This is a genomic window from Halalkalibacter sp. APA_J-10(15) (assembly GCF_023017105.1).
Taxonomy (GTDB): Bacteria; Bacillota; Bacilli; order Bacillales; family Bacillaceae_D; genus Halalkalibacter.
The window spans coordinates 1-115,343 of sequence record NZ_JALKEV010000001.1; the positions used below are offsets into that span (position 1 = coordinate 1).

At 39.0% G+C, this 115,343-nt stretch carries 106 protein-coding genes, 5 tRNA genes, 1 rRNA gene and 5 pseudogenes (1 of these 117 running past the window's edge); 82 read left to right on the forward strand and 35 right to left on the reverse strand.

The window, feature by feature from the left end; all coding sequences use genetic code 11:
- The 9 genes from MW695_RS00005 to dnaA form a co-directional block, all read right to left on the reverse strand.
- Positions 1–203: ribosomal RNA gene (locus tag MW695_RS00005) — 16S ribosomal RNA — on the reverse strand; the annotation flags it as partial.
- A 326-nt stretch (positions 204–529) separates the two neighbouring features.
- Positions 530–1,600: an HD-GYP domain-containing protein gene (locus MW695_RS00010; RefSeq protein WP_247101350.1), complete on the reverse strand. Its 1,071-nt coding sequence runs from the start codon at positions 1,598–1,600 to the stop codon at positions 530–532.
- Positions 1,601–1,774: 174 nt separating this feature from the next.
- Positions 1,775–4,264 (reverse strand): DNA gyrase subunit A, encoded by a 2,490-nt coding sequence (gene gyrA, locus MW695_RS00015; RefSeq protein WP_247101351.1) that lies wholly within the window; start codon positions 4,262–4,264, stop codon positions 1,775–1,777.
- Between the two features lie 25 nt (positions 4,265–4,289).
- Complete coding sequence (gene gyrB, locus MW695_RS00020; RefSeq protein ID WP_247103021.1) at positions 4,290–6,218, reverse strand: DNA topoisomerase (ATP-hydrolyzing) subunit B; 1,929 nt, start codon at positions 6,216–6,218, stop codon at positions 4,290–4,292.
- A gap of 27 nt (positions 6,219–6,245) precedes the next feature.
- Positions 6,246–6,518 carry an extracellular matrix regulator RemB gene (gene remB, locus MW695_RS00025; protein WP_247101352.1) on the reverse strand — a complete coding sequence of 91 codons (273 nt, stop codon included), beginning with the start codon at positions 6,516–6,518 and terminating at the stop codon, positions 6,246–6,248.
- Positions 6,519–6,522: 4 nt separating this feature from the next.
- Positions 6,523–7,638, reverse strand: coding sequence for a DNA replication/repair protein RecF (gene recF, locus MW695_RS00030; RefSeq protein ID WP_247101355.1), 1,116 nt, complete (start codon positions 7,636–7,638; stop codon positions 6,523–6,525).
- 12 nt (positions 7,639–7,650) lie between these two features.
- The gene (gene yaaA, locus MW695_RS00035; RefSeq protein ID WP_247101359.1) at positions 7,651–7,866 is read right to left on the reverse strand and encodes a S4 domain-containing protein YaaA; all 216 of its coding nucleotides are present in this window, start codon (positions 7,864–7,866) and stop codon (positions 7,651–7,653) included.
- 184 nt (positions 7,867–8,050) lie between these two features.
- Positions 8,051–9,193, reverse strand: coding sequence for a DNA polymerase III subunit beta (gene dnaN / locus MW695_RS00040; protein ID WP_247101361.1), 1,143 nt, complete (start codon positions 9,191–9,193; stop codon positions 8,051–8,053).
- Positions 9,194–9,359: 166 nt separating this feature from the next.
- Positions 9,360–10,718, reverse strand: coding sequence for a chromosomal replication initiator protein DnaA (dnaA, locus tag MW695_RS00045; protein WP_247101362.1), 1,359 nt, complete (start codon positions 10,716–10,718; stop codon positions 9,360–9,362).
- Between the two features lie 774 nt (positions 10,719–11,492).
- Between dnaA and rpmH the strand changes: the two genes are divergently transcribed.
- From rpmH to MW695_RS00105, 12 genes are all read left to right on the forward strand, one after another.
- The gene (gene rpmH, locus MW695_RS00050; protein WP_247101364.1) at positions 11,493–11,630 is read left to right on the forward strand and encodes a 50S ribosomal protein L34; all 138 of its coding nucleotides are present in this window, start codon (positions 11,493–11,495) and stop codon (positions 11,628–11,630) included.
- A 63-nt stretch (positions 11,631–11,693) separates the two neighbouring features.
- Complete coding sequence (rnpA, locus tag MW695_RS00055; protein ID WP_247101366.1) at positions 11,694–12,068, forward strand: ribonuclease P protein component; 375 nt, start codon at positions 11,694–11,696, stop codon at positions 12,066–12,068.
- Between the two features lie 43 nt (positions 12,069–12,111).
- The gene (gene spoIIIJ / locus MW695_RS00060; protein WP_247101368.1) at positions 12,112–12,888 is read left to right on the forward strand and encodes a YidC family membrane integrase SpoIIIJ; all 777 of its coding nucleotides are present in this window, start codon (positions 12,112–12,114) and stop codon (positions 12,886–12,888) included.
- Entirely contained in the window at positions 12,885–13,529 is a 645-nt protein-coding gene (gene jag, locus MW695_RS22605) for an RNA-binding cell elongation regulator Jag/EloR (RefSeq protein WP_247101370.1), read from the forward strand. Before spoIIIJ ends, jag begins: the two co-directional genes overlap by 4 nt.
- Before the next feature lie 422 nt (positions 13,530–13,951).
- Positions 13,952–15,322, forward strand: coding sequence for a tRNA uridine-5-carboxymethylaminomethyl(34) synthesis GTPase MnmE (gene mnmE / locus MW695_RS00070; RefSeq protein ID WP_247103029.1), 1,371 nt, complete (start codon positions 13,952–13,954; stop codon positions 15,320–15,322).
- A gap of 24 nt (positions 15,323–15,346) precedes the next feature.
- Positions 15,347–17,233, forward strand: a complete 1,887-nt coding sequence (mnmG, locus tag MW695_RS00075; RefSeq protein WP_247101371.1) for a tRNA uridine-5-carboxymethylaminomethyl(34) synthesis enzyme MnmG — start codon at positions 15,347–15,349, stop codon at positions 17,231–17,233.
- Positions 17,234–17,261: 28 nt separating this feature from the next.
- A complete protein-coding gene (gene rsmG / locus MW695_RS00080; RefSeq protein ID WP_247101372.1) occupies positions 17,262–17,975 on the forward strand; it encodes a 16S rRNA (guanine(527)-N(7))-methyltransferase RsmG in 714 nt (237 codons plus the stop codon).
- Between the two features lie 329 nt (positions 17,976–18,304).
- Complete coding sequence (noc, locus tag MW695_RS00085; protein WP_247103038.1) at positions 18,305–19,189, forward strand: nucleoid occlusion protein; 885 nt, start codon at positions 18,305–18,307, stop codon at positions 19,187–19,189.
- Between the two features lie 349 nt (positions 19,190–19,538).
- Entirely contained in the window at positions 19,539–20,312 is a 774-nt protein-coding gene (locus MW695_RS00090; protein WP_247101373.1) for a ParA family protein, read from the forward strand.
- Positions 20,293–21,144, forward strand: coding sequence for a ParB/RepB/Spo0J family partition protein (locus MW695_RS00095; protein WP_247101374.1), 852 nt, complete (start codon positions 20,293–20,295; stop codon positions 21,142–21,144). Before MW695_RS00090 ends, MW695_RS00095 begins: the two co-directional genes overlap by 20 nt.
- A 100-nt stretch (positions 21,145–21,244) precedes the next feature.
- The gene (locus MW695_RS00100; RefSeq protein ID WP_247101375.1) at positions 21,245–22,393 is read left to right on the forward strand and encodes an aminotransferase class V-fold PLP-dependent enzyme; all 1,149 of its coding nucleotides are present in this window, start codon (positions 21,245–21,247) and stop codon (positions 22,391–22,393) included.
- Between the two features lie 18 nt (positions 22,394–22,411).
- On the forward strand, positions 22,412–23,113 hold the full coding sequence (locus MW695_RS00105; protein ID WP_247101376.1) for a DUF554 domain-containing protein: 702 nt from the start codon (positions 22,412–22,414) through the stop codon (positions 23,111–23,113).
- A 156-nt stretch (positions 23,114–23,269) separates the two neighbouring features.
- Here the strand turns inward: MW695_RS00105 and yyaC are convergent, their stop codons facing one another.
- The gene (yyaC, locus tag MW695_RS00110) at positions 23,270–23,902 is read right to left on the reverse strand and encodes a spore protease YyaC (RefSeq protein WP_247101377.1); all 633 of its coding nucleotides are present in this window, start codon (positions 23,900–23,902) and stop codon (positions 23,270–23,272) included.
- 100 nt (positions 23,903–24,002) lie between these two features.
- Here yyaC and MW695_RS00115 point away from each other — a divergent pair, with 100 nt between their 5' ends.
- The 28 genes and pseudogenes from MW695_RS00115 to MW695_RS00250 all read left to right on the forward strand — a co-directional run bounded on the left by MW695_RS00115 (position 24,003) and on the right by MW695_RS00250 (position 48,654).
- Positions 24,003–25,025: a YkvI family membrane protein gene (locus MW695_RS00115; protein ID WP_247103039.1), complete on the forward strand. Its 1,023-nt coding sequence runs from the start codon at positions 24,003–24,005 to the stop codon at positions 25,023–25,025.
- 61 nt (positions 25,026–25,086) lie between these two features.
- Entirely contained in the window at positions 25,087–25,284 is a 198-nt protein-coding gene (locus MW695_RS00120) for a DUF951 domain-containing protein (protein WP_035346616.1), read from the forward strand.
- Positions 25,285–25,529: 245 nt separating this feature from the next.
- A complete protein-coding gene (gene ychF / locus MW695_RS00125) occupies positions 25,530–26,630 on the forward strand; it encodes a redox-regulated ATPase YchF (RefSeq protein ID WP_247101381.1) in 1,101 nt (366 codons plus the stop codon).
- Positions 26,631–26,999: 369 nt separating this feature from the next.
- The gene (gene rpsF, locus MW695_RS00130) at positions 27,000–27,287 is read left to right on the forward strand and encodes a 30S ribosomal protein S6 (protein ID WP_247101382.1); all 288 of its coding nucleotides are present in this window, start codon (positions 27,000–27,002) and stop codon (positions 27,285–27,287) included.
- Positions 27,288–27,312: 25 nt separating this feature from the next.
- Positions 27,313–27,789, forward strand: a complete 477-nt coding sequence (gene ssb, locus MW695_RS00135; protein WP_247101384.1) for a single-stranded DNA-binding protein — start codon at positions 27,313–27,315, stop codon at positions 27,787–27,789.
- Positions 27,790–27,857: 68 nt separating this feature from the next.
- Positions 27,858–28,091, forward strand: coding sequence for a 30S ribosomal protein S18 (gene rpsR / locus MW695_RS00140; protein WP_034745548.1), 234 nt, complete (start codon positions 27,858–27,860; stop codon positions 28,089–28,091).
- A gap of 777 nt (positions 28,092–28,868) precedes the next feature.
- The gene (locus MW695_RS00145) at positions 28,869–29,807 is read left to right on the forward strand and encodes a YybS family protein (protein ID WP_247101386.1); all 939 of its coding nucleotides are present in this window, start codon (positions 28,869–28,871) and stop codon (positions 29,805–29,807) included.
- A gap of 4 nt (positions 29,808–29,811) precedes the next feature.
- A complete protein-coding gene (locus tag MW695_RS00150) occupies positions 29,812–31,776 on the forward strand; it encodes a DHH family phosphoesterase (protein WP_247101387.1) in 1,965 nt (654 codons plus the stop codon).
- Positions 31,777–31,779: 3 nt separating this feature from the next.
- Positions 31,780–32,223, forward strand: a complete 444-nt coding sequence (gene rplI, locus MW695_RS00155) for a 50S ribosomal protein L9 (RefSeq protein ID WP_247101390.1) — start codon at positions 31,780–31,782, stop codon at positions 32,221–32,223.
- Between the two features lie 76 nt (positions 32,224–32,299).
- Entirely contained in the window at positions 32,300–33,664 is a 1,365-nt protein-coding gene (gene dnaB / locus MW695_RS00160) for a replicative DNA helicase (protein ID WP_247101392.1), read from the forward strand.
- Positions 33,665–33,868: 204 nt separating this feature from the next.
- Positions 33,869–35,155 carry an adenylosuccinate synthase gene (locus MW695_RS00165; protein ID WP_247101394.1) on the forward strand — a complete coding sequence of 429 codons (1,287 nt, stop codon included), beginning with the start codon at positions 33,869–33,871 and terminating at the stop codon, positions 35,153–35,155.
- Between the two features lie 160 nt (positions 35,156–35,315).
- Positions 35,316–35,391: transfer RNA gene (locus MW695_RS00170), tRNA-Lys, on the forward strand.
- Positions 35,392–35,405: 14 nt separating this feature from the next.
- Positions 35,406–35,480: transfer RNA gene (locus MW695_RS00175), tRNA-Glu, on the forward strand.
- A gap of 8 nt (positions 35,481–35,488) precedes the next feature.
- Positions 35,489–35,565 (forward strand) — tRNA-Asp (locus tag MW695_RS00180).
- Between the two features lie 15 nt (positions 35,566–35,580).
- Positions 35,581–35,656, forward strand: a tRNA-Phe gene (locus MW695_RS00185).
- 3 nt (positions 35,657–35,659) lie between these two features.
- Positions 35,660–35,732, forward strand: a tRNA-Thr gene (locus MW695_RS00190).
- An 824-nt stretch (positions 35,733–36,556) separates the two neighbouring features.
- Positions 36,557–38,020: a M23 family metallopeptidase gene (locus MW695_RS00195; protein ID WP_247101396.1), complete on the forward strand. Its 1,464-nt coding sequence runs from the start codon at positions 36,557–36,559 to the stop codon at positions 38,018–38,020.
- Positions 38,021–38,373: 353 nt separating this feature from the next.
- Entirely contained in the window at positions 38,374–39,078 is a 705-nt protein-coding gene (yycF, locus tag MW695_RS00200) for a response regulator YycF (RefSeq protein ID WP_247101399.1), read from the forward strand.
- Positions 39,079–40,893: a cell wall metabolism sensor histidine kinase WalK gene (walK, locus tag MW695_RS00205; RefSeq protein ID WP_247101400.1), complete on the forward strand. Its 1,815-nt coding sequence runs from the start codon at positions 39,079–39,081 to the stop codon at positions 40,891–40,893.
- Positions 40,890–42,275 (forward strand): YycH family regulatory protein, encoded by a 1,386-nt coding sequence (locus MW695_RS00210; protein ID WP_247101407.1) that lies wholly within the window; start codon positions 40,890–40,892, stop codon positions 42,273–42,275. The genes walK and MW695_RS00210 overlap by 4 nt, the downstream gene beginning before the upstream one ends.
- Complete coding sequence (locus tag MW695_RS00215) at positions 42,247–43,026, forward strand: two-component system regulatory protein YycI (protein WP_247101409.1); 780 nt, start codon at positions 42,247–42,249, stop codon at positions 43,024–43,026. Before MW695_RS00210 ends, MW695_RS00215 begins: the two co-directional genes overlap by 29 nt.
- A gap of 32 nt (positions 43,027–43,058) precedes the next feature.
- Positions 43,059–43,856 carry an MBL fold metallo-hydrolase gene (locus tag MW695_RS00220; RefSeq protein ID WP_247101426.1) on the forward strand — a complete coding sequence of 266 codons (798 nt, stop codon included), beginning with the start codon at positions 43,059–43,061 and terminating at the stop codon, positions 43,854–43,856.
- Positions 43,857–44,412: 556 nt separating this feature from the next.
- Complete coding sequence (locus MW695_RS00225) at positions 44,413–45,642, forward strand: S1C family serine protease (RefSeq protein WP_247101428.1); 1,230 nt, start codon at positions 44,413–44,415, stop codon at positions 45,640–45,642.
- A 208-nt stretch (positions 45,643–45,850) separates the two neighbouring features.
- The gene (locus MW695_RS00230; RefSeq protein WP_247101430.1) at positions 45,851–46,006 is read left to right on the forward strand and encodes a CxxH/CxxC protein; all 156 of its coding nucleotides are present in this window, start codon (positions 45,851–45,853) and stop codon (positions 46,004–46,006) included.
- A gap of 64 nt (positions 46,007–46,070) precedes the next feature.
- Positions 46,071–46,550, forward strand: coding sequence for a 23S rRNA (pseudouridine(1915)-N(3))-methyltransferase RlmH (rlmH, locus tag MW695_RS00235; RefSeq protein ID WP_247101432.1), 480 nt, complete (start codon positions 46,071–46,073; stop codon positions 46,548–46,550).
- A 138-nt stretch (positions 46,551–46,688) separates the two neighbouring features.
- Positions 46,689–46,890 (forward strand): annotated as a pseudogene (locus MW695_RS00240) (IS4 family transposase); the annotation flags it as partial.
- Positions 46,891–47,002: 112 nt separating this feature from the next.
- Positions 47,003–47,611, forward strand: a complete 609-nt coding sequence (locus MW695_RS00245) for a TetR/AcrR family transcriptional regulator (protein WP_247101434.1) — start codon at positions 47,003–47,005, stop codon at positions 47,609–47,611.
- Between the two features lie 194 nt (positions 47,612–47,805).
- Positions 47,806–48,654: an SDR family NAD(P)-dependent oxidoreductase gene (locus tag MW695_RS00250; RefSeq protein ID WP_308446060.1), complete on the forward strand. Its 849-nt coding sequence runs from the start codon at positions 47,806–47,808 to the stop codon at positions 48,652–48,654.
- Positions 48,655–48,916: 262 nt separating this feature from the next.
- Here the strand turns inward: MW695_RS00250 and MW695_RS00255 are convergent, their stop codons facing one another.
- Both MW695_RS00255 and MW695_RS00260 read right to left on the reverse strand, forming a co-directional pair.
- Positions 48,917–49,294 (reverse strand): VOC family protein, encoded by a 378-nt coding sequence (locus MW695_RS00255; protein WP_247101438.1) that lies wholly within the window; start codon positions 49,292–49,294, stop codon positions 48,917–48,919.
- Between the two features lie 81 nt (positions 49,295–49,375).
- Positions 49,376–50,821, reverse strand: a complete 1,446-nt coding sequence (locus MW695_RS00260) for an aminotransferase-like domain-containing protein (RefSeq protein ID WP_247101440.1) — start codon at positions 50,819–50,821, stop codon at positions 49,376–49,378.
- Between the two features lie 130 nt (positions 50,822–50,951).
- On the opposite strand from MW695_RS00260, the gene MW695_RS00265 reads away from it, so the two are divergent.
- Positions 50,952–51,572, forward strand: coding sequence for a LysE/ArgO family amino acid transporter (locus MW695_RS00265; RefSeq protein WP_247101443.1), 621 nt, complete (start codon positions 50,952–50,954; stop codon positions 51,570–51,572).
- A 284-nt stretch (positions 51,573–51,856) separates the two neighbouring features.
- Here the strand turns inward: MW695_RS00265 and MW695_RS00270 are convergent, their stop codons facing one another.
- Positions 51,857–52,402, reverse strand: coding sequence for a pyridoxamine 5'-phosphate oxidase family protein (locus tag MW695_RS00270; protein WP_247101445.1), 546 nt, complete (start codon positions 52,400–52,402; stop codon positions 51,857–51,859).
- Between the two features lie 64 nt (positions 52,403–52,466).
- Between MW695_RS00270 and pdxR the strand changes: the two genes are divergently transcribed.
- Positions 52,467–53,921 (forward strand): MocR-like pyridoxine biosynthesis transcription factor PdxR, encoded by a 1,455-nt coding sequence (pdxR, locus tag MW695_RS00275; protein WP_247101447.1) that lies wholly within the window; start codon positions 52,467–52,469, stop codon positions 53,919–53,921.
- 338 nt (positions 53,922–54,259) lie between these two features.
- On the opposite strand, the gene MW695_RS00280 is transcribed toward pdxR, so the two are convergent.
- The gene (locus MW695_RS00280; protein ID WP_247101455.1) at positions 54,260–54,742 is read right to left on the reverse strand and encodes a hypothetical protein; all 483 of its coding nucleotides are present in this window, start codon (positions 54,740–54,742) and stop codon (positions 54,260–54,262) included.
- Positions 54,743–54,927: 185 nt separating this feature from the next.
- Between MW695_RS00280 and MW695_RS00285 the strand changes: the two are divergent.
- Positions 54,928–55,440, forward strand: a pseudogene (locus MW695_RS00285) (helix-turn-helix transcriptional regulator); the annotation flags it as partial.
- Positions 55,441–55,506: 66 nt separating this feature from the next.
- Positions 55,507–56,238 (forward strand): YqcI/YcgG family protein, encoded by a 732-nt coding sequence (locus MW695_RS00290; protein ID WP_247101456.1) that lies wholly within the window; start codon positions 55,507–55,509, stop codon positions 56,236–56,238.
- 100 nt (positions 56,239–56,338) lie between these two features.
- Here the strand turns inward: MW695_RS00290 and MW695_RS22610 are convergent, their stop codons facing one another.
- Both MW695_RS22610 and MW695_RS00295 read right to left on the reverse strand, forming a co-directional pair.
- The gene (locus tag MW695_RS22610) at positions 56,339–56,464 is read right to left on the reverse strand and encodes a hypothetical protein (RefSeq protein WP_260505812.1); all 126 of its coding nucleotides are present in this window, start codon (positions 56,462–56,464) and stop codon (positions 56,339–56,341) included.
- A 65-nt stretch (positions 56,465–56,529) separates the two neighbouring features.
- Positions 56,530–56,880, reverse strand: a complete 351-nt coding sequence (locus MW695_RS00295; protein ID WP_247101457.1) for a winged helix-turn-helix transcriptional regulator — start codon at positions 56,878–56,880, stop codon at positions 56,530–56,532.
- Between the two features lie 82 nt (positions 56,881–56,962).
- Here MW695_RS00295 and MW695_RS00300 point away from each other — a divergent pair, with 82 nt between their 5' ends.
- Positions 56,963–57,628 carry a nitroreductase family protein gene (locus tag MW695_RS00300; protein ID WP_247101458.1) on the forward strand — a complete coding sequence of 222 codons (666 nt, stop codon included), beginning with the start codon at positions 56,963–56,965 and terminating at the stop codon, positions 57,626–57,628.
- Positions 57,629–57,973: 345 nt separating this feature from the next.
- Here the strand turns inward: MW695_RS00300 and MW695_RS00305 are convergent.
- Positions 57,974–58,278 (reverse strand): annotated as a pseudogene (locus MW695_RS00305) (transposase); the annotation flags it as partial.
- Positions 58,279–58,548: 270 nt separating this feature from the next.
- Between MW695_RS00305 and MW695_RS00310 the strand changes: the two are divergent.
- Genes MW695_RS00310 through MW695_RS00320 form a run of 3 tightly spaced genes read left to right on the forward strand, consistent with a single transcriptional unit; the run spans position 58,549 to position 61,077 of the window.
- Positions 58,549–59,145 (forward strand): TetR/AcrR family transcriptional regulator, encoded by a 597-nt coding sequence (locus MW695_RS00310; protein ID WP_247101460.1) that lies wholly within the window; start codon positions 58,549–58,551, stop codon positions 59,143–59,145.
- A 43-nt stretch (positions 59,146–59,188) separates the two neighbouring features.
- On the forward strand, positions 59,189–60,124 hold the full coding sequence (locus MW695_RS00315) for a dimethylarginine dimethylaminohydrolase family protein (protein ID WP_247101463.1): 936 nt from the start codon (positions 59,189–59,191) through the stop codon (positions 60,122–60,124).
- Between the two features lie 41 nt (positions 60,125–60,165).
- Positions 60,166–61,077, forward strand: coding sequence for a cation transporter (locus tag MW695_RS00320; RefSeq protein ID WP_247101466.1), 912 nt, complete (start codon positions 60,166–60,168; stop codon positions 61,075–61,077).
- A gap of 12 nt (positions 61,078–61,089) precedes the next feature.
- Here MW695_RS00320 and MW695_RS00325 read toward each other — a convergent pair.
- The 3 genes and pseudogenes from MW695_RS00325 to MW695_RS00335 all read right to left on the reverse strand — a co-directional run.
- Positions 61,090–61,248, reverse strand: a pseudogene (locus tag MW695_RS00325) (IS4 family transposase); the annotation flags it as partial.
- Positions 61,249–61,822: 574 nt separating this feature from the next.
- Positions 61,823–62,287: a phage tail protein gene (locus MW695_RS00330; protein WP_247101471.1), complete on the reverse strand. Its 465-nt coding sequence runs from the start codon at positions 62,285–62,287 to the stop codon at positions 61,823–61,825.
- A gap of 23 nt (positions 62,288–62,310) precedes the next feature.
- Positions 62,311–62,790, reverse strand: a complete 480-nt coding sequence (locus MW695_RS00335; RefSeq protein ID WP_247101474.1) for a GyrI-like domain-containing protein — start codon at positions 62,788–62,790, stop codon at positions 62,311–62,313.
- A 109-nt stretch (positions 62,791–62,899) separates the two neighbouring features.
- Between MW695_RS00335 and MW695_RS00340 the strand changes: the two genes are divergently transcribed.
- The 5 genes from MW695_RS00340 (at position 62,900) to MW695_RS00360 (ending at position 66,840) form a co-directional block, all read left to right on the forward strand.
- On the forward strand, positions 62,900–63,862 hold the full coding sequence (locus MW695_RS00340; RefSeq protein ID WP_247101477.1) for a helix-turn-helix transcriptional regulator: 963 nt from the start codon (positions 62,900–62,902) through the stop codon (positions 63,860–63,862).
- A gap of 57 nt (positions 63,863–63,919) precedes the next feature.
- Positions 63,920–64,651 (forward strand): YqcI/YcgG family protein, encoded by a 732-nt coding sequence (locus tag MW695_RS00345; RefSeq protein ID WP_247101480.1) that lies wholly within the window; start codon positions 63,920–63,922, stop codon positions 64,649–64,651.
- Between the two features lie 321 nt (positions 64,652–64,972).
- Positions 64,973–65,143, forward strand: a complete 171-nt coding sequence (locus MW695_RS00350; protein WP_247101483.1) for a hypothetical protein — start codon at positions 64,973–64,975, stop codon at positions 65,141–65,143.
- Positions 65,144–65,666: 523 nt separating this feature from the next.
- The gene (locus MW695_RS00355) at positions 65,667–66,122 is read left to right on the forward strand and encodes a VOC family protein (protein ID WP_247101486.1); all 456 of its coding nucleotides are present in this window, start codon (positions 65,667–65,669) and stop codon (positions 66,120–66,122) included.
- 13 nt (positions 66,123–66,135) lie between these two features.
- Entirely contained in the window at positions 66,136–66,840 is a 705-nt protein-coding gene (locus MW695_RS00360; RefSeq protein WP_247101489.1) for an SDR family oxidoreductase, read from the forward strand.
- 143 nt (positions 66,841–66,983) lie between these two features.
- On the opposite strand, the gene MW695_RS00365 is transcribed toward MW695_RS00360, so the two are convergent.
- Complete coding sequence (locus tag MW695_RS00365; RefSeq protein ID WP_247101491.1) at positions 66,984–67,337, reverse strand: DoxX family protein; 354 nt, start codon at positions 67,335–67,337, stop codon at positions 66,984–66,986.
- Positions 67,338–67,476: 139 nt separating this feature from the next.
- Here MW695_RS00365 and MW695_RS00370 point away from each other — a divergent pair, with 139 nt between their 5' ends.
- Complete coding sequence (locus tag MW695_RS00370; protein ID WP_247101494.1) at positions 67,477–67,839, forward strand: winged helix-turn-helix transcriptional regulator; 363 nt, start codon at positions 67,477–67,479, stop codon at positions 67,837–67,839.
- A 9-nt stretch (positions 67,840–67,848) separates the two neighbouring features.
- Here the strand turns inward: MW695_RS00370 and MW695_RS00375 are convergent, their stop codons facing one another.
- Together MW695_RS00375 and MW695_RS00380 are read right to left on the reverse strand one after the other, a co-directional pair.
- Complete coding sequence (locus tag MW695_RS00375) at positions 67,849–68,418, reverse strand: lysophospholipid acyltransferase family protein (RefSeq protein WP_247101497.1); 570 nt, start codon at positions 68,416–68,418, stop codon at positions 67,849–67,851.
- 235 nt (positions 68,419–68,653) lie between these two features.
- Entirely contained in the window at positions 68,654–69,328 is a 675-nt protein-coding gene (locus tag MW695_RS00380; protein WP_247101500.1) for an NAD(P)H-dependent oxidoreductase, read from the reverse strand.
- Positions 69,329–69,600: 272 nt separating this feature from the next.
- Between MW695_RS00380 and MW695_RS00385 the strand changes: the two genes are divergently transcribed.
- Positions 69,601–72,921 carry a DUF2252 family protein gene (locus MW695_RS00385; protein ID WP_247101502.1) on the forward strand — a complete coding sequence of 1,107 codons (3,321 nt, stop codon included), beginning with the start codon at positions 69,601–69,603 and terminating at the stop codon, positions 72,919–72,921.
- Between the two features lie 197 nt (positions 72,922–73,118).
- Here MW695_RS00385 and MW695_RS00390 read toward each other — a convergent pair whose 3' ends face one another.
- Complete coding sequence (locus MW695_RS00390) at positions 73,119–73,790, reverse strand: hypothetical protein (protein ID WP_247101504.1); 672 nt, start codon at positions 73,788–73,790, stop codon at positions 73,119–73,121.
- A 552-nt stretch (positions 73,791–74,342) separates the two neighbouring features.
- Positions 74,343–74,954, reverse strand: coding sequence for a DUF421 domain-containing protein (locus tag MW695_RS00395; protein ID WP_247101506.1), 612 nt, complete (start codon positions 74,952–74,954; stop codon positions 74,343–74,345).
- Positions 74,955–75,347: 393 nt separating this feature from the next.
- Here MW695_RS00395 and MW695_RS00400 point away from each other — a divergent pair, with 393 nt between their 5' ends.
- The 13 genes from MW695_RS00400 to MW695_RS00460 all read left to right on the forward strand — a co-directional run bounded on the left by MW695_RS00400 (position 75,348) and on the right by MW695_RS00460 (position 87,285).
- Positions 75,348–75,881 carry a PadR family transcriptional regulator gene (locus tag MW695_RS00400; protein WP_247101510.1) on the forward strand — a complete coding sequence of 178 codons (534 nt, stop codon included), beginning with the start codon at positions 75,348–75,350 and terminating at the stop codon, positions 75,879–75,881.
- An 81-nt stretch (positions 75,882–75,962) separates the two neighbouring features.
- Positions 75,963–76,673 (forward strand): ABC transporter ATP-binding protein, encoded by a 711-nt coding sequence (locus MW695_RS00405; RefSeq protein WP_247101513.1) that lies wholly within the window; start codon positions 75,963–75,965, stop codon positions 76,671–76,673.
- The gene (locus MW695_RS00410; protein WP_247101516.1) at positions 76,666–77,376 is read left to right on the forward strand and encodes an ABC transporter permease; all 711 of its coding nucleotides are present in this window, start codon (positions 76,666–76,668) and stop codon (positions 77,374–77,376) included. The genes MW695_RS00405 and MW695_RS00410 overlap by 8 nt, the downstream gene beginning before the upstream one ends.
- Positions 77,377–77,530: 154 nt before the next feature.
- Positions 77,531–80,173, forward strand: a complete 2,643-nt coding sequence (locus tag MW695_RS00415; protein WP_247101519.1) for a winged helix-turn-helix domain-containing protein — start codon at positions 77,531–77,533, stop codon at positions 80,171–80,173.
- 320 nt (positions 80,174–80,493) lie between these two features.
- A complete protein-coding gene (locus MW695_RS00420) occupies positions 80,494–81,189 on the forward strand; it encodes a DUF4386 domain-containing protein (protein WP_247101522.1) in 696 nt (231 codons plus the stop codon).
- Between the two features lie 29 nt (positions 81,190–81,218).
- Positions 81,219–81,917, forward strand: a complete 699-nt coding sequence (locus tag MW695_RS00425) for a DUF4386 domain-containing protein (RefSeq protein WP_247101525.1) — start codon at positions 81,219–81,221, stop codon at positions 81,915–81,917.
- Complete coding sequence (locus MW695_RS00430) at positions 81,914–82,630, forward strand: NAD(P)H-binding protein (protein WP_247101528.1); 717 nt, start codon at positions 81,914–81,916, stop codon at positions 82,628–82,630. Before MW695_RS00425 ends, MW695_RS00430 begins: the two co-directional genes overlap by 4 nt.
- A gap of 162 nt (positions 82,631–82,792) precedes the next feature.
- Positions 82,793–83,131 carry a VOC family protein gene (locus tag MW695_RS00435; RefSeq protein WP_247103040.1) on the forward strand — a complete coding sequence of 113 codons (339 nt, stop codon included), beginning with the start codon at positions 82,793–82,795 and terminating at the stop codon, positions 83,129–83,131.
- Positions 83,132–83,338: 207 nt separating this feature from the next.
- On the forward strand, positions 83,339–84,196 hold the full coding sequence (locus tag MW695_RS00440) for a protein-glutamine gamma-glutamyltransferase (RefSeq protein WP_247101531.1): 858 nt from the start codon (positions 83,339–83,341) through the stop codon (positions 84,194–84,196).
- 112 nt (positions 84,197–84,308) lie between these two features.
- Entirely contained in the window at positions 84,309–84,548 is a 240-nt protein-coding gene (locus MW695_RS23125) for a YjcZ family sporulation protein (RefSeq protein WP_373647006.1), read from the forward strand.
- Between the two features lie 202 nt (positions 84,549–84,750).
- Positions 84,751–85,392, forward strand: coding sequence for a phosphatase PAP2 family protein (locus tag MW695_RS00450; RefSeq protein ID WP_247101534.1), 642 nt, complete (start codon positions 84,751–84,753; stop codon positions 85,390–85,392).
- Between the two features lie 103 nt (positions 85,393–85,495).
- A complete protein-coding gene (locus MW695_RS00455; protein ID WP_247101537.1) occupies positions 85,496–86,692 on the forward strand; it encodes an oligogalacturonate lyase family protein in 1,197 nt (398 codons plus the stop codon).
- Positions 86,693–86,841: 149 nt separating this feature from the next.
- The gene (locus MW695_RS00460; protein ID WP_247101539.1) at positions 86,842–87,285 is read left to right on the forward strand and encodes a methyltransferase family protein; all 444 of its coding nucleotides are present in this window, start codon (positions 86,842–86,844) and stop codon (positions 87,283–87,285) included.
- A gap of 235 nt (positions 87,286–87,520) precedes the next feature.
- Here MW695_RS00460 and MW695_RS00465 read toward each other — a convergent pair whose 3' ends face one another.
- A complete protein-coding gene (locus tag MW695_RS00465) occupies positions 87,521–88,171 on the reverse strand; it encodes a nitroreductase family protein (RefSeq protein WP_247101542.1) in 651 nt (216 codons plus the stop codon).
- 154 nt (positions 88,172–88,325) lie between these two features.
- On the opposite strand from MW695_RS00465, the gene MW695_RS00470 reads away from it, so the two are divergent.
- From MW695_RS00470 to MW695_RS00490, 5 genes are all read left to right on the forward strand, one after another.
- Positions 88,326–88,691, forward strand: coding sequence for a helix-turn-helix domain-containing protein (locus MW695_RS00470; protein ID WP_247101546.1), 366 nt, complete (start codon positions 88,326–88,328; stop codon positions 88,689–88,691).
- A 358-nt stretch (positions 88,692–89,049) separates the two neighbouring features.
- A complete protein-coding gene (locus MW695_RS00475) occupies positions 89,050–89,994 on the forward strand; it encodes an ABC transporter substrate-binding protein (protein WP_247101549.1) in 945 nt (314 codons plus the stop codon).
- A 3-nt stretch (positions 89,995–89,997) separates the two neighbouring features.
- The gene (locus tag MW695_RS00480; protein ID WP_260505813.1) at positions 89,998–91,002 is read left to right on the forward strand and encodes a FecCD family ABC transporter permease; all 1,005 of its coding nucleotides are present in this window, start codon (positions 89,998–90,000) and stop codon (positions 91,000–91,002) included.
- On the forward strand, positions 90,999–92,039 hold the full coding sequence (locus MW695_RS00485; protein WP_247101556.1) for a FecCD family ABC transporter permease: 1,041 nt from the start codon (positions 90,999–91,001) through the stop codon (positions 92,037–92,039). Before MW695_RS00480 ends, MW695_RS00485 begins: the two co-directional genes overlap by 4 nt.
- 1 nt (position 92,040) lies before the next feature.
- Positions 92,041–92,826 carry an ABC transporter ATP-binding protein gene (locus MW695_RS00490; RefSeq protein ID WP_247101559.1) on the forward strand — a complete coding sequence of 262 codons (786 nt, stop codon included), beginning with the start codon at positions 92,041–92,043 and terminating at the stop codon, positions 92,824–92,826.
- 117 nt (positions 92,827–92,943) lie between these two features.
- Here the strand turns inward: MW695_RS00490 and MW695_RS00495 are convergent, their stop codons facing one another.
- Positions 92,944–93,711: a class I SAM-dependent methyltransferase gene (locus MW695_RS00495; RefSeq protein WP_247101562.1), complete on the reverse strand. Its 768-nt coding sequence runs from the start codon at positions 93,709–93,711 to the stop codon at positions 92,944–92,946.
- Positions 93,712–94,255: 544 nt separating this feature from the next.
- Between MW695_RS00495 and MW695_RS00500 the strand changes: the two genes are divergently transcribed.
- The 4 genes from MW695_RS00500 to MW695_RS00515 all read left to right on the forward strand — a co-directional run bounded on the left by MW695_RS00500 (position 94,256) and on the right by MW695_RS00515 (position 100,360).
- The gene (locus MW695_RS00500) at positions 94,256–97,345 is read left to right on the forward strand and encodes an LPXTG cell wall anchor domain-containing protein (protein ID WP_247101566.1); all 3,090 of its coding nucleotides are present in this window, start codon (positions 94,256–94,258) and stop codon (positions 97,343–97,345) included.
- A 68-nt stretch (positions 97,346–97,413) separates the two neighbouring features.
- On the forward strand, positions 97,414–97,593 hold the full coding sequence (locus MW695_RS00505; protein WP_247101568.1) for a hypothetical protein: 180 nt from the start codon (positions 97,414–97,416) through the stop codon (positions 97,591–97,593).
- A 377-nt stretch (positions 97,594–97,970) separates the two neighbouring features.
- A complete protein-coding gene (locus MW695_RS00510; RefSeq protein WP_247101575.1) occupies positions 97,971–98,636 on the forward strand; it encodes a response regulator transcription factor in 666 nt (221 codons plus the stop codon).
- Positions 98,637–98,833: 197 nt separating this feature from the next.
- Positions 98,834–100,360, forward strand: coding sequence for a malate:quinone oxidoreductase (locus tag MW695_RS00515; protein WP_247101578.1), 1,527 nt, complete (start codon positions 98,834–98,836; stop codon positions 100,358–100,360).
- Positions 100,361–100,692: 332 nt separating this feature from the next.
- Here MW695_RS00515 and MW695_RS00520 read toward each other — a convergent pair whose 3' ends face one another.
- The 7 genes and pseudogenes from MW695_RS00520 to MW695_RS00550 form a co-directional block, all read right to left on the reverse strand.
- The gene (locus MW695_RS00520; RefSeq protein ID WP_247101583.1) at positions 100,693–101,241 is read right to left on the reverse strand and encodes a nitroreductase family protein; all 549 of its coding nucleotides are present in this window, start codon (positions 101,239–101,241) and stop codon (positions 100,693–100,695) included.
- Positions 101,242–101,551: 310 nt separating this feature from the next.
- The gene (locus MW695_RS00525; RefSeq protein WP_247101586.1) at positions 101,552–103,300 is read right to left on the reverse strand and encodes a tetratricopeptide repeat protein; all 1,749 of its coding nucleotides are present in this window, start codon (positions 103,298–103,300) and stop codon (positions 101,552–101,554) included.
- A gap of 5 nt (positions 103,301–103,305) precedes the next feature.
- Positions 103,306–104,256, reverse strand: a complete 951-nt coding sequence (locus tag MW695_RS00530; RefSeq protein ID WP_247101589.1) for an ATP-binding protein — start codon at positions 104,254–104,256, stop codon at positions 103,306–103,308.
- A 333-nt stretch (positions 104,257–104,589) separates the two neighbouring features.
- Positions 104,590–106,119 carry an alkyl hydroperoxide reductase subunit F gene (ahpF, locus tag MW695_RS00535; RefSeq protein WP_247101592.1) on the reverse strand — a complete coding sequence of 510 codons (1,530 nt, stop codon included), beginning with the start codon at positions 106,117–106,119 and terminating at the stop codon, positions 104,590–104,592.
- Between the two features lie 13 nt (positions 106,120–106,132).
- Positions 106,133–106,696 (reverse strand): alkyl hydroperoxide reductase subunit C, encoded by a 564-nt coding sequence (ahpC, locus tag MW695_RS00540; protein WP_247101607.1) that lies wholly within the window; start codon positions 106,694–106,696, stop codon positions 106,133–106,135.
- A gap of 474 nt (positions 106,697–107,170) precedes the next feature.
- A pseudogene (locus MW695_RS00545) lies at positions 107,171–107,302 on the reverse strand (OsmC family protein); the annotation flags it as partial.
- 119 nt (positions 107,303–107,421) lie between these two features.
- Positions 107,422–108,093, reverse strand: coding sequence for a hypothetical protein (locus MW695_RS00550; RefSeq protein WP_247101610.1), 672 nt, complete (start codon positions 108,091–108,093; stop codon positions 107,422–107,424).
- 306 nt (positions 108,094–108,399) lie between these two features.
- On the opposite strand from MW695_RS00550, the gene MW695_RS00555 reads away from it, so the two are divergent.
- Positions 108,400–109,020, forward strand: coding sequence for a DUF3298 and DUF4163 domain-containing protein (locus MW695_RS00555; RefSeq protein ID WP_247101612.1), 621 nt, complete (start codon positions 108,400–108,402; stop codon positions 109,018–109,020).
- A 113-nt stretch (positions 109,021–109,133) separates the two neighbouring features.
- On the opposite strand, the gene MW695_RS00560 is transcribed toward MW695_RS00555, so the two are convergent.
- A complete protein-coding gene (locus MW695_RS00560; protein ID WP_247101621.1) occupies positions 109,134–110,708 on the reverse strand; it encodes a M48 family metallopeptidase in 1,575 nt (524 codons plus the stop codon).
- 288 nt (positions 110,709–110,996) lie between these two features.
- Here MW695_RS00560 and MW695_RS00565 point away from each other — a divergent pair, with 288 nt between their 5' ends.
- The 4 genes from MW695_RS00565 to MW695_RS00580 form a co-directional block, all read left to right on the forward strand.
- Positions 110,997–111,830 (forward strand): PRD domain-containing protein, encoded by an 834-nt coding sequence (locus MW695_RS00565; protein ID WP_247101624.1) that lies wholly within the window; start codon positions 110,997–110,999, stop codon positions 111,828–111,830.
- Positions 111,831–112,060: 230 nt separating this feature from the next.
- Positions 112,061–113,434, forward strand: a complete 1,374-nt coding sequence (locus tag MW695_RS00570; protein ID WP_247101628.1) for a sucrose-specific PTS transporter subunit IIBC — start codon at positions 112,061–112,063, stop codon at positions 113,432–113,434.
- A 34-nt stretch (positions 113,435–113,468) separates the two neighbouring features.
- Positions 113,469–114,416 (forward strand): aminoimidazole riboside kinase, encoded by a 948-nt coding sequence (locus MW695_RS00575; RefSeq protein ID WP_247101630.1) that lies wholly within the window; start codon positions 113,469–113,471, stop codon positions 114,414–114,416.
- Between the two features lie 4 nt (positions 114,417–114,420).
- A protein-coding gene (locus MW695_RS00580) for a glycoside hydrolase family 32 protein (protein WP_247101633.1) crosses the window boundary here: on the forward strand, positions 114,421–115,343 show its 5' portion. 529 nt of this gene lie beyond the right edge of the window; the window shows 923 of its 1,452 coding nt (coding positions 1–923); it begins with the start codon at positions 114,421–114,423; the stop codon falls past the right edge of the window.

Sequence of the window (115,343 nt, forward strand, 5' to 3'; positions counted from 1 at the left end):
TGCATGCGCATAAACGCTATCATCCGGTATTAGCACCGATTTCTCGATGTTATCCCAATCTACAGGGCAGGTTGCCCACGTGTTACTCACCCGTTCGCCGCTAACTTCAAAGGAGAACAAGTTCTCCCTAAAGTCCGCTCGACTTGCATGTATTAGGCACGCCGCCAGCGTTCGTCCTGAGCCAGGATCAAACTCTCCATAAAAGTTGAGTTGAATTAGCTCATATATTTCATAAAACATTGACGAGATTCCTTGTTGCTCACGCAACAATTGTCTCTTTTTCGCTTGGCTTTTGTTCAGTTTTCAAAGAGCTTGTTTGACATCGCTCTTAAGCGACTTTTAATAATATATCATAATCATCCATACACGTCAAACTTTTTTTAAAAAAACATAATAGTTTAATTCAACAATGACAAATAGAACCTCACACATTGATTCAACTCATTTAAATGAGCCAACTGAACAGATCAAACATATCTTCCTATCATTCAGAGCAGCAAACACTTCGCTTTTTCCTTTTAATATCCAATCAATCATTATCAATTAATTCAGCAATAAAAAGAGAATGATTTTGTACTAGATTAATAATTTCACCTGATGAAAGTTTAACTAGTGGTCTAGTAGGATGTTGTTCATCAAAGAAGATAATTTGCGCTTCTTCTCCATTAGAAAGTCTAACGCGATTCCCATAAGAAATATAATTAATACTTTGCATCAATGCTTGAGTGACGTTATAGTCGAACTTACCAAATTGCCCCATAGAGATTTCCTCTAAAACTTGGAAAGGAGAACGTTTCCTCCGATAGTGACGTTCAGATGTCATAGCATGATAAACATCTGCAACCGCTACAATTTGACCGAAACGGTGAATTTTATCTTCCTTTATACCTAATGGGTAACCACTACCATCATTTCGCTCATGATGCTGTAGCACGGCCAATGTTATTAAATCTGTTATACCTGTCTGTCCTTTAATCATATTATAACTATAGATAGGGTGCTTTTTTATTTCTTCATATTCATGACTATTTAACGATTCATCCTTGTGCAATAATCTCGGTGTCATTTTCGCCATTCCAATATCAGCTAAAGTACCAGCTAATCCGATTTGTACACAATCCGCATGAGGATAATGTAACTTATACGCTAAATAATAAGAAAGAATCCCAACATAAATACCATGATGATATACATAATGGTCCTTCGTGCTATAGTGATGTAAATAAACTAATTTATTATGTTCCTTTTTTACTTGTTCCAACAAAGGAAGCAGAACAGCCCTCACTTTGTATAGCTCTACTTTTTGTCCTGCTTGCCACGTTTGAAATAAAGATTCATATTTCTTTACAGCATTTAAATACATAGATACAAAATCAACTAACTCTTCATGTTTATGATCATCAATGTCGTCGGGTAAAAACCGTTCACCGTTTGACTTTATTGATTTCACATGAATGGTCTCGACCATAAAGGCTTCTAGTACTGTAAGTAATTCAACGGTAAGGGTTGTATTCTCTTTCACCAATGGTAGCTTAGTTAACCCCTCCACATCTTTACTTGTAATACAACCTGGCTCTACTTGGCTTAATTTCACTTCCATCACCCACAACCTCCCCATACAAACAGTATTCAATGAAGAACTCAACTCATTTAGTTACCATAAATAGTGTGAAAAAGGTAAAACGGAAAGGGCACTGAAAAAGTGCAAGCTAACTTTTTCCAATGCCCAATTAATTGGCACAACCTTTTTCATATGACAGAAAATGCAAATGAACTATGATTCATCGTTTTCATTATCATTTAATTCGAATTCATCTTCGATAGAATCGCTAGCGTCCTCATCATCAATATTCACACGCGCTACAGTTGCTACTTCTTCCCCTTCATTCACACGGATTAGTGTAACTCCTTGTGTGTTACGTCCGGTCACTGAGATGCCTTCCACATTCGTTCTAATCACAACACCACTTACCGTAATAATCATAACATCGTGATGATCAGAGACCACCTTCAGAGCAACGACGGAACCATTTTTCTCGGTAATATTACATGTTTTAATTCCTTTTCCTCCACGATTTTGGATACGGTACTCTTCAATCGGTGTTCTTTTTCCGTAGCCCTTTTCTGTTACGATAAGTACATCATGATCCTCTTCAACAATATCCATCCCTACAACACAATCATCGTCCCCAAGTGTAATCCCTTTTACACCTGCAGCAGTACGTCCCATTAAACGAACATCATTCTCTGGGAAGCGAATGGACATCCCTTGCTTTGTTCCAATAATGAGCTCACGACTACCATTCGTCAACCGAACACCATGTAATTCATCATGCTCTCGAAGGGTTATAGCAAAAAGCCCACCTTTACGAATGTTAGCAAAATGCGAAAGCCCTGTACGCTTAGTTACACCATGCTTTGTTGCAAAGAACAAGTATGCATCTTCAGTAAATTCCTCAATCGGTATAACTGTACTAATCGATTCACCTTGTTCGATTTGTAGCAAGTTAATAATCGGAATCCCTTTAGCCGTTCTTCCTAAATCAGGTATCTCATATCCTTTTAATCGATAGACCTTCCCTTTATTCGTGAAGAATAGAATGGTGTGATGAGAATTTGTTGTGAATAAATGCTGAACAAAATCATTATCATTCGTTCCCATTCCTTGAATTCCTTTTCCACCACGTTTTTGGTTCCGATAAGTTGAAATAGGCATACGTTTAATATAGCCTTGATGAGAAATCGTAATGACGACATTTTGACGTGGGATTAAATCTTCATCTTCGAGATGATCCTCACTCATCGAAATAATCGTTCGACGACTATCGTTATATTTTTCTTTAATTTCTGTAAGCTCTTCACGAATGATTTCAAGTACTTTTTCCTCATCCGCTAAAATAGCCTTCAGTTCAGCAATCTTGGCGATTAATTCATTATATTCATTTTCTATTTTGTCACGTTCTAAACCAGTCAGTCGCTGTAATCTCATATCTAGAATTGCTTGCGCTTGCTCATAGCTTAGGTTGAAACGCTCTATTAAGCCATTACGTGCTAATTCTGTCGTTTGAGATGAACGGATTAATTCAATAACTTCATCTAGGTGGTCTAGTGCTATACGAAGACCTTCTAAAATATGAGCACGTGCTTCAGCTTTTCTCAATTCAAAAGCAGTTCGTCTTCTAATGACAACAATTTGGTGATCGAGATAATGCTCTAAGCACTCCTTTAAATTAAGAACCTTTGGTTGTCCTTGAACAAGTGCCAATAAATTAATTCCAAAGCTAGTTTGTAGAGCTGTTTGTTTATATAAATTATTTAATAGTACATTGGCATTTACATCGCGACGCATTTCAATCACGATGCGCATACCGGTACGATCAGATTCGTCACGCAGATCTGTAATCCCATCAATTTTCTTATCCCGAACAAGCTCAGCAATTTTTTCAATTAATCGAGCTTTATTCACTTGGTATGGGATTTCTGTCACAATAATTCGTTGCTTCCCATTGTGTTCTTCAATCGATGTTTGTGCACGTAATGTGATAGACCCTTTTCCTGTTTGGTAGGCCTTTCGTATTCCCGATCGCCCTAATATCTCAGCGCCTGTTGGAAAATCAGGCCCAGGAATATGCTCCATTAAGTCTTCTATCGTTAACTCTCGATCACGTGAAAGAGCAAGTACGCCATCGATGACTTCCCCTAATTGGTGTGGAGGGATATTCGTCGCCATACCAACCGCAATTCCTGAAGCACCATTAACAAGCAAATTCGGAAAACGAGCAGGTAGAACGATAGGTTCTCGTTCTGAACCATCATAGTTATCTTGATAATCAATCGTATCCTTATTAATGTCTCGAACAAGCTCCATTGAAATCTTGGACATTTTTGCTTCCGTATAACGCATGGCAGCCGCTGAATCACCATCAACTGAACCAAAGTTTCCATGACCATCAACTAGCATATAACGATAGCTAAAATCCTGTGCCATCCTAACCATTGTTTCATATACAGCTGAATCACCATGAGGGTGGTACTTACCAATGACTTCTCCGACAATACGTGCTGATTTTTTATATGCTTTGTCTGGAGTCATTCCAAGCTCATTCATCGCATATAGAATACGACGATGAACCGGTTTTAATCCATCTCTTGCATCGGGTAAAGCACGACTCACAATAACGCTCATCGCGTAATCCATAAACGATGCTTTCATTTCCTGACTTATGTTACGTTCTTTAACTCTAGATTGATCTTGCTCAGCCATTAATTATAAACCTCCATCTTAAAGCCTAAATATCAAGATTTTCAACATATTGAGCATTTTCTTGAATGAAGTCCCGACGAGGCTCAACTCGATCTCCCATAAGCACTTCAAATATTTCATCGGCTTTCATCGCATCTTCTAATGTTACTTGTAATACCGTTCGGTGTTCAGGGTCCATTGTTGTTTCCCATAATTGAGTAGGATTCATCTCTCCTAGACCTTTATAGCGCTGAATTCCAACTTTGCTCTTATCTGTCAAGTCCTTTAATGCTTCGTCTAGCTCTTTATCACTGTATACGTAAGATACTTCACGCCCTTTTGCTAGCTTATATAATGGCGGTTGGGCAATATATATATAACCTCTTTCAATTAACGGTCTCATATATCGATAGAAGAATGTCAATATCAACGTCCGAATATGAGCACCATCAACATCAGCATCTGTCATAATAATAATCTTATGATAACGTGCTTTTTCAATATCAAAATCATCACCAATGCCTGTTCCAAATGCCGTAATCATTGCACGAATCTCATTATTAGCTAAGATCTTATCTAATCGTGCTTTTTCAACATTGATAATTTTACCTCTTAGCGGAAGAATCGCTTGGAAATGACGGTCACGACCTTGTTTAGCAGAACCACCTGCAGAATCACCCTCAACGATATAAATTTCACTAATGGATGCATCCTTCGATGAACAATCAGCTAATTTACCTGGTAAGGAGCTTACTTCCAGCGCACTCTTTCTCCTCGTTAGCTCTCTTGCTTTCTTCGCTGCTTCTCGCGCTCGCGAGGCCATAAGTCCTTTCTCAACAATCCGCTTCGCTACTTGAGGATTTTCAACGAGGAAACGCGAAAAGCGTTCGCTAAATAATGAATCAGTAATCGTACGAGCTTCACTATTACCTAGCTTTGTCTTCGTTTGCCCTTCAAATTGAGGGTCAGGGATTTTCACAGAGATAATCGCTGTTAATCCTTCACGAACATCCTCACCTGTTAAATTAGGATCTGCCTCTTTAAATAGATTATTTTTACGTGCATAATCATTGATCACTCGTGTTAAACCAGTCTTAAAGCCCGATTCATGTGTTCCACCTTCATGAGTATTAATATTGTTAGCAAAAGAATAGATGTTACTAGCAAAGCTATCATTGTATTGGACAGCTACTTCAACCGTGATCCCATCTTTTTCTCCTTCAATATGAATCGGCTCTTCATGAAGTACTTCTCGTTTACGATTTAAATGCTCGACAAATGATGCGATTCCACCTTCATAGAAGTAGGTGCTACGATTACCTTCTTCTTCTCTTAAATCTTCAATATGAATGGTCAAGCCTTTATTTAAGAATGCTAATTCTCTTAATCGAGTTGCTAGGATTTCGTATTCATAAGCAATCGTCTCTTGGAAAATTTCTGGGTCTGGTTTAAATTGGATGATCGTTCCAGTTTTATCTGTTTCACCGACGACCTTCAAATCTGCTGAAGGAACTCCTCGTTCATACTTCTGATAATAAACTTGTCCATCGCGATGGACATTCACTTCTAAAGACGTCGATAATGCATTTACAACTGATGCACCTACACCATGTAAACCACCGGACACTTTATAGCCGCCGCCGCCAAATTTACCCCCTGCATGGAGTACGGTCAGAATGACTTCAACAGCAGGTCGACCCATTTTCTCATGAATCCCAACAGGAATCCCTCGTCCATTATCTTCAACGCGAATACTATTATCTGCTTCAATCGAAACGGTAATTGTATTACAATGACCAGCCATCGCTTCATCTATACTATTATCAACAATTTCCCAAACTAAATGGTGTAAGCCACGAGAGCTCGTTGAACCAATATACATTCCTGGACGTTTTCGAACAGCTTCAAGACCTTCTAGTACTTGAATTTGACTTTCATCATATGATTGTTGTCCTGTCACTTCATTCACCCTCATTCTCATTGATCAAATGCACTTTTTATTTTACGAATCTACCTCTTCTTTATCTAATTGTATCTCCATATGACCTTGCGCTCTTCGGTTAAGAGTTAACGATGAAACAGGGGAGTAGTAGATTTCTTTATTTGTTAAGACTATTGATTTAATATAATCAGAAGATATAACTGTTGTCTGTTTCGACTTCTGCTCTCGCTTTAAGAAATCTGCTGTTATAGCTTGTTCCTTCGCATCATGGTTCAATATGGCAATAATCTCCTTTGAGCGGACCATAATATCTCCGCCTAAATGGATAAACATCCTCTCACCGCCTCTGATTTATCGTTCCTTCTACTACATCATATACGACCGAATCTGATAATATTGCATCATCTATTCCATCAATGTTCGTTGTCGTGACAAATGTTTGAACCCTTTTGCGTATCGTTTGTAATAAATGCGATTGTCTATAATCATCCAATTCTGATAACACATCATCTAAGAGCAAAATAGGATATTCACCAATTTCTGAATAAATTAACTCAATTTCAGCTAATTTAATTGCTAGAGCTGTTGTTCGCTGTTGTCCTTGCGAGCCAAACGTTTGAATGTTGCGTCCATTCACAAAAAAGCCGAGGTCATCTCGATGCGGCCCAAACAGAGTAACCCCTCTACGTATTTCTTGTTCTTTTTTCTCTTTATACGTCGCATGAAATTCTTCTTTTAGTTTCGACAAATCCATGTTATCTAATACGTTTGACGAAGGAAGGTAGCGAATTTCTAACTGTTCTTTCCCTCTACTAATATCATGATGGATTGATTCTGCCCATTCTTGTAATTGCTTCACAAAAGCAAATCGCCGATACGTCACCTCTGCAGCTAACACAATCAATTGCTCTGTTAACACTTCTAGCATTTCCTTCGAACCAGCTTGAGCTTGCAACGATTTTAACAAATGATTACGTTGAACTAACACCTTATGGTAGAGAGCAAGATGATGAAGGTACACTTGACTAATTTGTCCTAGCTCCATGTCAAGGAATTTCCTTCTTACTTGAGGACTGCCTTTTACTAAGTTTAAGTCTTCAGGGGCAAACATCACAACATTAGCTGCTCCGATGTATTCACTTAGCTTTTTTTGCTCTAAGCCATTTATTTTGCTTTTCTTACCTTTATTAGACAAAATGATTTCCAAGCTCATTGGACCATTTCGCTTTTTAAAATGTCCTTCAATTCTCGCAAATTCCTCATCCCATGCTATCAATTCTTTATCCTTTGAAGTCCGATGAGATTTGGCTAATGCTAATACATAGATCGCTTCTAATACATTGGTTTTCCCTTGAGCATTCTCACCAATAAAAATAGTAATAGACGGATCAAAATTCAATTCTACCCGTTGATAATTACGGTATTGACGAATAGTAAGGCTGGTTATTTCCAAAAGGGATTCCCCCTAATTTGCAGTAATTTCAACTCGTGATCCATCCCCTAATATAATTTCATCACCAGGAACAAGCTTCTTCCCACGACGATTTTCTTCTTCACCATTCACATAGACTGCATATTCTGATAAATACCATTTAGCCATACCGCCTGTATCAATGACCCCTATTTCTTTTAAGGCTTGTCCTAATGTTATGTAAGCTGTTGAAATGACGATTTTTCCCATATGATCACATCTTTCTCTTCTAGATAGAGGGTAGAAGCTCACCTTACTTTAGCAAAGCAAGACAGCAAATCATGTGAAGTGAAATGCTGTCTTGTACTAAACGTTACATTTATCTTTCTTACTATTGTACTAAACCTCGCACAGATAGCCAAGTCCTTTTATTAGCTTTGATTATGAACTCTCTTTAATACGTTCGAACCGGAGAAAATAAATGTAAATAATGATCTTCATCAACAGGGCGAATGACAAAAGGGCTCATAGCTCCTGTAAATGTTATAAGAATATCTTCACTATCAATAACCTTTAATGCATCGATAATGTTTTTTCCATTAAAGGATATTCTCATCTCTTCTCCTGTTATTTCAGTAGATTGTACACGTTCTACTACTTTTCCTATTTCGGGTGAAATGGATGAAATTTCAATCTCGTTATCTTCAATTGTTTTAAGTGTTACTACATTATTTTTCCCCTCTCTCGATAGCAAGAGAGCACGTTCAAGAGTATGCAAAAACGGTTTTGTTTTCAACGTAATAGACGTTTTTGATTGGTTAGGAATCATCCCTTTTGTCACAGGGTATTTCCCTTCAAGCAATCGAGAGAAAAAGAGCATATGCTTAATTTTAAATAGAATTTGACTCTCAGTCACGACAAATTCTATATATTCATTGGAGTCGTCTATAATTTTATTTAATTCATTTAAGCTTCGACCAGGGATGACTACATTGGTTAGTTGCAACGATTGATCATTTATTTCAATTGTTGCCTTTCTTTGAGCCAACCTATGACTATCTGTTGCAGTACAGAGTAGTACACCTTCTTCCAGCTCTAAGTTTACACCTGTCAATACCGGACGTGTTTCCTGGGTGGACACTGCGAAAACGATTTGTCGAATAATGTTTTTAAACATGTTTTGTGGTAATTTAAAAACTTGATCCTCTTGAATTTGAGGAAGTCTTGGGTATTCTTCAGGATCTAATCCATTTAAATTAAAAACCGAAGATGCAGAACGAATTGTTGCCGTTAATGAATCTTGAATTTGAATTTCAACTTCATCACCAGGTAACTTTTTAATAATTTCCGCAAAAAATTTCGCTTGCAATACGATACTTCCTTGTTCTTCAATACGAACAATTTCACTTCCTTCTTCTTCTTTAGGGATAAATGTTTCAATTGTAATGTCCGAATCGCTCCCAGTTAAAGTAATTCCATCATGCTTAGCTACAATTTTTATTCCAGTTAAAATAGGCATTGTTGTTCTTGATGAAACAGCTTTTGCGACATGCTGAACATCATGAACAAAACGATCACGATTAATGAAAAAACGCATAATAAATAAACTCCTTATATATATAATATTTTTTTAAAAAAAGTAGAAGTACTAGTAATAGGCGCTGTTAGTTTGTGGATAAGTAGCAAATACATACGAAAAACTAGCCTATCCACATGTGGGTAAAATGTTGATAGGCGGATTTTGTTATACACAATGTTAACAGCTATGGATTTCTTAGTAGATCAATTAACTCTTGAACTTTTGTTTGTAGCTCTTGGTCTGAATCGAGCAAGTTCGTGATTTTCTCATGAGCATGGATAACAGTCGTATGATCACGTCCACCAAATTCACTTCCGATTTTAGGTAATGAAGAATCGGTCAATTCACGAGAAAGGTACATGGCAATTTGACGAGGAAAAGCGACAGATTTTGTTCGTTTTTTTGCTTTAAAATCCTCTAATTTGACATTGTAATGCTCTCCTACTAATCGTTGGATATCGGTAATGGTCAGAATTCTAGGCTTTGAATTTGGAATAATATCTTTCAATGCTTCTGCTGCTAAATCTGCATTCATATCCTGATTAATTAGGGAAGAATATGCAACAACTCGAATAAGAGCTCCTTCTAATTCTCGAATATTCGTGTCTATTTGATTAGCAATATACAGCATGACTTCATTCGGGATATCAAGGTTTTCGGCCTTCGCTTTTTTACGTAATATAGCAATACGCGTTTCAAGGTCTGGTGGTGTAATATCTGTAATGAGTCCCCATTCAAATCGGGAACGCAATCGATCTTCTAATGTCGGAATTTCCTTTGGTGGTCGATCACTCGAAATGACAATTTGCTTTGATTCCTCGTGCAGTGCATTAAAAGTGTGGAAAAATTCTTCTTGAGTTTGTTCTTTTCCTGCTAGAAATTGAATATCATCAATTAATAGAACGTCTACATTGCGATATTTATTACGAAAGTGAACAGCTTTATTATCTCGAATCGAATTAATAAATTCATTTGTAAATTTCTCTGAAGACAAATAGACAACTTTTGCGTTTGGATTGTGGTCAATAACGTAATGCCCAATAGCATGCATTAAATGTGTTTTCCCTAAGCCGACGCCTCCGTAAATAAAAAGTGGATTATAAGCTTTAGCGGGCGCTTCTGCTACCGCTAATGAAGCGGCATGAGCGAAACGATTGCCTGATCCAATAACGAAAGTGTTAAACGAATATTTATCATTCAACATCGTTTTCGCTGCAGCTGGAGATGATTCGTTTTCCTCAACCTTATTTTTCTTTTTAGGTGTCGGTTCTGAGACGAACTCTTCATTTGAATCATGCTGCGGAATGACGAATTTCGGAATAAGCCTTGTTCCAGTAATATCTTCAATCGTATCTGATGTAAGCTCAGCATAATGATCTTCTAACCAATCTCGAGCAAATTCATTTGGTGCTGTGATGATAATCATTTCTTCATGAATATCATTTGCTTTTGTTTGTTTCAACCAAGTTTCGAAGCTTGGTTTACTAACTTTCTTTTCGATTTCTGCAAGAGCTTTATCCCACAAATCATGAATATTCTCCAAAAACTTACCCTCCTAACTAAAAAATGATCAATTCAAGAGACAAAAAAATGTCGTGCAAAGCATAGATTAGAAAAATGAATAATTATGCATACACAACGATATTCACGGTTTATAATAATATAGTAGAAAAACGTCTAAAGAAGGATTCTGAACAACCTGTGGACAAGTTATATTGACAACAGATAGAAGATGTCCACAATGTTACCCACAACCTGTGGATATATCGAAGTGGTTGTTGCATTATCCACGAGTGAAAACATAATAATCATAGCAAAAAAAAGTCATACGATCAATGGTTTGTTCAATCTATCCACAAATAACTGTATATAGTAGCAGGGCACTATCCACAACACTATATATGTGAATTTCTTGTTTATAAGGATGGTGATAATGATAAAACCCAAAAAAAGATTATCCACAGGTGGAAAACGATTGAAGTAATTGGATGATGTTACGGGAAACTACAACCTGTTCTGAAGTAGATTTGATTAGAGAGGTTAAAAGAATAAGGCTATTTAAATTGAAGAAGTTATTGAAGGATAGTCAAACGAGATGTAAAGAGGGCATGGCTAAGATCGTGAAGGAGGAGGACACTATAGTCCTGTGAAACGAATAAATGGGAATCTGTTTGTTAAAGTAAATGAGTGTAAAAGATGATACAGCATATAGATAGTGAAGAGGGTTTAAATTATAACCTTGACAACACCCTACTCCTTTCCTTATAATTTACAAGAATGTCTAAGGAATAGTTTAATCCTCAGGGAGGTGTAATAAATGGGAAAACCAACGTTTCAACCTAATAATAGAAAGCGTAAGAAGGTACATGGATTTCGTACGCGTATGAGTACAAAGAACGGCCGTAAGGTGATAGCTCGTCGTCGTCGTAAAGGAAGAAAAGTATTATCTGCATAGGCCACTGTTAACAGTGGTCTTTTTCTAAATAGTAAGAAGAGTTAAATAAGGAGGACGTTCATATTGAGAAGTGAACAGCGGATAAAAAAGAGTCAAGAATTTTCAATTGTATTTAAAAAAGGTCAATCCGTTGCGAACCGTCAATTTGTCCTCTATATACTATCGAAGGAGGATCAGCCGTTTTTTAGGTTAGGTCTTTCAGTAAGTAAAAAAGTAGGTAATGCGGTTACTCGGAATCGAATTAAACGTTATATACGTGAATGCTTTCGCATAGAGCAAGATCAGATTAAAGATTGTTTTGATTTTATTGTGATTGCGAGGCAACCGACTGCGAAGATGAGTTTTCATGAAGTTGAGAAAAGTTTAATGCACGTTTTAAGAAAAGCGAAAGTACTACATAAGTATCACTCATCTAAGAAGAGTAGTAGGCTCGTTTGACGATAGATGGTTTAAATGTTCAGAGAAACAAGGAGGAACTTACGTGATTAAGAAGTTTGGATTGGTTGCGATGATTATAGGGCTGCTTCTTGTCATGACCGGCTGTTTTAACATCGAAGAACCAATTAATAGTAGTAGTGAGGGATTTTGGGATTCGTATTTTGTTTATCCGTTATCGTGGGTCATTCTTTTTGTAGCGGATATTTTTGGAGAGCAATCAGGTCATGGTTGGGCGATTGTCATCGTAACGATTCTTTTACGTATTTTAATATTGCCATTAATGATTAAACAAACGAAAAGCGCTAAGGCGATGCAAGCTGTACAGCCTGAAATGGCAAAGCTTCGAGAGAAATACAGTGCGAAAGACCAAAAGACACAACAACAATTACAACAAGAAATGATGCAGTTATTCCAGCAAAAAGGAGTAAATCCTCTGGCTGGTTGTTTGCCGCTCTTTATACAAATGCCGATTTTACTTGCGTTCTATCATGCGATTATGCGTACGGAAGAAATTGGTGGACATGAGTTTATGTGGTTTGCGTTAGATGCGCCAGATCCATTTTTCATCTTACCTGTTGTGGCTGGAATCACAACATTTGTTCAACAAAAGATGATGATGGTGACAGATAATCCACAAATGAAAATGCTTCTATATATTATGCCGGTTATGATTTTTGTGTTTGCGATTTTCTTCCCGACAGCATTAACGTTATACTGGGTAGTAGGTAACCTCTTTATGATAGCACAAACATACTTCATTACGGGCCCAAATGTTGGTAAGGATAAAACAGCTGAAGCGACAGGAGGCAAAAAGAAGTGAAACGTGTGACGGTTTCAGGGAAAACGATTGAAGATGCGATTGCAAAGGCGGTAGTTGAATTACAAACGACACAAGAGAAAGTAGACTATAACGTTGTGGAGCAGCCACAAAAGGGTCTTTTTGGATTGTTTGGTTCGAAACCAGCTGTTGTGGATGTATTTGTATTACCTGATCCGATTGAGAAAGCTCATTCCTTTTTACAGGGCACGTTAGATCATCTAGGTATAGAGGCAACGATTGAGAAGGAAGAAACGGATCGTGCGTTGCGTTTTAACCTTTCTGCTAATGAAGGAACGGGACGAATTATCGGCAAAAGGGGACAAACATTAGAGTCGCTTGAATTCTTAACGAACCTTGTTGCAAATCGTGAAGCGGACGCATACACACGGATTGAATTAGATGCGGAGAATTATCGTCAAAGACGACAAGTGGTGCTTGAAAATCTAGCTCTTAAGTTGGCGAAGAAGGCGAAAATGACGCGACAGAAAGTCTCATTAGAGCCTATGAATGCTGCTGAGAGGAAAATGATTCATTCCACACTACAATCCTATGACGGAATTGAGACAGTCTCTGAAGGGAAAGGGATTAATCGCCACATTGTGATTTTACCGAAAGGAAACAAATTCTCTTCTTCACTTTAAAAGTGTTGGTTCTATATTTAGAAGTTTATGTAGAAGAGGCTGGGACATAACTAAAGTGTCTATATGGAAACCCGAACAAAAGATGAACGTAGCGGATGAAATATACGTAGACTCCTGCGGGATGAAAAGCCAAGGGTGAGACCCCGCAGTGCGAAGCACGAGGAGGCTCACCGGCTTCCCGCGGAAAGCGAAGTATATTTCAGGAGCGGTTTACGTCCTCCATCTATCATTGTTCGGCTTTTCTTTTAGTTAAACCACTTTTGTCCCAGCCTCTTCCTTTCGTGAAGGGCACCAAAAAAGTTAAAAACCAAACTTTTTCAGTGCCCTTTTCGTGTAAGTAGGGTACTCTAACAAGCATTCAATACAAATTAATGGGGAAAAATAGTACAATGATCATATTGTCGGAGGTGATCAGAGTGGAAATGGATACAATCGCGGCGATTTCTACAGCTCTTGGTGAAGGGGCAATTGGGATTGTGCGTTTAAGTGGTGAAGATGCGATAGCGATAGCTAATCAAATGTATAATGGAAAGCAATCACTCGAACAAGTGGAGTCTCATACGATCGTATACGGCTTTATTGAAGATCCGCGTACGAAGGAACGAATAGAAGAAGCAATGGTTACGGTAATGCGAGCACCAAAGACATTTACGTGTGAAGATGTTATCGAAATTAATTGTCATGGCGGAATTATGTCAGTGAATCGTGTTCTACAGCTTGCATTAAGACTTGGCGCACGTTTAGCCGAGCCTGGTGAATTTACGAAACGAGCCTTTTTAAATGGGCGGATTGATCTTTCGCAAGCAGAAGCCGTAATGGATTTGATTCGTGCCAAAACAGATCGCGCTATGGATGTCGCTCTCCATCAAGTAGAAGGAAGATTGTCAAAGCATATTCAAGCATTACGGCAAGCGTTGCTTGAAACGGTTGCTCACGTGGAAGTGAATATTGATTATCCTGAATATGATGCTGAAGAGATGACTCATGATTTATTGCGTGAGAAAGCAGATTATGTCAAAAAGGAAATAAATAAATTGTTAGTCACAGCTTCACAAGGTAAAGTATTAAGAGAAGGGATTTCTACAGCGATTATTGGAAGACCGAACGTAGGCAAGTCGTCGTTAATGAATAGTCTTGTTCATGATAGCAAGGCAATCGTCACAGATATTCCTGGGACGACAAGAGATGTGATTGAAGAATATGTGAATGTTCGTGGTGTGCCGTTACGGTTAATTGATACAGCTGGAATTCGGGAAACAGAAGATATTGTTGAACGAATCGGAGTGGAACGATCGCGCCAAGTGTTGAAAGAGGCCGATCTTATCTTACTCGTGTTAAATTATGGAGAAGAGCTTTCGGAAGAAGATGTCGCTCTTTTTGAAGCGGCTCGTAACATGAATGTGATTGTCATAGTAAATAAGACGGATATTGAGCAGAAGATAGATCTTACTGAAGTGAAGCGATTGGCTGATGGGAGACCTGTTATGACAACATCGCTTCTACGTGATAAAGGAATTGAAGAGCTAGAAGAAGCGATTGCGTCTTTGTTCTTTGAAGGGAATATTGATCAAAATGATATGACGTATGTCTCGAATTCTCGTCATATTGCTTTATTAGAGCAAGCAAAGGGAACGATTGAAGATGCACTAGGAGCGATCGAGATGGATGTACCGATTGACCTAGTTCAAATCGATATTACTCGAGCATGGGAGCTATTGGGAGAAATCATCGGTGACAGTGTACAGGAAAGTTTAATTGATCAGTTATTTGCCCAGTTTTGTTTAGGAAAATAAATAATGAAAAAGGAGGTTCCTATCATGAATTACGAAGCTGGTGAGTTTGATGTGATTGTTATTGGGGCAGGTCATGCTGGCGTTGAAGCAGGGTTAGCTGCTGCACGTATGGGAGCCAATACGTTAATGTTAACATTGAATTTAGATGCAGTTGCGTATATGCCATGTAACCCATCAGTTGGTGGCCCAGCAAAAGGAATTGTTGTTCGCGAAATTGATGCACTTGGCGGTGAAATGGCACGAAATATTGATAAAACTCATATTCAAATGAGAATGTTAAATACAGGTAAAGGCCCTGCTGTTCGAGCCTTACGTGCGCAAGCGGATAAATTTATGTATCAGCACGAGATGAAGAAAACAATTGAAGAAACGGAAAATTTACTATTAAGACAAGGTATGGTAGATGAGTTAATCGTTGAAGATGGTGTGTGTCAAGGAGTTGTAACGAATACAGGGGCTAAATACCGCTCGAAAACAGTCGTTGTGACGACTGGAACTTATTTAAGAGGAAAGATTATTTTAGGTGAATTATCATATGAGAGTGGTCCGAATAACATGAAGGCTTCTGTCAAGCTGGCTGACCACTTGAAGGAACTCGGGTTTGATATTGTCAGATTTAAAACAGGAACTCCACCACGAGTCAATGCGAGTACGATTGATTATTCGCAAACAGAAATTCAACCAGGTGATGAGAAGCCACGGGCATTTTCATTTGAAACAGTTAAGTATATTACCGATCAACTTCCTTGCTGGCTAACGTATACAGGTCAAGAGACACATGAACTAATCACGAATAATTTAAATCGTTCACCGATGTATTCTGGGAAGATTGAAGGAACGGGACCTCGTTATTGTCCATCGATTGAAGATAAAATTGTGCGATTTAACGATAAGCCTCGTCATCAAATTTTCTTAGAGCCAGAAGGGCGTAATACGTCTGAAGTGTATGTTCAAGGGTTATCAACGAGTTTACCTGAAGAGGTGCAGCTACAAATTTTAAAATCGATACCTGGATTGCAAAATGTTCGGATGATGCGTCCTGGTTATGCCATCGAGTATGATGCCATTGTACCGACTCAATTATGGCCAACGCTGGAAACGAAACGGCTTGAAGGTTTATTTACCGCAGGGCAAATTAACGGGACTTCTGGCTATGAAGAAGCTGCTGGTCAAGGGTTAATGGCTGGGATTAATGCTGCTCGAAAAGCATTAGGTGAAGAGAGTCTCGTGCTTGATCGTTCAGATGCATATATTGGCGTTCTCATTGATGATTTAATAACGAAGGGGACGAATGAGCCGTATCGTTTACTTACTTCTAGAGCAGAATACCGTCTATTATTACGTCATGATAATGCCGATTTAAGGTTGACAGAAATTGGATATAACATTGGTCTTATAAAAGAAGAACGCTATTTGCGATTTATTGATAAAAAAGAAAAAATTAGACAGGAAACGAAACGATTAGACAAAATCATAGTTAAGCCTAATGAGCGAGTAGCAAGCATGTTAGAAGAGGTTGGTTCAGCGCCATTACAAGAAGCGGTAAAAGCAACGATGCTACTAAAACGACCAGAGGTGACGTATGAAGATGTAGCGAAAGTTATTGAAGGTCCTGAAGTTGAAGTAGATGAAGATGTAGCGGAGCAAGTTGAAATTCAAGTGAAATATGAAGGTTACATTGAAAAGCAGCTTCAGCAAGTCGAACGCTCTCGCAAAATGGAAAATAAGAAAATTCCAGAAAATCTTGATTATTTTTCAATTAATGGTTTAGCGACGGAGGCGAGACAGAAGCTTAGCCAAGTACGACCGCTTTCTGTAGGCCAAGCTTCGCGCGTTTCGGGAGTGAATCCAGCTGATATTTCCATTTTACTTGTTTATTTAGAACAAGGTAGATTAGCTAAAATCAAATAATGTTATAAGAAAAGTGTGGAGATTTGATATGTTCAAAGAGACTTTTTCATCACAATTAACCGAACAAGGAATTTTGATATCTGATCATCAGCTACATCAATTTAACCTGTATTACAAGTTGTTAGTAGAATGGAATGAAAAGATGAACTTAACAGCTATAACCGCTGAGAATGATGTCTATTTAAAGCATTTTTATGATTCGGTTAGTGCAGCGTTTTATTATTCTTTTGAAGGTGAAAAACATTTAATTGATGTTGGAGCTGGGGCAGGATTTCCGAGTATTCCACTTAAGATCCTCTTTCCACAATTAAATGTTAGTATTGTCGATTCGCTTAAAAAAAGAATTGGCTTTTTAGAGCACCTTGTCTCAACATTAGGCTTGAAAAAAGTATCATTGTACCATGACCGTGCAGAGACGTTCGGTCAGAATAAACGTTTTCGTGAATCCTTTGATATTGTTACAGCAAGAGCTGTTGCACGACTTTCTGTTTTATCTGAATTATGCTTACCCCTCATAAAAGAAGGTGGAGACTTTCTAGCGATGAAGGCATCTGGTGGAGTAACGGAGCTAGATGATGCTAAAAAGGGGATTGAGATATTAGGAGGGGAGATTAAAGGGGATTATTCCTTCAATCTCCCGATAGAGGAAAGTGAACGACATATTATTCATATTACGAAAGTGAAGAAAACACCTAAGAAATATCCTCGTAAGCCTGGAATGCCAAATAAAACACCGTTATAAGCCAATGTTTCACGTGAAACATTGGTTGCAGGTTTAAAAATTGGAACTGTTGAACAAGTTTGGTGTAAATGGTGCGTAAGTGAATTCGGGGGGATCGGCTTCGTGCGTTACACGTTAATCTGAAAGAAGCGCGCGTTCAGAACAACACAAAATCGTTGTAACGACTCTCTGTGCGATGCAATGTAGAAAAGACGCCACTGCATTTTGTTATCTTTTACTTGACGGTTCGTCATTTCAAGGATATAAATGAGGTAGGAAAATAGAAGGAATTATACGGTCAACGTCGAAATGAGTAAGATGGGTTACAATCAAAAGGTGGTGTCATGGCGATGAAGCAACCGTTTTCGCGCCTTTTTGGCTTGGGGGACAAGCAAGCTGAAGAAGAGCAGTTAGGGAACGAAGAAATAGAAGAGATAAAGGAATTGGAACAACACGACTACGAGGAAGTAAGAGAAATTCCTATTAAGGATATTGTCCCGAATCGTTTTCAACCTCGTACTATTTTTGATGAAGAGCGGATCGCTGAATTAGCGCAAACAATACGGACGCATGGGATTATCCAACCGATTGTTGTACGTGCTTATGATGAAAAATATGAAATTATTGCAGGCGAAAGACGTTGGCGAGCTGTCACTTCGTTAGGCTGGGAAACGATACCTGCACTTGTGAAGGAATTTAACGACTCACAGACAGCTTCCGTTGCATTAATTGAAAATTTGCAAAGAGAAGGCTTAACATCCATTGAAGAAGCGATCGCTTACGCGAAATTAATTGAATTACATGGACTCACACAAGAAAGCCTTGCACAACGGTTAGGGAAGGGTCAATCAACAATTGCAAACAAAATTCGTCTATTACATCTTCCAGAAAAAGTCCAACAAGCCATTATGGGACGTCATATAACAGAAAGACATGCAAGAGCATTATTAATTTTAAAGAATACTGAATTACAAGAAAAAGTATTAGAGGAAGTGCTTGAAAAGCATTTAAATGTCAAGCAAACAGAAGAGCGTGTTCGAGCTATTTTAGAAAAGCAAAATGGTGAAAAGAAGAAGGTACCAAAACGAAAAGCATACTCTAAGGATATGAGGATTGCGATGAATACGATCCGTCAATCGGTTGATATGGTCGTTAAAAGTGGTCTAACCGTTGATGCAGATGAAGAGGAGCATGAGGATTTCTATCAATTTACGATACGGATTCCGAAAAAGTAATCTATCGAAGAAGATAGATTACTTTTTTCGCGAAATGACAAATTGCTGAAGAGTATGTTCAAATAGCAACAAAAAATATCGCAATGGCTTTGAATGCTACGCGTCTTATCGCCAGAAATTATTGATCACAAGACTTTTAAAAGATGTAGCGACTACGCCCATTGTTTCAAGTTCATTCAAAAAAGGAAACTAGATGGCCTCGAAAAAGTTGACGCCAAATTTTTTTATTGCTTTTAAAACGATCTCTTTTGAACAATCTCTTAAAATGTAAGAAAACTTTATAAAAACGTGAAACAAAAAGTGTGTTAAAATAAAAGACGAACTGTAGGATGGAAAGAAGGTGACAGTGTTGGGGAAAATCATCTCCATTGCAAATCAAAAAGGTGGGGTCGGTAAAACGACAACCGCTGTAAACTTAAGTGCATGCTTAGCGCATTTAGGGAAAAAAGTATTGATTGTTGACATAGATCCACAAGGAAATGCGACGAGTGGTATTGGAATAGAAAAAGGCGATATAGATGAATGTGTGTATGATGTGTTAGTAGAAGATCTCAATCCTAAAGAGGTCATTTGCTCTTCTGCCATTGAGCGTTTGGATGTCATCCCTTCTACTATTCAACTGTCAGGGGCTGAAATTGAGCTAGTACCGACCATTTCAAGAGAAGTACGCTTGAAAAGGGCATTAGCTACCATTTCTGAGGAGTATGATTTTATTTTCATTGATTGTCCTCCTTCACTTGGTCTATTGACCATTAATTCTCTAACTGCATCAGATTCAGTTTTAATTCCAGTGCAATGTGAATATTATGCGTTAGAAGGATTAAGCCAATTATTAAATACAGTTAGGCTTGTACAGAAGCATTTAAATACTGATCTGGCTATTGAAGGCGTATTATTAACGATGTTAGATGCGCGTACGAATTTAGGGATACAAGTGATAGAAGAAGTGAAAAAATACTTTAGAGAGAAAGTATTTGAAACGATTATACCGAGAAATGTTCGATTAGGTGAAGCACCGAGTCATGGGATGCCGATCATTACATATGATTCAAAATCCCGTGGTGCAGAAGTGTATGTAGACTTAGCGAAGGAAGTGATTGCGAGTGGCGAAAGGGTTAGGTAAAGGACTACAGGCGTTTTTTCCCGATCATTCAGAGGACATGGATGAGAAAGTGGAGCAAGTTTCTCTTTCAGATTTAAGAGCCAATCCGTATCAACCACGTAAATCATTTTCAGATGAGGCCATTTCTGAATTAGCCGATTCGATTCGAGAGCATGGGGTTTTGCAGCCAATTATTGCTAGGAAATCAATTAAAGGCTACGAAATAGTCGTAGGAGAAAGAAGGTTCCGAGCAGCGAAGGAAGCTGGCTTGAAGAAAGTACCGGTTGTTGTAAAAGAGCTCGATGAACAAAAAATGATGGAGCTCGCATTAATTGAAAATTTACAACGGGAAGATCTAAATCCAATTGAAGAAGCATTGGCTTATGAAAAGCTAATGAAGCATTTGAATGTGACACAGGATCAGCTTTCTCAGAGAGTAGGGAAAAGTAGACCACATATTGCTAATCATCTGAGACTGTTGCAATTACCAAACGTTGTACAACAATTCATTTCAGATGGTAAGCTGTCGATGGGGCATGGTCGAGCTTTATTAGGCTTGAAGGATAAGAAGAAGTTATCTCCTTTGCTTGAGAAAGTATTACAAGAAAAACTAAGCGTTCGTGAATTAGAGTCACTTGTCAATGAAATGAATTCGTATGTTCCACGTGAAACAAAAAAGAAAAAAGTCTCACTCCCTCCTATTTTGCTTGAGAAACAGGAGGTGTTACAAGCACGATTAGGAACATCTGTCATGATTAAGCCAGGAAAGAAAAAAGGAAAAATTGAAATTGATTATTTTTCTGACGATGACTTAGAGCGTATTATTCAATTATTAGAATCAAATCATGCATAATATAAAAAGAATATTCCTTTAGTCGTTTGGTGGACCTTCATCGAACGGCTTTTTTCTTAAGACTGATCAGGAACAATTAGTAGTAGAAAGGGTGAATGAAATGATTTATTTTGACCATGCTGCTTCATCATACCCGAAGCCGAAGAAAGTCGCAGAGGCGATGTCGGAAGCGGTTCTTACATACAGTGCGAATCCTGGAAGAGGTGGTCATCGATTAGCAGAGCAAGCTCGCCTCGCCGTTGAAGGTGCTAGGAAAAAAGTGGCGCAATTGTTTTCCGCACCTAGTAGTAAGAATGTATGGTTTTATCAAAATGCGACGATGGCTATTAATCAAGCAATATTAGGATTCCCATTTAAAAAAGGGGATCATGTGATTACAACGATGTTTGAGCATAATTCAGTCATCCGTCCGCTTAAACAATTAATGAAGGAAAAAGAAATAGATGTGTCTTTTATTGAACCAAATGCTTCAGGACTTATAGTAGCTGAAAACGTGATAGAAGAGATGACGAACCGTACGGTCGTAATTGCGATTACCCATGCTTCAAATGTAACAGGTGCCGTTGTACCAATACGGGACATTTCAACATACGCCAAGCAAAAGAATGTCGTCTTGTTTGTTGATGCTTCACAAACAGCGGGGACACTCCCTCTTTCAATGGAGGAGGACCATATTGATCTTCTTGCCTTTGCTGGACATAAATCATTGCTTGGTCCACAAGGAACAGGTGTATTAATAAGTAAAAACGATTATGGTTTAACTCCATTGATTGTCGGGGGGACAGGTAGTTATTCTGAGTTACCTTATCAGCCACAATCATGGCCTGATCGGTATGAGGCGGGTACGTTGAATACTCCAGGAATTGTTGGTTTAGCAGCAGGGATTGATGAAATTAATAGGAGAGGACTAGATGACATTTACGAGCATGAGCAATCGCTACTCAAGCACTTCGTTTCAGAAAGTGAAAAAATAGAAGGATTGAAGCTAGTTGGACCAACAGATTTAACAAAGCGGGTTGCTGTTGCTTCGTTTACATTGGACGGTTTAGACAGCCATGAGGTAGCGATGATTCTGGATGAGCATTATCATATTGCCGTTCGCGCTGGATTACACTGTGCTCCGATCATTCATCAAGCGCTTGGGACAGTTGATACAGGATTAATCCGAGTTAGCTTTGGACCGTATAATAAATTAGATGAAATAGATACTCTTATCCAAGCATTACAAGATATAAGTGAAGCGTTTTAATAGTGAGGAGTAGAAAAAATGGTGTTGCTAGGTACAATTGTGAATGGGCTTGCGATCGTTGTAGCCTCTTTAATGGGGTTATTAATTAGAAGAATTCCAGATAAAATGCGAGAAACGATTATGATAGCCATTGCATTAGCTGTTGTTGTGTTAGGGCTTGATATGGCATTAAAGAGTGAACAGTTTTTAATTGTTATTGCTAGTTTAGTTGTAGGAGCGATTATTGGCGAAATTCTAGATCTTGAAGGAGGATTAAATAAAGTAGGAGCGTGGATTGAACAACGACTTGGTGCAGCTGAAGAAGGCTCAATCGCGAAGGCATTTGTGACAACAACGCTCATATATGTCGTAGGGGCGATGGCTATACTAGGAGCATTAGATAGTGGTTTACGAGGAGATCATTCTGTTTTGTATACGAAATCAATGCTCGATGGTTTTACAGCCATGTTATTTACATCGACGCTCGGGATAGGAGTGATTTTTTCGGCTATCCCGGTTGTTCTGTATCAAGGGGGAATTGCTTTGTTAGCGACGCAAATTTATGAATATGTCCCTCAAGCACTGATGGATCAATTTATTGTCGAGATGACGGCGACAGGTGGTGTTATGATCATGGCGATTGGTTTAAATATTGCTGGGTTATTGAAGGTTAGGGTGGCAAACCTATTACCGGGAATTGTCGTAGTTGCTGTGATCGTCACAATATTGTACTTGATATAAGTAAACCGTGGATGGCTTTACTTAAAAAGTGATGTCGACGCTACCTGATAAAATAAAACTTTGAAGGTTTACAAAAATCCCCCCTGTAGAATGATAGAGCACTGGCACAGCTCGTTATGTTTTCGTCGAAACATAGAACGACTGGGCACAGTGCTTTTAAGATAGAGCTGATTTTCCCTTTCGTTTCAATGCTTCAAAGAATGTAGGAATCCGTTCTTGATTTGGAAGCATTTGATCGGCTTTTACAATTGCCTTTGCCATTGAATCGGCCATTTCCATCACCGTATGAAGACGTGTGTTTTGTAAGACAAAAAACTCCATCATTCCTCCAACATTTACAATGCCCGTCATATGGATATCTCCAATTGGCGGGAGCTTCTTCGAAACGGCAGCTCCTGGCTGTACAGGTCCGTGGGCCAACGTCATATAGCCAACACTGGATAGCTGTCCTAAGCAAGCATCGATGGCGATAATGAACGGACGCCAATGATCTCTTTTAATCTTCTCTAGTCGTTCTTCCATATTAACGGCATGAAAGGGATGTTCCAATGTTCCGTATACATGGAACCTGCGTAATGAAGCTGCTTCAAGCTTTGATCCAATAAGTGGCCCCAATGAGTCACCTGTTGAGCGGTCAGTACCAATACAAATAATAATGAGATCCCTTTTTGTAAAGAAAGCGGTCATTTCATGAAGGATACTAGCCATTTGATTAATAGCTTGTGGATCATCATAGTGAAAACGAGCTTGTTCTTCCTTTTTTATGAATAGACGATGGTTTGTACTCATAACATCGCCTCCTTTGCCATAGTAGTAACAGTATACGGTGCATTTTTCCTTTCTATACATAGAGAGTGAAGAAAGAGGAAAAAAGAGAGGAATGACGGTTATGTGGGCGAATGGTTTTAAGTGGATGTTCTTAATCATAGGAACAATGATTGGGGCTGGATATGCTTCAGGTAGGGAGTTATGGGAGTTTTTTGGTGCTGAAAGTGGACTAGCGATCATGTTGTTTTCTGTTTTATTTGCTAGCTCTTGCTTTATCATTCTATCGATAAGTGCAAAGCAGCAATCGTCTCATTATCTACCGGTTCTCCAAGAAATTATGGGAAAAAAACTAGCGAGAATGTATGATTGTATGATCCTAATCTATTTGTTTTCTGTAACGGTTATTATGCTTGCTGGTGGCGGAGCTACGTTAGAGGTTATTCATGTTCCATACTGGCTAGGAACCGTTTTTATTGGAGGAATGGTTGTCATTCTCTTTCTATGGGATACACGTGGAATGACATCGATGAACGCCCTTATCATTCCAGTATTGATTGTCTTTCTATTAGGTGTCCTTATTGCCTTTCAATCATTACTAGGGTTTCCGATTCAATTTCGAGTTGAACAGCAGCATAATTGGCCGTCAGCCTTAACATTTACAGCTTTGAATATTTTACCGTTAATAGCGGTCTTAAGTGCGGTCGGCAAAGAGGTTAACCGTCAAGGGGAGATCTGGATCGCAAGTATAGGGAGTGGTGTTATTTTAGGAGGGATTTCGTATCTTTATAATGAATCGCTCTTGCAAGTATCTGGTGATATCATGCTCTATGAAATCCCATTATTTGCGATACTAAAGCATTATCCTTATTTTATGGTGCTCGTTATGTCTGGGCTATTATGGTTGGCGATTTATACGACTGCAGCGGCGGGGGTATTTGGTCTTCTTTCACGTATGCGAGAATGGTTGAAGGGCCCTGCATGGCTCATTGCCCTACTAATTGTGAGCATCATGGCTCCATTAACTACCTTTGGCTTTTCGACTTTAATTTCGGTTTTATATCCACTATACGGTGTGTTGAACTTGTATGTATTGGCGGCGATTTTACTATATCCAATATTACATCATCGTTCCATCGTGAAATGATTCATTTTCGCGATCAATTCATGTATAATAAAGAGGATTAATGAAGAAGGAGGATCATGGCATGTCAGATAAGGAATTTGCTTTGCATGATGTAGTTGAAATGAAGAAGCAGCATCCTTGTGGTGAAAACCGTTGGCAAATTATTCGGATGGGGATGGACATTCGGATTAAGTGTCTAGGCTGTCAGCACAGTGTCATGCTACCTCGTAAAGAATTTCTGAAGAAAATGAAGCGAGTTCTAGAACGCGCTTCAACTTAAAACGGTGTGAAGGCATTATAGAAGAGGTAAGTCCTCCTATGATGCCTTTTACTATGGGAATGTACCTGGTAGTATTAATCAAAGATTTAGCTTTGCCACTGTACGTTGCTAATAGAGTATTGAAAAAATGATCTTTTTCAATGCCTTTTGACAATAGGTTGTATTTTTAATCCAAACTCACTATAATTGGAATGATTATGATCAATAGATGAAGTGGAAGTTGAAATAGAAAAGGAAGTGACCGAATGGCTTTAACGACAGGAATTGTAGGGTTACCAAATGTCGGAAAATCAACGTTATTTAACGCAATTACACAAGCAGGAGCTGAATCAGCAAATTATCCGTTCTGTACGATTGATCCGAATGTCGGAATTGTTGAAGTACCAGATGTACGTTTACAAAAGCTAACAGAGCTTGTAACACCGAAGAAAACGATCCCAACCGCTTTTGAATTTACAGATATTGCTGGTATTGTCGAAGGTGCAAGTAAAGGAGAAGGATTAGGAAATAAGTTCCTTTCCCATATTCGCCAAGTTGATGCGATCTCACATGTCGTTCGTTGTTTTGTAGATGAGAATATTACGCACGTTTCCGGTGGGGTAGACCCGCTTCGTGATATTCAGGTGATTAATTTAGAGTTAATTCTTGCGGACTTTGAAACGGTTGATAAGCGCTTTACTAGAGTGGCGAAGCTAGCGAAGACAAAAGATAAGGAAGCCGTTGCTGAGCTTGAAGTGTTAGAAATGCTTAAGGAGGCTTTTGAAGAAGAGAAGCCTGCAAGAAGCATTGATTTCACGGATGAACAACTGGCTATCGTGAAGCAGTTTCATTTGCTAACGATTAAGCCTGTTTTATATGTAGCAAATGTGAGCGAAGATGACCTATTAGCCCCAGATGATAATGAGTATGTACAAAAGGTAAAAGAATTTGCTCATGCAGAAAATAGTGAAGTCATTGTTGTTTGTGCAAAAATTGAATCAGAAATTGCTGAGCTTGAAGGTGACGAAAAGGAGATGTTCCTTGAAGAGCTCGGTATTGAGGAGTCAGGATTAGATCAATTAATTCGCGCAGCCTATCAGCTATTAGGCCTACAAACGTACTTCACAGCCGGTGTACAGGAGGTGCGTGCATGGACATTCCGAAAAGGAACGAAAGCGCCGCAAGCGGCAGGGATTATTCATACTGATTTCGAGAAAGGCTTCATTCGAGCTGAAACGGTATCGTATGATGACTTAATGGAAGCTGGCTCAATGAATGCAGCGAAGGAAAAAGGGAAAGTTCGCTTAGAAGGAAAAGAGTACATCGTTCAAGATGGAGATGTTATCCATTTTAGGTTTAATGTGTAATTAAATGCAGTGATGATAGATGAAAGCAAAGTATTCCTCTTAATGTGAAACCGAACAAATACATTTGGTGCAAATATACCGCTCCTGATATATAATTCGCTTTCCGAGGGAAGCTGGTGACTCCATAGCGCTATGCATTGTGGAGTCACCAGCTTTTCTTTTCATAGAGTACACTGGAAATTTATCAACCAAACTTCCAGTGTACCTGCTACCGCGTTTTCTCTTAGTATACTTATTTTAAGGGAAAGAGATTGCGGTACAGTGAACGATCTGTTATAATATTGGAATGTGAGTAAAATGACTTATTTTGATGAGTTTTGCTCCTTGCTCCGTTAGTGGAGCCGTTAGACCAAAAGGAGGTGGATCGGAATGCGTAAGTACGAAATTATGTACATCATCGCTCCAAACCTAGACGAGGCAGCAACTAAAGAAGTAATTGAACGTTTTAATAATGTTCTTACAACGAATGGTGCTGAAATCGAAAAGGTGAATGAAATGGGTAAGCGTCGTTTAGCATATGAAATTAATGATTTCCGCGAGGGTTTCTATGTATTGCTAAATGTACAATCTAATTCAGAAGCGATTGCAGAATTTAACCGTCTTGTTAAGATCAACGAAAGCATTATTCGTGTTCTTATTACAAAAGACGAAGAATAATGAATGGAAAATGGGAGGGGTATGAATGCTTAACCGAGTCGTGCTAGTTGGACGTTTAACGCGTGATCCTGAACTGCGTTACACACCAAATGGAGTTGCTGTTGCTAACTTTACGCTTGCTGTGAATCGGACATTTTCGAATCGGCAAGGGGAGCGTGAGGCTGACTTCATTAATTGTGTCGTCTGGCAGAAGCAAGCTGAAAATGTCGCAAACTATTTGAAAAAGGGTAGTTTAGCGGGAGTGGATGGCCGTATACAAACACGTAGCTATGACAACAATGAAGGCCGTAGAGTCTTTGTCACAGAAGTCGTTGCAGAAAGTGTACAATTTCTTGAGCCTCGTAATAGTGGAGGGGCAGGGAATGAATCATTTGGCGGACCTCCAAGTTCAGCAGGGAATAACGACTTTGGTAAGCAACCAAATCGTCCATCTGGCTTTGATGATCCGTTTGCAAATGATGGCAAGCCAATTGATATTTCAGATGATGATTTACCGTTTTAATTACCTCTCACCTTTAATGAATGGTTGTGTGAATAGAATACAATTTAAAAGGAAAGGAGTGCTGTCAAATGGCTCGTCGTGGTCGTCCAAAGCGTCGTAAGGTTTGTTTCTTCACTGTAAACAAAATTACGAAAATCGATTACAAAGATACTGACCTTTTGAAACGTTTCATTTCTGAGCGTGGTAAGATTTTACCTCGTCGTGTAACTGGAACGTCAGCGAAGTATCAACGTCAACTTACAATTGCCATTAAGCGTTCTCGTCAAATCGCATTATTGCCATATGTGAATGATGTTAACTAATTAGATATATCAAAACAAAGCATGATAGAGATACAGTCTCTGTCGTGCTTTTTTTAACATTCCGCTTAATTTCATCTAAGTTCATAATAGCAAAGCCGAGTTTACCTAAATAGGGTGGGAAAATGAAGGGTTTCTGGAATAGCAGGAAGGGAAGAAGCTCATAAAGCTTTCTAGTCAGAATATGTTAGAAGACGACATCCATGTGGCCTTGAAATAAAAATTGAATAAATTAAATTAACTCTATAAACCTTGATAAAAGAGCAAATAGAAAAAGCGTGTTTTGAAAAATTGATCAAAATACGCTCTTGATTATCCTACTCGCTACTTCAACAACGGTCACCGTACCCCAAAGCAAAATAATAATGATTTTGCTCGTTCCAAGGCTGATCCTAAAAAATACGCTTCGTCCACCAGTGGCGAGTATAATATCCGATATCTCTATATGTAAGATATTGAGGGGCAGTAGAGTCTTCCATCCAACTTTCTAAAACAATCTGATTATTGTTCCAAACTCCTTTATTAAGATACATATTTCCTATTTTTACTAGATTTATCACACGCATGCATAGGCCATTTCCACCATTGTTTATAACTTGAGGATCTTCATACCAACGACAATCACTTATTAAATGATGCCAATATCCATGGTATTTTATAAAGAAACAACACATGTAATAGGATGTTCACCTTTGTATGCTTTAACTTTCCTGTTAATTACGGTAAAATATAAAGGAATATCTATAAAGATATAAAAGATCGGAAAAATGAGGTGTATTTGTGAGAGATACAAAAACGATGACAGAGGGAGCCATATTGGCTGCTATCGTTACGATTCTATTACTTCTCACTCTATATGTTCCACTAATAAACACGATTATAATGTGGGCGTTGCCATTGCCTTTTGTCGTTTTCACATTTCGTCGAGGGCTGAAGGCCGGGACGGTATTATTACTTGTTTCCTCCTTTTTAGGCTTTATTCTAGGTGGAGGGGTATTAGCAATAATTCCGGCTATCATGTTTGGAACAGCTGGTATGGTGATTGGTGAGATTCACCGTCGAGGCTTGAGTGGCTTTGCCGTTCTGCTAGGTGCATCTTTGGCATATATCGTACATATTTTGCTCTTATTCGTCGGTATGACTCTGTTAGTTGGACAAAGTCCTATGCAGCTAGCAGCTGATTTAACACGTGATCAAATGGAGCTTGTTGAGCGTACATTAGGTGGAATGGGACAAATGAATACTGAGATGCTTGATGAAGCATTGGATACATTACTGTATTTAGCTCCGGTAGCCATTGTCTTTTCAGGAATCCTATTAGCGATCATTACGGTGCTTCTTAGTTATTTCGTTTTAAAAAGATTAGGACATGATGTGAAGAAATTGCCTCCCTTTCGTCATTGGGCGTTTCCGAAAAGCTTCTTATGGTATTATTTAGTTGTACTTATTGTTGCTTTAATCGGTGTTGAAGAAGGAACAGTGATGTTTACGGTTGTGCAAAACCTGATGATGCTATTAGGGTTTGTTTTGACAATTCAAGGATTCGCTTTTATTTTCTTTTATTGTCATCATAAAAAAGTTTCTATCGCTCTCCCTATTATCATTGTCGTAGCATCCTTCATCCTTTTACCAATCATTGAGATTATTCGTATAGTAGGAATTATTGACTTAGGCTTTGATTTGCGTAAGCGCATTGCTGGCCAGGATAATAGGAGCTGACGATATGCCAAACTTTTTATTAAATCGCTGGCACGGGTATCATGTCATTGCTCTCTTTATCGTTGCAACTGGATTTGTTAGTTTTGTCGCATGGTACAATTGGAAGGTAGGAGTCATTGGTTTCCTCTTATTAGGGGTCGTACTTGTTTTCACGATTCAAGCAAGAATGGCGTTTGAGCGCGACTTAATCAATTATATTTCGACTCTATCCTCACGTGTATCGAAAGCAGGGGAAGAAGCGGTCAAGAGGATGCCCGTTGGTATACTCTTGTACAATGAAGAACATACGATTCAATGGGTCAATCCGTATATGACCTCAACCTTTGATGAGAAGCTCATTGATTGTCCTCTAAGTGTGATTAGTGAAGAGCTTGAAAAATGGTTAGAAGAGGAAACAATGGAAGGGCTTTTACACATAGATGAGTCCATTTACCAAGTAACGATTGAGCCTCAAGAACGATTGCTCTATATGATTGATGTGACGGAGCAAGAGCAGGCTTTAGAGCAATTTCATCAGTCTAAAACCGTTCTAGCGATGCTTTATTTAGATAATTATGATGAAGTGATGCAGGGGATCGATGATCAAGTTCGCGGACGGATGATGAGTATTGTAACGAAGACGTTAAATGAGTGGGCTGACTATTATGGGGTCTATTTAAGGAGAACATCGGCGGATCGTTTTATTGCGGTTATGCATGCCTACTCGCTTAATGAAATGGAAGAAAGTCGATTTGAAATTATTGATGATATTCGTGAGCGAACGGCTAAAGAAAAATTAGCGATTACGCTTAGTATTGGTGTAGGGACAGATGAAGACGATTTGCGTGAATTAGGAAAAATCGCGCAATCAAGCTTAGACCTTGCACTTGGACGTGGCGGTGACCAAGTGGCTATTAAGCGCACAAACGGTCGTGTTCGTTTCTATGGTGGGAAATCGAACGCGATGGAAAAGCGTACGCGTGTAAGAGCGCGAGTTATTTCTCATGCACTGCGCGACTTTGTGACAGAAAGTGATAAAGTTCTCATAATGGGGCATAAAAATCCGGACATGGATGCAATTGGTGCGGCAATTGGGGTTCAGAAGTTAGCTGAGGTCAACGATAAGGAGGGCTTCATCGTTTTAGACCCGAATGATATTAATTACACGGTTCAAAAGCTGATGGAGGAAATAGAGGAGCATGATTACTTATGGTCGCACTTTATTACTCCTGAAGAAGCAAAGGATCAAATCACATCAGATACGCTTTTAATTATCGTTGATACGCATAAGCCATCATTGGTGATCGAACCAGAATTATTAAATAGGGTTGAGCGCATCATCGTCTTGGATCATCATCGGCGTGGTGAAGAGTTTATTGAGGATCCTGTGCTTGTTTATATGGAGCCATATGCGTCATCGACGGCAGAGCTTGTTACAGAGCTACTTGAATATCAGCCTAAGCGTCTACAGATGGACCGACTAGAAGCAACAGCATTGCTTGCTGGGATTATCGTTGATACGAAAAGCTTTGCTGTCCGAACAGGAGCGAGAACCTTTGATGCGGCATCCTTCCTTCGCTCAAATGGAGCAGATACTACGCTCGTTCAAAAGCTCTTGAAGGAAGATTTAGATCAATATGTGGCACGCTCGAAGCTAGTGAAAAGTGCAGAAACGTATCGAGATGGTTTTGCGATTGCTACAGCAAGCGAAACGAAATCATATAACCAAATTATTATTGCTCAAGCTGCGGATACGTTATTGTCAATGAAGGATGTTGTTGCTTCTTTTGTCATTTCCAAGCGAGAGGATGGCTATGTAAGCATTAGTGCTCGTTCATTAGGTGATGTGAATGTTCAAATTATTATGGAATCACTTGATGGTGGAGGGCATTTATCGAATGCAGCGACTCAATTAACAGATATAACGGTTATGGAAGCGAAGGAAAAGCTACAGGAAGCAATTGATCAATATATCGAAGGAGGTCAATAATTAATGAAAGTGATTTTCTTAGAGGATGTAAAAGGAAAAGGGAAAAAAGGCGAAACAAAAAATGTTTCAGAAGGCTATGCTCGCAATTATTTGTTACCAAATAACTTGGCCGTTGAGGCTACGCAAGGTAACGTGAAGAATTTAGAAGCACAAAAGAAAAGTAAGCAAAAGAAGGAAGATGAAGAGTTAAAGGCAGCTCAGGATTATAAGGCGGAGCTAGAGGCCTTAACAGTAGAAATAAAAGCAAAAGCAGGAGAAGGTGGCCGTTTATTCGGAGCTGTTTCCACAAAGCAAATTGCTGAAACGTTAAAGAAAATGAAGAAGAAGGTAGACAAGCGTAAAATTATGCTAGATGATCCCATTCGTGCACTTGGCTATACGAACGTACCAATTAAAATACATCCAGAGGTTATTGCCACTGTTAAAGTGCACGTTGTAGAGGAATAAGAAAATAGCGGAGGGTGTCGCAAAAGAGAGATGCGATACCCTCTTTAAAAATCATTATGAGAAAGGCGGTACTGGCATGAGTGATTTATTTGCAGATCGTACACCACCACAAAATATCGAAGCAGAGCAAGCGGTCATAGGGGCTATTTTTCTATCTGCTGATGCTCTTGTCACCGCTTCTGAACGACTTGCCCCTGATGATTTCTATCGAGCCTCACATCAGCGAATCTATGAGGTGATGCTCGATTTGTCGGAAAAAGACGAGCCAGTAGATTTAGTAACAGTGACCTCAGAGTTACAAGATCGAAAGTGGCTTGATGATATTGGCGGTATTGCGTATTTAAGTGACCTTTCTAATTCTGTACCGACAGCTGCAAATGTGGAATATTATACGAAAATCGTCGAAGAGAAGTCGATTTTGCGAAGGTTAATTAAAGTTTCAACATCAATAGCGGCTGACGGCTATGCAAGTGAAGAAGAAGTCGATACGATTTTGTCAGAAGCGGAGAAAACCATCTTAGATGTAGCGCAGCGTAAAAACACGAGTGCTTTTATTTCGATTAAAGATGTCTTAGTTGAGACATATGAAAAGATTGAAATGCTACAAAACCAACAAGGGGAAATTACAGGAATTCCAACAGGCTTCCAAGAGCTTGATCGAATGACCGCAGGCTTTCAACGTAATGACTTAATTATTGTTGCAGCAAGACCTTCCGTCGGTAAGACGGCTTTTGCGTTAAATATCTCTCAAAATGTGGCAACGGCTACGGGGGAGAATGTAGCGATTTTTAGCTTAGAGATGGGAGCGAGTCAGCTTGTACAGCGGATGCTTTGTGCAGAGGGCAATATTGATGCGCAGCGAATGAGAACAGGTGCGTTAAATGCCGAAGATTGGCAGAAGCTTGCAATGGCGATGGGAAGTTTGGCGAAAGCGGGTATCTACATTGATGATACTCCTGGAGTGAAGGTGAATGACATCCGAGCGAAATGTCGCCGATTGAAGCAGGAGCAAGGGCTTGGTATGATTATGATTGATTACTTACAGCTTATTCAAGGGAACGGCAAGAGTGGCGAAAACCGACAACAAGAGGTATCAGAGATTTCTCGTACACTGAAGCAAATTGCTCGTGAGCTTGAAGTACCTGTTATTGCTTTATCCCAGCTTTCTCGTGGTGTTGAGTCGAGACAGGATAAGAGGCCAATGATGTCTGATATTCGTGAATCGGGAAGTATTGAGCAGGATGCTGATATTGTCGCCTTTCTTTATCGTGATGATTATTATGATAAAGAATCGGAAAATCAAAATATTATTGAGATCATTATAGCGAAACAACGTAACGGTCCGGTTGGGACGGTGGAATTAGCGTTTGTGAAGGAATATAATAAATTTGTTAATTTAGATCGTAGACATGATGAAAGTAATATGCCACCAGGTGCATAAATGAAGCGGCCATTAAAGAAATTTCTCTTTTTTGGTCGCTTTTTTTGCTGATTCTCACTCAAAAAACGAATTACAGTCGAACGAAGTTATGTAAGAAATATATAAATGTTCGTGTTTACATTGACGCTATGAGGAGGAGTTGGTATACTAATCAGTGGCTTTGGAAAACTAAACTTACTAAAGGCTAATGCGGAGGTGCATGTCATGTCATCAGTTGTTGTTGTAGGAACACAATGGGGTGATGAAGGGAAAGGGAAAATTACCGATTACCTTTCAGAGCGAGCAGAGGTTGTCGCCCGTTATCAAGGGGGAAACAACGCAGGTCATACGATCGTGTTTGACGGTGTGAAATATAAGCTACATTTAATTCCTTCTGGTATTTTTTATAAAGATAAGGTTTGTGTCATTGGTAATGGAATGGTCATAGACCCGAAAGCGATCGTGGAGGAAATTGCTTATTTGCATGAACGTCAGGTTGATACGAGCAATTTACGAATTAGTAATCGTGCCCATGTGATTCTTCCTTATCATTTGAAGCTTGATATCGTTGAGGAAGAGCGTAAAGGCGCTAATAAAATTGGAACAACGAAAAAGGGCATAGGACCTGCTTATATGGACAAGGCTGCACGAATTGGAATCCGTATTGCCGATTTATTAGATAAAGAAGTGTTTGAGGAAAAGTTAGAACGTATTCTAGAAGAAAAGAATCGTTTATTTGAGAAATATTATGAGGTAGAAGGATTTACGAAAGAGGAAATCCTTGAAGAGTACTATGAATATGGTCAACAAATTGCACAATATGTATGTGATACATCTGTTGTATTAAACGATGCATTAGATGATGGACGTCGTGTCTTATTTGAAGGTGCTCAAGGTGTTATGTTAGACATTGATCAGGGAACATATCCGTTTGTCACGTCGTCGAATCCGATTGCTGGGGGAGTAACGATTGGTTCTGGAGTCGGTCCAGCGAAGATTACAAAAGCTGTTGGTGTTTCAAAGGCTTATACAACTCGTGTAGGCGATGGGCCATTCCCTACTGAGCTTCATGATGAGATTGGCGATCGAATTCGTGAGGTAGGAAATGAATATGGGACAACAACAGGGCGCCCACGTCGTGTCGGTTGGTTCGATAGTGTCGTTGTTCGCCATGCTCGTCGCGTGAGTGGGTTAACCGATCTGTCGTTAAATTCAATCGATGTATTAACAGGGATTAAAACATTAAAGATTTGCACAGCCTATAAGTATCGTGGGACAGTCATTGAAGAGTTTCCGGCAAGTCTGAAGACGTTGGCTAAGTGTGAGCCAGTTTATGAGGAACTACCTGGATGGGATGAGGATATTACAGGTGTGAAGTCGTTAGATGAGCTACCGGTAAATGCTCGTCATTACATTGAGCGTGTTTCACAGCTTACAGGTATTCCATTAACGATCTTCTCTGTAGGTCCAGATCGTGATCAAACGAATTTAGTGCGCGGAGTTTTTGCATAATTGAAATAAAATAGAAGCAAGTGTATACGCTTTTTGTATGTACTTGCTTCTCAAAACGTTAGCGTTTATATTTTTTAAAAAAGTAGTTGCACGTCTTTTTTTTGTGTGATATTATAAATCTTGTCGTCAAGAGTACAGGCTCTTGAATTAAGCAAAACAAGAGCCATTAGCTCAGTTGGTAGAGCATCTGACTTTTAATCAGAGGGTCGAAGGTTCGAGTCCTTCATGGCTCACCATTTTTTGATAAAGTGGCCCGTTGGTCAAGCGGTTAAGACACCGCCCTTTCACGGCGGTAACACGGGTTCGAATCCCGTACGGGTCACCACTTTATTCGGTCCGGTAGTTCAGTTGGTTAGAATGCCTGCCTGTCACGCAGGAGGTCGCGGGTTCGAGTCCCGTCCGGACCGCCACTTTATATGAATTTTGGCTTGGTAGCTCAGTCGGTAGAGCAATGGACTGAAAATCCATGTGTCGGCGGTTCGATTCCGTCCCAAGCCACCATTTGCCGGTCTAGCTCAATTGGTAGAGCAACTGACTTGTAATCAGTAGGTTGGGGGTTCAAGTCCTCTGGCCGGCACTTTCAAATCCGTGTGAGAATTCATGCGGATTTTTTGTGTTTTTTAGGTATTTGGATTTTATAGTGGAAAAGGAAAAGGGCTTAAAAGTCTTCTTTTTCCAATTTCTTCATAAGTGTGGCAAAATCGACACCATCGTTTCCTCTTATGATGTAGTCTGTTACTTCATGCTAATTGACCGTATCGTATAACATAGCTTTGTTAAGAGCACCTGGATTAAATCGTTGCTTACGCTTTTTATGAATTAAACAGTATCTTGGCTTGTAGCACTTCTAATAAGTAGCCTCTACCTATTTTTTTAACTTGCCTTGTCATATTTACAAGATAATACAGAAACAAAGAATAATGGAATGAGGTTCATCAAGGTCGGTTAATTTAAGTGTCGATGGTCTCGTTTGTTACATGGGGATGTGAGGAGAGGCCACATTCAGATCAATGAAACACCTTCTCGCTTTTCTTATAAAATACGAATTTCTAAATGACGTAGAAGAAACTTAGGGGAGAATCGAGGAAGATGTAGGTGAATTCATAGGTGGCATTGGCTTCACACGTTACACGTTACACGTCTTTATGAAAGAACCCCACTTTCATAAAGACTAAAAAACGTTGTAACGGCTCCGTACAACGCTTATAAGTAAAACGCAGTCGTGTTTTTCTTATCTTACAGTTATATTACAATCCTTTAACATTTAAATATATTTATGAAAATAGGCGAAGTTTATGCTAGAATAATAGAGGTTATCGAAACTTGTCTTTAAAATCGAACTTTTGACATACATGATAGACGTTTACATTTTAATTTTATATGTTTAATAGGAGGTTTGGCATGAGTGAAGTAGGGGATAGCTCAATACATAAGTACTATTCAAGGAATACAAGTGGTTTACTTTTAGCATCACTCTTATGTGTGTTCATGATGATGTATTTTTTTGTCGGAACAACTACAGTTAAGGCGGAAGAATCACTTTCCATACAAACGATATACCACGTTTACGTTGATGATAAACATATTGGTTTTGTTAATGATGAAGAAGTGGTTGAAACGGTTGTGCAAGAGAAGCTAGAAGAAGGCAAATCAGACGATCTAGAAGTATCTTTACATATTAAAGAAGAGCTTGAAGTGATTCCAGAATTTGTTTTCCATACGCGTAGTCAGAATAAGACAGTTACAGAAATATTGAAAGAGGATTTAACAGTAGAGGCAAAGGCAATAGCGGTTGTCGTAGAGGGAGAGCCAGCTGTTTATGTTGCTTCTGAGGAAGAAGCGGATGAGCTTTTAAAGGAATATATTATTCAATATGTTTCTGAAAAGGATTATGAAGCGTTCTTAGAGGTATTAGAAGAAGAAATGGACACGAGCGATATAGAAGTCGATGAACGTATGTACACTGACATTGACTTTAATGAAGAGGTCGAATTAGAAGAAGCGACAGTTGAGCCAAGTGAAGTGCTTTCCTTAAAGGATGCTTTAACTTTATTGAAAAAAGGAGTACTTGAAGAAAAGGTCTACGAGGTTCAAGAAGGTGATGTATTAGGCAGTATTGCCAACGACCATGATTTAACGTTAAAGGAATTTCTAAGCTTGAATGACGGGCTTGAAGAGGATAGCTTAATTCAAATTGGTGACGAAATGAATGTGACAGCCTATGAATCGGTATTAGATGTCATCACTGTACAAATTCGTATAACCGAAGAGTCGATTCCTTATGAAACAGAAGTGAAGGAAGACGATTCGATGTGGAAGGGTGAACAAGAGGTCACTCAAGAAGGTAAAGAGGGTACACAATTAATTGAGTACGAAATTACAGAAAGAAATGGCTCATTAACGAAGCGTGATGTGCTTTCTGAGGAAATAACAGAGGAGCCTGTTAATCGTATCGTTGTGAAAGGTACGAAGGAAACGCCATCTCGTGGGTCAGGTCAGCTAGGCTGGCCAGCAGTTGGAGGATACATCTCCAGTTATCAAGGGAATCGTTGGGGTCGTTTCCACCGAGGAATTGATATTGCTCGTCCGAGTAACTATGATATTTTAGCTGCGGATAACGGAACAGTGACTCAAGCGAGTAGTCAAGGTGGATACGGGAATGTCGTTCGTATTGATCATAACAATGGCGTTGAAACGATGTATGCACATCTTGATTCGATTGATGTAAGTGTCGGTCAAACCGTTTCGAAGGGACAGAAAATCGGAGTCATGGGTCAAACCGGGAACTCTACAGGCATTCACTTACATTTTGAAGTGTATGAAGATGGAAGCCTTCGTGATCCAATGGATTATTTGAATCGTTAATTGAAGAAAAGGTAGGTTAAAAGAGAAGAGTACTTTTAACTTGCCTTTTCTTTTTTCTAAAAAAATAGGAATGTATTACGAGGAAGAACTTGTCTTTCCTTTTTGATTTGCTTGTTAGGAAGGAAGGAGATAAAGTAAAAGGTAGAGAATTATTACTAGTAAGCCTCTTTATGAGATATGTTTTCTATATGTAAAGAAAGTATAAAATTTAAAAAAGTGAGAACAGTGTCGGCTTCGTTCATGTTCGTTACACGTTGATCTGTAAGGATCCTACATTCGTACGACGCAAGTAAGAAAAGGTAGCTATTAGACATAGATGAACGAAATTGTTAAAGAGATCGGAGAGAGTGCAGATGGATAAACGAATTTTAGTTGTTGACGATGAAAAGCCAATTGCAGATATTTTGAAATTTAATTTAGAGAAGGAAGGGTTTGACGTTCTTTGTGCTTATGATGGATTAGAAGCGATTAAGCTTGTAAAAGAAGAGAATCCTGATTTGATTTTGTTAGATATTATGCTCCCATATAAGGACGGAATGGACGTATGTCGTGAGGTGCGGAAGGATTATGATATTCCGATCATCATGTTGACGGCAAAGGATTCAGAAATTGATAAGGTGCTTGGCTTGGAGCTTGGAGCAGATGATTATGTGACAAAGCCATTTAGTACGAGAGAGCTGCTTGCACGTGTGAAGGCTAACCTACGCCGGCACAAGTCAAATGAGGAGACGCCAGCACATAAGGAAATGTCGATTGGCGAGCTGTCGATCTACCCAGATTCTTATTTAGTGAAGAGGCGCGGTGAGACGATTGATTTAACGCATCGTGAATTTGAATTGATTCATTATTTAGCGAAGCATCTTGATCAAGTGATGACTCGGGAGCATTTACTACAAGCCGTGTGGGGGTATGATTACTTTGGAGATGTTCGTACAGTGGATGTAACGGTTCGCCGCTTACGGGAAAAGGTTGAGGATAATCCAAGCTACCCTGTTTGGATTATGACAAGACGTGGTGTTGGCTATTACCTCGCTTCTCCATCAGAGGAGCAATCGTAAATGAATGAGAAGGTCGGCTTTTTTAAGTCAATCCAGTTTAAGCTCATTATTATTTACGTCTTAATTATTTTCGTTGCTATGCAAGTAGTAGGTGTCTATTTCACCAATCAGCTTGAAAGTCAAATGCTAGAAAATTATTATGAGATGCTAGATGAACGCGCTAATTTACTTGCATACAATATTGCGCAGGAAATAGAAAGTCAGCATGAGGAGCGATCAGAGCTTATTTCCAATATTAATGTACTGCTCCGTGATATTTTTTCGATTGAACATGCCGAAGTGCAAGTCATTGATCAAAACAAGGTTGTTATAAGTACATCCAATTTAGCTAATCGACAAATTGTCGGACAGCAGACCACAGAGGTTCGTGTAAAGCGCGCTTTACTTGGAACACCAGATGAAGCCTTGCTTCGTGATCCTAGCAACGGACAGCGTGTTCGAGTATTTACTGTACCAATTAACATCGAAGAGGATACGGTTGGCGCTCTTTATATTGAAGCGTCCATTGAAGAGATTTATGATCAAACACGACAAATTACGACGATTCTCATTAGTGGTGTGTTCATTGCAACGATTATCTCGATTATTTTATTCATTTTATTAGCACGAACGATTACCGCACCGATTATTGATATGCGAAAGCAAGCCCTCCGTATGGGGCGTGGTGATTTTACGAATCAGGTTTCCGTTTATAGTGGCGATGAAATTGGTCAGCTGGCGATGTCCTTTAATGATCTAACAATGAAGCTACGTGATGCGACCGTTACTCGTGATCGTGAGCAGAAGCGTCTTAAATCGGTTTTAACACATATGACAGATGGGGTGATGTCGACCGATCAAGATGGGAACATTATTTTAATGAATAAGCGTGCTGAGGAGCTGTTGTCAGTTACAAGTGAGCAGGCTGTAGGGAAATCGATTGTCGAACTTCTCCATTTAGAGGAACAAACCGTTGAGGACTTATATGAGCAGGCGGATTCGATCTTGCTTGATTTTAGTTACGATGAGGAAGCGTTTTTGTTAGAGGCTAATTTTTCGGTTATTCAAGAGGAAAGTGGTCCTGTCAATGGCTTAATTATTGTTTTACATGATGTAACAGAGGAAGAAAAGATCGAACAGGATCGACGTGAGTTTGTAGCAAATGTGTCTCATGAGCTACGAACGCCATTAACAACCATGAAAAGCTATTTGGAGGCATTAGAGGATGGTGCGTTGGCAGATCCAGAGATTGCCCCGCGTTTCTTACATGTGACTCAAAATGAAACCGATCGAATGATTCGACTCGTGAAGGATCTACTGCAGCTTTCGAAAATTGATAGTGATGATTATCAGTTGAATCTAGAGACTGTTGAAATAAATCGATATTTGGATGAGACGATTGAACGCTTTGAAATGATTGCGTCAAATAAGAACATTGACTTTCATCGAAAGCTGAATAAAAAGTCAATTTATGCGGACATTGATCGTGATAAAATGACACAGGTATTAGATAATATTATATCGAATGCGATGAAGTATTCACCTGAGGGCGGGACAGTAAAAATCCGCTTGTTACTGCAAGGAAAGAATATTCGAATGAGTATTTCTGACCAAGGAATGGGTATTCCCCGGGAAAGTCAGACAAAAATCTTTGAACGCTTCTATCGTGTCGATAAAGCACGAGCAAGGAGTGTTGGTGGCACAGGGCTTGGATTAGCCATTGCTAAAGAGCTCATTCAAGCGCATGGTGGACACATTTGGGCGCAGAGTGAGTACGGGAAAGGGACGACGATATTTATTACTTTGCCTTATGCTAGTAAGGGGGCAAAATCATGAATAAGGAGCATATGAAATCCGCCATATTAATTATTCTTATTGGTATGAGTGTGATTTTATCTTGGAGTTTGTATACGTATCAGCCTGACATTGCGCTACTAGATGTGTCATCACGTTATGTATCAAATGAACTGATTGGAGAAGAGCGGAGCTTACAGGAAGTGATTCGACCTGATCAAATCGTTGTACATGCTGATGGTGAGAAAGCGATGATCCCGCGAGACCGTGAGGATTTTTATGAGCTATTAGAAAAGCTGGGACAGGCTAATTATGAGGCCGATCACGTATTTATGACGGAGCCGTATCCTCTTATTACAGAACGGGGGGGAATTGAGCTCGTATTTCCTACCTCGATACCAGCGGAACTATTTTTCACGATGTTAACATTAGAGGATGACTATCAAACACCTATTTCGGAAATTGATCGTGTCTATCTTTATATTCATGATGTACACGATCAAGTGTATATGCAATATTATTCAAGTGATGAGCGCAGAGTCGGCTCATTGAAATCGAATTTATCGGTTGGTGAATTTGAGCGATTATTTATTCAAAATCGTGATGAATACGTCACAGTACGTTCTTTAGAGGAGGAGCGAGCACAGTCGTCACTCATGACTGAGCATGTGTATGTGACGACTGAGCCAATGATTGTTGATACGCTGTCTTATGGAGCGTCACCGATTTCGATTGATTTATTTAGACAATCGTTATTTACCGATCCGAGTGCGGTGAAGTATTATCAGCAGTCAGACGGTGAGGATTCGTATACGGACGGAAATCGAATGATTAACCTTCGTCATAATGGCACGTTTATGGAGTATGGCAATCCGATGTTCTCTGAGGTTCAGGAGCTGTCGAAGCATGTAACTCAAGCCGGATATGAATTTATTAATGGGCATGGCGGCTGGACAGATGATTATATACTCAGCAATTGGATGAATCTAAATAATCGAGAAGAGGTTGAGTTCCGTTTACATATGAACGGTCTCCCTGTATTTAGTATTGATGGCAAAGATCTAATGAAGCTGTCAGTAATGAGGTCCGGGAATCAAATAGTTGCTTACTCTAGGCCATTATTTGACCTTGATTTAGTACCATTAAATACGACACAAAGAGTTGAGCTGCCTTCTGGTGAGGATGTCGTTCGCTCGTTACAGCAGGATGATTACTATGAACGGCAACGAATCGTAAAGGTGAGCCTCGGCTATGAAATGGAAATGCGAAACCCAACATTTGTTACGTTGGAGCCACATTGGTATGTGTTATACGGCAATCGTTGGCAACGAATTGAGGCAAGCCAGGTCGAGGCAGTAAGCCAAGAGCAAACTGTTGATGAAGAGGAAGGAGCAGATGACGACGATGGATTGGAATCGAACTAAAACGATTTTCATAGTGACGTTTCTGCTCCTGAATGTGTACTTAACATGGCAGCTCGTTGAAACGAATAATGCGAATCAAATGAGCTTAATTAAAGAAGTGACGATTCAAGAAATGCTTATTGAAAACAATGTCACCATTGATGTTGAGCTTCCTGAAGTTGAAATCTTAAGCCCATTAATCGTTGGAAAACACGTTCCATTTGAAGAGGGTGAACTCGTCACAAATGGTCAATTAATTGAAATGGAAGAGGATCATGCAATTCAATCGATTTTAGAGGAGCCTTTCTTCCTGTCAGAGGAGCAGTTTTTTGAGGATTTAATTCAGTTCTTATCGTCTTATGTGTATAAAGGTATGGATTATCGCTTTGGTGGGTATGAATTGGAGACTCAATCATTATATTTATACCAGGCTTACGAAGATTACACAGCCTATACATTCGATGATGAGCCGTTAAGGTTGTATTTAAATGATGATCGTGAAGTGGTATCATATGAACAGCGTTACTTTGAATTTGAAGAACAGCAGGATAATGAACCGGAGATGCTGTCGAGCTTAAAGGCGATTGAAAAGCTGTGGAGTGATCAGCTAATTGGAATGAACGATACGATTACAGATGTTCAGTTTGGCTATTATAGCTTTTTTAGTCCAGCTGGTGACGTTCAAGTGTTTGCCCCAATGTGGAGAGTAACGGTTGAAGAGGAAATCTATTTAGTTCATGCGATTAATAGCTCCGTACAGCATTTGACGTAATAGAGGGGTACAAAAGGAGAAAGGAAGATTGGATGACATTACGCTTTAGTGTTTTAGCTAGTGGTAGTACAGGCAATGCTGTTTATGTGGAAACTGAAACAGAGCGCCTGTTAATTGATGCTGGCTTAAGTGGCAAAAAAATGGACGAGCTCTTTACGAAAATAGGGCGTGATCCAAAGGAATTGAACGGAATTGTTGTGAGTCATGAGCATAGTGATCATATAAAAGGGGTCGGGATTTTCGCGAGAAAGCATAAGCTCCCAATCTATGCAAACGAAAAAACATGGCAGGCAATGGATTCGCAGCTTGGCCAAATCGCAACAGAGCAGAAATTCATCTTCAAAACAGGCGAAGTGAAGAGCTTCGGTGATCTTGATGTCGAGTCATTTGCGGTGTCGCATGATGCAGCTGAGCCGATGTTCTTTGCCTTTCATCATGGTGGCAAGAAGCTTGTGCTTGCAACAGATATGGGCTATGTAAGTGAACGCATTAAAGGAACCATTGAAGGCGCAGATATGTTTATCTTTGAATCAAATCATGATATGAATATGCTGCGAATGGGTAAGTATCCGTGGAGTGTGAAGAGACGTATATTAAGTGATGTTGGTCACATATCCAATGAGGATGCGGCACTTGCCTTATCTGATGTCATACGCGATAATACGAAGCGCATTTACCTTGCGCACTTAAGCTTAGATAACAATATGAAGGATTTAGCTCGTCTTTCGGTCGAGCAAGTGTTAAAGGAGCAAGGAATGGCGGTTGGCGAGCAATTTGAGCTTTACGATACCGATCCGCTGAAGCCGACGCCGCTTGCGGTTGTTTCATAGATGGAGTTTAATGGGGGAGGACGATGTCCTTCCTCTGATTGATAATAGCTTCTTATGTGCCTGATACGAGAATAACTTGTATCAGGCGTTTTATATATGATGTAAAGGAAAATAGATGGATACAGAGAGTGTTCATCCAACTTGTGACACGAGAAAATATGGATTCGGATTCGTCATTCCTCTAAAACAAAGAATATGCCTGATATGAGAATAGAGAGGAATCCTTATGTCGTTAATTGGTTATAAGGCAAGAGGATTGAAGTTGAAATCGCTAAATAAAGGAACGGGAATTCCGAAAAGTGTTAAAAAGTGACGTTATGGAGCAAATAGCGGAATGACGATCCACTTGATACGGTGTCTGTATCTATCCAGTCACACAATGACTCATATTTATATGGTAAATATGAAACAATCGTCAAAAATATCCTAAAAGTAAGCGAAGTTCTAGTATTTTATTCACACCTCCTTATAATAATAAGTATAAGGTGTTTTTTGTATAAAGCAGGTGAGACTGCTATAGAATTAATAGAATAAAGTCGAAAGGGGTTAGTTGATTATGGGGTATTATGATGATCACGTAACGGAGATGCAACGCCAAAAGTCTCCAGCACCTAAGCGGGGCAATTCGTTGCTGATGGCCTTTTTTGGTGCGGTCGTCGGTGGACTTATTGTCTTATTAGCAATTCCAACTCTAGCGAATTTCGGATATCTTTCATTCCTAGACTCGAATGATGAACAATTGGGATTAATAGAGAGTGGAGAGCAAGCTGAGGATTCGTTACGTACCGTTAATGTGGATGTTAATTCAGATGTGACGAATGCGGTTGACAAGGTGTCAGATGCGGTCGTCGGTATTATCGTTGATACGAGACAGGCAAGCTTCTTTGAGCAAGAATCGACTGAGGAGGGCACGGGCTCAGGGGTCATTTATAAGCAAGCAGGAGATCGAGCCTTTGTCGTGACTAACCATCATGTAATAGAAAATGCACGAGAAATTGAAGTGAGCTTAACGGATGGCACGCGAGTCCCAGCAGAGCTATTAGGAAGTGACGTCATAACCGATCTAGCCGTCCTTGAAATAGATGGGAGCGACGTGGATACCGTTGCTGAATTTGGTGATTCGCGCTTGCTTCGTGTCGGTGAACCGGCGATTGCGATTGGAAACCCACTCGGGCTCCGATTCTCTAGTACGGTCACACAAGGGATTATTAGTGCAACGGAACGAAGCATTCCGGTTGATCTAACTGGAAATCGTCAAGTAGATTGGTATGCGGAGGTCATGCAAACCGATGCAGCGATTAATCCTGGTAACAGTGGTGGAGCTCTAATTAATATTGAAGGTCAAGTGATTGGGATTAATTCGATGAAAATTGCCCAAAGTGCCGTAGAAGGGATTGGCTTTGCAATCCCGACAGAAATAGCGATTCCGGTTATTGAGGATTTGGAGCGATTAGGAGAAGTGCAACGTCCACAAATGGGTGTCGGTATTCGCTCATTAAGCGAAATTGCAAGCTATCATTGGGAGGAAACATTGAACCTACCAGAAAGCGTGAAAGCTGGAGTCGTCATTACGAGCATTTCACCAGGAAGCCCAGCTGATCGAGCAGACTTCCAGGAATATGACGTAATCGTTGAAATCGAAGGTGCAGAAATCAATGACGGTCATGATCTCCGTAAGTATTTATACACAGAAACAAACATCGGAGAAGAAATTGTCGTCACGATTTACCGAGACGGCCAACGTCGAGAAGTCAATGTACAGCTTAGCGAACAGCAAAGCTTTTAATCATAGATAAGAGAAGCTATTTATGAGAGGTGATCCTCTTGTGGATAGCTTTTCTTTTTGGAAGGAAGTTTGGATTTAAGGAAGAGCAGTGGGCTCGCTTGATGAATTCATCAAAGTCCAAATCGCTTCGAGGTTCAATAAATAGTATTCATCCACAAGCGAATTGTGGGTATGATATAATGAAAAAATGTGAAAGGATGTTGTCAAAATGTATTACGCGTGTGAAGAGCATATTGAACTAGCACTAGATATAGTAGTCGATGAAACAGAGCATCCGCCAATCGTCGACAAAATCGAACAGAGCCAAAAACTGTCCACAACATGTAGTTTCTGCAAAAACGAACCGGTTTACACGATAAAATAAGTAAATCCACATGTTGATATGTGGATAAAACCTGTGGATAAACAATAAAAAGGTTGTGAACAATGTGAATATCTCGATTATCACGGTCGGGAAGCTTAAAGAAAAATATTTAAAGCAAGGGATCGCCGAATATGAAAAACGCCTAGGCGCCTACGCAAAAATAGAGATCATCGAAGTCCCTGACGAAAAAGCACCCGAACAATTAAGCGAAACCGAAATGCAGCAGGTCAAACAAAAAGAAGGCGAACGCATCCTAGCCAAGCTCCACCCAGACGCCCACGTCATCGCCCTCGCCATCGAAGGCAAGATGCTCACATCTGAACAACTCGCCGAAAACCTTGACAAGCTTGCGACCTATGGCAAAAGCAAGATCACCTTCATCATCGGCGGATCGCTTGGATTGAGTGATGAAGTCATGAAACGCGCGAATGAAGCGCTATCATTTTCGAAGATGACGTTTCCGCATCAGTTGATGAGGTTGGTGTTGGTGGAACAGGTATATCGGGCGTTTCGGATAGTGCGGGGGGAACCGTACCATAAGTAAATGAGGCTTTTGGTTTAATGTTGTATTTGATAATTTAAAATTGAGCCACTTTTCAGCGGAAAGCAACGCGGATTTACACTAGTGTTGCATTAATTAAATTCCAATATTAAAAACACCCAAACTCTTCACTCTTTTAGTTTTGCACAGCTGCAGGAAATCGAAAGTCTTCATGCACTAAGTGATTGCCCTTTTTGATGATCAAGTTCAAAATGGTATCGACCTTGATTCAATTAGTATTTCTCAGCTATCACGCCTATTAAACAGCATGAATCCGGATATATTCCAAAGTCTCTTCTTTATTCCTCCTAATTGTTTGCATAGGTATAATATGGAAAGGCAATAAAGCTACAAAGAGCGGAACTTTCTCATATTTTAGTCTCTGGATAGTTTAATAAGAAACAGGCATATATGATACAATATTTTAAAGTCACGAAGAGAAAGAAGGGATACCGTTGGATTCTCATAAAATGACTCCCCCCAAACAAAACTCACAAGGAAGACCAAGGAGTAGTGATGTTGATAAACGTATAATTGATGCAACATTAACGTTACTCTCAGAAATTGGGGTTGAGAAAATAAGTATAGAATCTATTGCTGCGAAAGCAAAGGTAGGCAAGAGTTCGATCTATCGCAGGTGGAATAATAAAGATGATTTAATTATTGAAGCTCTCGGATACTTGAAACCTGAGATGAACATGCCTGCACATGGAGAGTTAGATCAAGTCTTATATGAACTATCGCAAAACTTTTCTAAGCAAATGAATAATCCTCTTGGTAAACAGATGCTTTCCTTGTTAATTTCAACCTTATCAAGTAATTCACAAATAGCCGAAACGTATTGGGAGAACCACTCTCTACCTAAAACGAAGGAAATTTCAAAGATTTTGCTAGAGTACTCTGGACAAGATCAATTACGCGATGATACAGATCTTGATCTTGTTTCCGAACTTTTAATCGGATTTATTATCTATCAACTCTTACTCAAGCCAACTACAAGGGATATGGAATCCAGCTTGAAGGCAGGTATTGATATGGTGTTAAACGGGATAAAAGCCAACTGATAAAATTTCTTGCTGTTAAGCAAGTTTTTTTATTGACAATATATTATACGATACAGTATCGTATCATATATAAAGATGAGGAGGCGTGATATATGGAGAATGCAAATAAAACGGTCATAATTACTGGAGGAAATACTGGATTAGGGTATGAAGCAGCTAGAGAAATAGCAATGAAAAAAAGAGATTAGCAAATTATTGTAGCTTCACGTAACAAAGAAAGGGTGGATGCCGCTGTAAGTGAATTGATCAAAGCTACGGGAAATCAACATATCACTGGAATGGTTGTAGATTTAGTATCTTTTTCATCTATTCATCATTTTGTCTCAGAGTTTAATCAAAGTGACTTCCCGCCGTTACATAGCATTATTTGTAATGCAGGAATTCAATTTTCTAAAACCGAAACGACGGTTGATGGGATTGAAGGTACATTTGGGATCAATCATCTTGGACATTTTCTACTAGTCAGATTACTTATTAACCAATTTCAAGAGCAAGGATCTGTCATTGTGGTAAGCAGTGATACGCATGACCCCAGTAAGAAAACAGGGATGCCAGCACCGAAATATTTTCACCCTAGTATACTGGCAGATCCGCAGAAATCTGATAAATCATTGGATATCCCCTCTTATATGAAAGGTCCGACACGGTATACGACTTCTAAGTTATGTAATCTGTATTTCAGCTATGAATTAACACGCCGCATTGAAAAAGCTAAACTTCCTATTACTGTAAAAGCGTTTAACCCTGGTTTTATGCCGGGAAAAGGATCAGGTTTAACTCGGGATTATAATTTTTTCGTCAAATTCATGTGGAATAATGTCTTTCCTTTAATGCGTTATTTTCATCCAGGTATTCGAACGACAAAACAATCAGGTAAGGATCTTGCCAATTTAACAGTGAATAATAGCTTCGCGGGGAAGAGTGGGAAGTATTGGGATGGTCTAAAAGAAATTCCATCATCTAAAGAATCATACAATAAAAACCGAGCGGAAGAATTATGGGACTGGAGTTCTAATGTTCTAGGATTAGAGAAACAAATATAGAAGTATGTTAGGCAGAATAAAGGTAGACGGTGAATAAATATAAACCAGTCCTATTCTATTTTCAGAAATAAGCTAATATCGCCTATCTAATAGACTTTCTCGTAACTCTTTCGTTCACTAAATAAATGAAAAAAGAATCCGTTTCTAATAAGGTTAAAAGCTAAGGATAAAAGTAATTCTGCATAAATAAAGAAGTATTAAAAGGCTAATACAAAATGAAGGAGACCGTCCATGTGATTTAGACGGTCTTCTTTTAATATTCTTAAACGTGTACTTCACTCATCAATGCATGCGTATTATCTTCTGTATCTTTAAAAAATACCATCCATGTTTCTGTTTGTCCTATTTTTGCTACCACATGTGGTTCATCGATAAAACTAACTCCTTTACCTACTAAGCGCTCATAAGTTTCTTTAATATTAGTGACTTGAAAATAAATAACCGAACTTGAATGAGCGAATTCCTCTTTTTCTGGTAGTGTTAACATTAGGCGTAAACCATTACATTCAAAGAAGGCCATACTGACAGTGTTAAAAAGAAGGGAGAGACCCATTTTTTCTTTATAAAAATGTAATGCTCTATTCAAGTCTTTAACAGGTACACCAATCTGTCCAACTTTTTGAACCATTGTCGTTTCCATAATCCATTTCTCCTTTCAAATATCTATTTCATATAATCATATATCATTTCCTTCCCTTCCCAGTACGATCCGTCCTTTACTTCACGTAAGAATTTTTATTAGTTGTGATAATCTAATTAGTCCATCTTTTAATTGCTCTAATGAGGCAAAAGAGTAAGATAACCGAAGATGATTTAAATCGCTTTTATCATATATAATTCCCGGATTTAATAGGATATGTTCTCTGAGTGCTAAATCAAATAGTTTCTTAGTTGAGATATTAGATTTGAGCCTAAGCCATATATAAAATCCACCTTTCGGAAGACTCCAAGTGGCAATTTCTAAAAAAAAATCGTTTAAGAGTTGAATGGTAAAATCTCTTCTAGACTTTAACTCCGCTCTTATTTCCTTTAAGAAACTAGTGTATAAGCCACTAGCCAACCATTTTTCTACAGTATATTGTGATAAAGAGCTTGAACCATAATCTGTTTGCATTTTTATATCTGCTAAACGATCGATGACGGGTTCAGGGCCAACAATCCAACCTATTCGTAGTCCGGGACTTAGTGTCTTCGATATGCTCCCTATATATAAGACATTCCCTTGAGTATCTTTTGCTTTTAATGGATTGACTGGAGGACTTTCAATCCACAAGTCACCATAAACGTCATCCTCGATAATAGGCAAAGATAATTTTTGGCAGGCATTTAATAGTTTAGAGCGTCTCCCTTCAGTCATTAATGTACCAGTTGGATTTTGGAAATTAGGAATTGTGTAAAGTAAAGTAGCATTATGCTGTCGCTTTAAATGTTCAATATCATCAACTCTAATTCCTTCTTGCTCCAATGGTATACCTAATAAATTCATTCCTGCAGATTGGAAAACATGTACAGAGTTTAAATACGAAGGTGTTTCATGAAGGATGGTTGATCCTCTTTCTAACAATCCAATGGAAATTAACTGGAGGGCTTGGAGCCCTCCAGAGACAATTAAAATGGATTCCGGAGATGCTACAATTCCTTTAAGCTTTAGATAGTCACTAACCGTTTTACGTAAGGATAAAAGCCCTTTTGGTTCGACATAGCCTAAAGACAAGGCCTCATTACCTGTCCGTAAAATTTCCTTCATTTTATCATTCGGCAATAGATTTGGAGATAATTCACCAGTTCCTAATCTTATAAATTCTGGTTGTGCTTCAGCCCTGTTGATTTCTTGAATAATAGTAAGGTTTGGTTTATATATACCTGAAGAAACATAACTTTTCCAATCAGGAGGAGGTGTGGAAGTTAGTAAACTCCAAGTATTATTTATTACCCATGTACCATTACCGACTTTCGTTTCTAATAACCCATCCGCAATCAAACCATCAAGAGCGTACACCACTGTACTTCGATTTACCTGAAACTGTTTAGCCAGCTCCCTTTGGGTGGGGATTTTCGTTCCTACTGTCCATTCTCCATGCATTATTTTTCTTTTTAAGTAATTATATATTTGTAAATGTAGAGGCACTGAAGAACTTTTTTGTGGTTTCCACTTCATTTCTTTCATTAGATAACCCTCAATCTTTCTTGTTTACTTATATACTAGCAAATTGGTTGGGTGCTTTTCCATCCAATTGGTTGAAGACACAATAAAATACATTAGGTATCCTAGAAATTACATTCGGGGGTGAAAAAAATTGCAGGCTCTTATTCACGGAATAATTTTGTCGTTTGGCTTAATCTTACCTTTAGGGGTTCAAAATGTATTTATTTTCAACCAAGGGGCAACACATAAGAAATTCATACATGCTTGTCCCGCTATTATTACAGCAGGGATTTGTGATACAATACTTATCTTTCTGGCTGTAACAGGAGTATCAGTGGTTGTATTAAATTTTGAGTGGTTAACAATTTTGCTATTTATATTTGGATTTATCTTTTTAATCTATATGGGGGTTGTGATGTGGAGGAGTAATCCAGTAGCCAATGACAATATCGAAAATCAAAATCGTTTTTCTGCGAGAAGACAGATCACATTTGCTGCTTCAGTTTCATTACTTAATCCTCATGCGATTATTGACACTATTGGTGTCATTGGAACGAGTTCTCTCACTTACACAGGTCATGACAAATTGATCTTTGCCATCGCATGTATTGTCGTTTCTTGGATTTGGTTTTTCTTTTTGGCCATTTTAGGTCGGAAGATTGGACAACTTGGAAACAGCCGAATGCTGTTAAAAAAAATGAATCAGATTTCAGCAATAATAATTTTGGGAATGGCATTATACTTAGGATTTAATTTGTATGCATATCTTTAGTAGAAAAACAACGTTAAATGGAAATTGGTCCAAACCGTTGTGCGGAAGAAGATGGTATATTAAAGTTCTGGATAAAAAAAGGGTAAAAAAGAATGTATCAGCATTGAAAATTTGGATAGACCTCTTATAAAAAAAAGCGACATTGGGATGGTTATCGAATTAGCTAGTCACAGGAACATGTTGTAGAAATATCAGAACCGATTAAAGGTAGAAAAGTGAGCTAATGTCTCCTTCAGCATCAGCTCTCCCTCCCCACCGGAAATGACTCACAAGACAAAAGAAAGTTAAATATCCATATCCACTTTCCTCCCTGAGTAAAAAGCCAATTGCGGGTTCAACGGATTTTCTTTTGCTGTACGTACGCTGGGAACTAGTCTATAAACAAGTGTATGACTGCCTAGTGAGGAGCGGTATTTCTCAATATGAGCTTGTGATAGGCTGTTATGATAGTATCCTGGTACATACTTATCGAGTATCGCTTGCATGGCTGCTGTTGCTTCATTCAAATCCGTTACTACTTCGAGTACGCCAAACAGCATCACACTAAAATAAGCAGTATCAGTCTTGGCTGGTATAGGACTTACCATCGTTCCATAATCTTCAGATACTGTGAAACAACAGTTGGGGTTGGAATGAATCAAATCTATTTTCCTCCCATGTGCAGCTCCATGAAAATATACGGCCTCCTTCATCATGACAAAATTCAAAGGTACAACATAAGGAACCTCTCCACCCGTTAATCCAAGGTATCCTGTCCGTGTCTCGCTTAAAAACTGTTCAATACGCTTATCATCCTTACATTCTAATTTTTCTTGGCGGATTTTATTCATTTTCCATCCCCACTCTCTTTTTAAATGATAAAATGATTTTAAACAATTTCTGTACACAGGAAAAGTGCCAGAATTGAAAAGTTTGATAGGGACAGATGGAGGATTGAATGTGGAATTGACCCCATTTTTACAAAAGGATTTAAAAGATCCATTATACAGTCAGTTGTATAATTGGATTAAGAAGGAAATTGAAGAAAGCAGACTTTTACCAGGAATGAAGATGCCATCCATTCGCCAGCTAACGCTTCATTTAAAGGTTAGTCGAAACACGGTTGAGGCTGCCTATCAGCAGTTACAATCAGAGGGATATCTCGAAAGTGTCCCTAGAAGTGGAATATGGGTAGCAGAGATCGAGAAACCTTTTTTGCATCCGATTGCGAAGGAGCATCCTATTAATTTGGAATGTAAGCCGCCAAGCAAGGCTCTTGTTGATTTTGAATATGGGAATGTTGATATTGAGAAATTTCCTTTAAAACAATGGAAGAAATGTCTGACAGATGCAATTGATCAAGAGAGCAGCTGGTTATGTCAGTACAGTGATGGAATGGGAGAACTGGCACTACGACAGGAGATTTCAAATTATTTACTGCAATCAAGGGGTGTGCGATCTACACCAGAGCAAATTTTGATTACGGCTGGAACACAGGCCTCCACGACGCAGATTTGCCAACTTTTAGCACTACGAGAAGAAACCTTGGCAATGGAGGAACCAGGTTACACGGGTGTGCGATCGGTTTTTGAAGATCAGGGATGCCATATTGAACCAATACCTCTTGAAAAGGACGGATTGTCAATGGAATATCTTCAAAGGAGTAAGGCAACTGCCGTATACGTAACGCCTTCTCACCAATTTCCACTTGGCATGGTTCTGTCCATTTCAAAAAGAATGCAAATGTTAAAATGGGCGTATCAAACGGGAGGATACATTATCGAGGATGATTATGACGGGGAGTTTCGATATCAGGGTCAGCCGATCCCTTCGCTAAAATCTCTGGATAAAGGGGAAAGAGTTATTTATTTAGGTACATTCTCTAAATCATTTCTTCCGTCCGTTCGATTAAGTTATATTGTACTTCCACCTTCTTTAATGGTTCAATATTCACGGAAGTTCGCCGTTTATAATCAATCTGTCTCTCCTATTATTCAATGGGCAATAGCCTTGTTCATGCAATCTGGAGAATTCGAAAGGCATATTAGAAGAATGCGCAAGCTGTACCAAAGAAAGCACCAGGCTTTGCTAAGGAGCATTGAACACTATATGGGCACTCAAGCAAAAATCGTAGGAGAAAAGTCTGGCCTACATATTTTATTGAAACTAAAAGGGATAACAGCCTTAGAGCTGATTGAAAGGGGTCTCAAGAAGGGTGTCAACGTTTATTCCCCGGTAAAGTTTTGGCTTCATCCACCCCCTGATGCTCATTCCTATATCATGTTGGGATTTGGTGGTTTATCAATTGATGAAATTGAAAATGGAGTCAGGTTGCTAGCTAGCTGCCTTCCGGGAATGGAAGAACGGTAAGATTCATTTTTGTTGAATAGTGGGCCTAAATTAGTATTATAAAACCTCATTTAGATACTCTACGGCGAAACGGTACCATAAATAAAGCATAAGCAAGGAGTATCATTTGATTGAGAGGAGAATCCTTGAGGGAAATGCACAGATTCTCACAGCCATGGCCAACTTCGCAATAACAAGGCCTAGCAAGGTGAAGGCGAAACCAATGTAGAATGTGTGGAATGCTTCGTACAAGGTGCTATTATAAAGTCAATGTCGACAAGTCTTAGAATCGCAGATATCCATGTTTCCGGTCATTTCGCTTTTCTTCTCAAATGAAGGGACATCAAGTCAGTTCTCGGTCATTTATAAGTTTCGCTTTTGGGCTGTTTGAACACTTCATCCTGCCACATTTGATACAGATAGATGATAAGCGCAAAACCGATCATCATAGCAACAATAGCTATTGTAGATATAGTCGATTCACTCGAAACAAGACCCACCCGTTGCCATACCGGGTAAACGATGTACATATATAACCCGTCCAAAAGTATATTGACAGTCAGATACATCCAAAAATTATTAAAAGTAAAGTGGAATACCCAGATAACTATAACTAAATATGCTCCATATACCCAAGGAATCGGCGCGACCTTATCCCACCCGAAAAGACTGGAATCTGCCTCGTTCCACCATCCGTAATGATAAGCCGCTTGATATGATAAGGTATGTATAATGGTCATAAATAGAGCGACCGGCATGTACCTGCGCACAGTATCCATTTTCAAAAAAAACAAGGACGCCCAAGGCAATATCAAGAGTGACCAGAGAATAATCTGTTTCATGTCATTACTACCCCCATTAGTTTTGTGTATAGTGTTACTTTCGGTTCATATATTTATTCGATTTAAACAAAAAAAGTAACAGAATTGCTTAAGCAACCCGATTGGGCATTTTTACGATTGGCTACTAAGCTTGATGCTCTACTGGTATATACTTTATGGTCAAATAGAAATTTGTGTATATACACCTCCCGCATTCTATGTTAGAAAGGCTTATCCAAATTCTCCTTTTGGATAGCTATTTATTGATTACCATCAAAGAAGAGCAGGTCATAAAGGCTTATCCCATTTTCTTGCACCTTTATAATGAAAAAGGCCTTTGGATGATAGAAGGCTTTGGCTTATAGGATGAAAAGAGGAGGATGCTTCCTGTTGATAGCTTACATCATGTCAAATCATACCCTAACAAAAAAGATTTTAGAAAAACTAAGTAAGCAGGAAGAAGTCATCAATCTTGTCCTAGAGCTTGGTCCGAAGGCGATTGTCCAGTTTAAAAAATACCATCCTTTGAAAGCTTCCATTTCCTATACGAGCCCTTGCCAAACCACAGCCATTCTAAAGACTTTTATCAATGTTAATCATTCAGAAGAATTAACCGAATTAACTGGTTGCTTTTTCTAGGTAGGGATATTAAGGTCAGGGAAGTGTCAGGAGAAGTCTTTAAAGAATTACAAGAGAGATTATGTTTATACTGCCCATAAGTAGAGTTTTTGGTTAGGCATTTTCGGGTAACTATAGAGAAAGACTAAGTAAAAAGGAGGAATGGTATGCAGGAAATGAATAAAATACTGTTAACAAAGGATGATATGACAAACCCAGCGGTCGTTCCTGAATGGGTCATACATGAGTACAATACCTTCCATCAGATTGTAACGAATGATACATTTCCCTGTTATTTTGGAATGAAAGCAGAGATGAAAGGGGAGCTTCGTTATGCCTATATCACTAAAGACGATTGGTCTAACCTACCCAATGCGGTAGAGGAATTTTTAATGCTTTTTGTAGAACCCCCATACGTCCGTCATGGTCTTTTTGTCTTTGTAGAACCTGAAGAAGAGAAGGATGACCTCGAACATTACCGTAAAAGGTTTTGGGACATTTTGCAATACTTGCATGAAAACGATAAACAGAAATGGCCAGACAACAAACCTAAAGATCCCGAACATTACTTATGGGACTTCCATTTTGGCGGGGAACCGATCTTTGTGTTTGGAAATGCTCCTGCATACAAACAACGAAAAACGCGTAACCTTGGAAACAGCCTTATTCTTGGTTTTCAGCCAAGAAAGATTTTTGAAGGACTTGAAGGAACACAAAAGGGTGGGATTATGTCTCGTGAAAAAGTGAGAAAACGAGTAGAAAAATGGGATAAGCTCCCTAAACATCCTGATATTTCTCACTTTGGAGACCCTGATCATAATGAATGGAAGCAATTCTTCATTGGAGATGATGCAGAACCGATACAGGGAGAATGTCCTTTTCATCATAAAGGGCAGTAATAGGAAAGCCTCGCACTTTGCAGAAGTGTGAGGCTTCTTCATATTCTGTGACTGAGAACTATTGAGTAAATGAGGTTTTTGATTGAAAGTTAACTTATGTTTAAGAATGAAATAATTTCTTCTGGAGAGTATGGATAGCACGTTCAATCTCTTCTAAATCATCGTTAGAAGCGTTTAGTATGCGTTTTAGAAAACGGTCTTCCATTGTGGCAAATGCCTGTTTCATTATAACTTCTCCCTCTTGAGTTAAATGAATATATTGTTTTCGTCGGTCTTTGCTAAAAGCTATGCTTAATGATGTTCACAATCAATGAGTTGATCTTTGTGTATTCCTTTCATACCCGCATATTGGTTCCCCCATTCACACATAGCATTCAATACCGGTACAAATGATCTCCCTAGGTCAGTTAAGCTATACTCAACCTTAGGAGGTACTTCTTTAAATATTTCTCTTCTTACAAGTCCATCCTTTTCCAACTGTTTTAACTGTTCAGTTAAGACTTTTTGTGTAATCCCCGGTATCAAATCATAAAACTCTTTTGTTCTGACTGATTTTTGACTTAGAAAATAGAGGATTAAACATTTCCACTTTCCGCCTGCGACGTTCATGAAAATATTAATTCCTGTATTATAGCTAACCATAGCTCTTCCCCCTATAGGCACAAAATTGTGGCTAACCCACTTTTTTGTGCGTTATTTTCTTATTTATTATCCTTAATTATAATTGAAGAGTGCAGAAATAAAAACATTTGGAGCTGATAAAATGAGTGTGAAAAGCATTGTAGAAACAAGACGTTCAGTTAGACAGTATGATTCAAGTTATAAAATAAGTTGGGAAGTACTTACATCATTAATTGAAAGTGCAACAAAATCCCCTAATGGAAACAATATTCAAGCTACTAGATACTTAATAATTGACGATCCGAGCTTAAAAGAGTTATTACTTCCTATTGCTTATAATCAACAACAAGTAGTAGATGCATCTCATTTAATCGTTATGTTGGGTGATTATCAAGCATTTGAAAGAGAAAATATTATAGAGATAAATGAAGAGGCATATCAAGCAGGATACTTAGATGAATCACTAAAAAACATATTAGTGAATAATGCGATCAATTATTATGAGAATCAATCTCGTGAAGAATTAAAGCTAGAATTAACTAGAGATGTTAGTCTTGCATCTATGTCATTGGTTTTATTAGCAAATGAAGCTGGTTTTGAAACAATTACGATGTCGGGATATGATTCGAAGAAATTAAAAGAAGCTTTAAATATTTCCGAAAGATATTTAGATGTCATGCTTATAGCAATTGGGAAAGGGACGGAAGAGGGGCATAGCACAGTAAGACATAAAGTCGAAAAGGTGATGTTCAAAAATAAAATGGATTAGTTATTTAATAGGATAGGTTAGTTAAAGGTAACGAATTAGTAGATCAGGATTTGAAGCCGAATTTTCTTCTGAATAATCTGAATCAAGATACAGTATATGGATAAGTGTAAAGGTCTGGATAGATTGACTTCCGAAAAGTTAAAGTTTTCTATTTTATCCACAGTCCTAGAACTGATCGTTGACTTGTTTGATTGTGATCCATTGAGGAAAAGTTGTTTTTACATCGCTCTAGATGAATCCTTGAACATCCAACTCTAATAAATGTTTAACCAATTCAGATGGAATCATTTTCACATCCGATGGGGCTGTCTCAAAAGCCCTGAATTACAAAAGCTGATGAGAAGTTTTTGATTTCTCACCAGCTTTTTGTTCCTGCGAGCGACGATCTACTGTCGCTCGCTTCTTCATGTTATACGCTAGGGCCAATAACCCAAGCTCTATTTTCACTTTTTTCATGCCTCGAAGGTGGAGTTTTCTAAAGCCAAGGATTTTTTGACATGACCAAATACGCTCTCCACTTCGATTTTTCTATTTAGGTAGAGCGTTCGTCCTTCTTTACTTGCTAGCTTTTTATTTTGTTTGGCTTTTAACTCTTCATAAACCGAATTGTAATGAATTTGGCGATTGCCTTTTGCTTTCGAAGTGAAAGGCGAGAGGGTTATTATCAAATGGTTATCGAAATTCCTCGTTATGAAGCCCATGCTCTTTGTTGTGCCACTAATTTGGCAGAATGCATAACTGACAGGGCCAAGGGCTTGTCGTGCCACGTCCCTACGGAGGTTGCCCCAAAAGAGCAAAAAGCAGAGGTTTTGGGGCCGTTATTCATACAAATGGTAAACCTGAAAGGTTGACAAAAAGCGAACCTTTTTTTATAATAAAAGCAACCGAACGGTAGGTTGTATGATAAGGGGTGATTTTATTTGAAAACAACGAATGCAGCAGGCCGGGTTCAGTTAGAGGCGATGAAATTATTTGCAATTCATGGTTTTGAAGGAACATCGATGGAGGCGATTGCGAAACAAGTAGGAATTCGCAAAGCAAGTTTGTATTCTCATTTCAAGGGAAAAGAAGCTTTGTTCATGTCGATTGTCCATGACTTAGTTGAAGATAACAAGCAAAGTTTGCAGCGACTGAGGAAGCAAGTGGCAGATCAATCTATTGAGCGGCAATTGCATACCTATTTTCGTTATTTAAGCGAATATCCGTTAGAAGAAAATAAACAGTTTGAGTTTCAATTTTTTCGACATATGCTGTTTTTTCCACCTACAGCTCTATATGAGGAATTAAGACTCAAACTGGAGGAGTACGAGTTACTGTTAAAAGATTCGCTGGCTTCGGTCATAAAATCAGGGATAGAAGACGAAGTTATTCGTACGGAGCCTGTTGAAGATCTGGTAACTGCTTTTCTTTGTGCAGCAGATGGTGTGATGATGCAAATCCATTATGTGTCAGATGAATCCTTCAAGCAGACTGCTGAGACGATGTGGCGAATGTTTTGGTTTGGAATTAGCGTGTAGTAATGGTTATGAATCTAGCATAAGTGGAAGAGGAGTGAAAGAAATGGAATCTCGCATTAGGATTCGAAATGAGTATGGAAAATTGGAAGAGGTGATCTTGGGAACCGCTGAAGAACTCTATATTCCTGATATGCATAATATTGAAACTGAATCAGCGAGTCCATGGTGGAAGCAGATGCTTACCCAATATCTTTACCCATTGCTAAAGGGGAAGAGAGCGCCGAAATGGTTAACAAGGAAGTTCCAGCAGGAATTGGCTGAATTAAAGCAGGTGTTATTACGTCATGGTGTTCATGTACATCATCCTGAAGCGATCAAGCCTCAGTCAAAGGAACCGCCAGGTCTAGGTCAGATGTTTGCTCGCGATCCTATTTTATGCGTAGATGATCGGCTGATTGCTGGACAACTTCAGATCGAGATGAGGCATAAAGAACTGCGAGGAATGGAAAAGCTGATTGAGATGTTCGATCTGGAGCAAGCTCGCATTGAGCGAATTGCTGCGGAAAGCGGACTTTATCTAGAAGGTGGCGATGTAATCGTGGATTTGCCATATGTATATGTAGGAATAGGCAAGTATGCAAGTAATCAAGAAGGGAGTAGATGGCTACAGGCCATACTTGGTGATCAGGCAGAAGTCATTCCGGTTCAGCTTACAAATGATGGTATTCTGCATCTTGATTGTTGTATGACTATCATTGGTGATAAACGAGGAATTATTCACCGTGAGTCCTTACAGCAACCGCTACCAGCACCGCTTCATACCTATGAATTTATTGAAGTGGATGATATCACCCGTACTCAGATGGGGACGAACGTTCTTGTGCTTGATCCGCAGACGATTATCATACAAAAGCGACATCAGGAGTTACAGAAGCGTTTGGAAGAATGGGGATATACAGTTGAACCTGTCGACTTTACTTGGCATGCTCGATTGGATGGGGCTTTTCGATGCGCGACTTGTCCGATTCAGAGGCAATGAAGCTGTGGGGATTGAGATGTCAGTTGGAACGGGAGGGTATGATGCAGCAAAAGCGAGTAGAACAACAGACATTAATCGTCAGTATATTAATTAATATATCACTCGGTGCATCTGCTTTTGGAGTATACGCTCAGACGGGAATACCGGCGGTCTTTTTAGACGCATACTTTTCATTGATCGTAGCCATCTCCAGCATAGTTGCGATCTTGATTTCTCGATATAGCGTAAGATCCAGTGAGGTTTATCCATACGGACGATTTGTATTAGAGCCGCTATATGCGGTATTCAAATCTCTGGTTACGATTAGTTTATTGCTAATTGCACTGAGCCAAAGTGCAGCTATCCTGTACACATACTGGCGAACAGGTGATGTAGATAAATTAAATGTTACCCCGGTTATTCCTTATATTATGCTAATGATTGTCTTGAGCTTTGGCTTATCAATATTTGCGCGTTATCAGAACCGAAAGATTGGGGAAGCAAGCACGATACTCGCGGCTGACTCACGTACTGCCTTTGTCGATGGTTTAATGGCTACGGGTGTGGCCACAGGTGTCGGATTGTTTCTGCTCGTTGATGAACGAGGGCCACTTTCGTTCGTGCTTTATATCGGTGATGCAATTATTAGTCTGATTTTGGTTATGTTTGCTTGGCTAACACCGGTTTCATTACTCAAAAATAGCTTTATTGAGCTTACTTCAGGGATCACACCTCGTGTGCAGTGGCGCGAACAAATACAGCCGATTGTTGAGCAGAATCTTCCAGATATTTGTTTATTAACTACATGTCAAGTTCGCAAGATTGGCATGTTTATCCATATATCTGTCATGCTTGAATTTACGGAACCGGTTGTCCCGATAGCAGCATTGCGAACTAGTAAACATAATATTGAGCAACTATTATCCATAAATTATCCTCATTACCAACTTGACTTTATTGTGTCTGGTGATTAACCTGATCGATCTTCAATTTTTACGAAGCCAAACACGTGTCAGCTTCAACAAAGCCGCTCTTAGGTAACGACTGATTTGTAAGGTTTTTCGCTTACTTATTGTCTCGAGTTAACTGAGAACATGTAGTCAATGAGTAATTAATGCGATAAACACTTGATTGTGGAACGCCCATACTCTCCTCACTTCAATGGTTAACGCGTGCCGATTCTTGTGCCGAGTTTAACTGATAAAATAGAATAAACTTTGAAAAGTGAGATTAGTAAAATGTTGTTATAACGGTTTCTTTGAGAACCTTTCATTAACTTTGACAATTAAAATTAATCAAGTTCGAACTGGAAGGTTCAAATTTGATAGGGTAGTGAATTAACACCTAAACAATTCAAGGATAGATATTGGGAGTTTGTACAATGTTAAATTTAACATTAATTTAACGCAATCCGATAAAATATTACAGTTTGGAACGTAATGGGCGGCATGATGTAAATTTATCGGTGAACACTGTATATCTCATTTTGAAATTGGAGTTGTCAATACTACTTATTCCAAACGTATTCTTTTTGCCACTTAAATCACCACGGAGAATGGTTCCATATATGATGGTAAAGCAGCAAGTTGAGGTTATTTTTGATAAATCTATTCTAAATAAGATATTTAATAATTGGATTTTAAGTTGAATAAAAGGCTGGGTTTGTCGAATTAACCAAGCCTTTTATTTACTTAAGGAAGAAAATGAAAAGGTTAACTTTTAATATTCGCCTTTAATGACAAAAAACGAGCCTCGAATGGTTCCAGCTAGTTTAGACCTCTGCCTAGCAAACTTAAACTTTCCTTCTAACTCCTTTGGTATCTCCATCCCCTCAGAGAGCTTAAAACCAACGGCCCGCTTCTTAGGGTCATCCACCGTATACATAACGTTGACCTCTAAACCATCTTCAAAAAAGACGAAAGCCCATTTGATATTTTCCACTTGAAAACGTGACGTTTCTAAAGGTTTAGCCGCAAACTCAATATCACGCTCTTCTTTCAAAATATGGTTCACATAATCTAGGGTCTCCTTACTTTCGCTAGCTGGTATAACTGTAAATTCATGCTTGTATTTGTTCATAAAGTAGCGGGCTTCATTAGCACGTAGACCAGCAAGCGCTTCTGTTACAGGTGAAGACTCTAAGCCAACTGTAGACACATGTTTAAAATCAACAATAAAGGACAATTTCCATCCCTCCCGTTATCTTTCTATTTCCTTACAATAGGAATCCACATTTCACCAAATATTAAGCCGTTACTTTGCCCCATCTCAACTGCTGTGTTTGGTCCGCCAACATAAGCAAAATCCTTTGCTTCTGGCAAGATTTGACCAAAGGCCATACTAGTAAGCATATTACTCAACGCATTAGCCGTTTCTGCTTCCCCTTTTACAACCAGGTATTTTCCCTTAGGAAACTGAATCACTCTGGATGCTTCTGGTAATGTTGTATCTGTCATGACGCCAGCATAATGCATCATCTTATGATTCACGGCTTCGTTCACGGCAAACATGTAGTCATTTGTGGCTATGGCTTTTAACGTATCAAGTCTTCCATCTTGTTTGATTGCACTCCAAAAGACTAACTTTTCCTTGTTTGTGCCAGCGTAGTCTGTATAATCGCTCTTAAGCTCAGTTCCAATACCTAAAACGGTAAAGCTTTCTTTTTCTTCTAGTGTATAATTTGCCATAGTCAAACCTCCCTTTATGAATAAGTTATCAAATGATTTATCTTTTCATTTGATGAGTTTATAATAGTCTTTAATCATGTCAAAAAATGATACTGTTTAGGAGACCCCGATGAAAAAAGTTGAACGGATTAATATCTTAATGCGATATATCAACAACCGATCCCGCTTTACCATTTCTGAGATCATGCAAGAATTTAATATCTCTCGTTCGACCGCTATTAGAGATATCAGAGAAATTGAAGCCATGGGGATGCCGCTTGTCGCTGAAGTTGGAAGGGATGGGGGCTATTTTGTCATGAACAATTCTGTCCTGCCTACCGTTCGCTTTACCGATAATGAGATTAAAGCTCTTTTTATTGCCTTTATGGCGACAAGAAATCAACAACTCCCTTATCTAAAGAGCCGTCAGTCTTTAGCTGAAAAATTACTAGAGCTCATATCAGAAAACCAGCAAGATGACCTTGTTCTATTAAATCAAATCTTGCTTTTTGAAGGGACAAATCCGAATAATCCCGACCTGCTTGAATTGTCAGATCTCCCACATCCTATGCTAGAAAGACTTATCCAAATTCTTCTTTTGGATAGCTATTTATTGATCACCATCAAAGAAGAGCAGGTCATAAAGTCTTATCCAATTTTTCTCTTGCACCTTTATAATGAAAAAGGCCTTTGGATGATAGAAGGCTTTGACTTAGAGGATGAAAAGAGGAAGATATTTCCTGTTGATAGTTTAAATAATGTCAAATCATACTCTACCAAAAAAAGATTAAGGAAGAAGAAAATTTTAGAAAAACTACGTAAGCAGGAAGAAGTCACCAACCTTACCCTTGAGCTTGGTCCGAAGGCGATTGCCCAGTTTAAAAAATACCATCCTTTGAAAGTCTCCATTTCTTATACGAGTCCTTACCAATCCACAGCGATTCTAAAGACTTTTATCAATGTTAATCATTCAGAAGAATTAACCGAAATAACGAATTGGCTGCTTTTTCTAGGTGGGGATATTAAGGTCAGAGAAGTGCCAGAAGAAGTCATTAAAGGGTTACAAGAGAGAATATGTTTATACTGCCCATAAATAGCGTTTTTGGATAGGGATTTTTGGGTAACTATACTAGTAAAAAGGAGAAATGGTATGCAGGAAACGAATAAAATACTGTTAACAAAGGATGATATGACAAACCCAGCGGTCGTTCCTGAATGGGTTATACATGAGTACAATACCTTCCATCAGATCGTAACGAATGATACATTTCCCTGTTATTTTGGAATGAAAGCAGAGAAGAAAGGGGAGCTCCGTTATGCCTATATCACTAAAGAGGATTGGTCTAACCTACCCAATGCGGTAGAGGAATTTTTAATGCTTTTTGTAGAACCCCCTTACGTCCGTCATGGCCTTTTTGTTTTTGTAGAACCTGAAGAAGAGAAGAATGACATCGACCTTTACCGTAAAAGGTTTTGGGAGATTTTGCAATACTTGCATGAAAACGATAAACAGAAATGGCCAGACAACAAACCTAAAGATCCCGAACATTACTTATGGGACTTCCATTTTGGCGGGGAACCGATCTTTGTGTTTGGAAATGCTCCTGCATACAAACAACGAAAAACGCGTAACCTTGGAAACAGCCTTATTCTTGGTTTTCAGCCAAGAAAGATTTTTGAAGGACTTGAAGGAACACAAAAGGGTGGGATTATGTCTCGTGAAAAAGTGAGAAAACGAGTAGAAAAATGGGATAAGCTCCCTAAACATCCTGATATTTCTCACTTTGGAGACCCTGATCATAATGAATGGAAGCAATTCTTCATTGGAGATGACGTAGAACCGATACAAGGAGAATGTCCTTTTCAATATAAAGGGCAGTAAAAGGAAAGCCTCGCACTTTGCAGAAGTGTGAGGTCTCGATCACATTGAACCTCTACTATGCTGAAGGTGAAGAAAGAGCACTGAAAAAGTACGATTTTCACTTTTTCAGTGCTCTCTAAGTAATGTGCGTAGCCGTTGCCCGATTTTGAAAGTCTTGATATGAGTGGTTTTTTTCATAGCAAGGCGCGCAATGAGTGGAGCCAGTACTCTTCTTTGAGTTACTAGAAAGGACTTTTTCAGTGGCTTCGGTGAAGACCTGCTGGCGTCTACGTAAGGTCAATTATTTTACCGCAGTACAGACCTTCATTTGTACAATATACGATGGATCATGTTAATGAAATGACGATCACCATTGGAAAAGCGGAAGATGAATCAGATATCAATGGATATGCCGTATATTGGTCAAATATCATAATGAGATTCGCTTTTTTAACTAGTTTCGCTAAAACAGGTTCTGAACATGGCGCTTACTATGCCAATTCAAGCTATTAATGCAAAAAGGATTCTTGTTGTAACCTATCATGATATCGGAGAATCTGAGGTGTTCATTTTTGTGGGTATAGAATAGTAATATGTGACATTATCGATTGTTGTGATTTTAATGGGGATACAAACTCATAGAGTAACTAATAAATGAAGAGAAGCAAATAGAAATTGTAAAAGCTCTGTATGATCTTAGTTAGATATGCAAGAGCTTTTCTATATCAACACCGACCTGCCTCGTTGGATAGCTAGTGTTTCATGAGCCATATTAGTCTTCTCTCAAAAGTCTATTGACACCAAATATTATTAAGATTATAGTAACCTTAATTAAAAATGTAAGCGAATTCAAGCGTTATACCTTATCAATGAACACGTGTTCACAACACCACTATCCTTCATTCATTATTATAAGATTATTTATTTTCGTTTAGATACCAGAAATAGCAGTAAAACGCCGTTGGAAAAGATGGATTTGGAATTACTAGAAAAATTTCATGAACTTACATGAAGAAAATGAGAGAGGAATGATACGATGAGTACAGGTGTATTAGGAACCAATATAGTGGCACAAATAGGGATTATCGTGAAGGATATTGAAAAAACGTCTCAAGCTTTTGCGGATTTCTTTGGAGTAGAAAAGCCGCCAGCAAATCCAACCGATCTATGGGATCAGGCACAAACAAACTATAAAGGGAATCCAACAGAAGCACGTGCAAAATTAGCGTTCTTTGATATGGGATCCTTACAGCTGGAATTGATTGAACCTGATGAGCATCCTAGTACATGGAGAGAACATTTAGATTCTCATGGGGAAGGGGTTCACCATATTGCCTTTGTCGTAAAAGATATGAAAGGTACTGTGGCTAAAATGGAATCGAGAAATATGCCTTTAGTACAAAAAGGAGAGTATACTGACGGTCGATATGCCTATATGGATACCTTTAACGATTTGAAAGTGATTCTTGAATTGTTAGAAAATGATAACTAAGGAGGAGAAGTTCTTGAAATTTTTCATTACAGGGGCCAATCGTGGTCTTGGTCTTTCATTAACGAAAATAAGCTTATTGAATGGTCATACAGTGTTTGCTGGAGTAAGAGGGCCAGAGGAAGCAAAAATAAAAGAATTACTCGAGCTGAAAGAAACCTATAACAAGAACTTGGAAGTGATTGATATTGATGTCCAAAAGGAGGATTCAGTTCTAGCAGCTTTAGGTCAATTAACAGAAAAAACGGATCATATTGATGTATTAATAAATAATGCAGCCATTTTAAATGAAAGAGGTAAGTCGATTGAAGAACTTGATATTGAAGCATGCACGCTTGCCTTTGATATTAATATTTTAGGACCTATTCGTGTCGTTAAGCATTTTCTTCCTTTACTGAAGAGAGGAGAAAATCAATCGATCCTTAATATTTCATCAGAAGCAGGTAGTTTAACGAATTCCTATAGCGGTGATTATCCATATGGGATTTCCAAGGCTGCACTAAATATGTTATCGGAAAAACTAAATTGTTATTTACACGATCAAGATATCCAAGTCTTATCGATTCATCCTGGTTGGATGAAAACGGATATGGGTGGTGAAAATGCTCTCCTTTATCCAATGGAGCCAGGAAAAGGAATCGTCGAGATAGCGGAGCGAAAAAAGGAAATAACGAGTCAGTATGTGTTTGTTGATTATAATGGTGACCCAATGAAAATATGAGAGGAGGTAGAAAGGGAATGGCTGTAACAATCACTGTTATTTTAGAGGATTACTATCATAAGGCAGAGAGTCGAACTGCAGGTCGATTCTCTGCTGCTATAACCACTCCTAAATCATTGAAGCTGGCTTAGGGAGACATCGGTTTAAAAACGGCCGATTACAATAAATGCAGTTAACACAAAGAAGACAATGTTTACGCCGATATCTCGATATTCCTTGCGTGCGACATGGAAAAGGGCGCCGAGAAGAACGACTGTGGCAAGTCCGGTTGCGGCAATGGGTGTCAATATGGGCGCGATATTCATCGCTTGAGGCAGAATAAGTCCGAATGCCCCTACCAATTCTGCGACCCCGATAAAGGCGACGAACGTTTTGGGAACGTCCTTCACCCATCCCCAAGACGCTTTGGCTTTTTCATACTGAAACGCCTTTAACCACCCTGAGTAGACAAACCCCAGCGCTGCAAGGCCTTGAACGATCCATAATGCGATATTCATAAATGGTGCCAACCTCCTTATTACTTATTTGCGTTCTCTAAGGTTATAATAGTCTAGTAATCGGGTTCAATGAAGTAGGCACTTTATTTAAACATAGTAAATAAAAAGTTACTTAAAGCATAGGGAAGAGGGGAGTTCAATGAAGGAGTATTGTAAATTTGAATCAGCGCTTCATATTTTGGTGGGGAAATGGAAGCCAGTCATTTTGCTACAACTGATTTCCAACGGCACAATGAGATTCAGCGAGCTTCAAAAAGCTATACCGGGAATAAACAAAAAAATGCTTACCCAACAGTTAAGGGAGCTTGAGTATAACGATATCGTACATCGAGAGGTTTATAACCAAATCCCTCCGAAAGTAGAGTATTCGATTTCCGAGTATGGCAAAGGTTTAAGCACGGTGCTTCAGGCATTGAACGATTGGGGAGTGGCTCATATGGAGCACATGGATACGCTGTACGGAGCAGATCGTCTAAGGAATGAATCCGATGAACTTAGCTGAACGCTAAGTTCATTTTTCTTCTATTTTTTCTAGCTGTAAAAAAGTATCTTCAATATGTTTAAGTACGATTTCAGCGTCTTCTTTTGAATGGTAATCATTTAGATCAATGGGTTCTCCAAAAACGACTGTTATTTTCTCTCTCTTAAAGAGTCCTTTTAAAGAGATAGGGCCATTGTAAACGGCTGGAACAATAGGAACCCCCGCACGTTTAGCAATGACAAAAGCTCCGCGTTTCAGACCTGCATTTTCTACTGATCTCGTTCCACTAGGGAATATCCCTACTACCTTTCCATTTTTTATTAGTTTTTGTGGGATTTTTAAAGTGCTTGGTCCTGGATTTTCTCTATCTACAGGAAATGCATGTAATGATGTGAAAAACCAATTCATGAATGTTGATTTAAAGAGCTCCTTTTTTGCCATGTAATACAAAGGAGTAGGCTTCATTGCGATACCTAAGGCAACCACATCGATCCAAGTTTTATGAGTACATACAACGACATAGCCATTATGTCGCTTTGGTAAATGCTTTCTATTAATAGTGCGAATACCTCCACCAAAGACAACTAGAAGTATTTTCATTATTCTTCTTCCAACCCTATACAATCTTCATACCCCTTTCAAGTAAGTACACATATGGAATTGTTATACATTCTACTATCTCATTTTTATATAAACTTTGTAAACTACTCTTGCAATTGGTGAATTCTTCCTTCTTTGCATCAGACTATTTAGTCCTCGTTTCAAGGGAAATTTAGAAATGGAAAATATGTAAAAAAGCAACGTTGTATTCGATAAACGTTGCTTTTCCATCTCTTTACTCAACCCACTCCACAATCTTATCCAAGGGCTTTCTCGTTTTTGGTCTTGGTTCTTTGGCGCGATAGCCGAATGCTACCATGACGGAAACAGCCAAGTGACCATCTTCTAGTAAATCTTCTTCAGCAAGGAGTGACTGTACTTGATTATAATCAAACCCTTCAATAGGACAAGAATCAATGCCTATTTGGGCGGCTGCGGTCATCATATTCGCTAATGCAATGTACGTTTGCTTGCTAGCCCAATCAAACATCGAACGTTCACTTTCCAATAAATGAAGATCATCCTCTTGAAAGCTTTTGTAACGAGTTTTCACTTTTTCAAAAAGGTCCTCTGGTATCTGTTTTACGTTTATCATTTGGTTCTTTACGTACTCGCTATCATATTTTGTATCTTTAATCGTTCTAGCGAGGATGATCACGAAATGGCTTGCGGTCGGGAGCTGCCCTTGTGCTCCCCATGTAATTGGACGTAGCTTTTCCCTTAATTTCTGTTTTTGAACAACAACAAATTTCCATGGCTCATACCCGACAGAGCTTGGAGATAGCCTTGCCGTTTCTAATATAAATTGGAAATCTTCATCAGAAATTTTCTTTGTTGGGTCAAATTCCTTCGTCGCATGTCTAAATTGAAAGGCACCTAGAATTTCTTGTTTTTTTGCATGTTGACTCATTTGTTATTCCCCCTCTTTTTATGTTAGAGCTCCATAGCAACGGAGTCGGTTTTTGGTGTTAACAATCGTATCAGATTCAATGGAAAATTTCATGAGATAGGTTTTAATAATGAGCAAATAATAATACGTAAGAGTGTTTTTATCATCTAGCAATAGTATGAATTTAATGTAATTTCATTGTAAAAGTTATGTTAATTCAACCTTGGAAAAAGTGAAAAGTGCTATTTTAAACTATATGTGGACAAGTAAAGAGATAACCAAGGAGGGAAAACATGAGACGAATCATGTATGTAAGTTTAATCGTACTACTCATATTTTCAAATTTGATCCCACTTCAACAAATTCGTGCTGAAGATAGTTTCGATGAGGCTACTAGCATTGAGAGGGAATTTGAAGATGAAGCTTTACTGGGAGTTATAGAAGCTAAAATAAAGTCTATGGGGTATGCTCAATTATCGTATGAAGCGTTATCAGAGATGAAGCAGCTTACAAAGGTTAGAAATGAAGGAATTGAAAGCTTAAAAGGTATCGAGCTTTTAACCAATTTGACTGAGCTAGAAATGCGCTCAAATAACATCTCTGATTTAGCGCCTCTTTCAACGCTAACGAAATTGGAGTTAATAGATTTAAGAGGAAATAACCTTTCCTCACTTGAAGGAATACAGACGTTAACTAATTTGCTCGAGCTAGATATTCGTGATAACGACATGACTGATTTGCAGCCATTAGAAAATGTAGTTCAGTTACAAGTGTTAAGTGCAAGAGACAATCAAATTTCTGATCTAACGTCGCTAGCGAACTTGGCGAATTTAGTTGAGCTGAACCTACATTCAAATAACGTGAGCGAGTTAACACCTTTAATGAACGTATCGAAAATAGAAAGGCTAATTGTAAGAGGTAACGCGATAACCGATATTTCGCCGTTGCAATATTTAGTCGAGCTTGAAGATCTGAATATTCGCGATAATGACATTACCGATATTAGCCCGTTACGGGATTTAGAGAAGCTACGAGTTCGGTTAAATCTCGACGGTAATCCGATCATTGATTTCTCACCTATTGCTCACTATTATTATGAGATTGAAGATGTTGATTTTACTTTACCTTTGCCGTCAGAGCCGGATGAAGAAGAGCTTGATGGAGAAGCAGCAGAAATTCACCTATTATTTGAAGATAAGGTTTTGTTTCATGTGATAAATGAAGTGGTTAAGTCGAATGGTCACTCCCAATTATCGTATGAAGCATTGAAGGACGTGGAGACGTTAGCAAATGCTAGGAACTTACGTATAGAAAGCTTAAAAGGGATTGAGTTGTTAACTAATTTGAAAGAGCTAGACATGCGTTCAAATAACATCTCTGATTTAACACCCCTTTCTTCGTTAACGAAATTAGAATCAATTGATTTAAGAGAAAATAATATTTCTTCTCTTGAGGGGATTGAATCATTATCGAATTTGATTGAGCTTGATGTACGATCGAACTCAATTGTGTCATTAGAACCTGTAAGACCGTTAGTATCACTTGAAGTTCTTGATATTCGCGATAATAGTGTTACTGATATTAAGCCTTTAGAAGGCTTAGTTCAATTAAAAGAATTAAGTGCTAGAAATAATGGCATTTCCGATTTGACGCCATTAACAAACCTTACAGAGCTAACGGACCTTAACTTACATTCAAACCGAGTTAGCGATCTAACACCGTTAGCAAACTTAATGAAAATAGAAAGACTTGTATTAAGAAGAAACGACATTATTGATCTTTCGCCTTTACAACATTTAGTCGTTCTAGAAGATTTGAATATTCGTGATAATCATATTACGGATATTCGTTCATTACGAGATTTGAAACACTTACGAGTACGCCTAAACCTTGACGGAAACTCAATAAATGACTTTTCTCCAATTGCTCATTATTATGATGAAATTGAAGATGTTGATTTTGTTATACCTGGTCAAACAACGATTGATCTAGAGGCATTAAACCCGCTAGTTGGAAAAGATAGGATCGAAACAATTAAGAACGAAATCATTCGGTCAAATGAGCATATTGATGATCATAGTGTGAAAAATAGCAAGCTTGAAGGGTTAGCAGCAAGTCCTTTCGCTTTTTATCGAGGGACGGCAGCCTTATTTTTCCTTGATGTAAAAAATCATGTTGTAAACATTCCAGAAAATTGGTCAGCCTTAAGTAAAGCAAATACGTGGGTCACAGGTGATCTGCATGTTGAGAACATCGGTTTTTATGGTAATCGAAATAAGGAAGCTATTTTTGAATTAAATGATTTTGATGAAGCTGGAATTGCGCCTTTTTACTTTGATTTGTTGAACTATGGAACAAGCCTCTATCTTCTTAATGACTCTGCGCCGAATTTACAGTTAAGTGCTGAGGAGATTGTTGGGGTCGTTGAAGCATATGGCTACTATTATCGGCAGGCGCTAGCGAATGCTGCCGATGGGTCCGTCAATGTTCAAGAGTATTATTTTACAGCAGATCAGCTAGATGGATTTATGGGGGAGTTTGCAAAAGAAGTGAGTAATGAGCCCTTGAATAATCAATTAACGACTTGGACAACGATGCAGGCTGGCAGCCGTATGTTCGATTTAACAAATAATCGTCTTACGGAAGTAACAGTAGATGAATGGGAGGAGCTAGTACGCCATTGGGACTCTTATGTTGACCAACTAGATGAAGAGATCATTGAAATGGTTGGGAAAGACTATTTCACGATTAAAGACATTGCACGTAGAGTCAATGCGGGGTTAGGTAGCTTAGGTTATGATCGTTTTTATGTTTTAATCGAAGGTGAAACGGAATTAGCAGAAGACGATATTATTTTAGATATTAAGGCACAAGGGCCGTCAGCTGTTGAATTATCTGGTTTATTTGATCGGTCTGCATTCCCTACACATGCTAGTCGAACAATTAGTGGGGTACGCGCATTACACAATTTCCCTGATATTCATTGGGGAACGTTAGAAACGGATAACCAGTCATTTTTAGTTAAAGAACGTTCTCCTTATAAAGATGAAGTAGGTCCAACAGACTTTAATGGAATAGAAGACCTTAATCATTTTGTAAAAGCGAGTGCAGAAGTAACAGCATATGCACATAGTCGTGCGGCCATTGAATTAGGGAATGAATCATTTGCAACAGATCTAATGCATTCTTTTAATACAGAGGTTCAGTCATTTGATGAGGAGTTGGCTGCGACAACATTGAATTATTACGCTCAAGTCGTTAAGGATCACCAATTATATGTGACACTATATAATGAACAAGTATTTGATGAACCGGAAGAAAAAGAAGAAGAGCCGGAAGAGGGTAATAACGCAGAAGCTGGGAACGAAGAAGATAACAATAGCGGAGGCAAAGCGGGAAAGAACACTAACACAGAAGCTGGAAGCGACGAAAATAACAATAATGAAGAAAAGATAGAGAATGGTAACGAGCAGAGCGATCTGAAGGCTGATCGTCAGTTACCACAAACCGCAACGTCTATGTTTACTTACTTATTAATGGGAGTCTCGTTGTCTGTATTCGGAGGGATTCTCTTTATCAAATATCGTAGAAAAAAGCTCTTAACCATCCAATGAATTAGTTGAAAAATACATTAAAAATTTAAAATCCATGTTTCACTATAAGCTTTACTAGTGGAACATGGATTTTTAAAGCCAGTGAGCCATAATCTGTTGATATCGAAAAGGGAGCTTCTAAACAATATCTAGAGAGTGAATATGAGGTACAATGTGTTATTTCTAACCTGTTCCTCATCATTTTTAATGAGTAAGTCTTAGAGGTGAACAGTATTTGATTGCGATTTTGGGTCAGCCTTCCTGTAGCTTCCTCTCCATAATTCGATAGAGATCCATACGCAGCCAATTGCAACTAATATTCCATGAGTCACTCTTAAAGGCTGGTCAAAGAAAAACTGTGGGAGATATAGAATCATGCCTAATGTAAGTGGAATGCCGCTTATTTTCTGATATTTGTCTGATTTCCATATGGAGATCGTTAGTAAAACGGACGCAATAGCGACAAGTAAGAGTCCGATAACAAATAGTATGAGACCTACTCCAGATCGAACGATGTCCGCTTGACTAATTAAATCGGCGGACTGTTGATTGATGGCTTCTAGACCAATAGCGTAAAGGCCAAACGTTTCACCACCATAAAACGGCAAGGTGAGACCTACCCCTACTAAGCAAAGTACGAATGCCCAATAAGTAAGTGGTTTCTGTAAGGAGTGTAGAAGTCCATAAAAACCGAGCGGAAGTAGTGTGAAGGCGACCATGGCTAGAATATGAGATACTAGCCATTCAGTAGAAGCGAATGCAGCTGCACCTTGCAAAGATGCTTCATCTGAAAACGGACGTATGGCCGGATATAGGATGAATAATACACCTGAAATCATGAGTGAAATAGCACTTAAATAAACATGAAGATTTTTTATGGGCATTGCCATACGAATTTCCCCTTTCTTGAAATGAAAGAAAATACATGAATGGAAAGTTAGAATTAAAAATGAAACGAATAGTTAGCAATTTAATTTTACTTTAACAATGTTTATCGCTATTACTTTTTATGTAAATATTTCATAAATTTTTAATATAAATAGGTTACTAATGATATAGTTGATGACAATTGAAGGGGAAATGAATAGATAATTCTCACCTACATCTATGGGTGTGATGATCATTTTGTTTTCACTCTGAAATAGCAGGGCACTCGTTTTTGAGTGTCCTTTTTGCTTGTTTCATAATTAAAGGAAATGGTAATAAAAATGAAACATAGATTGACCATTTAACTTCAATTTAGATGCACCACGTAGAACCGCAACCTATGTACGTTTTTAAACATGGTCAGTAAACTACTAATAGGATAGGTTCTACTTAGTAGCAAGAGAGTAGATCATTGAAGCTACTCTCTTTATGAAGTTCCAAGTATTTATGTAGACGTAAAAGAATTACATCATCAGCTCACATAAAGGGTGCTAGCAACAATGTCTGTCTTACTCTCAATCCAAGTTCTCTTTAGGTTTTTCTGTATGCTTTCTATTTTTAACCTCAGTGAATATGTTATCTGACGCGTCTATTCGAGTTTGTGATGCTCCATTCTGGGGAGTAGAGTGAGTCATTTCGATTAGAGATTTTAGCATTTGAATGTCCTCTTTAGTAGCGTATTGTTTTTCGGGCTTTAGCATATAGCCTAACTGACCGTTTGATTCTATTGTAGCCCATTGTAAATCAGTAAAATGCTGAATACTTTGTTGTCTCATTCGTACTTCGAGCATATCAACCGTTAGCCGCAACTTTTTTAAATTGCTTTCATTAACTTGTCCGTTTTCGATTACGATAAGTGACTTTCCGTAAATTAACGTCTCTAGAGTATCGGATTTCAAAACGATATATTCAATAAAAAGAAGAGTCATCACCATTAAAACTGTAATCACCATTGTAATCCAAATGTTCCTGTCACCAAGAGGCTGGATAATTAGTGATCCAACAGCTATCATCATAACAGTCTGAGCAACCGTTAGCTGTGAAATTGATTTTCTGCCAGCTAACCGCAAAATTAGAACTCCTCCAAAGACGACGACAACCGCTTTCCATATGAAGTGTAAATCCAAAAACAACCCCTCCTTTCAAATAATGTATTTATGCTGTAAAACAAATAGGTGCTGACGCTATTGTTTTGTTTTTATTGTGGATGATAACCTTCACTTTATTCTCTGCTCCTAAAAGATATCCGTTGTCTAATGGCATTTTTATTAAAGCTTTTTCTTTTATTCACGGTTTCAATCGTTTCTGCGTGAGGGATATTATATAACCTGCTTTTAGGTTCCTAATTTTTTTGAACAAGCGATATGCCGTTATTTCACGAAAATAGATCTAAGGACATTGACTTTAATCTCAAATGTTTTGCCTTAATAGTTAATTTAGAATTTTAAATTGACAATAGGAAAAAAACATTCTATAATTCTTTATATATTCAACGTTGAATAAACAAAGGGGAATTCACTTTGACTAAATTATTAGTATTAGCAATGCTCAGCATTAAGCCAATGTCTGGATACGAAATCAAATCCATGCTTGAATTGAATGACGCACAACGGTGGGCTGGTGTGCTGCCAGGATCGATCTATAATGCACTAAAAAAATTAGAAAAAGATCGCTATATTGAAATTGAGAGTCTCGAAAATAATGGACATAGACAAAAGGCAATCTACAAAATAACAGCCTTTGGCGAGGATTATCAGAAGCAACTAGCTTTGGACTGTCTTGGAAATGCCAAAGTAAACTATCCGACTGATTTGTATTCGGGTATTTCCTTTGCTCACCAACTACCAAAAGAAAAAACAATAGAACAACTGAAAAAGAATAAAGATCAATTATATCTTGAATTACAAGCTGTTAAAACGGGATTTGAAGCAAAGGAAAGGGCGCTTCAAGGTGATATTCCGCAACTTACGATTATCGTTTTTGAGCATATGTTTGAGATGATTGAATCACAAATAAAGGTAATAGATCGAGCTTTGGAAATCATTGAAGGTTAATAAAAAATGTTAAGCCATTTGTAGTGGCTTTCATTTTTAGTTGAATAGTCAAAGTTGAGTATACAAAGGAGAGTATAGGTTATGAAGCTTATTGAGTTGAAACATATTGAGAAACGTTTTAAAGGAAGAAAAATCATTAAGGATATCAATTTTTCTATCCATTCAAATGAAGTTGTAGCACTGGTTGGAACAAATGGAGCTGGCAAAACGACTACTATCAGGATGATTTTAGGTATTACTAGCCCTGATCATGGAGAGGTATTTCGCTGGACAAAAGACTTTAATAAAAAAGTGGGTGTTCAGCTTCAAGCTACTCCTTTTTTTGAAGGGTTTAATGTAGAAGATAATTTGAAACTATTTTCTACATTTTATCAAGCACCATTAACGAATGAAGAATTGGATGCCATTTTAACAAAGTATCAGCTGTTAGATGCAAAAAGGACCAATGCCTCTAAGCTGTCTTTAGGACAACAAAAACGGTTGGCCATTAGCATTACAACTTTACACAATCCAGATTTTGTGATATTAGATGAGCCTTCTGCTGGTCTCGATCCAAGTGGACAACGTGAAGTACAGAACATGATTCATCGTTTAAAGCAACAAGGCAAAAGTATCTTATTTTCCTCCCATGATATGTTAGAGGTCAAGAATACAGCTGATCGAGTATTGGTTATGGACGATGGTAGACTTTTGGAAAATGGAAAACCGTTAGAACTACTAGGGAAATATGATGCAACAGACTTAGAGGAACTATTTTATATCTTGACAAGGAAGGAGAATCCATATGTTTAATATTACCCGTATTACACTATATAAAAATATGAAAGATGCTTATTTATTATTTTGGTCAATCTTTCTTCCACTCGCTGTTTTATTCGGGTTGAATTATTTTAATATTGATGTATCAATGAATACTCTGCTTGGAGTTTTAAGTATTAGTATTTTTTTCTACTGTTGTATAACGAATTCCTTTTCAGTTTATTCACAACGGAAAAGAGGGGTCTTTGATTTATTAAAGATCACACCATTCTCATTATGGAAGTATCTTTCTGCTATAACGTTTAGTCAAACAATCATTGCCTGCTCAGTTTCAATTGTTTTATTATTCGTAGAGAATAGCCTGTTCCATTTCAATATGTCAGCCTTAAGTATTTTTCTTTTCATTCCGCTATTTTGGGTAGGTTCCGCTATTTTCACATTGTTAGGATTTGCACTTTCGAGTTTGCCAAAAAATGAAGGACAATTAAGTATCACCACAAACTTAATTATGCTTCCTCTTATATTGTGTAGCAGCATTTTTTTTAATATTGCAGGAGCTCCTAAGATTGTACAATGGATAAGCTGGGTCAACCCATTTGAATGGTTGCAAAGAGGTTATCGAGCTGCTTTAGAAATGGACCTAAGCTTTTGGGCTCTTTCTATACTGATACTTTTCGCGATGCTGTCTATGTTTCTCTTTGTCGCTAAAGTAAGCTTCCGTAATAACGAAAAGTAAGAAGTGGGCTGAATTTATTACTATGAGTTAGAAGGGTGTGTTAAAACTCTATAAATGTAAAACGTAATTTCGCCATCGGTTAAACGTTGGTAAAGCAGACTTCCAGTTTCTTTTTGCATTGACAGTGAAATAAAGTGGTTACTATAATTAATGTATGAAGATGCCAATTATATCTACCAAACTATCTATTCCGCCAATTCGATCTAAAATTGTTGCTCGTCCTCGGCTACTTGAACAGTTGAACGAGGGGATGCACCACAAGCTTACCATCATATCTGCTGGTGCCGGTTTCGGTAAAACGACACTTGTGAGTCAATGGCTCACTAGCTGCGAGCAGCCGGTTACGTGGCTATCACTGGAGGAAGGAGATAATGATCTTGCTCGCTTTCTTACATACCTCTTTGTTGCTTTACGGAAGATTGAAGCGAATATTGGAGAAGGTGTTATTGGTTTACTTCAATCCTCACAATTGCCTCCAATAGATTCAATTCTAGGCTCGTTGATTAATGATGTTTCTTCCGTTCAAAGCGATTTCATTCTTGTCCTTGATGATTACCATATGATCGATGCACATCCGATTGGTCACGCCATTGAATTTCTACTTGACCATATGCCACCACAGATGCATCTGGTTCTCACCACTCGTGAAGAGCCTCGTCTATCTATAGCGCGGTTACGTGCCCGGGGTCAATTGACAGAAGTGCGCACAGTAGATTTGCGGTTCACCTCCTATGAAGCTGCCGAATTTCTCAACCGTGTGATGGGTTTAAATCTTTCCGCAGAAGAGATCGCCTTGCTTGAATCTCGAACTGAAGGATGGATTGCTGGTCTACAATTAGCCGCCCTGTCTATGCAGGATCATAAAGACGTCAGCGACTTCATCCAATCCTTCACAGGTAGCCATCATTTTGTATTAGATTATTTAGTTGAAGAAGTGTTGCAACAGCAACCTAAATACATTCAGGCGTTCTTGCTACACACATCCATTCTGGAAAGGTTGTGCGGCCCTCTTTGTGATGCTGTTCTTGGAAGGAAAGACGAAGAACGCATAACGTCTCCAGGTCAAGAAGTCCTAGAAAGACTCGAAAACGCTAACCTGTTCATCATCGCTCTAGACAATGAGAGGCGTTGGTATCGATATCACCACTTATTTGTTGATGTGCTAAGACGACTGCGTCATTCGTCTATAGCGGATGAGAAGAGAAGCATGGCTCAACTACATATACTTGCGAGCATATGGTATGAAGACAATTGCTTTGAGCTTGAGGCTTTTCACCATGCCGTTGCTGCTAATGATGTGAACCGAGCGGCTCACTTAATAGAGGGAGGAGAGATACCTCTACTCTTCAGTGGGGCGGTGACACCTGTACAAAGATGGCTTGATTCATTGCCAATGAAGGAACTGGATGTAAGGCCGTCCTTGTGGGTGATGTATGCCTCTGCATTGCTGTCGGTTGGTCAAATGGCTGGTGTCGAACAAAAGCTGGTATTTGCCGAAAATGCTTTGCAAGGTGTTGAGCAAGACGATAAAACTCTCGATCTTATCGGACATATTGCCTCCATAAGGGCGACGTTGGCTGTAAGTAAGCATCAGACAGAAACGATTCTTGACGAGTCACGTCGGGCTTTAGAGTATTTGCATCCGGATAATTTGCCTGTTCGGACAGCGACGACTTGGACGATGGGATATGCTTATCAACTTCAAGGAGATCGTGCAGCAGCTAGAAAGGCCTATATTGAGGCATTATCGATCAGTCAGAACATTGGACATGTGATTATCACCATTATGACTACGCTCGGTCTGGGGAGCATTCATGAAGGAGATAATCAGCTGTATGAGGCGGCTGAGACTTATCGACATGCTCTAAAATTAGCTGGGGACCCTGCGATGCCGGTAGCATGCGAAGCACACCTAGGTTTAGCACGTATATATTATGAATGGAATGATCTCGATAACGCTGAAAAGCATGGACAGCGAGCGGTTCAATTGGCACGGCAATTTGAAAACACCGACAGATCGGTAGCTAGTGAGGTGTTTCTCGCTCGGTTAAAGTTTGTCCAAGGAAATGATACTAGTGCAATGGCAATATTGGATAAAGCTGAACAGCTAGCATGGATACATAACTTTACCTATCAAATTCCAGAGATTGTTGCTACTAGGATTCAGATACTTCTTAGGCAAGGTCAGCTTGACAGATCGGCACAGCTAGTTACGAAATATGAACACTCCATAAGTCAAACACGGGTTCATCTTGCGCAAGGAAACGCATTCTCCGCCCTGACCATATTAGAGTCGCTACTCCAGCAGGCAGAAGAGAAAGGTTGGAATGACGAAAGAATGAAACTAATGGCTTTGCAAGCTCTTGCTTACCGAGCCAAGGGAGAACGGGACAAAGCTATTCAGGTTTTAGGTGAAATCCTTGCCATGGCAAAGCCGGGCGGTTATATCCGAATGTTTATTGACGAGGGATTATCGATGGAATCGTTATTAACTGAAGGTGCTATTCAAGGAATGATGCCGGATTATACACAGAAATTGAAGCTTGCATTTGAAATGGAGCGAAAAATTAGACAAGGGGGCGACACGCCTAACCACCCACTTATCGAGCCTTTGAGTGAACGAGAGTTACAAGTGCTGCAGCTTATTGCTGAAGGTCATTCGAATCTAGATATAAGTAAAATCCTCTTTCTCGCTCTTGACACGGTGAAAGGACATAACCGCAGAATATATGGCAAATTGCAAGTACAAAGACGAACGGAAGCGGTTGCCCGTGCCCGCGAATACGGCTTGCTGTAAATATACACGAAAGTGTCTATCTAATATCGATACAATGGCGCTATACTTTTTTCCATATGGAACAAGTGAAGCCTAAGATAGATCAGCGTACGGTCAATGGTCACCTACGGACCGAGTAAAAAGGTTGGTTCGACGCGATGACCTGCACAGTTGAAGCAAACGGTGCTACACTGTTAATCAGTTTGGTAGCTGATCAGCTAGGTATACTCTTGATTTCAGTCAATCGTGTGAAGGTGCACAATTTATTGAATAGGAGGAAGCTGTCCAATGAAAGCCATTCAAGGGAATAGCGTGATTACGGTGACAAAGGAGAATAAAAAATGAAAACCTACAGAATGACCGCAGTGATAGTAGGTATCCTCTATATCATCGGAACTTTATCAGGAATTTTAAGTGTTGCTGTTACTAGGGATTTGTTTGCTGGAGAAGATTTTTTAACCAAAATTGCCGAAAACCAATCTCAGCTTAATTTAGGCGCATTAATGATTCTTATTATGGGGCTGTCATTAGCGGCGATGCCTGTTTTTCTGTATCCGCTTTTCAAAAGAAAGAATCAGGCTCTAGCCTTAGGTATGGTTGTTTTTCGAGGGCCATTAGAGGGAAGCACATATATTTTAGTCGTAGTTGGTTGGTTATGGTTAGGTGTATTCAGCAAAGAATTTCTGGCAGCTGGAGCAGAGTCAGTTCCTCTGCAGGTTGTTGGTAACGTGTTTCTTCAGACTAAGAATATTGTTACACCCGTCTTGACGATTGTCTTTATCATTGGGGCCATGCTGTTATATACTCTTTTCTATCTTACTAAGCTTATCCCTCGTTGGTTATCCGGGTGGGGGTTAATCGCAGCCGTTTTCTATGTGACTGTTGACTTAGTGATATTGCTTGGATTCAACCTTCACTTGGATGTGTTGTATATTCCTTTGGCTGTGCAGGAAATGGTCATGGCCCTTTGGTTGATTAGCAAAGGCTTTAATCAAGTGGAGCTTGATCGGCTTTTGACCGAGCGGAACAGTGTATAATCAAATGGCTATTAAAGGGGTGTGTAATGATGAAACCTGATAGAAAAACGGCTATAATTATTGGAATGTTACTAATATTCAGTTTTATATTTGGGGTATTTAGTTCTGTTCCAGCGTTAGAACGTCCAGATTACCTTGAAACATTGCCACAAATCGAAACTCAGGTTTTGGTTGCAACCATTTTCCAAGCTGCAATGGCCGTAGTATATGTCAGTATCACCGTGTTATTATATCCCCTACTTGAAACATACAATAAAAAATTAGCGGTCGGATACTTCGGTTTTAGGATTATCGGAGCTGGGTTTCTATTTGTTGGAATAGCTTCCCTACTCCTTTTATTATCGTTGAGCCAGAGTTTTGCTACATCTAGTCAAGCTAACACATCGTATTTTGAAATAATAGCTGAAATGTTAAGGCAAGGGAGAGATATCCTCAATCATATAGGAATGATATTGCCATGGAGCATTGGAGGAGTTATTCTCTATTATTGCTTCTTTCATATGAGATTGATTCCAAGATGGTTATCAATATGGGGTATGATCGGTTCTTTCTTTACTCTTTTAGCTACGCTACTGTTGATGCTAAATATCATCCAATTAGTGAGCCCGTTCTATTTTATATTAAATGCACCTGTAGCCTTTTGTGAGATGATTCTAGCTATCATGTTAATAGTTAGAGGGTTTCATTCTATTGAAATAAAAACGAATGAAAATGAGGTTAGAATATGAGAGTACTCGTTCTTGGAGCAAGCGGTGCGACCGGTACACTAGTCGTCCACCAATTAATGAAAAGGCAAATCAAAGCTAGGGTTCTTATTAGAAAAAGTGCCATTTTTCCTAAGGAACTGCGAAACCATCCATTAGTGGAAATTGTGATGGGAAATGTCAATGAATTAAATGATTACGAGATGAACGCCCTTCTACATGGTTGCGATGTCTTAATTTCCTGCCTCGGTCATAATATGACGCTCAAAGGGGTCTTTGGTAAACCGCGTTATTTAGTGTTTGATGCGATAAAAAAAATGAGTGAGATAGTCAAAAATAAGGATGACAAAGAAGTAAAACTCATTCTAATGGGTACAACCGGTTATACAAATACGTTATCAGGAGAGAAAAATTCAATATGGGAAACAATTATCCATTTCTTACTAAAGCTTTTGGTTCCTCCTCATCGAGATAACATGAAGGTAGCCCATTATTTGATGAACGAAATTGGAAAACAATATGAAAAGGTGGAATGGGTTGTCGTACGGCCTGATACATTAGTCAACCATGATGAGGAAAGTTCATATGAGGTTTTCGAATCTCCTATAAGAAGTCCGTTATTCGATGCTGGTAAAACGAGTAGAATCAATGTTAGTCATTTTATAGCTGAACTTGTGGTAAAAGACGAAGTATGGGACGATTGGCGATTTAAGACGCCGGTCATTTATAATCAATAATACGAGATGTGACTGAATGACTTTTGGTTACTACAGCAAGCTTCAGAAATAATCAATGTGAGATCTAAATCCAATTTATAACCTCCTACAAAAATGATTCACAAATTGTCGGGTGTCAAAACGCTTAGTTTGCTAGTATGAGTGAGAAGGGGTGTGATGATCATTAAATTACATCATTTAAATTTAACGGTTACGGATGTTGCAGCTTCTCGCGCATTTTTAGAAAAGTATTTCGGTATGCAGTGTGTTAGTAGTAGAGGGAATGGATTTGTGGCTATGTTTGATGATGACCATTTTGTTTTGACTCTGATGAAAGGGACTAACGTTCAATATCCAGCGACTTTTCATATTGGCTTTCCTCAAGAAAACGAAGACCAAGTAAACATGATCTATCAACGCTTGAAGGAAGACGGTTTCGAAGTGGAGCCTCCGCAATATTCACATGGATACACATTCTATGTTGAGGCACCTGGGGGATTCACAGTTGAAGTTTTGTGCTAATAAAAATTTGACGATCACGAAGCAAGGCACTCATTTGTGAGTGTCTTTTTTTGCTTGTTTCATATAGTTAAAGCTACACAATGATCAATATAAAACCTATTAGCAAGTATTCCCCTACCTAAACATATAGATTTAGATAAAGATTCCATCTGATGATTCTAAAAAGGAGAAGTTTGTCTCTGTCATGTTCTTAAGGATCAAAATGAAATGGGGGATGATATGATACAAGTAGCAGGAAGACCATTTTCACAAGAGAATGCAGTAGACTTGGGAAGCGTGGGGCATGTAATCCTTCAACAAATGCTTGAATCACCTGAATTATTTGCCTACCCTTCGATGAATGAGCTTCACTTTGAACTGAACATGCGAATACACATTTTAGATAGTGCAAAAGAGATGAATGCGAGTCAGGTCACGTTTACGACCTTTGAACATGCTCAATGTAATCCAGCATACTGGACTTTGACGTATGCTGGAGGCTTTTTATTAAGGAATGATGTGCAGCCATCTGAGGCTATTCTAGACATTTATCGGAACAGCTCCCTTTATGCATTTGAATGCGCGACGGCGATTATCATTATTTATTATCAGGCCATTTTAAAAAGCATCGGGAGCCGACGGTTTAATTCTATTTTTCAAAACCTGTATTTATATAGCTGGCATACAGACCCTAGCTTAGAATTAAACTCTGTTTACTCTTCAACTCGTTTTTTGCCAGGAGATGTTGTGTATTTTAATAATCCTGATTTCCATCCGCATACACCATGGTATCGAGGTGAAAATGCGGTTGTGATGAGTGATGGAACGTTCTTCGGTCATGGTTTCGGGATCATGACTGCCGAAGAGATGATCCAATTTTTAAATGAACAAAGATCTCCAGGAAGTATGCAATCGGCTTATTTAGCCACTTTACTAACAAGAATTTCTCCTGAAACGATGCATATGCTGTTGCATTTACATCGTGGTTCCATCTTCTATCAACCAACTAAAAAGATCGTTCACCATAACCTTTGTTCAATCTCCTGTATCGATTATCAGTATTTTCTAAATGGTCACCAAATCTAATGGGATTGTAAAACTTGTGACATTCACCCATTTATTTGGTTGACAGGTTCACTTTCTGACTAGGTGAGTATACTGTAGTGTAAATCAACTAACCGAAAAGGAAGTGTTTAATATGTATGATTACGCAAATATGCCCCCTAATATGATGGCAGGAGCTAATGTCCCGCCAAATGTCCCACCGACTATGGTTGCTGGAGCAATGGATGCACCTTATGGAGCCCCTTCATATGGCTATGACTACGCCGCCCCTTCATATGGCTATGCAGCACCTGCTCAAAAGAGTGGCTTCGTATTGATTGTTGTATTGTTTATTTTGTTAATTATTGTAGGAAGTAGCTTTCCTAAATGCTAATCTAGGAACATGAAGGGTGATACTCGGTCATTTGTAAAATCGAGTCCCGCACCCTCCCTATCCGTCACTTATCGAATTCGATAAGTGACGGGTATTTCTCTTTGTAAGAAAGCTCACACTAGGTAGGTATTAGAAGGCCACTGTAAAAGGTTGATTTTTAACTTTATCATTGCTCTTTAAAAGGAAAAGAAGGTGTGTATGGTTGAATGGGAAACTAGTACGAATGATGATCTTTCTTGGGGGTTTACCACTTGTAGGCTTCATCTTATTAACCTATTGTGTTGTACAAGGGATAACGATTTCATTAGATGAGAGGATCATGTCATATATTCGCTCTTCTGAACACCCTGTTGTTACAAAAGGAATGATGGCACTTAGCTTTATCGGTAACACATGGCCAGTCGTGATCATCTCACTATCGGTGCTTCTTGTTATTTATAAATTATACAGAAAACGTGATGAGGTGATCTTGTTTGTTATCGTCTCACTTGGATCAATGGGATTAAATTTGCTGTTAAAGTATATATTTAAGCGTGAAAGACCATTCATCGACCCACTCATTATAGAGACAGGCTACAGTTATCCGAGTGGACATTCAATGGCTGCATTGACGCTATATGGGGCTATTACCTTTTTAGTTTGGCGGCATATTTCAAATTCAATGGGAAGAGCATGCTTGGTTGTATTTAGCGTGGTGATGATTATAGCTATGGGAGTTAGTAGAATCTATCTCGGTGTCCATTATCCGAGTGATGTGTTAGGCGCTTATTTAGTAAGTGGGACTTGGCTCTTCTTAACGATTTCGGTGTATCAATATCGTAAAGATCGACAGACTTCTTATTAAATGAAATCATAACAAGGATTCCCCTCATTTTTGTCGAAATATAGTACAAGTCATACTTGAAAACGATTACTTAAAGGTTTTCAAAGGAAATGAGGGATCATTAATGGGAAAAGGAACAACATGGTCGTCTGAGAAGAGCACGTTTACAGATCCAATGACGGGAGCCTCCATTACGCAATGGACGGACTACCTTGCGCATAGCTATCATTTGTACTTCACGAATGATGGTTGGTATGATGACGGAGCAAAATTATTAGTTTGTTCCGAACGGGGGAATGCGGTTAATTTATATAGCCTGGATACAACAAGTGGACAATTAACACAACTGACGGACTTAGATAAAAAGGTTCCAAAAGGTATACAAGGAACGTATATAAATCCACAGAAAAATGAGGCGTACTTTACATACGGAAAATCGATTGTTTTGATTCATCTTGAGACGTATGAAGAGACAGTTATTTACACAAAACCAGATGGGTATCATTTTAGTAATATTAGCTGTACGGCGGACGGTCAAGCGCTTTGCTTTGGACTTTCTGAGGATTTATCGCAATCGATTAGCACGAATTTATCAGGGGGCTATGTTGGCTTTGAGGAGACAGAAGCGGCACGACCTCATTGTCAAATTTACTTGCTGACGCTTGCAACGGGAGAAGCTAGAGTGATTCATGAAGAAAAACGTTGGATCGGACATGTGAATGCGTCACCGACACAATCGCATATAATTAGCTTTTGTCATGAAGGTCCATGGGAGAAGGTCGACCATCGTATATGGGCAATGAATGTTGAGACAGGTGAAGTTTGGAAAATAAGAGAAGGAGAGCCGAACCAGTATGCCGGTCATGAGTATTGGCATGCAGATGGAATTCATATTGGCTATCATGGCTTTACTGACTCGCTTGATCGTAAGGATGGCAAATTTCTAGGTTATGCGAAATATGATAATAGCACGTCAGAGGAGTTTGAATTTCCATACCAGAATATGCACATCCATTCCAATGGCGCTACTCTTATTGTAGGAGATGGGCAACAAGCGAGCGCTTATCACGGTGAAAGGTATCAGGATTGTATTTTCTTATGGAGGAAAACCGCTTTTGGCATGGAAGGACCGCGTGTCTTATGTAAGCATCGCGGAAGCTTTCAAGTTCAGCAGGTTCATGTCCACCCTCGGTTGACCTCTGATGGATCGAAAGTACTGTTTACGAGTGACCGTACGGGATACGGCAATGTATATGTTGTTGATGTTCCTGAGTTTGAGAGCTTGCCGAAAGTAATGGATGGAAAGCTAGTGAAGGATTAGTGTTTACCATTTGCTTGATAAAAGGTGCTTACCGTGCCTTTATCAAGCTTTTTTGATTTGAAGGACTACTATTCAATCTTAACCTATGTTAATGCACTCAATCATGATCCTTTTAAAATAGTAGTAAATCCTACAAGGGGGAATCGTCTATGAAGGTTCTACTACCACCTCATTTATTTCTCATTTGTTGTCTTGGTATGGTGCTGTTAAGAATGTATTACCCATATTATTTATGGATTTCGATGCCTTATAATCTAACGGGAGTGGTTCTTGTGGTGGCAGGCTTAGCCGTATCTACATGGGGTTCGAATACATTTCGCCAACATCGGACTAACATTCATACATTCCAAAAGCCAGATCAATTAGTGATGGAAGGCTTGTTCAAATATAGTAGAAACCCAATGTATGTAGGCTTTTTGATTGCGTTAGTAGGCTTGCTTGTCGTATTGGGTGAGGCTTCTCCCGCTATGTTTGTTTTATTGTTTCTAATTGTGACAGACCGATGGTATATTAAGCATGAGGAGAATGCGTTAAACGAAACGTTTGGAGCGGAATATGAGAGGTATAAGGCTTCGACTAGAAGGTGGATTTAATATAGAATCAGCTAAGTGAATAGTGTCGCTTTAAAATAAAGTTTAATCAACGAAGAACAAGAAAAACCACCGGGAATAGGTTGGCTGCCTTAGAGTCCGGTGGTTTTTTAGTCGGTTGTTTGAAATTCTTGCCGTGGTTGCCCACCGGCCTGTTGCACGAAGCTTTTGAACACGTGCGCTGGTATAATGAATACCAACATCCATAGTTATGTTAGTCTTTGAGAGTAACTGTTGATTATGCCCAAGTTGTAATCGTTTCAACCGGCAGGCGGTAGGAAGGATAGCCCTCTTTGGCTGCTTTCCCTATTGAGATCAACATGACCGATTGGAATCGGTCTTTATCAAGGCCAAATGCCTCAGCGATCTGGTCCTTCTCATAACCGGCCATCGGATTAGTGTCATATCCGTGGGCCCGGGCAACAAGCATCAGTTGCATCGAAACGAGACCCGAGTCAATCAGGTTCATGTCACGCAGGTCGGATGCGGGCAGGTTCGCATAATAAGGTTTCGCTTGTTGCAATTGCATATCCATAATGTCCTGTGGCATGTATCCAAGTTCCACTGATTTGCCAAAAATTTCGTCAATATATTCAATGTTGTTTGCATCGTAAAATACCGCAATAACAGCCGAGGAAGTCAGAGCTTGCGTCTGGTTGAATGAGGCTAGCGGTGCAAGTTTTTCTTTGCCTTCAGCGCTGTCGATGACAAGGAAACGCCACGGCTGCATGTTAATGGCAGAAGGAGCGCGGGAGGCTTCCTCCAAAATTTCGGTCATTTCCTCCCGGCTGATTTTCACTTCAGGATCGTAGACCTTAACGGAACGACGCTCCAAGACGATTTCATTGAAATCGTTTGTTTCATGGAATTTTTTAGTAAATATACTCATGTAATTTTCTCTCCTTCATCTATTGGTTTCAAAATTGTACTGCATGCGTTCGAGGCATCATATTAACTCCTTTTTAATATTTGTGAGGTCTCACTATGAGAATTGTAAACTATGAAGTATACTTCATAGCAAGAATAAAAACGAGGTGATTAATATGAAAATTAGTGAAGTAGCAAAGCTTGTTGACCTTCCCATATCAACTATCCGTTACTATGAGAAAATAGGCATTATCACTGATGATTATATACTGAGAGAACAGAATAATTATCGGAATTATTCTTCAGAAATTATTCATTATCTAGCTGTTGTTAAAAATTGTTTAGCTGTTGGTTTTTCTATTAATGATATAAAATCTATGATCTCAAAAAATGGAATGTCAAAAGATGAACAAACACGCATTATTAAAGAAAAAATAGTAGAAATAGAAGACGCTCAAAAAAAATTAGAGGAATCTAAACAAAATCTTTACGGTATTCTAGAATTGGATATTACGTGTGAGGATGGGTTCGGAAAATATTAATTTATGAAATAAGTGGAACCGTATTGGAGGTTATAGAACTACTTAACTGAATGCACATAAACCTATATCAATCTGATGCGTAAACAACGCTATTAGTCGGTCTACAATACATTAATCGTTCTGATGAGGAACGTTTGGTCAATCATACAGCGGCAGTCTAGGACTTTATTTTCTTGTCCAGGGCTTACGCTGTTTTTATTGTTTGGCCATTCTACTATTTATTACGGGAACTGACGGAATAGTCCCATAGAGAGCAGCATGATCCGAACAACTAAGCAATTAGCTTTACATATTTATATAACTAAATTACTATTTAAATAGTAATTGTTACGATTTGAAAAACGGAGGAGAATTTAAAATGATCAATCGAAAATTATTTTTTTGTGTATGTCTAGCTATCATTCTTTCTGCTTGTTCGACTTCTACTACGAATGATGCTGAATTGGATAGAGAAGGTGAATCAGTAAAATTAATAGATGACTTGGGGACAGAGTTGACATTCCATTTACCACCAGAGAAGGTCGGATGCTTAACTGAAATATGTGTAGATACGTTAAAGCAACTGGGACTTACTCCTGCTGCTGTAGCAGGTGACGGTATTACAGGTGAACCAGAATTTTATGGTGATGAAGCAGCGTCTATTCCGAAGATTGGGGGTTCGTTCTTTGAACCAAATGTGGAAGATATCTTTGTACAAGAGCTTGATCTTGTGATCGGGTTAGGAGGCGTTCACGAGAATATTAGAGAGGCTCTCGGAGATGAGATACCACTGTATATTGTATCACCTGAGACGTATGAGGATTCGATCAAATTTATTATGGAGTTAGGACAGGCTCTTGATAGAGAGACTGAGGCAGAACAGGCTGTTCAGACATTTGAAGCGCATCTGGAAACGCAAATGAATCGTGTAACGGAAAAACGAACCGCATTAATTATGTATGGATCTGATACTAATTTTGGTGTAGATACGCAAACATCTGTTGTCGGCTCTATGATCGCACAAATAGCACATTACCCTTGGACGACCGATCATAGTGATGGGAGTGCGCAGCTATCTTTAGAAGAGATCTTGAAGGAAGATCCAGATGTTTTATTTTTGGAAACTTTTCGTTTCGGGGATGATGCCCCCTATTTATCTGAGCAATTGTCAAGTAATCCTGTTTGGGGAGAGCTAAACGCTGTAAAAACGGATAATGTCTATGAAGTTCGAACGAATATTTGGGCGAATGGACGGGGTCTCGGGTCGTTAACGATTATTTTAAATGAGGCAATGGAACTTATGTATCCAGATTTGGAATCATAAAAAATGAAAAACAAGAAAATCCACAAATCAATTTATATAGGGGCATTCTTGTTTTTATGTATCATCTGTCTATTTATTTTGTCATTGCTAATGGGCGAACCAACGCTAGATTTGGCTACATTAGGTCAGGTTCTAACTAATCAATATGATTTGGAGATTCATCGGATTGTCGTTTGGGAGATTCGGATGCCTCGATCGATTATAGCGATTATGGCTGGGATGATGCTTGCATTAGCTGGGCATATCCTACAAGACACTTTCCAAAATGATCTTGCCACACCTGAATTAATTAGTGTGACGGCAGGATCATCTTTTGTAATGGCCTGTATGACTGTGTTTGGTTTACCAGTGCTATTTACAGTACAGCCATTTCTAGCACTTTTAGGTGGTCTTATTGCAGGAGGGTTCGTTATAGCAAGTGCCAAAAGCACATTCAAGAAAGGAAGTATCATTCTACTTGGTACAGCTGTTTCAGCATTTTTAAATGCACTTATTATCATTATTATTGCTTTAGGGAGAGAAAACCAAATAGGGTTATTGTTTTTTTATTTGGCTGGAAGTTTGTCTGCTCGAAATTGGAGCCATGTATCGCATTTGCTTCCGTGGTTCATTATTTTTGTCCCGTTGGCATTAGGGAGTGCAAGAAGTCTTAATGTTCTTCGCTTAGGAGATGAAGCGGCGGTAGGCAGAGGAGCATCGGTTCTTACAATGAAAATTCTATTGCTTGTAATAAGTGCAGGCTTAACAGCAGTTGTAGTAGCTAATTGTGGTCCTATCGGATTTATTTCTTTAATTACACCACATTTAACAAAACGGTTGCTTCGTACATCAAATGCTGCAATTGTTTTACCAATAACAGCGCTATTAGGTGGATTACTTCTTCTAACAGGGGATTTGTTAATGCGCATATTATTTTATCCAGTTGAGCTACCAGTAGGTTTGTTGACGACTATTATTGGTGGTAGTCTCTTTCTAGTACTCCTTTACAGAAGGAGTGTGAGAACATGAGGCAACTATATCGTTCTAAAGCATGGCTAATTTCCATTTTACTAGTTATCAGTATTTTGACTATTGGAATGGTGACGATGCTTTTTGGAAAAACGTCTATATCGTTAACTGAGTTTTTGTTTATTTTCAAAGGTGATGAAGCTGATCCTGTCGTAGAACGAATCGTCATGCAGCTCCGCCTCCCGCGCTACATTATTGCTGTCCTTGCAGGCTCCATGCTAGGTTTGGCTGGTGTTATTTTGCAAAGTATTACGAAAAATCCACTTGCAGAGCCAAGTATTATCGGGGTGACCAGTGGTAGTGTGCTAGCTGCAGTCTTAGCTATTACAATGGCCCCGTCATACTTAACAACTTCAAGTGTATTACCTGTATTTGCTTGTATCGGTGGTTTAATTGCTACGCTGTTGGTGTTTTATGTAAGTAATAAAGCAGGTAATGGAGACGTACAAATTGCATTAATTGGTGTTTTGATATCCTCCATCCTTCAAGCGACTACGTCCTTTATCCTATTAACAAGACAGGAGGCAATGGGCAGTGTTCTACTTTGGGTTATTGGCTCTTTAAATGGAAGAGTTTGGATTCATGTGTATATTATTCTCCCATTTGCTTTAATCGGGATTACGCTTGGGCTACTATCAGCTAGTTTAACGAACGGATTAAGGTTAGGTGATACACAAGCTTCTCTTTTAGGCTTGCCTGTTAAGAAAACACGTCTATTATTACTCGGACTCTCAGCTATCCTGACCGCAGGAGCGGTATCAGTAGTAGGAGCTATCGGGTTTATTGGCTTAATAGGGCCACATCTTGCTAAACGCTTTGTTGGAGAGGATGCACGTAAGGCCTTTCCATTAAGCATTTTGATTTCAGCTCTAATACTAGCAGGTTCTGATTTTATTGCTCAGAATTTAATCGTGGCTGTACCAATCCCATCATTTAATCAAGAGGCTCAATTGCCTGCAGGTGCTATAACTGCTTTACTAGGGGCACCATTTTTTCTTTATATTCTGCGCAAACATGTAGTGAAAAGGGGGGGTTGATATGAATTCAGACAAATTGTTAACAAAGGAGCTTTCCTTTTCATATGGAAATAAAGCTATCTTAACGGATATTAATGCCGTAATGAAGGAAGGTGAGATTACCGTTTTACTAGGTATTAATGGAAGCGGAAAGTCAACCCTTTTAAAAACAATAAGTAGATTACTACTTGCTAAGAAAGGATCAATCTATCTTGACGGTCAAGATATTGCCGCTCAATCGAATCGAAACATCGCTAAGAAAATGGCTATGCTCTCGCAAATTAACGAGACACTTGACATGACCGTTTATGAGCTAGTTGAGCAAGGTCGATTTCCGCATGCAGGGGCATTAAAGATGCTTCGTAAGCAGGATCACCAAGCGATCCATAATGCCTTAAAGCGGACGAGCCTTCTACCTCTTCAGCATCAATATTTGAATGAACTGTCAGGTGGGGAGCGCCAACGTGCTTGGTTAGCTCTGGCACTTGCTCAAGAGACAGAAATACTTCTATTAGATGAACCGACTACTTTTATGGATGTGCACCATCAACTAAATATATTGAACCTGATCACTTCACTTAACCGAGAAGAAGGAAAGACGGTTGTAATGGTATTGCATGATATCAATCAGGCGCTAGCGTATGCCGATCGGGTTATTGTCTTAAAGGATGGACGGATTTATAGTAGCGGCCCACCGCTTGAAGTCGTTACACCAGAAATGCTTCGTAACGTTTTTCGAATTAGAGCTAATATCATGACTGATCCAGAATCAAATCATACTGTGTACGTACCTTATTCCGTAATTTAAACTGCAAGGGGCTATAATGAAATAGAAATGATCACTATTGAGGCCACGTAACATTAATACCAATCAACCCCTTTTCCGTCTTAACGGTTAGGGTTTGATTGGTATCACATTCATAGTTTATTTTTTAATAGCTTCAAACGCGAATTTCTGTGTGCTATTTGTTGGTTGCGTACCGTATTCAAAATCTGCTGATATTACCACCTCTGAAAAACCGATGCCTTCCAACACTAGCTTAAATTCTTCGATGCCGTACCAACGTAAAGCAAAACGCTGTAATTCGGATTGAATCTGTTGTCCTTCACGCCATTTCTCATACTTATAATAGGAAACTTTGTATTGATTATAAAAATCAACTTCGACTAGTTTCTCTTCCATTGTAATCATGTCCCCGTTTGGTAAGCTAAAGGCTGATGTTCCTGAAAATTTCCCATCAATCTCAAATTGGTTGGGGAGAAAAAGGTCAAGCATTAATCTTCCACCTGGTAAAAGAAGCTCATAAAGACGGTTCAATACGGCAATGGATTCGTCTCGTTTTTCAATTAATAAGAAGGATCCAGCAGGAATGATAATAGCCTCATATTTATTTGATAAAGAGAATTCTAGTAAATTTGATTCATATAAATTTGGTTTTAATTCTCGATCTTTGCAATGTTGACGGCAAGAAGCCAACATTTCAGGAGAGTAGTCAACCCCATCTACATTAAGACCAGATTCTAAAAGTGGAATAATCACACGTCCTGAACCTACCATTGCTTCAAGGATAGGTCCTTTACAATCTTGAAGTCTCTCACGGTAATATTCTATATCCCCACCTAAAGACTGTCCGACCTTTTTGGTTAAATTGTAAAGCTCCGTGCAAAGTTCACCATAATAACTAAATGACATATCAGTTACCCTCCGTATTTGGTTTTTATTCATGGAAGGGTTCTAGATAAAAGATAAATTGTCCCTCCCATACCTCACTTTTATTTGAATTAATATAGGTTTTTTCCTATTCATAAGAATCACTCGCTTTCTCGTATGATATGGATAACTGTAACATAAAATCAAATTTAGATAATAAAAAGATTGAAAATTCACTCAATATTACGGGCAGGCAGTTTTCATGTAAGATATTTGGTTTTATGAGCATATACCTTTTGTTTTATTGGAATTGGTTGTTTTAATTGATGTATTTTCCTTATGAAACGACATGAATCATAAATAAAAACAGATAAACCTCACTCTCAGTCAAAAATTCATCCAATAACCTCAATCTGAGACAAGACAATTATTCAATAATCATTCACAATTTAAGTAATCACCTACATACATAGCGATGTTGGGCATCGAGAATCGTGAGGATGAGTGAGGAGGGATGTGATTACCCGGTAATGACAGCGCTTTCAAGTTGTTAAAAGTAAAAATAAAAAATTATAGGAGCGATTAGATGAAAAAGCGTAAACAGCTATCGATTTTTATGGTGTTTGTGATAATTTTTTCTTTGTTTTCGACGAGTGGAATTGCGGCAGTAGCTGCTACAAATGAAGAGGAACGTCCTCAATTAAGCTTTGATTTCGGAACAGAGACAAGCTCTGTTGCGGGCGGCTTTACAAAGGTTTCAGATTTGACTAAATATACGAGTGATCAGGGATATGGTTTTGAAGAAGTGAATGAAGGAAACGCTGAAGATCAAGGTGACGATTTACGTAGAGATTTCGTTTTAGCGAGCGGTCACACGTTTATGGTTGATTTACCTAATGGTGATTACGATGTTGTCATTATTACGGGATCGAATTGGGATTTCAATACGACGAGCTATCGAATCCAAGGTGGGGAAGATCAAGGTGGCTACCCTACGAATGGCGGGCATTTTAGGACGTATGAAGATACAGCAACCGTAACGGATGGTCAGCTTACAATTGAGTTTTGGGATGCTTGGGCACGTATTAATGCGATTGAAGTTACGGAGCAAGACTCTGATGAGCCACTTGCGTTTAAGTTCGATCTAGGGACAGAGACAAGCCCTATTGCAGAAGGGTATACCAAAGTATCAGAAACGACGGTCTATGACAGTGATCTTGGATACGGACTTGATAGCGTAGCTGGATCACGTGATCAGGCAAATAATTTAACAAGAGATTTTGTTACAGCTGGTGATAACAGTTTTAAAGCCGATGTTCCGAATGGACATTACAAAGTTCTCATTACAACGGGGGCTGAATGGGATGAGAATACGACAAGCTATTCTATTCAAGATAGTGAGGTAAAAGGTGGAGAAGTAACGGCTCCAAGACAATATATCACGTATGATGATAATGTTGAGGTGACGGATGGTCAATTAGTCATTCAATTCTTTGATGATTCACGTATTAATGCAGTAGAAATCATTCCTATTTTAATGATTACGAGCTTAGAGGTATCTGAGGTAGTTCTTGGACAAGACTCTTACGTTCATTTAACGTGGGATAGCATGGAAGAAGCACATTCATATGAAGTGTTTCGAAGAGCAGAGGGACAGGACCGTTTTACATCAATTGGTGAAACATCTGAATCAAGCTTCAAAGACGAGGCACCAGAGCTCGGCTATACGTACACATATGTGGTTACACCTAAAACGGATTTAAATGTTGATACGGAGCCGAGTAATGAAGTAACGGTGACGATGGTCGATGAAGACGTTTCTGCACCTAATCGTCCACAAGGTCTAGAGCTTGGCGAAGTGGTGGAAGAGGAAAAGGTGACGTTCTCATGGGATGAAGTAGATGAGGCAGAACGTTATTATGTCTATCGAACGCGCTTTCAACAAGATCAGATTCCTCATGTAGAAGATTCATATGAGTTAATTGGTATGACGAGTGAGCTAGCGTTTACGGATGAGGATATTTATTCAACGAATCCATATTACTATGCTGTAAAGGCTGTAAATGCTGGTGGAATTTCGGAATCATCAGAAATGATTGTCGCGCAAGAAAGGGAAACACAATCGCGAGAAACACCTGATTATGATTCGTATGATGCTCAAGTTTTCCAAACTGATGATGGTTGGGAAGCGGTTAATGGGGAAGAAGTTGTCTATTCTGGAGATAACATGTATGAAGCGATGCAGGCGGCGGTCGATAGCTTAACGTCTGAACGTACGACGCAAGAGAAGGTTGTTGTTCATGGTTCTGGTACGATTCAAGGTGATCAGTCGGTTGAACTACCGAGTCATACGTTGTTTGAAGTAAATGGAACGATTCATGTAGAAGGGACAGGTGACGGTTTCAGTTATGGATATCAAGATGCGGCAGTACGTGTCATGCACGCTGAGAATGTATCGATTCCCAAACTGAGTGTAACAGGTACTCCGAACTTTGGTATTTTCGTTCGTACATCTGAAAATGTTCACCTAGGTGATATTGACTTACGTCTAGATGGTGGTTTGGGTATCCGAATTGATAGTCGTGATGATGATAGTGTGTATGGCGTTCGTGATGTTCAAATTGATAACGTTTACGTATCTGGAACGAGCGATCATGGTGTGGAAACGTATGGAGTTGATGGCATTAAGATTGGTGTCGTGACAGCAGTTGATACCGGATATGCTGGCGTGCTATTAAATGACACAATAAATGCTGAGGTGGATACGGTCTATGGATTTGGCGCAGGAACAGGTACGGGGTATGCAGCGTTCCGGATGGCCAATCGAAATGGGAATATTGATGATGAGTATTCGAAAAATGTTTTTGTTAATGAAGTCGTTGCTCGTGGAGGCGGTAGAGGTATTTTCAGTGTGTCCCGAAGTGGTGGAGCTGTCATTGAGCGCGTTGATATTAAGAACACAGGGAATAACGCAATGCTAATTGAAAACAGCTTTAGTATTACGATTAACGGCGGGATTGTTGAAGGATCTAGTGGCATTCGGATTGCAGCACGTGCAGATATGCCGAATACAAGAGATATTCTGATGCAAGATTTAACGATGCGTGATTCTTCTATTCTTGAAAGTCCATGTGGTGAGGACGTCTTCTTTAGAAATATTACGTTGGAGAATAGTACGATGGAAGTTTGTCAAGAAGATGAAGGCCCAGGAGATGGCGAAGGCCCAGGAGATGGCGAAGGCCCAGGAGATGGTGAAGGCCCAGGAGATGGCGAAGGCCCAGGAGATGGCGAAGGCCCAGGAGATGGTGAAGGCCCAGGAGATGGCGAAGGCCCAGGAGATGGCGAAGGCCCAGGAGATGGTGAAGGCCCAGGAGATGGTGAAGGTCCAGGAGATGGTGAAGGCCCAGGAGATGGTGAAGGCCCAGGAGATGGTGAAGGTCCAGGAGATGGTGAAGGCCCAGGAGATGGTGAAGGCCCAGGAGACGGCGAAGGCCCAGGAGATGGTGAAGGTCCCGGGGATGGCGACGGAACCGGCAAAGGTGCTAGTGATGGCGATGCATTACCACAAACAGCTACTTCTATGTTTAATTACTTATTAATGGGGATTTTCTTGCTTGTATTTGGAGGTATTCTCTTTATCGGCTATCGTAGACAACATTCGGTTAAGTCACGTTAATTTTTATTAGAATAAGCAAATAACAATCTGGATGATCCATGTTTCACTAGTGTTTTGCATAGTGAAACATGGATTTTTTAATAGAAGCAAAATTAGGAGATAAGCATGAAGGTGTAAATGTATTAGGCTGTAGTATCGGCGTTGAGCGTTTTTCCTTTACCAAATGGAACGTCATTCCGTTAAATGGAAGAAATACGCCGTTTATTCGTTCGAAGTGGAACGTCATTCCGCTAATACACCCAAAATAGAGAAATGCGAAGCGACAATGGTTAAATAGAGGATTGAGGATCCGGAAGGGAAGGCAAAAAAGGTTGTATCAAGAAAATAACGGAATGACGTTCCGTCGAGAATGTTGAATGTGACCGCACGGATGGCGCTGTTCTGTGTACACCACTTTGGTCTATGTAACGACGCAAATCAGAAAAGGCTGCTACACAGTTTATTCCTATTCTTGATAAACATAGCGAACGATGTAAAATGAAAGTAAGCTACATGATGTACGATAACCAATCAATTATTAAATTTTTTCAACATTTTAAGATAATTAGTTGTGGTATTATGAGGAGCCGTATAGGAGTTCAGTTATTATTGTCTAGAGATACTGAAGCAGAGAGGAGAGGGCATCATGGAACATCCGATAAAGGTCGCTATAGTTGATGATCAAGCGCTTATTAGAGAAGGATTAGCTACGATGATTGACCTTAGAGAGAGGTTTCAAGTCGTCATACAAGCAAAGAATGGGGTCCATCTATTAGACATGATCCATATAGAGAAGATTGATTTAATTTTGTTAGATATTCAAATGCCAGAAATGAATGGACTTGAGACATTGAAGGAGCTAAAGAAAATGGAATGTATGGCTCCTGTCATTATGCTAACAACATTTGTCGATGATCAGTACATATTAGAAGCCATGCGGTTAGGCGCAGCTGGGTATGTCTTAAAGGATATTGAAATCGACGAGCTTATTTTATCAATGGAAAGAGTGTTAAATGGCCATATGGTATTCCCTCAATCGGTTCAAATGAAATTGATGGAGCAATTAAGCAATCAGCATAAGATGAGCGTTAGAATAAAAGAACAATTACAAGAACATGGTATATATATAAATGAGAGAGAAGAAGAAATGTTGCATTTAATGGCATTAGGATATTCCAATCAACGTATGGCAGAAGAAATTTATTTATCAATAGGTACAATCAAAAATTACAGCAGTAAGCTTTATGAGAAATTAGGTGTGAAGAATCGTACCGAGCTAGTATCATATTTGCATCAGCTTTTAAACATTTGATGATCTACTAAAAATGAAGTGGAACTCTATGACAACACGATAACCACAAATAAACATTTTAATTTTTTAAATAATAGTGATACACTAGGGTATAAGTGTATATTTGATCCAGAAATGATGTGGGATTAGGTCGCTCCCTGGCTTGTAGGAACTCCTTACATCCTTTCTGTAAATCTTAGGGGATAAGGAAGGTAAAAATGAGCAACAGACAAACGAAGACAGATGTTATCTTAATCGGTGCTGGAATTATGAGTGCAACTTTGGGGTCACTGTTGAAAGAGTTAGCTCCAGATTGGGAGATTACAGTGTTTGAGAGGCTCGAAAGCGCAGGAGAGGAAAGCTCTAACGAATGGAACAATGCAGGCACAGGGCATTCTTCATTATGTGAGCTTAACTATACCGCGGAAAAACAAGATGGTTCCGTAGAGATTAGTAAAGCGGTTAAAGTAAATGAAGAGTTTCAAGTTTCGAAGCAGTTTTGGTCTTATCTTGTTAAGAGTAATCTCATTCAAAATCCGCGAGACTTTATTATGCAGCTGCCTCATATGAGCTTTGTTCAAGGGGAACGAAATGTATTGTTTTTAAAAAGGCGATTTGAAGCGTTATCAAACCATCCACTCTTTGAAGGGATGGAGTTTTCTGATGATCCCGAGCAGCTGAAAGAATGGATTCCACTTATGATGAAAGATCGTAAAGTGGATCAACCAATGGCGGCGACAAAAATTGAAACTGGAACCGATGTGAATTTCGGTTCGTTAACGCGTAAGTTATTTAACCATTTAGAAAGTGAAAACGTTCAAATAAACTATAAACACAGTGTTGATGATATAAAACGTACAGATGACGGTGCTTGGGAACTAAAGGTACGTAACCTGGATACAGGTGTGAGTGAACGTCGTACAGCTAAATTCGTCTTTATCGGAGCTGGTGGAGGAAGCTTACATTTGTTGCAAAAATCAGGTATTCCTGAAGGGAAAGGAATCGGTGGATTTCCTGTAAGCGGATTATTTTTAGTGTGTAAGAAGCCAGAAATTGTTGAAAAGCATTATGCGAAGGTATATGGTAAAGCGCCAGTCGGGGCACCACCAATGTCTGTCCCTCACCTTGATACAAGACTGATTGACAAGAAAGAATCGTTGTTCTTTGGGCCGTTTGCTGGTTTTTCGCCGAAGTTTTTAAAGACAGGCTCTTTGTTTGACCTATTTATGTCGATTAAAATGAATAATGTATCGACGATGACATCGGCAGGACTGAAAAATTTTGCATTGACGAAATATTTAATTAATCAAGTGATGCTGTCAAAAGAGCAACGTATGGAAGCGTTACGTGAATTTATTCCACATGCTAAGAGCGAGGATTGGGAGCTGCTAGTAGCCGGTCAACGTGTACAGGTGATTAAGAATACGGATGCTGGAAAAGGGACATTGCAATTTGGTACGGAAGTGATTCATGCTGCTGACGGTTCAATTGCGGCCTTACTAGGTGCTTCTCCAGGTGCCTCAACTGCTGTTTCCGTTATGCTGGAGGTCATTGAGAAATGCTTTCCACAACAAATTAAAGAATGGGAGCCGAAACTAAAAGAAATGATCCCTTCATATGGAGGAACGTTAAGTGAACGTGCAGACCTGATTCGTGACCTTCGTGATTCTGCAGCTGAGACACTTGAACTAGTGAATAAAGAGGAAGATGCTGATGAAGAAAGACGCATCCTACAGGAAGTATAAGCTGTTGATTGGGAAGGGCACAGAAAAAGTTTGGTTTCCAACTTTTTTGTGCCCTTTAAGCAATGAGCGAAACCGTTGCCTGTTTTGAAAAGATTGATACGAGTGGGTTTCTCGTGTCAATCGAGCAACGAGTGAAGCCATTGCTCTTCCTTCAAAGGTACTGAAAAAGTTAATTTGTCCTTTTTCAGTGGCCTCAATAAAAACGTTTGGGAGTCGTTTGAAAAGAGCCCATTTTTCATTCAGCTAGCCTCTATTGAATAGTCGCTGGTTCCAAGTAAATGGAGAAGGATGTGTCAATGAGTCTATTTGACACATCTTCAATGTTATCGTGATTATTCATAAATTGTTAATTTCTCTTCTACGGGAGTACGAGCTGCACCGGTCGGAGCCTCGTCAAAATAGCCTAAGTGTAAGAAGCCTACAATTTTCTCTCCGGGGTTAACTCCTAGTAATTCTCGTACTTTAGGGTCATATATGTGAGGGTTTGTTTTCCAAACAACGCCTAACTGCTGCTCCCAAGCAAGTAACTGAAAGTTTTGAATGAGGGAGCTAACGGCGCCAAAGTCCTCTTCCCACTGTTTTTGTCTAGGGTCCTCTTGCATAATAACGATAAGAAAGGCAGCTGGTTGTCTGAAATAGTTCTCCCTATTTTTTTGCAGCTCTTTAGGAAAAGTTGTAACTAATTTTTGTACAAAGGATTCTTTGTGCTCTGTTGGTACAAAAATAAATCGCCATGGCTCTCGTAATCCGTGAGTAGGTGCCCAAATGGCGGTGTTTAATAATTGGTGTATTAGTTCTTTCGAGATAGGCTTATCTAAATAATTGGCTTTAATGGAGCGGCGCTCTCTTATCGTTGTTGCAAGGCTTGAAAGGGTCCTCATTGATATCACTCCTCTATTTATAATTGAACTCCTTTAAATGAGAATGTATAGGTTCTTACAAAAGATAATGATTATCATTGTCTTTTATAATGACATAAGATGATAAAAAAAGAAAGTGGAAAGTCTCAAATTTAAAATTCATAGAAAAAAGAATGCCCCAGCATGGAGTGGAGACATTCTTTTTATCCATTGATTTAATTTCGAATCAAGTAATCAAATGCACCTAATGATGAAATTCACTCTTGAGCCGATTGTAATAATGCTTTGATCCCCTTTTATTGTTTTAATTAAGCTTTCTAATTCAAAGCTTTTACTTTACGTACTCTAAAAGTTCATAATACTTTTCTATATCTTCTTCTGTTTTACTCCAGCCTTTTGCGTAAATATTCATTATGTTTTCACTAAAAACTTCAATAAACGCAGTAGCATTACCGTCAACGTCTTCCAAGTAGAAATAACCAATTGATAAACCTCGGTGGGGGAAGAAGCTTTCTTTTATTTCACTATTTTCGAGTTGATCAAAGAGAGCGTGATCAGGATTGTCCTCGATCATTGATAATACACTGGAAGAAACAAGTTCAGGCATCTCTTCGGCTACATTCTGCTCAATAATACTTTTTATAAAATGTTGAATCGTCTCAGTCTGGTCGGCAACAGTATCATCTTTCTCATCATCATCTTCCTCTGCTTGTGTTTGCTGGAATTCTATAATTGATTCTTGAACCTCTGATGATACTGGTTGATGTGACGATTCATTTTCTAGTATATGTGGGCCAAATCGAAATAGTAAGCTTAAAATCAGTCCAGATATCATAACGTACACAGGCCATTTGCTGTATTCTTTAAGTTCTTGGTATCGTTCGGACCAATCTATTGCTGTTGTGGTAGATTGGTTGTTTCTGTTCCTGGTTTCAGCTGTAGGTTTTGATTCTATATATCTTGTGTTTTCTTTTATTTCAGTAATATTATCAGAATCCCATAGCTCTGTTAGCTTAGCTTGTAATTCATCTGGTGATAATGATGATTGTTCTGGATAAGGATCATGCTTTATTGGAAGAGACTGTTTCATTTCCTTTATAGCTTCTCTTTGTGTTGTTTTTGTTTCTTTTTTTAATGATCTTTCTTCATCGTCCGTAATTCCGGTTTCTTTAAGTAGAGATCTTGATATTCTATAGCTTATAAATATAAAGGAAAGGTAAATGCTCATCGTTATTATAAAAATATTTCTTCCTAATAGGAAATACAGACCGATGATGCTTAAAAACAGAACACTTAGAAAAACAGTCCAGAATGGAGGCTTTTGTTTAAATAATGTCCATATCCACGTACTTATACGTATTAAAGGTTTTTTTAGTATAGAATTAAAATCAAATCTCAGTCGAACAAAAGGGTGTTTAGATGGGTATATGATTTGATAGTACCTACGAATATTCCGATCCTCTGGTTCAATTCTTATCGCTTCTGCGATAAGAGCTTGTGCCTTTTTATATTTTTTTAACTGAAAGGCGTACCAAGCAAAATCAAGCAAATTATTACTATTTTCAGGATTTGCTTGCAAAGCCAATTGTTCATATTTTTCTGCTTCCTTATTTCTTCCTAGTTGAAATAAAATATTCGTGTACGTACCTAAATAAAAATCATTCTCTGGTTGAAGTCTTATTGTTTCATTTAAGAGCTCCAATCCCTTTTCTTGATCCTCAAATAAAATCACAATTGCGTAATGAAAGAGAAAGGTGTGATTGTTAGGGTTAAGACGTAACCCAGTTTCGGCTATCTCTTTACATTTTTGTGCATTTTCCGGGAGCTTTGGATAGAATCTTAAAACAACTTCAAGCGCATGTTCATTTTCAGGTGCCCGATTAAGTGTTTCATCTGTCCATTTAAGTACTTCTTCAAATTCGTTTAAACAATGGTAATGATAGGCCATCAAGCTGTATCCTACATAACTCTCAGGTTCATCTCGAATCGCTTCCTCAGCTAAATCCTTAGACCGTTCTATTTCTCCATTGTTAATGTAAAGTTTAATTAATCTAACTTTCTCATAAAATGAATCTTCCATTTTGCTCATCCTTGTTTTAAGTTGTTTTTATAAAAATAATCAAGGACATCTTTGTATTCTTGATTAACATCACTAAATTTGGCATAGCTCTTGGCTGTTGCAAACCATTCTAGTGTGGTTGGTTGTCGTTTTTCCATTGCATTGAGTAAATCCTGATTTGTTAAAGGCTGGACCGTTCCAGTTTCAAAGGAGCGAGCAATCGCTAGGTCTACAGCATCTTTTACTAAATATTCAAGGTCAGCACCGGAAAAATGCTCAGTATATTTTGCTACAAGATCTAATTGTAATTCTTGTTGTGGTTTCCCTGACGTTTTTAAAGTTAGAATTGTTTTTCTTTCTTCTAATGCTGGCGGTGGTAGAAATAGAAGTGAATTAAAGCGTCCAGGGCGCCGAAGTGCGGGATCTAAATACCAAGGGGTATTGGTTGCCCCGATTACATAGATGCCTTCGTTATTCGATGTTGATCCATCAAGCTCCATTAATAATTGATTGACGAGTAAACGTTCATGGTGGGAATGTAGCTTTTGTCGGTTACCGCCTAAAGCATCTAATTCATCAATGAATAGAACACATGGCTTTTTTTGTCTTGCATCCTCAAAGAATTCATGTAAGTTTTGTTCCGCTTCACCTGACCACTTCGAAAGAATTGATTGTAAATCTAAATGGAGAAAGCGAGCATTAATTTCACCAGCAATTGCTCGTGCAAGAAAGGTTTTACCACAGCCTGGAGGTCCATAAAATAGTAACCCACCTCCAATTGCTTTACCGTACGCTTTAAAGATTTCTGGTGATTGAATAGGCATGATAAAATCGATTTTTATTTTTTTCTTTACATCTTCTAATCCACCTACATCGGCAAATGTTATGAGCTTTTGTTCGAACTCGACTATTTTATTTTGTTCTTGGTTATACGAAATAACTTTTAATTTGTTTTGCGGTTGATTGTCATGATTCATCTCAAGTTCCTCCTATGTCAAAAATAGAATCCTGCACTCCTCTATAAGTTATAAGGAACAAGAATATAGTACCTCAAGGCCCTTTTTTTAACAAATAGGAACAAGATAAGCATATGGGATAGAAGAAGATGACTAATGGACTATGTGTTAGAAGTTATCTGGATCATATAGTTGAGGTTCATAAGACATTTGCTCTAATTCATTTAAGGATACATGGAACATAATAGAGGAAGGTTTTAAAATGAAGGACTAATCGCTTATTTTAATTTTTGTAGACAAAAAGTCCGAAAAGGTCAACTTAACCTTTTCGGACTTTTTAGTAAGAGCATTTAATTAATTTCGAATCAAGTAATCAAATGCACCTAATGATGCATTCGCACCTGAGCCCATTGAAATAATGATTTGATTATAAGGGTTATCTGTACAATCACCAGCAGCGAACAAGCCCGGTACGGTTGTGCCATTATGCTTATCGATGACAATTTCACCAATACGGTTTCGTTCCACTTCAGAGCCTAACCACTCAGTGTTAGGAACTAGGCCGATTTGAACAAATACACCTTGCAATTCGATATGCTTCACTTCTTCTGTATCACGTTCAATATAGGAGATCCCATTGACATTGTCTGTACCAGTAATCTCTTTTGTTTGAACGTTCTTTAGAACTGTTACGTTCGGAAGGCTGTATAGACGCTTTTGTAGAACCTCGTCTGCTTTCAGCTCGGGCATAAACTCAAGCACTGTCACATGCTTCACGATACCAGCTAGGTCAATCGCTGCTTCAATACCAGAGTTACCACCACCAATAACGGCAACATCTTTCCCTTCGAATAAAGGTCCATCACAATGTGGGCAATATGCGACACCCTTGTTCTTGAACTCTTGTTCCCCAGGAACACCGACGTTACGCCAACGAGCACCTGTTGAAATGATGACAGTCTTACTCTTAAGGGTAGCACCATTTTCAAGCTCAAGCTCGAATAAGTCGTTCTTTTCTAGCTTGCTTGCCCGTTGTAGGTTCATAATGTCAATGTCATACTCTTTCACGTGCTCTTCAAGGCTCGCAGCAAGCTTAGGGCCTTCTGTTTTCTTCACGCTAATGAAATTCTCAATGCTCATCGTATCAAGGACTTGTCCACCGAAGCGCTCTGCTACAATTCCTGTACGAATGCCTTTACGTGCTGCGTAAATAGCAGCACTTGCGCCAGCAGGACCCCCACCAACAACAAGAACATCAAATGGCTCCTTGTTAGAAAGCTCAGCTGCATCGACTCCAGATCCCATTTTTGCAAGGATCTCTTCAAGGGTCATACGACCGCCACCGAAGAATTCACCTTCTAGATAAATCGAAGGAACCGACATGACGTTTTTGCTCTCAACTTCATCCTTGAACGCAGCACCGTCAATCATTGTGTGCGTAATATTTGAGTTAAGAACACTCATCATATTCAAAGCTTGGACAACATCTGGGCAGTTATGGCAGCTTAGGCTAACATACGTTTCAAAGTTGTACTCACCTTCGATTTTTTTAATTTGATCAATAACACTTTGGTCAACCTTTGGAGGTCTTCCGCCTACCTGTAAGAGTGCAAGCACTAGCGAAGTGAACTCATGTCCTAACGGGATACCAGCAAACGTTACGCCTGTATCTTCTCCAACACGGTTGACACTGAAGCTTGGTGTTCGCTTTAATTCCGTCTTTGAGACGCTAATTTTCGATGACATGTCAGCTAGCTCTTCTACGAATGCAAGCATTTCCTTTGATATGTCATCAGATCCTGCACTTACCTTAAGGAGGATATCACCTTCTAATAGTTGAAGGTATTGATCTAACTGTTGCTTAATTTCTGCTTCAAGTACCATTTAATATTCTCCCTTAAATCTTTCCTACTAGGTCAAGGCTTGGCTTAAGTGTTTCAGAGCCTTCTTCCCATTTCGCTGGGCAAACTTCACCAGGGTTATTACGCACATATTGTGCAGCTTTGATTTTATTAACAAGAATACTTGCGTCACGACCGATACCACCAGCGTTGATTTCAACTGCTTGAATCACACCATCTGGGTCAATAATGAATGTACCACGATCTGCAAGACCTGCTTCTTCATCTAGGACCTCGAAGTTACGAGAGATCTTTTGAGAAGGATCCCCAATCATGGTGTAAGTAATTTTGCCAATGGCTTCTGAGCTATCATGCCAAGCTTTATGTGTAAAGTGCGTATCTGTTGATACAGAGTATACTTCTACACCAAGCTCTTTTAATGCTGCATATTCGTTTTGAAGATCCTCAAGCTCAGTTGGGCATACGAAAGTGAAATCTGCAGGATAGAAGCAGAAAATACTCCATTGTCCTTTTAAATCCTCGTTTGTGACATCAATAAAGTCACCATTTTTGTAAGCTTTTGCATTGAAAGGTTGTACTTCAGTTCCGATTAAAGACATGTTAACATCTTCCTCCTAATGAATAATGATTGAAAGAATTACTAACTAAACGATTTGTTTAGTAATAATAATTCTAATTATGAACAGTTTAACAAATAGTATAGGTTCTTTGTCAAGTAATAACCTATTAGATTCATGTTAGGGCAGACCGTATGACATAATCATGTTCATAAAACGATTTAAAGAATGCAGTTAAAGGGAGTGCGTTATGAAGGATGTAACAACTTGCGCAAGTGAGAAATGCCTTACCTGTAGCTATATACTTTTGTGACAGTCATTAGTGTTCTACAAATCATGACACGTTATACGTCAATTTTATAAATGTGACGATAATGTGTCAACTGATCAATGGTTTTTCTGAAGCGTTTGCATTAAAGGGGGAATCACGTAGTAAGTGATCATGAAAAGAGAGATGTTCCATTCGTGTAATGGGAGCATCTCTTTTTCTCATTGAATACATGATAAATGATAATTTTATTTGGCTATAGCCGATAATTCAACCTTAACATTTCCAGCTATAGCGCGTGAGTAAGGACATACCTGGTGAGCGGATGAAACTAATTCTTCTGCTTCCTCTTGCGAAACACCGTCGATTTCCACTTTTAAGGAAGAGGAGATCGTGCAGTTGAAGCGAATTTTGCAAAAATTTCTTAGTTAGTTGCAACACAACTTGGAAATCGATGATAAAAAGAATGATCGTTTGTCAATTAACATCTGTGACTATGTTACTCTTCGCTTAATGTATAGTTCACTCTTCCCACTAGATGGGTCGTTTCTTCTCGAACTAGTTGAAGGTATTCGATAAATTCTTCTCTATTATCCTCTGGGCTTTCAAATTGTCCTAATTGGCCCCACATCATTTGGACGGCGGACATGTTATCGTACAACTGAATGTCGAGTAAAGACTGCGGACCAGGAATTAGGGTAGTTGGTGAACCTACTTTTTTGAATTCTTCTAACAAGATTGGGAGTGCTTCATGGTCATATAGCTCATGATTTGCAATGGTATCAAGCTCATTTAAAGCTGGTGCAATTAAATAGACGATTTGAATCATGGCGCGCTCTAAATTTGTCGCATCGTCCCAAGTACGATATTCATTAGGATCTGTTCCTAAAAGCTGCGCGGGAGGGTTATTAATAAAGAAGTGATAGGCTTCTTCTATTAATTCTTCCTCAAGCTTGTAAGCCTCTGCCGCTAATATGTCGATCATCGTATCATTATAATTCGTAATATGAATCACATTCTCGTCGTAACTACTAATGATGCTTCTGATGGGGTTGTCGTCTAGTTGAAAATAGATTCGGCCATCTTCATCGATAAATTCGTCAACGATTTCAAATTCAGTATGAACGTAAGGAATATTTCCTTCATCATTAAATGGAGATTCAATTTGCATTGTTGGAATGTGGAAGTCTCCTCGTATTTTTTTTTTTGTATGACTTCACTATGAATATGATCGTCAAGTGCTGGTTCATCCTCTTCGTATTTAGTTACTGAGGACGCGTCACTCTCTTCCGTTTCTTCGAGTTGTTCCTGTTGTACCCCTCCACTACATGCGATTAAAGAGCACGTTAAAGCTATAATGATGATTTTTTTCATAGAAAATCCACCCTTCATGATTAAAATAGATTGAATATAAAAGAGCTATTCATGATTTTACCTCTCTGTGAATAAGGTTAGTTAAAAACAGAGGGTGATATGAATGCTAAGCTGGCTCCCTTTATCATTTATGATTGTCGAGAAAACAATTGGAGAAAATCAGTCGATATTCTATCCGCAGGCGATGGCGATGACTGATCACTTGTGGCAACAATCGATGAATGAACGAATTGCCCATGAAGCTGAAAGGATGAAACAGCAGCAGGTAGGTGATACACCTTCAACCGTTGTCGAGATGATCGGTCGATTTGAATTGAAAAACAATCAACGTGAGGTACTTAGCCTATCCCTGTCAAATTACACGTATCATGAAAAAGCTGCACATGGTATGACACTGATGCAATCATTGACGTTTGACCTTGAGAGCAAGCAATTATGTCAGCTACACGATTTATTTAAGCCAGGGAGTAACTATGTTGATAGGCTATCAGAATTAATTGCTCTGCAAATAAAGGAGCGGGATATCCCTCTTCTTGATGGATTTTCTGGCATTCAGCCGGATCAAGACTTTTACATGGCTGATAAGTCGTTAGTCATTTATTTCCAGTTGTATGAAATTAGCCCTTATGTAGTGGGATTTCCGATGTTTCCGATTTCTGTATTTGATCTACAAGATATCATGAATGAACAGGGCGCACTTGGCAGAATGGCAGTTAATCAATGATCTGAATAAGAGGCTGTTCCAAAGGGCACTGAAAACGTTTGGTTTTTAACTTTTTAGTACCCTTGGTTCAATGTTCTAGTTGAAGAAGGAACAACCTCTTGAACCGTTTATAGCTATCTAATAAAAGATTCAATCTCTTCATAGAGATCTTCTGCCGTTTCAAAGCCTGTTAACGTTAATATGTCTTCATCATAATCATCGATGATAGTTGGATCGGCTCCATAATCGAGCAAGAGTAAAGTCGTTTCATAGTCTTCGAGTTCCATTGCAAAATAAAGAGGTGTTGTCCCCATAGCCATTAAATTAGGATTAGCGTCATTCTCCAATAATAATTCTGTCATTTCTAAGTATTCATATTGAATGGAGTAGACGAGTGGAGAGACATCATAATCATTAAGCATATTGACATCAGCGCCATACTCAATTAATTTTCTAACGGCGATTTCGTTTTCGTAAAAAATGGCTGTTTGTAATGGGCGGTCTGGGCTGCTTTGCGAATTAGGGTCAGCACCGGCATCAAGTAGTATATAGAACGCTGTTGGTGAGTCGAATTGGATGGCGTACTGTAAAGCTGTATACCCAAAGTCATCCGTCTCTTCCAAATCGGCTCCATCGTTTATAAGCGTCTCTAATAATTTATAATCACTCATTAGAATAGGATCGAATAAGTCAGTTCGATCGTATTCGTACTCTTCTTCAGAAGTCTCTTCATATTGTTCATCCTCTTCGACCGTCGATATAGCTGGTTGTGAAGAAGTTCCAGGATCACGATCAACCTCTACTCCTTCATCAACTGAACTAGATAATTGGTCTCCGTATACAAAGGATGATACGGTTAAGCCAATTGGAATGAGCATGAGAATGAGCGCGTAAATCCCAAAGCAAATCGCTAGCCCAGAAATAATTGGCCCATTTCGCTGTTCATACACATAGCCGTCTGTTGTCCCTGAGAACAAGGCGATGGACTGAATTCTTTTAGGTGTTAATGGATGGCTTGAGAAGATTTCACTAAGCCATACGGCAACATGGGACTCCGTCTCAATCTGTTGACGGTAAGCAACGGTATTGACATCTTTGAAGAGGATTTTCCCGACACCAAGTATCGTTAGAGCACGTTTAGCCGCTTCAGGATTTTGAATGATGTAAGTCGCTTCACGATCACATGTGTACTCACACGCACGACTATAGGCTTGAGACAAAATAGGGATGAGTCTAGCAGGTGTGACCAGGATGCTTTTCCAGACGTGATGATGCTTAATATGGGCTAGTTCATGAGCAATGATAAAGTCTAGCTCCTCTTCATTCTGTTGACGTGCTAATTCAAAGGCTTCAGAATATATAACAACCATGTTATTGCCCCAAAAGCGTGTAGCAAATGCGTTTAAGATCCCCATGGATTCAATGACAAACATATCTGGTACTCTCTTAATATTCATTTCTTGACAGTAATGTACAAGCTTTTGATGAATGTCTGGAAATTGGGATTCGGTTATTTTTACCCCATTTCCTTTAATGAAGCCTAAAGATATAAAGTTATAAAAAGTAAGTAAAAAGAAAATAGCGAGTAAAATAGCGACTCCAAGCAATTGTGTCAGAATAAGGATGAACAAATACACAATCATGCTAAAGATGATACTTAAAATGAAATAAATCGTTTCCTTTTCAGCTTTTATTTCGGTCTGATTCAACATGTCCACTCCATTCAAATATTTCATTGTTATGAAACTTTTACCAGTCATTATTTTACAGAGAGAATAATCATACGTATATAGTGCGACCTTACTTAATAAATGGTTGAATAAGTAAAAATCAGTTTCTGTCTGCTTGAGGATGGGAATAAAGTAGGGAGAATGAATGTGATAAAAGATGGATACCGCCTAGAAAGAAGAAATCAACTTTTTCAATCATCTCCGTAGACTGTGCATGGCGTTTTGGACGTGATAAACTAAATGGAAGTATAAACTCGGAGGAAAAGGATGCGAATTTTTCGAATTCTAAATAATAATGCGATCGTTGTCATCGATGGTTCGCGTGAGAAGATCGTGATGGGAAAAGGCATTGCCTTTCAGAAAAAGAATAATGATATTGTCCCAAATCATAAAATTGAAAAAGTTTTCGTTCTACATGAGCAGTCGTCAGAAAAATTCCAGGAGCTATTAAAGACGTTACCAGAGGCTCATATTGAGCTTGCCGAACGGATTATTAGCTATGCAGAGGGGCATTTACAAGCACCGTTAAATGATCATATTCATATTGCTTTAACAGATCATTTATCATTTGCCTTAGAAAGGATCGAGCAAGGCTTTGCGATTCAAAATAAATTAACAAATGAAATAAAATTTCTATATAAAAAAGAATTTGAAATTGGACTATGGGCAAAGGAGGAAATTAAACGACAGTTACAAGTTGATATCCCACTTGATGAGGTTGCCCATATTGCACTGCACATTCATACAGCTAAGATGGATAGTCGGTCGATGAATGAATCATTACAAACGGCTACGATTTTACGTGATTTTATTGAACAGGTACAACAAGTAGCAGGAGTAACAATCGAAGAAACAAGTATTAATTATCAGCGCCTCATTACTCATTTGCGCTTTGCATTAAATCGTATACAAAAGGGAAGTGAGATTGAACCTATAGATGAAGAAATGCTCGCTTTAATTCAGAAAAAATATGAAAAGTCTTATTTTTATTCAAGTGAGGTCATCAAATACTTAAATCAAGAGTATGAACTGAATTTTCCACCAGCAGAGGTTGCTTACATTGCTTTGCATATTCAAAGGCTCATTCGGAGTGACTCTTAACGAGGTGGTTGACGTCGCTTTTATTCTATTGTAGAATAGTTTTCAATTATCCAAACTTCATATTGGGGATTGTGACTGGTGATGCAGGCAAGACCTAGAATACGTAAGTGACAGAGTGGCTTACAGAATTACGCTACTCGTCTGTCCTTTTTATGTATTTTAGGTCTTGTCTTTTTTTGTTTGGAATTAAAAATCTAGTGTAAAAAGAGAATAATAGGGGGAGTGATCGTATGAATTATAATGAAGTTGCTAAGCAGCTTGTTTCGCTTTTAGGTGGGAAGGAAAATGTCGTAAGTGCGACACACTGCGCAACACGTCTTCGTTTAGTAATTGAGGATGAGAGTCAAATTGATACGGAGGCGATTGAAGAGTTAGAAGGAGTGAAAGGGGCTTTTTCAAGCTCTGGCCAATTTCAAATTATTTTTGGAACTGGGACGGTTAACAAAGTATTTACACACTTTGCTCCTCTTGTTGATGTCAATATAGGCGAAGATGAAGAGACGCCTGTCTCACACGGTGATGCAGCGAAAAAGAAAATGAATCCACTCGCTAGATTTGCTAGAACGCTTTCTAATATTTTCGTGCCAATCATCCCTGCGATTGTCGCAGCTGGGATGCTAATGGGTTTGCTCGGTTTAATGGAGACCTATAATTGGGTAGACACTGAGAGTGGTCTGTTTGTGTTGCTTGATATGTTTTCATCGGCATCGTTTATTATTCTACCGATATTAATTGGATATAGTGCAGCGAAGGAGTTTGGAGGGAATACGTATTTAGGTGCGGTCATTGGTGGAATTATGATACATCCTGAATTACTAAATCCGTGGGGGCTTTCAGATGCACAGCCTGCTACTTTAGACTTTTTTGGTTTTGGTGTGGAGATGCTTGGTTATCAAGGGACAGTTATTCCAGTATTATTAACCGTTTATGTGATGGCAAAGATTGAAAAAGGTCTTCGTAAGGTGATTCCCAATGTTGTGGATTTGCTGTTAACGCCTTTTTTAACGGTTATCTTTACTGGGTTTGTAGCGATGCTCGTCATTGGTCCGTTAGGAAGAGCGCTTGGTAATGGAATCACTGCTTTTCTTGATTTTGTATATGGAACAGCGGGTCCGATTGCCGGGTTCATTTTCGGTGGTTTGTATTCAACTATTGTCTTAACGGGGGTTCACCATAGCTTTCATGCGATTGAAGCCGAATTACTCGTTAATATTGGTGGAAACTATTTATTACCGATCTGGGCAATGGCTAATATTGCTCAAGGGGGAGCAACATTAGCCGTCTTCTTCAAAACAAAGGTGAAGAAAACGAAGGAGATTGCTTTGCCAGCGTCGGTGTCAGCCTTTCTCGGTATTACGGAGCCGGCCATTTTTGGAGTTAATTTAAAATACCGTCGACCATTTATTGGAGCAGCAATCGGTGGAGCTCTTGGTGGAGCGTATGTCGTCTTTACACAAGTGATGGCAAATGGGATCGGGATTACAGGAGTTCCGTTGTTTGCGATCGTTCAAGATCCATTAAATTATGCGATTGCCTTTTTAATCGCCCTATCGGCAGCGTTTATTGCTACACTATTGTTAGGATGGGATGAAGAGAAAAAGTAAGATTATTTTCATCAAATGATAGGAGGATGCATAGATGAGAAAAGGAATTATATCACTTGGAGAAGCATTAATTGATTTTATTCCGCTGGATCAGACAAATATGACGTATCAAAAGAGTCCTGGGGGTGCACCGGCAAATGTGGCTGTTGGCGTAGCTCGTCTAGGGGTTCGCTCGTCTTTTGTTGGGAAGGTTGGTGATGATGTGTTAGGGCGCTTTTTACAAGAAACGCTAGAGCAGTTTGGTGTACATACACATCAGTTAACATTCTCAAAGGAAGTGCGTACAGGAGCCGTTTTTGTAACAAATGCTGAGGATGGTGAGCGTCATTTTGATTTTTATATTAATCCGAGCGCTGATCGATTCCTTTCTGTTGCAGATTTGATAGAGGAGGATTTTGCTACGCATAAGCTACTTCACTTTGGTTCCATTTCGCTGATTGGGAGTCCGGCGAAGGAAGCGACGAAACGGGCAGTTGAGCTTGCGCGAGAAAAAGGAATGATCGTTTCCTATGACCCAAATCTGCGCTTAGCGTTATGGGAATCTGAGGAGCATGCTCGGACGGCGATTCAATCTATGCTCTCGCAAGCAGATGTGCTCAAACTATCTGAGGAGGAGTTAGCATTTATAACCGGTGAAACGGATATCGAACAAGGGCTTAACGGCTTAAAAGAATATGATATTCCGCTTATATTCATTACGTTAGGGGCAGACGGGAGCTATGTTTGTACGAGTGATGGAATTAAGCATGTACCAGCTATGAGTGTGAAAGCAATGGATACGACTGGTGCAGGGGATGCATTTGTATCAGGAATTTTGTATCAGCTTCATGAATATGAAGGAAGCTTGAAATCGCTATCTGTCGATCAGGTGGTTGAAATGGCAAATTTCGCTACGGTATCTGGAGGTTTAGCTGCATCGACGAAAGGGGCGATGACTGCATTACCAACATTAAGAGAAGTAGAAAAACGGTTAAGTAGGTGAGGAGATGACGAGCGATCAACAGCTACGTGCAAAAGTGACGGAGGAATTGGCTAAGCATAAGAGTATGGTGGAGCAAGATTCGTATCGTCTTCACTATCACCTTATGCCACCGGTCGGTTTGTTGAATGATCCTAATGGGTTTATTCAATGGAAAGGTACCTATCATTTATTTTATCAGTGGATGCCTTTTAAAACGGGTCATGGAGCTAAATTTTGGGGTCATTTTACATCAAAGGATTTAGTAAATTGGCAGCATGAAGAGGTGGCTCTTACACCAGCAGAATGGTTTGAAAAAAATGGCTGTTACTCAGGAAGTGCGATTGAGCATGAAGGGGAGCTGTACTTATTTTATACAGGGAATGTAAAGAATGAGAATGATGAACGAGAATCGTATCAATGCTTAGCGACTTCGCGTGATGGCATCCATTTTGAAAAGAATGGCCCTGTCATTACACTTCCTGACGGCTTTACAGCGCATTTTCGTGATCCGAAGGTTTGGCAACAGGACGATCGTTATTTTATGGTTATTGGAGCTCAAACAGAGGCACTAAAAGGGGCGATTGTCCTTTTTCAATCAGATGATTTAACAGATTGGAAATGGGTTCGAACGCTTACAGGAGGGGACTCAGGGAAATTAACGGATTTCGGCTATATGTTTGAATGTCCCGATTTGTTCCACCTTGATGGGAAGGACGTTCTCGTCTTTTCCCCCCAAGGCTTAAAGCCGGATGGTATGAAGTATCAAAATGTCTATCAAGCAGGTTATACAGTTGGAGCGTTTGATCCAAAAGCAGGAAAGTATGAGCATAATAAGTTTATTGAGCTTGATCGTGGCTTCGATTTCTATGCTCCACAAACAACTACCGATGATCAAGGAAGGCGGCTATTGTTTGCTTGGATGAGTGTCCCTGATCAAGATGAGCAGAT

Bases quoted from the DNA above. Each gene is read 5' to 3' on its own strand.
- MW695_RS00010 (WP_247101350.1), bottom strand. From the start codon at position 1,600: ATGGAAGTGAAATTAAGCCAAGTAGAGCCAGGTTGTATTACAAGTAAA.
- gyrA (WP_247101351.1), bottom strand. From the start codon at position 4,264: ATGGCTGAGCAAGATCAATCTAGAGTTAAAGAACGTAACATAAGTCAG.
- gyrB (WP_247103021.1), bottom strand. From the start codon at position 6,218: ATGAGGGTGAATGAAGTGACAGGACAACAATCATATGATGAAAGTCAA.
- remB (WP_247101352.1), bottom strand. From the start codon at position 6,518: ATGTTTATCCATTTAGGCGGAGATATTATGGTCCGCTCAAAGGAGATT.
- yaaA (WP_247101359.1), bottom strand. From the start codon at position 7,866: ATGGGAAAAATCGTCATTTCAACAGCTTACATAACATTAGGACAAGCC.
- dnaN (WP_247101361.1), bottom strand. From the start codon at position 9,193: ATGCGTTTTTTCATTAATCGTGATCGTTTTGTTCATGATGTTCAGCAT.
- rpmH (WP_247101364.1), top strand. From the start codon at position 11,493: ATGGGAAAACCAACGTTTCAACCTAATAATAGAAAGCGTAAGAAGGTA.
- mnmE (WP_247103029.1), top strand. From the start codon at position 13,952: ATGGATACAATCGCGGCGATTTCTACAGCTCTTGGTGAAGGGGCAATT.
- mnmG (WP_247101371.1), top strand. From the start codon at position 15,347: ATGAATTACGAAGCTGGTGAGTTTGATGTGATTGTTATTGGGGCAGGT.
- rsmG (WP_247101372.1), top strand. From the start codon at position 17,262: ATGTTCAAAGAGACTTTTTCATCACAATTAACCGAACAAGGAATTTTG.
- noc (WP_247103038.1), top strand. From the start codon at position 18,305: ATGAAGCAACCGTTTTCGCGCCTTTTTGGCTTGGGGGACAAGCAAGCT.
- MW695_RS00100 (WP_247101375.1), top strand. From the start codon at position 21,245: ATGATTTATTTTGACCATGCTGCTTCATCATACCCGAAGCCGAAGAAA.
- MW695_RS00105 (WP_247101376.1), top strand. From the start codon at position 22,412: ATGGTGTTGCTAGGTACAATTGTGAATGGGCTTGCGATCGTTGTAGCC.
- yyaC (WP_247101377.1), bottom strand. From the start codon at position 23,902: ATGAGTACAAACCATCGTCTATTCATAAAAAAGGAAGAACAAGCTCGT.
- MW695_RS00115 (WP_247103039.1), top strand. From the start codon at position 24,003: ATGTGGGCGAATGGTTTTAAGTGGATGTTCTTAATCATAGGAACAATG.
- MW695_RS00120 (WP_035346616.1), top strand. From the start codon at position 25,087: ATGTCAGATAAGGAATTTGCTTTGCATGATGTAGTTGAAATGAAGAAG.
- ychF (WP_247101381.1), top strand. From the start codon at position 25,530: ATGGCTTTAACGACAGGAATTGTAGGGTTACCAAATGTCGGAAAATCA.
- rpsF (WP_247101382.1), top strand. From the start codon at position 27,000: ATGCGTAAGTACGAAATTATGTACATCATCGCTCCAAACCTAGACGAG.
- ssb (WP_247101384.1), top strand. From the start codon at position 27,313: ATGCTTAACCGAGTCGTGCTAGTTGGACGTTTAACGCGTGATCCTGAA.
- rpsR (WP_034745548.1), top strand. From the start codon at position 27,858: ATGGCTCGTCGTGGTCGTCCAAAGCGTCGTAAGGTTTGTTTCTTCACT.
- MW695_RS00150 (WP_247101387.1), top strand. From the start codon at position 29,812: ATGCCAAACTTTTTATTAAATCGCTGGCACGGGTATCATGTCATTGCT.
- rplI (WP_247101390.1), top strand. From the start codon at position 31,780: ATGAAAGTGATTTTCTTAGAGGATGTAAAAGGAAAAGGGAAAAAAGGC.
- dnaB (WP_247101392.1), top strand. From the start codon at position 32,300: ATGAGTGATTTATTTGCAGATCGTACACCACCACAAAATATCGAAGCA.
- MW695_RS00165 (WP_247101394.1), top strand. From the start codon at position 33,869: ATGTCATCAGTTGTTGTTGTAGGAACACAATGGGGTGATGAAGGGAAA.
- MW695_RS00195 (WP_247101396.1), top strand. From the start codon at position 36,557: ATGAGTGAAGTAGGGGATAGCTCAATACATAAGTACTATTCAAGGAAT.
- yycF (WP_247101399.1), top strand. From the start codon at position 38,374: ATGGATAAACGAATTTTAGTTGTTGACGATGAAAAGCCAATTGCAGAT.
- walK (WP_247101400.1), top strand. From the start codon at position 39,079: ATGAATGAGAAGGTCGGCTTTTTTAAGTCAATCCAGTTTAAGCTCATT.
- MW695_RS00210 (WP_247101407.1), top strand. From the start codon at position 40,890: ATGAATAAGGAGCATATGAAATCCGCCATATTAATTATTCTTATTGGT.
- MW695_RS00215 (WP_247101409.1), top strand. From the start codon at position 42,247: ATGACGACGATGGATTGGAATCGAACTAAAACGATTTTCATAGTGACG.
- MW695_RS00220 (WP_247101426.1), top strand. From the start codon at position 43,059: ATGACATTACGCTTTAGTGTTTTAGCTAGTGGTAGTACAGGCAATGCT.
- MW695_RS00225 (WP_247101428.1), top strand. From the start codon at position 44,413: ATGGGGTATTATGATGATCACGTAACGGAGATGCAACGCCAAAAGTCT.
- MW695_RS00230 (WP_247101430.1), top strand. From the start codon at position 45,851: ATGTATTACGCGTGTGAAGAGCATATTGAACTAGCACTAGATATAGTA.
- MW695_RS00255 (WP_247101438.1), bottom strand. From the start codon at position 49,294: ATGGAAACGACAATGGTTCAAAAAGTTGGACAGATTGGTGTACCTGTT.
- MW695_RS00260 (WP_247101440.1), bottom strand. From the start codon at position 50,821: ATGAAAGAAATGAAGTGGAAACCACAAAAAAGTTCTTCAGTGCCTCTA.
- MW695_RS00270 (WP_247101445.1), bottom strand. From the start codon at position 52,402: ATGAATAAAATCCGCCAAGAAAAATTAGAATGTAAGGATGATAAGCGT.
- MW695_RS00280 (WP_247101455.1), bottom strand. From the start codon at position 54,742: ATGAAACAGATTATTCTCTGGTCACTCTTGATATTGCCTTGGGCGTCC.
- MW695_RS00290 (WP_247101456.1), top strand. From the start codon at position 55,507: ATGCAGGAAATGAATAAAATACTGTTAACAAAGGATGATATGACAAAC.
- MW695_RS22610 (WP_260505812.1), bottom strand. From the start codon at position 56,464: ATGAAACAGGCATTTGCCACAATGGAAGACCGTTTTCTAAAACGCATA.
- MW695_RS00295 (WP_247101457.1), bottom strand. From the start codon at position 56,880: ATGGTTAGCTATAATACAGGAATTAATATTTTCATGAACGTCGCAGGC.
- MW695_RS00315 (WP_247101463.1), top strand. From the start codon at position 59,189: ATGGAATCTCGCATTAGGATTCGAAATGAGTATGGAAAATTGGAAGAG.
- MW695_RS00320 (WP_247101466.1), top strand. From the start codon at position 60,166: ATGCAGCAAAAGCGAGTAGAACAACAGACATTAATCGTCAGTATATTA.
- MW695_RS00335 (WP_247101474.1), bottom strand. From the start codon at position 62,790: ATGGCAAATTATACACTAGAAGAAAAAGAAAGCTTTACCGTTTTAGGT.
- MW695_RS00340 (WP_247101477.1), top strand. From the start codon at position 62,900: ATGAAAAAAGTTGAACGGATTAATATCTTAATGCGATATATCAACAAC.
- MW695_RS00345 (WP_247101480.1), top strand. From the start codon at position 63,920: ATGCAGGAAACGAATAAAATACTGTTAACAAAGGATGATATGACAAAC.
- MW695_RS00350 (WP_247101483.1), top strand. From the start codon at position 64,973: ATGGATCATGTTAATGAAATGACGATCACCATTGGAAAAGCGGAAGAT.
- MW695_RS00355 (WP_247101486.1), top strand. From the start codon at position 65,667: ATGAGTACAGGTGTATTAGGAACCAATATAGTGGCACAAATAGGGATT.
- MW695_RS00365 (WP_247101491.1), bottom strand. From the start codon at position 67,337: ATGAATATCGCATTATGGATCGTTCAAGGCCTTGCAGCGCTGGGGTTT.
- MW695_RS00370 (WP_247101494.1), top strand. From the start codon at position 67,477: ATGAAGGAGTATTGTAAATTTGAATCAGCGCTTCATATTTTGGTGGGG.
- MW695_RS00375 (WP_247101497.1), bottom strand. From the start codon at position 68,418: ATGAAAATACTTCTAGTTGTCTTTGGTGGAGGTATTCGCACTATTAAT.
- MW695_RS00380 (WP_247101500.1), bottom strand. From the start codon at position 69,328: ATGAGTCAACATGCAAAAAAACAAGAAATTCTAGGTGCCTTTCAATTT.
- MW695_RS00385 (WP_247101502.1), top strand. From the start codon at position 69,601: ATGAGACGAATCATGTATGTAAGTTTAATCGTACTACTCATATTTTCA.
- MW695_RS00390 (WP_247101504.1), bottom strand. From the start codon at position 73,790: ATGGCAATGCCCATAAAAAATCTTCATGTTTATTTAAGTGCTATTTCA.
- MW695_RS00405 (WP_247101513.1), top strand. From the start codon at position 75,963: ATGAAGCTTATTGAGTTGAAACATATTGAGAAACGTTTTAAAGGAAGA.
- MW695_RS00410 (WP_247101516.1), top strand. From the start codon at position 76,666: ATGTTTAATATTACCCGTATTACACTATATAAAAATATGAAAGATGCT.
- MW695_RS00415 (WP_247101519.1), top strand. From the start codon at position 77,531: ATGAAGATGCCAATTATATCTACCAAACTATCTATTCCGCCAATTCGA.
- MW695_RS00420 (WP_247101522.1), top strand. From the start codon at position 80,494: ATGAAAACCTACAGAATGACCGCAGTGATAGTAGGTATCCTCTATATC.
- MW695_RS00425 (WP_247101525.1), top strand. From the start codon at position 81,219: ATGAAACCTGATAGAAAAACGGCTATAATTATTGGAATGTTACTAATA.
- MW695_RS00430 (WP_247101528.1), top strand. From the start codon at position 81,914: ATGAGAGTACTCGTTCTTGGAGCAAGCGGTGCGACCGGTACACTAGTC.
- MW695_RS00440 (WP_247101531.1), top strand. From the start codon at position 83,339: ATGGGGGATGATATGATACAAGTAGCAGGAAGACCATTTTCACAAGAG.
- MW695_RS23125 (WP_373647006.1), top strand. From the start codon at position 84,309: ATGTATGATTACGCAAATATGCCCCCTAATATGATGGCAGGAGCTAAT.
- MW695_RS00455 (WP_247101537.1), top strand. From the start codon at position 85,496: ATGGGAAAAGGAACAACATGGTCGTCTGAGAAGAGCACGTTTACAGAT.
- MW695_RS00460 (WP_247101539.1), top strand. From the start codon at position 86,842: ATGAAGGTTCTACTACCACCTCATTTATTTCTCATTTGTTGTCTTGGT.
- MW695_RS00465 (WP_247101542.1), bottom strand. From the start codon at position 88,171: ATGAGTATATTTACTAAAAAATTCCATGAAACAAACGATTTCAATGAA.
- MW695_RS00470 (WP_247101546.1), top strand. From the start codon at position 88,326: ATGAAAATTAGTGAAGTAGCAAAGCTTGTTGACCTTCCCATATCAACT.
- MW695_RS00475 (WP_247101549.1), top strand. From the start codon at position 89,050: ATGATCAATCGAAAATTATTTTTTTGTGTATGTCTAGCTATCATTCTT.
- MW695_RS00480 (WP_260505813.1), top strand. From the start codon at position 89,998: ATGAAAAACAAGAAAATCCACAAATCAATTTATATAGGGGCATTCTTG.
- MW695_RS00485 (WP_247101556.1), top strand. From the start codon at position 90,999: ATGAGGCAACTATATCGTTCTAAAGCATGGCTAATTTCCATTTTACTA.
- MW695_RS00490 (WP_247101559.1), top strand. From the start codon at position 92,041: ATGAATTCAGACAAATTGTTAACAAAGGAGCTTTCCTTTTCATATGGA.
- MW695_RS00495 (WP_247101562.1), bottom strand. From the start codon at position 93,711: ATGTCATTTAGTTATTATGGTGAACTTTGCACGGAGCTTTACAATTTA.
- MW695_RS00500 (WP_247101566.1), top strand. From the start codon at position 94,256: ATGAAAAAGCGTAAACAGCTATCGATTTTTATGGTGTTTGTGATAATT.
- MW695_RS00505 (WP_247101568.1), top strand. From the start codon at position 97,414: ATGGATTTTTTAATAGAAGCAAAATTAGGAGATAAGCATGAAGGTGTA.
- MW695_RS00510 (WP_247101575.1), top strand. From the start codon at position 97,971: ATGGAACATCCGATAAAGGTCGCTATAGTTGATGATCAAGCGCTTATT.
- MW695_RS00515 (WP_247101578.1), top strand. From the start codon at position 98,834: ATGAGCAACAGACAAACGAAGACAGATGTTATCTTAATCGGTGCTGGA.
- MW695_RS00520 (WP_247101583.1), bottom strand. From the start codon at position 101,241: ATGAGGACCCTTTCAAGCCTTGCAACAACGATAAGAGAGCGCCGCTCC.
- MW695_RS00525 (WP_247101586.1), bottom strand. From the start codon at position 103,300: ATGGAAGATTCATTTTATGAGAAAGTTAGATTAATTAAACTTTACATT.
- MW695_RS00530 (WP_247101589.1), bottom strand. From the start codon at position 104,256: ATGAATCATGACAATCAACCGCAAAACAAATTAAAAGTTATTTCGTAT.
- ahpF (WP_247101592.1), bottom strand. From the start codon at position 106,119: ATGGTACTTGAAGCAGAAATTAAGCAACAGTTAGATCAATACCTTCAA.
- ahpC (WP_247101607.1), bottom strand. From the start codon at position 106,696: ATGTCTTTAATCGGAACTGAAGTACAACCTTTCAATGCAAAAGCTTAC.
- MW695_RS00550 (WP_247101610.1), bottom strand. From the start codon at position 108,093: ATGCAAATTGAATCTCCATTTAATGATGAAGGAAATATTCCTTACGTT.
- MW695_RS00555 (WP_247101612.1), top strand. From the start codon at position 108,400: ATGCTAAGCTGGCTCCCTTTATCATTTATGATTGTCGAGAAAACAATT.
- MW695_RS00565 (WP_247101624.1), top strand. From the start codon at position 110,997: ATGCGAATTTTTCGAATTCTAAATAATAATGCGATCGTTGTCATCGAT.
- MW695_RS00570 (WP_247101628.1), top strand. From the start codon at position 112,061: ATGAATTATAATGAAGTTGCTAAGCAGCTTGTTTCGCTTTTAGGTGGG.
- MW695_RS00575 (WP_247101630.1), top strand. From the start codon at position 113,469: ATGAGAAAAGGAATTATATCACTTGGAGAAGCATTAATTGATTTTATT.